General features: G+C 70.7%; 101 protein-coding genes and 4 tRNA genes (1 of these 105 cut by a window edge). 77 read left to right on the top strand and 28 right to left on the bottom strand.

Going from position 1 to position 115,343, the window contains the following annotated elements; translation table 11 throughout:
• Both ACF059_RS28315 and ACF059_RS28310 read left to right on the top strand, forming a co-directional pair.
• Positions 1 to 1,486, top strand: partial view of a PKD domain-containing protein gene (locus tag ACF059_RS28315; RefSeq protein ID WP_392062349.1) — the 3' portion only. 1,265 nt of this gene lie to the left of the window's left edge; only the last 1,486 of its 2,751 coding nucleotides appear in the window; its start codon lies beyond the left edge, outside the window; its stop codon occupies positions 1,484 to 1,486.
• Positions 1,487 to 1,773: 287 nt separating this feature from the next.
• Positions 1,774 to 3,417, top strand: a complete 1,644-nt coding sequence (locus ACF059_RS28310) for a lytic transglycosylase domain-containing protein (RefSeq protein WP_392062346.1) — start codon at positions 1,774 to 1,776, stop codon at positions 3,415 to 3,417.
• Between the two features lie 194 nt (positions 3,418 to 3,611).
• Here the strand turns inward: ACF059_RS28310 and ACF059_RS28305 are convergent, their stop codons facing one another.
• Positions 3,612 to 3,815, bottom strand: a complete 204-nt coding sequence (locus ACF059_RS28305; RefSeq protein WP_030012116.1) for a cold-shock protein — start codon at positions 3,813 to 3,815, stop codon at positions 3,612 to 3,614.
• Positions 3,816 to 4,052: 237 nt separating this feature from the next.
• Here ACF059_RS28305 and ACF059_RS28300 point away from each other — a divergent pair, with 237 nt between their 5' ends.
• The 4 genes from ACF059_RS28300 (at position 4,053) to ACF059_RS28285 (ending at position 8,854) form a co-directional block, all read left to right on the top strand.
• The gene (locus ACF059_RS28300) at positions 4,053 to 4,916 is read left to right on the top strand and encodes a menaquinone biosynthetic enzyme MqnA/MqnD family protein (RefSeq protein WP_392062343.1); all 864 of its coding nucleotides are present in this window, start codon (positions 4,053 to 4,055) and stop codon (positions 4,914 to 4,916) included.
• 201 nt (positions 4,917 to 5,117) lie between these two features.
• Positions 5,118 to 6,890, top strand: a complete 1,773-nt coding sequence (locus tag ACF059_RS28295) for a serine/threonine-protein kinase (protein ID WP_392062340.1) — start codon at positions 5,118 to 5,120, stop codon at positions 6,888 to 6,890.
• A gap of 78 nt (positions 6,891 to 6,968) precedes the next feature.
• Positions 6,969 to 8,168 carry a cyclic dehypoxanthinyl futalosine synthase gene (gene mqnC, locus ACF059_RS28290; RefSeq protein ID WP_392062337.1) on the top strand — a complete coding sequence of 400 codons (1,200 nt, stop codon included), beginning with the start codon at positions 6,969 to 6,971 and terminating at the stop codon, positions 8,166 to 8,168.
• 41 nt (positions 8,169 to 8,209) lie between these two features.
• A complete protein-coding gene (locus ACF059_RS28285; RefSeq protein ID WP_361953849.1) occupies positions 8,210 to 8,854 on the top strand; it encodes a hypothetical protein in 645 nt (214 codons plus the stop codon).
• Here ACF059_RS28285 and ACF059_RS28280 read toward each other — a convergent pair.
• Both ACF059_RS28280 and ACF059_RS28275 read right to left on the bottom strand, forming a co-directional pair.
• Complete coding sequence (locus ACF059_RS28280; RefSeq protein WP_392062334.1) at positions 8,820 to 9,149, bottom strand: response regulator transcription factor; 330 nt, start codon at positions 9,147 to 9,149, stop codon at positions 8,820 to 8,822. The genes ACF059_RS28285 and ACF059_RS28280 overlap by 35 nt on opposite strands.
• A gap of 48 nt (positions 9,150 to 9,197) precedes the next feature.
• Complete coding sequence (locus ACF059_RS28275; RefSeq protein WP_392062332.1) at positions 9,198 to 10,109, bottom strand: DUF3152 domain-containing protein; 912 nt, start codon at positions 10,107 to 10,109, stop codon at positions 9,198 to 9,200.
• A gap of 243 nt (positions 10,110 to 10,352) precedes the next feature.
• Here ACF059_RS28275 and ACF059_RS28270 point away from each other — a divergent pair, with 243 nt between their 5' ends.
• Genes ACF059_RS28270 through ACF059_RS28260 form a run of 3 tightly spaced genes read left to right on the top strand, consistent with a single transcriptional unit; the run spans position 10,353 to position 12,403 of the window.
• Positions 10,353 to 11,045 carry a demethylmenaquinone methyltransferase gene (locus tag ACF059_RS28270; RefSeq protein ID WP_360890741.1) on the top strand — a complete coding sequence of 231 codons (693 nt, stop codon included), beginning with the start codon at positions 10,353 to 10,355 and terminating at the stop codon, positions 11,043 to 11,045.
• A gap of 23 nt (positions 11,046 to 11,068) precedes the next feature.
• Complete coding sequence (locus tag ACF059_RS28265; RefSeq protein ID WP_392062556.1) at positions 11,069 to 11,980, top strand: glutaminase; 912 nt, start codon at positions 11,069 to 11,071, stop codon at positions 11,978 to 11,980.
• A 36-nt stretch (positions 11,981 to 12,016) separates the two neighbouring features.
• Positions 12,017 to 12,403: a VOC family protein gene (locus ACF059_RS28260; protein ID WP_392062329.1), complete on the top strand. Its 387-nt coding sequence runs from the start codon at positions 12,017 to 12,019 to the stop codon at positions 12,401 to 12,403.
• A 1,209-nt stretch (positions 12,404 to 13,612) separates the two neighbouring features.
• Here the strand turns inward: ACF059_RS28260 and ACF059_RS28255 are convergent.
• Positions 13,613 to 14,143, bottom strand: a complete 531-nt coding sequence (locus ACF059_RS28255; protein ID WP_392062327.1) for a GNAT family N-acetyltransferase — start codon at positions 14,141 to 14,143, stop codon at positions 13,613 to 13,615.
• Between the two features lie 97 nt (positions 14,144 to 14,240).
• On the opposite strand from ACF059_RS28255, the gene ACF059_RS28250 reads away from it, so the two are divergent.
• Complete coding sequence (locus ACF059_RS28250) at positions 14,241 to 15,524, top strand: geranylgeranyl reductase family protein (RefSeq protein WP_360890759.1); 1,284 nt, start codon at positions 14,241 to 14,243, stop codon at positions 15,522 to 15,524.
• 89 nt (positions 15,525 to 15,613) lie between these two features.
• On the opposite strand, the gene ACF059_RS28245 is transcribed toward ACF059_RS28250, so the two are convergent.
• A complete protein-coding gene (locus ACF059_RS28245; protein WP_392062324.1) occupies positions 15,614 to 15,889 on the bottom strand; it encodes a hypothetical protein in 276 nt (91 codons plus the stop codon).
• 206 nt (positions 15,890 to 16,095) lie between these two features.
• Entirely contained in the window at positions 16,096 to 16,938 is an 843-nt protein-coding gene (locus tag ACF059_RS28240; protein ID WP_392062320.1) for a C40 family peptidase, read from the bottom strand.
• 886 nt (positions 16,939 to 17,824) lie between these two features.
• On the opposite strand from ACF059_RS28240, the gene ACF059_RS28235 reads away from it, so the two are divergent.
• From ACF059_RS28235 to nuoN, 14 genes are read left to right on the top strand one after another with little or no spacing between them, the layout of a single operon-like run.
• Positions 17,825 to 18,184 carry an NADH-quinone oxidoreductase subunit A gene (locus ACF059_RS28235; RefSeq protein ID WP_030028256.1) on the top strand — a complete coding sequence of 120 codons (360 nt, stop codon included), beginning with the start codon at positions 17,825 to 17,827 and terminating at the stop codon, positions 18,182 to 18,184.
• A gap of 15 nt (positions 18,185 to 18,199) precedes the next feature.
• Positions 18,200 to 18,754, top strand: a complete 555-nt coding sequence (locus ACF059_RS28230) for an NADH-quinone oxidoreductase subunit B family protein (protein ID WP_030010012.1) — start codon at positions 18,200 to 18,202, stop codon at positions 18,752 to 18,754.
• Positions 18,751 to 19,485 carry an NADH-quinone oxidoreductase subunit C gene (locus tag ACF059_RS28225; protein WP_366865925.1) on the top strand — a complete coding sequence of 245 codons (735 nt, stop codon included), beginning with the start codon at positions 18,751 to 18,753 and terminating at the stop codon, positions 19,483 to 19,485. Before ACF059_RS28230 ends, ACF059_RS28225 begins: the two co-directional genes overlap by 4 nt.
• Positions 19,485 to 20,828 carry an NADH-quinone oxidoreductase subunit D gene (locus ACF059_RS28220; RefSeq protein WP_360890770.1) on the top strand — a complete coding sequence of 448 codons (1,344 nt, stop codon included), beginning with the start codon at positions 19,485 to 19,487 and terminating at the stop codon, positions 20,826 to 20,828. Before ACF059_RS28225 ends, ACF059_RS28220 begins: the two co-directional genes overlap by 1 nt.
• Positions 20,825 to 21,562 carry an NADH-quinone oxidoreductase subunit NuoE gene (nuoE, locus tag ACF059_RS28215; RefSeq protein ID WP_366865924.1) on the top strand — a complete coding sequence of 246 codons (738 nt, stop codon included), beginning with the start codon at positions 20,825 to 20,827 and terminating at the stop codon, positions 21,560 to 21,562. Before ACF059_RS28220 ends, nuoE begins: the two co-directional genes overlap by 4 nt.
• Positions 21,562 to 22,938, top strand: coding sequence for an NADH-quinone oxidoreductase subunit NuoF (gene nuoF / locus ACF059_RS28210; RefSeq protein ID WP_361941323.1), 1,377 nt, complete (start codon positions 21,562 to 21,564; stop codon positions 22,936 to 22,938). Before nuoE ends, nuoF begins: the two co-directional genes overlap by 1 nt.
• Entirely contained in the window at positions 22,935 to 25,442 is a 2,508-nt protein-coding gene (locus ACF059_RS28205; RefSeq protein WP_392062315.1) for an NADH-quinone oxidoreductase subunit G, read from the top strand. The genes nuoF and ACF059_RS28205 overlap by 4 nt, the downstream gene beginning before the upstream one ends.
• A complete protein-coding gene (nuoH, locus tag ACF059_RS28200) occupies positions 25,439 to 26,803 on the top strand; it encodes an NADH-quinone oxidoreductase subunit NuoH (RefSeq protein WP_392062312.1) in 1,365 nt (454 codons plus the stop codon). Before ACF059_RS28205 ends, nuoH begins: the two co-directional genes overlap by 4 nt.
• Positions 26,796 to 27,428, top strand: coding sequence for an NADH-quinone oxidoreductase subunit NuoI (nuoI, locus tag ACF059_RS28195; RefSeq protein WP_392062309.1), 633 nt, complete (start codon positions 26,796 to 26,798; stop codon positions 27,426 to 27,428). The genes nuoH and nuoI overlap by 8 nt, the downstream gene beginning before the upstream one ends.
• Positions 27,425 to 28,252, top strand: a complete 828-nt coding sequence (locus ACF059_RS28190; protein WP_392062306.1) for an NADH-quinone oxidoreductase subunit J — start codon at positions 27,425 to 27,427, stop codon at positions 28,250 to 28,252. The genes nuoI and ACF059_RS28190 overlap by 4 nt, the downstream gene beginning before the upstream one ends.
• A complete protein-coding gene (gene nuoK / locus ACF059_RS28185; RefSeq protein ID WP_045946785.1) occupies positions 28,249 to 28,548 on the top strand; it encodes an NADH-quinone oxidoreductase subunit NuoK in 300 nt (99 codons plus the stop codon). Before ACF059_RS28190 ends, nuoK (ACF059_RS28185) begins: the two co-directional genes overlap by 4 nt.
• A 12-nt stretch (positions 28,549 to 28,560) precedes the next feature.
• Complete coding sequence (gene nuoL / locus ACF059_RS28180) at positions 28,561 to 30,501, top strand: NADH-quinone oxidoreductase subunit L (protein ID WP_392062298.1); 1,941 nt, start codon at positions 28,561 to 28,563, stop codon at positions 30,499 to 30,501.
• Position 30,502: 1 nt separating this feature from the next.
• Positions 30,503 to 32,095 carry an NADH-quinone oxidoreductase subunit M gene (locus ACF059_RS28175; protein WP_392062295.1) on the top strand — a complete coding sequence of 531 codons (1,593 nt, stop codon included), beginning with the start codon at positions 30,503 to 30,505 and terminating at the stop codon, positions 32,093 to 32,095.
• The gene (gene nuoN / locus ACF059_RS28170) at positions 32,092 to 33,747 is read left to right on the top strand and encodes an NADH-quinone oxidoreductase subunit NuoN (RefSeq protein ID WP_392062292.1); all 1,656 of its coding nucleotides are present in this window, start codon (positions 32,092 to 32,094) and stop codon (positions 33,745 to 33,747) included. The genes ACF059_RS28175 and nuoN overlap by 4 nt, the downstream gene beginning before the upstream one ends.
• Positions 33,748 to 33,891: 144 nt before the next feature.
• On the opposite strand, the gene ACF059_RS28165 is transcribed toward nuoN, so the two are convergent.
• Positions 33,892 to 34,470 (bottom strand): hypothetical protein, encoded by a 579-nt coding sequence (locus ACF059_RS28165; RefSeq protein ID WP_392062290.1) that lies wholly within the window; start codon positions 34,468 to 34,470, stop codon positions 33,892 to 33,894.
• Positions 34,471 to 34,621: 151 nt separating this feature from the next.
• Complete coding sequence (fahA, locus tag ACF059_RS28160; RefSeq protein ID WP_360890808.1) at positions 34,622 to 35,845, bottom strand: fumarylacetoacetase; 1,224 nt, start codon at positions 35,843 to 35,845, stop codon at positions 34,622 to 34,624.
• A gap of 141 nt (positions 35,846 to 35,986) precedes the next feature.
• On the opposite strand from fahA, the gene ACF059_RS28155 reads away from it, so the two are divergent.
• Positions 35,987 to 36,805 carry an HAD family hydrolase gene (locus ACF059_RS28155; RefSeq protein WP_392062287.1) on the top strand — a complete coding sequence of 273 codons (819 nt, stop codon included), beginning with the start codon at positions 35,987 to 35,989 and terminating at the stop codon, positions 36,803 to 36,805.
• Between the two features lie 70 nt (positions 36,806 to 36,875).
• Here ACF059_RS28155 and ACF059_RS28150 read toward each other — a convergent pair whose 3' ends face one another.
• Positions 36,876 to 38,942, bottom strand: a complete 2,067-nt coding sequence (locus ACF059_RS28150) for a CocE/NonD family hydrolase (protein WP_392062285.1) — start codon at positions 38,940 to 38,942, stop codon at positions 36,876 to 36,878.
• 218 nt (positions 38,943 to 39,160) lie between these two features.
• Here ACF059_RS28150 and ACF059_RS28145 point away from each other — a divergent pair, with 218 nt between their 5' ends.
• The 4 genes from ACF059_RS28145 to ACF059_RS28130 all read left to right on the top strand — a co-directional run bounded on the left by ACF059_RS28145 (position 39,161) and on the right by ACF059_RS28130 (position 42,316).
• Positions 39,161 to 40,171 carry a polyprenyl synthetase family protein gene (locus ACF059_RS28145; RefSeq protein WP_392062282.1) on the top strand — a complete coding sequence of 337 codons (1,011 nt, stop codon included), beginning with the start codon at positions 39,161 to 39,163 and terminating at the stop codon, positions 40,169 to 40,171.
• Between the two features lie 221 nt (positions 40,172 to 40,392).
• Positions 40,393 to 41,595 (top strand): outer membrane lipoprotein carrier protein LolA, encoded by a 1,203-nt coding sequence (locus tag ACF059_RS28140; RefSeq protein ID WP_392062279.1) that lies wholly within the window; start codon positions 40,393 to 40,395, stop codon positions 41,593 to 41,595.
• A 104-nt stretch (positions 41,596 to 41,699) separates the two neighbouring features.
• Entirely contained in the window at positions 41,700 to 41,903 is a 204-nt protein-coding gene (locus tag ACF059_RS28135; RefSeq protein ID WP_326588561.1) for a hypothetical protein, read from the top strand.
• Positions 41,900 to 42,316 carry a hypothetical protein gene (locus ACF059_RS28130; protein WP_360890824.1) on the top strand — a complete coding sequence of 139 codons (417 nt, stop codon included), beginning with the start codon at positions 41,900 to 41,902 and terminating at the stop codon, positions 42,314 to 42,316. The genes ACF059_RS28135 and ACF059_RS28130 overlap by 4 nt, the downstream gene beginning before the upstream one ends.
• 41 nt (positions 42,317 to 42,357) lie before the next feature.
• Here ACF059_RS28130 and ACF059_RS28125 read toward each other — a convergent pair whose 3' ends face one another.
• From ACF059_RS28125 to ACF059_RS28090, 8 genes are all read right to left on the bottom strand, one after another.
• Entirely contained in the window at positions 42,358 to 43,674 is a 1,317-nt protein-coding gene (locus tag ACF059_RS28125; RefSeq protein WP_392062276.1) for a M28 family metallopeptidase, read from the bottom strand.
• A 239-nt stretch (positions 43,675 to 43,913) separates the two neighbouring features.
• A complete protein-coding gene (rarD, locus tag ACF059_RS28120; RefSeq protein WP_392062273.1) occupies positions 43,914 to 44,852 on the bottom strand; it encodes an EamA family transporter RarD in 939 nt (312 codons plus the stop codon).
• 151 nt (positions 44,853 to 45,003) lie between these two features.
• A complete protein-coding gene (locus tag ACF059_RS28115; RefSeq protein ID WP_392062270.1) occupies positions 45,004 to 45,858 on the bottom strand; it encodes an SDR family oxidoreductase in 855 nt (284 codons plus the stop codon).
• A 176-nt stretch (positions 45,859 to 46,034) separates the two neighbouring features.
• Positions 46,035 to 47,108 carry a 2-oxoacid:ferredoxin oxidoreductase subunit beta gene (locus ACF059_RS28110; RefSeq protein WP_392062553.1) on the bottom strand — a complete coding sequence of 358 codons (1,074 nt, stop codon included), beginning with the start codon at positions 47,106 to 47,108 and terminating at the stop codon, positions 46,035 to 46,037.
• Positions 47,109 to 47,121: 13 nt separating this feature from the next.
• The gene (locus tag ACF059_RS28105; protein WP_392062267.1) at positions 47,122 to 49,065 is read right to left on the bottom strand and encodes a 2-oxoacid:acceptor oxidoreductase subunit alpha; all 1,944 of its coding nucleotides are present in this window, start codon (positions 49,063 to 49,065) and stop codon (positions 47,122 to 47,124) included.
• Positions 49,066 to 49,224: 159 nt separating this feature from the next.
• Positions 49,225 to 49,884, bottom strand: coding sequence for a response regulator transcription factor (locus tag ACF059_RS28100; RefSeq protein WP_360890839.1), 660 nt, complete (start codon positions 49,882 to 49,884; stop codon positions 49,225 to 49,227).
• A 352-nt stretch (positions 49,885 to 50,236) separates the two neighbouring features.
• Positions 50,237 to 51,574, bottom strand: a complete 1,338-nt coding sequence (locus ACF059_RS28095) for a sensor histidine kinase (RefSeq protein WP_392062264.1) — start codon at positions 51,572 to 51,574, stop codon at positions 50,237 to 50,239.
• A 327-nt stretch (positions 51,575 to 51,901) separates the two neighbouring features.
• On the bottom strand, positions 51,902 to 53,104 hold the full coding sequence (locus ACF059_RS28090; RefSeq protein WP_392062261.1) for a sensor histidine kinase: 1,203 nt from the start codon (positions 53,102 to 53,104) through the stop codon (positions 51,902 to 51,904).
• A 147-nt stretch (positions 53,105 to 53,251) separates the two neighbouring features.
• On the opposite strand from ACF059_RS28090, the gene ACF059_RS28085 reads away from it, so the two are divergent.
• From ACF059_RS28085 to ACF059_RS28025, 13 genes are all read left to right on the top strand, one after another.
• Complete coding sequence (locus ACF059_RS28085) at positions 53,252 to 53,659, top strand: NADH-quinone oxidoreductase subunit A (protein ID WP_360890844.1); 408 nt, start codon at positions 53,252 to 53,254, stop codon at positions 53,657 to 53,659.
• Entirely contained in the window at positions 53,650 to 54,252 is a 603-nt protein-coding gene (locus ACF059_RS28080; protein WP_360890847.1) for an NADH-quinone oxidoreductase subunit B family protein, read from the top strand. Before ACF059_RS28085 ends, ACF059_RS28080 begins: the two co-directional genes overlap by 10 nt.
• Positions 54,249 to 55,646 (top strand): NADH-quinone oxidoreductase subunit C, encoded by a 1,398-nt coding sequence (locus ACF059_RS28075; protein ID WP_392062257.1) that lies wholly within the window; start codon positions 54,249 to 54,251, stop codon positions 55,644 to 55,646. Before ACF059_RS28080 ends, ACF059_RS28075 begins: the two co-directional genes overlap by 4 nt.
• A complete protein-coding gene (locus ACF059_RS28070; protein ID WP_366865907.1) occupies positions 55,643 to 56,611 on the top strand; it encodes a complex I subunit 1 family protein in 969 nt (322 codons plus the stop codon). The genes ACF059_RS28075 and ACF059_RS28070 overlap by 4 nt, the downstream gene beginning before the upstream one ends.
• Positions 56,608 to 57,213, top strand: coding sequence for a NuoI/complex I 23 kDa subunit family protein (locus ACF059_RS28065; protein ID WP_392062550.1), 606 nt, complete (start codon positions 56,608 to 56,610; stop codon positions 57,211 to 57,213). Before ACF059_RS28070 ends, ACF059_RS28065 begins: the two co-directional genes overlap by 4 nt.
• Positions 57,210 to 57,812: an NADH-quinone oxidoreductase subunit J gene (locus ACF059_RS28060; RefSeq protein WP_392062253.1), complete on the top strand. Its 603-nt coding sequence runs from the start codon at positions 57,210 to 57,212 to the stop codon at positions 57,810 to 57,812. The genes ACF059_RS28065 and ACF059_RS28060 overlap by 4 nt, the downstream gene beginning before the upstream one ends.
• Positions 57,812 to 58,159, top strand: a complete 348-nt coding sequence (nuoK, locus tag ACF059_RS28055) for an NADH-quinone oxidoreductase subunit NuoK (protein ID WP_392062250.1) — start codon at positions 57,812 to 57,814, stop codon at positions 58,157 to 58,159. The genes ACF059_RS28060 and nuoK (ACF059_RS28055) overlap by 1 nt, the downstream gene beginning before the upstream one ends.
• Positions 58,156 to 60,153 (top strand): NADH-quinone oxidoreductase subunit L, encoded by a 1,998-nt coding sequence (locus tag ACF059_RS28050; protein ID WP_392062247.1) that lies wholly within the window; start codon positions 58,156 to 58,158, stop codon positions 60,151 to 60,153. Before nuoK (ACF059_RS28055) ends, ACF059_RS28050 begins: the two co-directional genes overlap by 4 nt.
• 38 nt (positions 60,154 to 60,191) lie before the next feature.
• Positions 60,192 to 61,751: a NuoM family protein gene (locus tag ACF059_RS28045; RefSeq protein WP_392062244.1), complete on the top strand. Its 1,560-nt coding sequence runs from the start codon at positions 60,192 to 60,194 to the stop codon at positions 61,749 to 61,751.
• Positions 61,748 to 63,325, top strand: coding sequence for an NADH-quinone oxidoreductase subunit N (locus tag ACF059_RS28040; RefSeq protein ID WP_392062241.1), 1,578 nt, complete (start codon positions 61,748 to 61,750; stop codon positions 63,323 to 63,325). The genes ACF059_RS28045 and ACF059_RS28040 overlap by 4 nt, the downstream gene beginning before the upstream one ends.
• A 264-nt stretch (positions 63,326 to 63,589) precedes the next feature.
• Positions 63,590 to 64,453 (top strand): zinc metalloprotease HtpX, encoded by an 864-nt coding sequence (htpX, locus tag ACF059_RS28035; protein ID WP_360890870.1) that lies wholly within the window; start codon positions 63,590 to 63,592, stop codon positions 64,451 to 64,453.
• The gene (locus ACF059_RS28030) at positions 64,450 to 64,842 is read left to right on the top strand and encodes a YccF domain-containing protein (RefSeq protein ID WP_366865902.1); all 393 of its coding nucleotides are present in this window, start codon (positions 64,450 to 64,452) and stop codon (positions 64,840 to 64,842) included. Before htpX ends, ACF059_RS28030 begins: the two co-directional genes overlap by 4 nt.
• 54 nt (positions 64,843 to 64,896) lie before the next feature.
• Positions 64,897 to 65,421 (top strand): SMI1/KNR4 family protein, encoded by a 525-nt coding sequence (locus ACF059_RS28025; RefSeq protein ID WP_392062238.1) that lies wholly within the window; start codon positions 64,897 to 64,899, stop codon positions 65,419 to 65,421.
• On the opposite strand, the gene ACF059_RS28020 is transcribed toward ACF059_RS28025, so the two are convergent.
• The 3 genes from ACF059_RS28020 to ACF059_RS28010 all read right to left on the bottom strand — a co-directional run bounded on the left by ACF059_RS28020 (position 65,405) and on the right by ACF059_RS28010 (position 68,775).
• Entirely contained in the window at positions 65,405 to 66,640 is a 1,236-nt protein-coding gene (locus tag ACF059_RS28020) for an APC family permease (protein WP_392062235.1), read from the bottom strand. The genes ACF059_RS28025 and ACF059_RS28020 overlap by 17 nt on opposite strands.
• Before the next feature lie 18 nt (positions 66,641 to 66,658).
• Complete coding sequence (locus tag ACF059_RS28015) at positions 66,659 to 68,086, bottom strand: SulP family inorganic anion transporter (protein ID WP_392062232.1); 1,428 nt, start codon at positions 68,084 to 68,086, stop codon at positions 66,659 to 66,661.
• Between the two features lie 200 nt (positions 68,087 to 68,286).
• A complete protein-coding gene (locus tag ACF059_RS28010; protein WP_392062229.1) occupies positions 68,287 to 68,775 on the bottom strand; it encodes a YajQ family cyclic di-GMP-binding protein in 489 nt (162 codons plus the stop codon).
• A 198-nt stretch (positions 68,776 to 68,973) separates the two neighbouring features.
• Between ACF059_RS28010 and ACF059_RS28005 the strand changes: the two genes are divergently transcribed.
• Both ACF059_RS28005 and ACF059_RS28000 read left to right on the top strand, forming a co-directional pair.
• Positions 68,974 to 69,055, top strand: a tRNA-Tyr gene (locus ACF059_RS28005).
• A 229-nt stretch (positions 69,056 to 69,284) separates the two neighbouring features.
• Positions 69,285 to 69,644: a DUF3574 domain-containing protein gene (locus ACF059_RS28000; RefSeq protein ID WP_392062226.1), complete on the top strand. Its 360-nt coding sequence runs from the start codon at positions 69,285 to 69,287 to the stop codon at positions 69,642 to 69,644.
• A 28-nt stretch (positions 69,645 to 69,672) separates the two neighbouring features.
• Here ACF059_RS28000 and ACF059_RS27995 read toward each other — a convergent pair whose 3' ends face one another.
• Positions 69,673 to 70,329, bottom strand: coding sequence for an SDR family oxidoreductase (locus tag ACF059_RS27995; protein ID WP_392062223.1), 657 nt, complete (start codon positions 70,327 to 70,329; stop codon positions 69,673 to 69,675).
• Between the two features lie 54 nt (positions 70,330 to 70,383).
• Entirely contained in the window at positions 70,384 to 71,652 is a 1,269-nt protein-coding gene (locus tag ACF059_RS27990; protein WP_392062220.1) for an amidohydrolase family protein, read from the bottom strand.
• Positions 71,653 to 72,023: 371 nt separating this feature from the next.
• Between ACF059_RS27990 and ACF059_RS27985 the strand changes: the two genes are divergently transcribed.
• The 10 genes from ACF059_RS27985 to ACF059_RS27940 all read left to right on the top strand — a co-directional run bounded on the left by ACF059_RS27985 (position 72,024) and on the right by ACF059_RS27940 (position 78,247).
• Positions 72,024 to 72,096, top strand: a tRNA-Thr gene (locus ACF059_RS27985).
• A 48-nt stretch (positions 72,097 to 72,144) separates the two neighbouring features.
• A tRNA-Met gene (locus tag ACF059_RS27980) sits at positions 72,145 to 72,217 on the top strand.
• An 88-nt stretch (positions 72,218 to 72,305) separates the two neighbouring features.
• Positions 72,306 to 72,470, top strand: a complete 165-nt coding sequence (rpmG, locus tag ACF059_RS27975) for a 50S ribosomal protein L33 (RefSeq protein ID WP_003956487.1) — start codon at positions 72,306 to 72,308, stop codon at positions 72,468 to 72,470.
• 141 nt (positions 72,471 to 72,611) lie between these two features.
• Positions 72,612 to 73,064 carry a MaoC family dehydratase N-terminal domain-containing protein gene (locus ACF059_RS27970; protein WP_360890890.1) on the top strand — a complete coding sequence of 151 codons (453 nt, stop codon included), beginning with the start codon at positions 72,612 to 72,614 and terminating at the stop codon, positions 73,062 to 73,064.
• Position 73,065: 1 nt separating this feature from the next.
• Positions 73,066 to 73,494 (top strand): MaoC family dehydratase, encoded by a 429-nt coding sequence (locus ACF059_RS27965; RefSeq protein ID WP_361941216.1) that lies wholly within the window; start codon positions 73,066 to 73,068, stop codon positions 73,492 to 73,494.
• A gap of 633 nt (positions 73,495 to 74,127) precedes the next feature.
• On the top strand, positions 74,128 to 74,697 hold the full coding sequence (locus ACF059_RS27960) for a TetR/AcrR family transcriptional regulator (RefSeq protein ID WP_392062216.1): 570 nt from the start codon (positions 74,128 to 74,130) through the stop codon (positions 74,695 to 74,697).
• Between the two features lie 104 nt (positions 74,698 to 74,801).
• Positions 74,802 to 76,259, top strand: coding sequence for a DHA2 family efflux MFS transporter permease subunit (locus tag ACF059_RS27955; protein ID WP_392062213.1), 1,458 nt, complete (start codon positions 74,802 to 74,804; stop codon positions 76,257 to 76,259).
• 44 nt (positions 76,260 to 76,303) lie between these two features.
• On the top strand, positions 76,304 to 76,702 hold the full coding sequence (locus ACF059_RS27950) for a DUF3291 domain-containing protein (RefSeq protein WP_392062210.1): 399 nt from the start codon (positions 76,304 to 76,306) through the stop codon (positions 76,700 to 76,702).
• The gene (locus tag ACF059_RS27945; protein ID WP_392062207.1) at positions 76,699 to 77,814 is read left to right on the top strand and encodes a UDP-N-acetylmuramate dehydrogenase; all 1,116 of its coding nucleotides are present in this window, start codon (positions 76,699 to 76,701) and stop codon (positions 77,812 to 77,814) included. Before ACF059_RS27950 ends, ACF059_RS27945 begins: the two co-directional genes overlap by 4 nt.
• Positions 77,815 to 77,830: 16 nt before the next feature.
• Positions 77,831 to 78,247 carry a hypothetical protein gene (locus ACF059_RS27940; protein WP_392062204.1) on the top strand — a complete coding sequence of 139 codons (417 nt, stop codon included), beginning with the start codon at positions 77,831 to 77,833 and terminating at the stop codon, positions 78,245 to 78,247.
• Here ACF059_RS27940 and ACF059_RS27935 read toward each other — a convergent pair.
• Positions 78,237 to 79,256 (bottom strand): adenosine deaminase, encoded by a 1,020-nt coding sequence (locus ACF059_RS27935; protein WP_392062201.1) that lies wholly within the window; start codon positions 79,254 to 79,256, stop codon positions 78,237 to 78,239. The genes ACF059_RS27940 and ACF059_RS27935 overlap by 11 nt on opposite strands.
• 268 nt (positions 79,257 to 79,524) lie before the next feature.
• Entirely contained in the window at positions 79,525 to 80,751 is a 1,227-nt protein-coding gene (locus tag ACF059_RS27930) for a pyridoxal phosphate-dependent aminotransferase (protein ID WP_392062198.1), read from the bottom strand.
• Between the two features lie 226 nt (positions 80,752 to 80,977).
• Here ACF059_RS27930 and ACF059_RS27925 point away from each other — a divergent pair.
• From ACF059_RS27925 to ACF059_RS27875, 11 genes are all read left to right on the top strand, one after another.
• Positions 80,978 to 81,050 (top strand) — tRNA-Trp (locus tag ACF059_RS27925).
• Positions 81,051 to 81,156: 106 nt separating this feature from the next.
• Positions 81,157 to 81,438 carry a preprotein translocase subunit SecE gene (gene secE, locus ACF059_RS27920; RefSeq protein ID WP_030825982.1) on the top strand — a complete coding sequence of 94 codons (282 nt, stop codon included), beginning with the start codon at positions 81,157 to 81,159 and terminating at the stop codon, positions 81,436 to 81,438.
• Positions 81,439 to 81,523: 85 nt separating this feature from the next.
• Complete coding sequence (nusG, locus tag ACF059_RS27915) at positions 81,524 to 82,453, top strand: transcription termination/antitermination protein NusG (protein ID WP_392062195.1); 930 nt, start codon at positions 81,524 to 81,526, stop codon at positions 82,451 to 82,453.
• A 164-nt stretch (positions 82,454 to 82,617) separates the two neighbouring features.
• Positions 82,618 to 83,052, top strand: a complete 435-nt coding sequence (gene rplK, locus ACF059_RS27910) for a 50S ribosomal protein L11 (protein ID WP_030710298.1) — start codon at positions 82,618 to 82,620, stop codon at positions 83,050 to 83,052.
• 89 nt (positions 83,053 to 83,141) lie between these two features.
• Positions 83,142 to 83,870, top strand: a complete 729-nt coding sequence (gene rplA / locus ACF059_RS27905) for a 50S ribosomal protein L1 (protein ID WP_361941189.1) — start codon at positions 83,142 to 83,144, stop codon at positions 83,868 to 83,870.
• 179 nt (positions 83,871 to 84,049) lie between these two features.
• Entirely contained in the window at positions 84,050 to 84,997 is a 948-nt protein-coding gene (locus ACF059_RS27900; protein ID WP_392062192.1) for a hypothetical protein, read from the top strand.
• Positions 84,998 to 85,064: 67 nt separating this feature from the next.
• A complete protein-coding gene (locus ACF059_RS27895; RefSeq protein WP_392062189.1) occupies positions 85,065 to 85,973 on the top strand; it encodes a hypothetical protein in 909 nt (302 codons plus the stop codon).
• A gap of 251 nt (positions 85,974 to 86,224) precedes the next feature.
• The gene (gene rplJ, locus ACF059_RS27890; protein WP_215144029.1) at positions 86,225 to 86,755 is read left to right on the top strand and encodes a 50S ribosomal protein L10; all 531 of its coding nucleotides are present in this window, start codon (positions 86,225 to 86,227) and stop codon (positions 86,753 to 86,755) included.
• 110 nt (positions 86,756 to 86,865) lie between these two features.
• Positions 86,866 to 87,249 carry a 50S ribosomal protein L7/L12 gene (gene rplL, locus ACF059_RS27885; RefSeq protein WP_360890930.1) on the top strand — a complete coding sequence of 128 codons (384 nt, stop codon included), beginning with the start codon at positions 86,866 to 86,868 and terminating at the stop codon, positions 87,247 to 87,249.
• A 585-nt stretch (positions 87,250 to 87,834) separates the two neighbouring features.
• Complete coding sequence (gene rpoB / locus ACF059_RS27880) at positions 87,835 to 91,317, top strand: DNA-directed RNA polymerase subunit beta (protein ID WP_361941177.1); 3,483 nt, start codon at positions 87,835 to 87,837, stop codon at positions 91,315 to 91,317.
• Positions 91,318 to 91,414: 97 nt separating this feature from the next.
• Positions 91,415 to 95,314 (top strand): DNA-directed RNA polymerase subunit beta', encoded by a 3,900-nt coding sequence (locus ACF059_RS27875; protein WP_366865882.1) that lies wholly within the window; start codon positions 91,415 to 91,417, stop codon positions 95,312 to 95,314.
• Between the two features lie 111 nt (positions 95,315 to 95,425).
• Here ACF059_RS27875 and ACF059_RS27870 read toward each other — a convergent pair whose 3' ends face one another.
• Positions 95,426 to 97,906: a YfhO family protein gene (locus tag ACF059_RS27870; protein WP_392062186.1), complete on the bottom strand. Its 2,481-nt coding sequence runs from the start codon at positions 97,904 to 97,906 to the stop codon at positions 95,426 to 95,428.
• Positions 97,907 to 98,276: 370 nt separating this feature from the next.
• Between ACF059_RS27870 and rpsL the strand changes: the two genes are divergently transcribed.
• The 4 genes from rpsL to tuf all read left to right on the top strand — a co-directional run bounded on the left by rpsL (position 98,277) and on the right by tuf (position 102,635).
• Positions 98,277 to 98,648, top strand: a complete 372-nt coding sequence (gene rpsL, locus ACF059_RS27865; protein WP_007265893.1) for a 30S ribosomal protein S12 — start codon at positions 98,277 to 98,279, stop codon at positions 98,646 to 98,648.
• 2 nt (positions 98,649 to 98,650) lie between these two features.
• Positions 98,651 to 99,121, top strand: coding sequence for a 30S ribosomal protein S7 (gene rpsG / locus ACF059_RS27860; protein WP_007265894.1), 471 nt, complete (start codon positions 98,651 to 98,653; stop codon positions 99,119 to 99,121).
• 39 nt (positions 99,122 to 99,160) lie between these two features.
• On the top strand, positions 99,161 to 101,293 hold the full coding sequence (fusA, locus tag ACF059_RS27855) for an elongation factor G (protein WP_366865880.1): 2,133 nt from the start codon (positions 99,161 to 99,163) through the stop codon (positions 101,291 to 101,293).
• Positions 101,294 to 101,441: 148 nt separating this feature from the next.
• Entirely contained in the window at positions 101,442 to 102,635 is a 1,194-nt protein-coding gene (gene tuf / locus ACF059_RS27850; RefSeq protein WP_030653602.1) for an elongation factor Tu, read from the top strand.
• A gap of 210 nt (positions 102,636 to 102,845) precedes the next feature.
• On the opposite strand, the gene rfbC is transcribed toward tuf, so the two are convergent.
• Both rfbC and rfbA read right to left on the bottom strand, forming a co-directional pair.
• Positions 102,846 to 103,445, bottom strand: a complete 600-nt coding sequence (rfbC, locus tag ACF059_RS27845; protein WP_392062181.1) for a dTDP-4-dehydrorhamnose 3,5-epimerase — start codon at positions 103,443 to 103,445, stop codon at positions 102,846 to 102,848.
• Positions 103,442 to 104,320 carry a glucose-1-phosphate thymidylyltransferase RfbA gene (gene rfbA, locus ACF059_RS27840; protein ID WP_392062178.1) on the bottom strand — a complete coding sequence of 293 codons (879 nt, stop codon included), beginning with the start codon at positions 104,318 to 104,320 and terminating at the stop codon, positions 103,442 to 103,444. Before rfbA ends, rfbC begins: the two co-directional genes overlap by 4 nt.
• 83 nt (positions 104,321 to 104,403) lie before the next feature.
• Here rfbA and rfbB point away from each other — a divergent pair, with 83 nt between their 5' ends.
• From rfbB to ACF059_RS27810, 6 genes are all read left to right on the top strand, one after another.
• Positions 104,404 to 105,381, top strand: a complete 978-nt coding sequence (gene rfbB, locus ACF059_RS27835) for a dTDP-glucose 4,6-dehydratase (protein WP_360890951.1) — start codon at positions 104,404 to 104,406, stop codon at positions 105,379 to 105,381.
• Positions 105,378 to 106,298, top strand: coding sequence for a dTDP-4-dehydrorhamnose reductase (gene rfbD, locus ACF059_RS27830; RefSeq protein WP_392062175.1), 921 nt, complete (start codon positions 105,378 to 105,380; stop codon positions 106,296 to 106,298). Before rfbB ends, rfbD begins: the two co-directional genes overlap by 4 nt.
• Positions 106,295 to 107,629: a lipopolysaccharide biosynthesis protein gene (locus tag ACF059_RS27825; RefSeq protein WP_392062172.1), complete on the top strand. Its 1,335-nt coding sequence runs from the start codon at positions 106,295 to 106,297 to the stop codon at positions 107,627 to 107,629. The genes rfbD and ACF059_RS27825 overlap by 4 nt, the downstream gene beginning before the upstream one ends.
• Before the next feature lie 68 nt (positions 107,630 to 107,697).
• Positions 107,698 to 108,387 (top strand): glycosyltransferase family 2 protein, encoded by a 690-nt coding sequence (locus tag ACF059_RS27820; protein ID WP_360890960.1) that lies wholly within the window; start codon positions 107,698 to 107,700, stop codon positions 108,385 to 108,387.
• Positions 108,384 to 108,818 carry a DUF2304 domain-containing protein gene (locus ACF059_RS27815; RefSeq protein ID WP_392062169.1) on the top strand — a complete coding sequence of 145 codons (435 nt, stop codon included), beginning with the start codon at positions 108,384 to 108,386 and terminating at the stop codon, positions 108,816 to 108,818. Before ACF059_RS27820 ends, ACF059_RS27815 begins: the two co-directional genes overlap by 4 nt.
• Before the next feature lie 6 nt (positions 108,819 to 108,824).
• Positions 108,825 to 109,724 carry a glycosyltransferase family 2 protein gene (locus ACF059_RS27810; RefSeq protein ID WP_392062166.1) on the top strand — a complete coding sequence of 300 codons (900 nt, stop codon included), beginning with the start codon at positions 108,825 to 108,827 and terminating at the stop codon, positions 109,722 to 109,724.
• Positions 109,725 to 109,804: 80 nt separating this feature from the next.
• Here the strand turns inward: ACF059_RS27810 and ACF059_RS27805 are convergent, their stop codons facing one another.
• On the bottom strand, positions 109,805 to 111,508 hold the full coding sequence (locus ACF059_RS27805) for a hypothetical protein (RefSeq protein WP_392062163.1): 1,704 nt from the start codon (positions 111,506 to 111,508) through the stop codon (positions 109,805 to 109,807).
• A gap of 157 nt (positions 111,509 to 111,665) precedes the next feature.
• Here ACF059_RS27805 and ACF059_RS27800 point away from each other — a divergent pair, with 157 nt between their 5' ends.
• Entirely contained in the window at positions 111,666 to 113,471 is a 1,806-nt protein-coding gene (locus tag ACF059_RS27800; RefSeq protein ID WP_392062160.1) for a hypothetical protein, read from the top strand.
• 162 nt (positions 113,472 to 113,633) lie between these two features.
• The coding region (locus tag ACF059_RS27795; protein WP_392062157.1) for an N-acetylmuramoyl-L-alanine amidase at positions 113,634 to 115,343 on the top strand (1,710 nt) is incomplete at its 3' end.

Raw genomic sequence — 115,343 nt, 5'->3', positions numbered from 1 at the left:
GACCGCCGACCACGTCTACGGCTCGCCGTGCTCCTGCGTGGTCAAGGTGACCGCGGTCAACGGCGTCGGCCAGAAGGTCTCCGCGGAGACCACGGCCAAGGCGACCGCCGCCGGTCCGCTGACGGCGGGCTTCACGGCCACGCCGCTCCTGCCGACCACGGACAACCCGATGGAGTTCATCGCCCCGCTGACCGTCGCCGTCGACCCCCGGCCCGCCACCGCGGCGCCGTGGCCGGTGCAGCGCGTGGCCGTCGACTTCGGTGACGGCACCTACGACCACAGCGACCACATGGACCGCGCCTACTCCCACACCTACAGCCAGCCCGGCGACTACAAGGTGACGGTGTCCCTCCAGGACTCCAAGGGTGCGCAGTCGACGGTCAGCAAGACCGTACGGGTCGACTACGCCGCCTCCGGCTACGTGGCCACCGAGCCGTTCCGCGTACTGGACACCCGTACGAGCGGCACGCCCCTCCAGGGCGGCAGCGCGACCCCCGTCAACCTGCCCGCCGGCGTCAACGCGCAGGGGCACGTTCTGTCGGGCAGCATGGCCGCGGCCGTCCTGAACGTGACGGTCACCGAGGCCACCCAGGAGACCCACCTGAACGTCTGGCCCGCGGGCCAGACGCGTCCGGCCACCTCGAACGTCAACGTCAAGGCGGGCGGCACCGCCTCCAACACGGTCACCGTGCCCGTCGCCGCCTACGGCAAGCTGCTGGCCCAGCTGAACGCCGGACGCGCCCACCTCGTCGTCGACTTCGTCGGCTACTACCAGCCCAACATCGGGCAGCGGTTCAGCCCGATCACCCCGACCCGCGTCACCGACACCCGTACCGCGGGCGGCGCGCTGGGCGGCGGGCAGACCCGCACCGTCAAGGTCGCCGGTGTCAACGGCGTCCCCGCCGACGCCGCCGCCGTCGCACTGAACCTGACGAGCACCGGCACCACGGCCAACACGCACGTGATCGCCTACCCGGACCCGGCGAAGCGTCCCACCACCTCGAACCTGAACCCGGAGCCGGGCAAGGACAAGTCCAACCAGGCCATCGTCCCGGTCGGCCCGGACGGCACCATTACCCTGTACAACAACTCCGGGTCGACGCACCTGATCCTGGACGCGGTCGGCTACTACGGCAAGGACGGCAAGGCCCTCTTCACCCCGGTCGTCCCCACCCGGCTCGCCGACACCCGCACCACCGGCAAGCTCGCGCCCGGCGCCACCACGACCGTCGCCGGCCTGCCGGCGAACGCCGTCGGCGCGGCCCTGAACGTCACCGCGACCGAGACCACCGGCGCCGGCTTCCTCACCGTCCACGGGTACGGGACCGCCCGCACCGACGCGAGCAGCCTCAACACCCTGCCCGGGGCCACCATCCCCAACCACGTCACCACCCCCGTCGGTGACGGCAAGGTCAGCATCTTCAACAGCTGGGGCGGCAGCAACCACGTGATCACCGACCTGCTCGGCTACTTCACCCAGAGCTAGCCGCACGGGCCGTACGGAACCACCCCGGAGCCCCGGTCACCGCGAAGAGCGGCGGCCGGGGCTCCTTGGTGCCGAGGGCCTTCCAAACCGGTGGCCATCGGGGTAATCCGGGCGGGGAGTTGGGCGCGCTGTTCGTTCTGTCACCAGATGCGGGTGAAGCTGAGACGAATGGTGCGTCACATCTGCCGGGTGGACGGCGAGTCCCCTGCGAAGACCTGATAGACAGTGGATATTCACGGTCAGTCCGGCCGTACGCCTTTGACGGCTCCTGGGGGGATCGCCGCACTGTGAAGCCGCTTCACCGTCACCTCGTCAACACCTCGCGCAAGGTCCTGTGCACGGCCGCACTCGCGGCCAGCCTGACCACCGCCGCGGTCGTGACCAGCCCGTCGACCGCCGACGCGGGAGAGTCCGAGCCCACCCCGGACAGTCCGCAGGCCGCCGACCGCGGTGACGCCCGGCTGGACCTGCCCGACATCGTCGCCGACCCGCCCCCGGCGGGGACGGGCGCGCCGGAGGGCGCGAGCGGGATACCCGCGACCGCCCTCGACGCCTACCACCGCGCCGAGGTGGCCGTGGCGGCCGCGCTGCCCGGCTGCAAGCTGCCCTGGCAGCTGCTCGCGGGCATCGGCCGCGTCGAGTCCGTCCACGCCTCCGGCTACGGGCTCAAGGCCGACGGCTACACCGAGAAGCCGATCCGCGGCCCCCGCCTCGACGGCAACGGCTTCGCCGAGATCCGCGACACCGACAAGGGCGAGTGGGACGCGGACGCGGTGTACGACCGGGCCGTCGGCCCGATGCAGTTCATCCCCTCCACGTGGGCGACGTGGGGCGCCGACGGCAACGGCGACGCCAAGCGCGACCCGAACAACATCTACGACGCGGCGCTGGGTGCGGGCCTCTACCTGTGCGCGGGGGACCGGGACCTGTCGAACCAGGGCAAGCTGGACGCGGCGATCCTGAGCTACAACAACTCGCGCGAGTACGTGAACACCGTGCTCGGCTTCATGCGCCAGTACCAGAACGGCGGCGCGGCCGAGGTCCCGAACCCGCCCGCCGGCAACTACCCGCCGGCGCAGCCGGGCACCCGGCCCACCCCGCCGCAGACGTCGTACACGCCGAGCCCGGCTCCCAAGCCGAAGCCGACCCCGACGCCGACCCCCACGCCCACCCCGACCCCCACCCCGACGCCGACCCCGGAGAAGCCCGCTCCGCACCTCCAGGACCTGACGGTGCTCGACGGGCCCGGCCTCACGGCCGAGGCCGGAACGGCCTTCACCGTGGTCCCGCGGGTCAAGCTGGTCCTCAGCGACGGCAAGCCCGCCGCCGGCCGGGACGTGATCTTCACGGTGGAGGAGGACGCCACGGGCACCCTCTTCGGCTCGGAGAAGTCCGTGTCGGTCAAGGCGGACGCCGACGGTATCGCGGCCGCGCCCGGCCTGAAGGCGGGCGCCACCCCGGGCACCTTCACGCTGCGCGCCTCGGCCTACGACACCACGAGCAGGCTCACGGTGAACTTCGAGGGCCGCGTCACCGCTCCGGTCGCCGACCTGCTGTCCCGGCCGGACGGCTCGAAGCCGCTGGAGGCGGTCGCCGGTACGAGCATCAAGGGCGTCGAGGTCTTCGCCACGGCCAAGGGCAAGGCGACCGCGGTCGCGGGCGTCGTGGCCGGGCTGGGCGAGGAGAAGGACGGCACGTGGGTGCCGGCCGACCCGGCGACCGCGAAGGGCCCGTACTTCAAGGACGAGACCGGCAAGAAGGTCTACACCGTCCCGCTGGCCAAGACCGGCGCCGACGGCCGGATCGTCCTGCCGGAGCTCTTCACGGACCCAGGCCTCGCCCCGGGCACCTACCAGCTCCGCCTGGCCACCCCGCAGAACGTGACCCTGATCCTGTCGATCACGATCACCGCACCGGCGGCCGCGAACTAGCCGAAGCCGAGTCCCCCGCCCCGGCACCGTCGCAACGGTGCCGGGGCGGCCTGCGTACACGGCCGCCCGCGTAGACCCCGCCACCCCTCCCGGAAGGGAAAAGGCAGGAGCCCTGCTCCTCGCTGCTCGCGCAGAGAGGAGCAGGGCTCCTTGGGTACTGCTTTCCAACCCGCGATGAGAGTTGGCCCAGGCGACTAGGCCGGGGTGACGTTCTCCGCCTGCGGGCCCTTCGGACCCTGCGTGACGTCGAAGTTCACCGTCTGGTTCTCCTCCAGGGAGCGGAAGCCAGAGGCGTTGATCGCGGAGTAGTGGACGAAGACATCCGGGCCGCCGCCGTCCTGGGCGATGAAGCCGAAGCCCTTTTCAGCGTTGAACCACTTCACGGTTCCGGTAGCCATGAGCCCTCCTATGGGCCAAAGGGTCGCCCTGCTCCAGAACCTGCTAAGAAGTCTGAAAACTACAAAAGCCTGCGGGTCACATTCTCCGCAGGCCTCGTACTGCAAGGGAAACCAAACTGCAACTTGCGACGAGCCTAGCACGCACCCTGCGGCCGAGACCAGAGGGAAAGATCACGTCACTCGGACGTTTGAGACCCGCCCGAAGGCTGACGGACACACGGGGACTAGTCTCGCGATGTGGACGTCTACCGCAGCCGGCCCCGCGTCGGCCACATCCAGTTCCTGAACTGCCTGCCCCTCTACTGGGGGCTCGCCCGAACCGGCACGCTGCTGGACCTGGAGCTGACCAAGGACACCCCGGAGAAGCTGAGCCAGCGCCTCGTCGACGGGGAGCTGGACATCGCCCCCATCACCCTCGTGGAGTTCCTCAGGAACTCCGACCAGCTCGTGGCCTTCCCCGATCTCGCGGTCGGCTGCGACGGCCCCGTGATGTCCTGCGTGATCGTCTCGCAGGTGCCGCTGGACCAGCTCGACGGAGCCCGCGTCGCCCTCGGCTCGACCTCCCGCACGTCCGTACGCCTCGCTCAGCTGCTGCTTTCCGAGCAGTACGGGGTCCGGCCCGACTACTACACCTGCCCGCCCGACCTCGGGGTGATGATGCAGGAGGCGGACGCGGCCGTACTGATCGGCGACGCCGCGCTGCGCGCCTCGCTCCACGACGCACCCCGGCTCGGCCTGACCGTGCACGACCTGGGACACATGTGGAAGGAGTGGACCGGACTGCCGTTCGTCTTCGCCGTCTGGGCCGCCCGCAAGGACTACCTCGCCCGCGAGCCCGTCGTCGTGCGGAAGGTCCACGAGGCCTTCCTCGCCTCCCGGGACGTCTCCCTGGAGGAGGTCACCAAGGTGGCCGAGCAGGCGGCCCGCTGGGAGGCGTTCGACGCGGAGCTGCTGGAGCGGTACTTCACCACGCTCGACTTCCGCTTCGGACCCGAGCAACTGGCCGGCGTACGGGAATTCGCCCGCCGTACCGGCCCGACGACCGGCTATCCCGCCGATGTCGCCGTGGAGCTCCTGAGCACGGTGGTTCAGGAGCGCTGACCGGGATTACCCGGCGGCAGGCCAAAGGGCCGGGCCGGGCGGTGCGCGGTTTCCCGTGAATTCACGCCCCTTTCGCATTCCGGGCGGCGGCCGGGAAATGCAAAAGGGCGACAGCGCCTTCCCCCGGGCCGGGCACCCCCTAGGGTGCTGCATGGCCGGGCGGCACAAGGCGCCCGCGATCACGGGGAATTGGGGGACGCGATGCAGCCGCTCGAAGCCGGCGAGCCGCGGACCATCGGCGCGTACCGGCTGCTCGGCCGGCTCGGCGCGGGTGGCATGGGCCGGGTCTACCTGGGGCGCAGTGCGGGCGGCCGGACCGTCGCCGTCAAGATCGTGCACCCGCACTTCGCCACCGACGAGGAGTTCCGCGCCCGGTTCCGCCGCGAGGTCGAGGCGGCCCGGCGGGTGGGCGGCGAGTGGACCGCGCCCGTCCTGGACGCGGACCCCGAGGCCCCCGTGCCCTGGGTGGCCACCGGATACGTGGCGGGCCCCTCCCTGGACCGGGCGCTGGCCGCGCACGGGCCGCTCCCCGAGACCTCCGTACGGGCCGTCGGCGCGGGGCTGGCCCGCGCCCTGGTGGCCGTGCACGGGCTGGGACTCGTCCACCGGGACGTGAAGCCGTCGAACGTCATGCTCACCCTCGACGGGCCGCGGCTGATCGACTTCGGGATCGCCCGGGCCACGGACGGCACCGCCTCCCTGACGTCCACGGGCGTCTCGGTCGGCTCGCCCGGCTACATGTCGCCCGAGCACATCCTCGGCAAGGGGGTCACCGGGGCCGCCGACGTGTTCTCGCTCGGCGCCGTCCTGGCCTTCGCGGCGACCGGACGGCCGCCGTTCACCGGGGACAACTCGGCCACCCTCCTCTACAAGGTGGTCCACGAGCCGCCCGAGCTCGGCGCGCTCCCGGCCGGTGAGCTGCGCGAGCTGATCGCGGCCTGCCTGGCCAAGGCGCCCGCCGACCGGCCGGCCCCGCAGGCGGTCGCGGCGGCCCTCGGCGCGGCCCTGGGCGCCCCGGGCTGGCTGCCGGCCCCGCTGGTCGAGGAGGCCAGCCGCGCCGCGGTCGCCCTGCTGGACCTGGACGCCGACGCCTCCGGTGTCCCGGAGGCGGCCGCCCGGTTCGGCGCGGCCGTCCCCGACGCCCCCTCGGGCCCGGTGCCCTTCACGACCCCGTCCCACGGAGGCCAGGCGGTGGCCGGCTTCGGTGCACCGGACCCCTCGTACGGGGGCGGCCCGTACGCCCCCTCGGGCCCGCCGGCCGGCCCGTACGGCAGCCCCACCGAGACCGCCGGGGGCGGCGGCCAGGGCGGCGGCGCGGGCGCGGGCGTGGGCGCGGGCGGGGTACCGCAGCCGCGGACCGCGCCCGACGGGCGGCAGGTGAGCCTGCGCGCGGCGGGCCGCCGCTTCAGCTGCACCCTCGTGCTCGCCGCGGCCGCCGTCGTGGCGGCGCTGTCCGGCGGGCTGTACGGGTTCGGCCTGCTGCCCGGCCAGGGCGACAAGGGCCGGGACCTGGCCGACTCCGGCCCCGGGCCCGCCGCCTCCAGCCCCGCCTCCCAGGCGCCGGGTGCGACCCCGTCCGGGCAGGGCGACGGCCAGCCGCCCCGGGGGACCCGTACGGACGTCCCCAAGGAGCTCATCGGCACCTGGAAGGGCACGGTCACCACCGCCCGCCTCGGCCTCGCCAGCGAGTTCGAGATCACCATCAAGGGCGGCAAGGTCGGCGAGGTCGTCGCCCGGGACAAGTCGGTCCTGGCCGTACTGGGCACCGACTGCAGCGGCGACTGGAAGCTCGCCTCCGCCACCGACCGCTCGCTCGTCCTGGACACCGCCGGCGGCCCCAACCCGGCCCCGGGGGTCTGCTCCAACGGCTCCGCCGACGAGCGCTTCACCCTCAACGCCAACGGGACCCTCCACTACAAGTCGGGCGACGGCCCGGCCGGGAACCCCGAGGGCGATCTCACCCGTAGCCCCTGAAAGCGCGCCGGACCCCCTGGCGTAGGCTGGATCGGTCCGGACCTTGACACAGACACACCGCCGAAAGGTGACTCACCGGTGACCGACCAGGCCGTTCTCCAGTCTGTCCTCGACCGCGCCGCCGCGGGGGGCCGGATCACCAAGGAAGAGGCGCTCGACCTCTACCGCCACGCGCCGCTGCACGCGCTCGGCCAGGCGGCCGACGCCGTGCGCCGCCGCCGCTACGCCGGTACCGAGCACATCGCGACGTACATCATCGAGCGCAACATCAACTACACCAACGTGTGCGTCACGGCGTGCAAGTTCTGCGCCTTCTACGCGGCCCCCAAGGACACGAAGAAGGGCTGGTCCCGCGACCTCGACGACATCCTGCGCCGCTGCGCGGAGACCGTCGAGCTCGGCGGCACGCAGATCATGTTCCAGGGCGGGCACCACCCGGACTACGGCGTCGAGTACTACGAGCACCACTTCTCCGCCATCAAGAAGGCCTTCCCGCAGCTGGTCATCCACTCCCTCGGCGCGTCCGAGGTCGACCACATGGCCCGCATCTCGGGCGTCTCGGCGAGCGAGGCCATCCAGCGCATCCACGCCGCCGGCCTCGACTCCTTCGCGGGCGCCGGCGCCGAACTGCTGCCGGAGCGGCCGCGCAAGGCGATCGCCCCGCTCAAGGAGTCCGGCGAGCGCTGGCTGGAGATCATGGAGATCGCCCACGAGCTGGGCGTGGAGTCCACCTCCACCATGCTGATGGGCACCGGCGAGACCAACGCCGAGCGCATCGAGCACATCGCGATGATCCGCGACACCCAGGACCGTACGGGCGGCTTCCGCGCCTTCATCCCGTACACCTACCAGCCCGAGAACAACCACCTCAAGGGCCGCACCCAGGCGACGATCTTCGAGTACCTGCGCATGATCGCGATCGCGCGCCTGTTCCTCGACAACATCGCCCACATCCAGGGCTCCTGGCTGACGGTCGGCAAGGAGGCGGGCCAGCTCTCGCTGCACTACGGCGCGGACGACCTCGGCTCGATCATGCTGGAGGAGAACGTCGTCTCCTCGGCCGGTGCCAAGCACCGCTCCAACCGCCAGGAGATCATCGACCTGATCCGCAAGGCGGGCCGTACGCCCGCGCAGCGCGCGACGACGTACGAGCACCTGCTCGTCCACGACGACCCGGCGAACGACCCGGTCGACGACCGCGTCGTCTCGCACATCTCCTCCACCGCCATCGAGGGCGGCACGGCGCACCCCGAGCTGAAGCTCATCTCCTCGAACTGACGCGTCCGAGCCGATGCCGATGAACCGATGCCGATGAACCGATGCTGACGCTCCACACCGCCGAACTCCTCGTCGCCGGGCCCGGATCCGCGCCGCTCCCCGGCGGCGCGGTCCTCGTCGAGGGCGACCGGATCACCCGCGTGGGGCCGTACGCCGACCTGTGCGCGGCCCATCCGCACGCCCGCGTCCGGCGCTGGCCCGGCTTGCTCACCCCCGGCCTGCTGGTGCGCGGGGCGGACGAGCTGCTGGAGCGCACGTACTACCCGGACGACCCGTACGAGGTCACCGAGCTCGGCGCCGACCCGATCCGCGGCGCGGACGCGCTGGAGGCGCTGAAGCTGACCGAGCCGCGGCGGGGCAACAGCGCCCGGCGCGGTACCCAGCGCCTCCTCGCCCGCGGCGTGGTGGCGGTGTGCGGCCGCTTCACGAGCCCGGCGGTGCGCACGGCGGTGGTCCGCTCGGGGCTGACGGTCCTGCCCCCGGCGCCGTACGAGGGGTTGCCCGCGCTGGATCCGTTCGCCGGGCGCGACGCGGCCCGGGAGGCCTTCCACGGGATCCTGGAGCCGGGCGCGGCGGCCCGCTTCGCGGTGTTCGCGGTGGCGGACGAGGCGCAGCTGCTGGAGCGGGGCGCGACCACGTGCGTGGCCACGGTCATCGGGGGCAGGCTGCTCCACCGCCGCCGCTGAGGCGCGCGTCCTCCTCGCGGGCGAGCGCGGCGAGCAGGCAGGCCTGCAGGCGGCTGATCCCGCCGAGCTTGGCCCGTATGTTCACGACGTGGAACTTGACCGTGCTGACCGACAGCTGGAGCTCGTCGGCGAGCTCCTTGTTGGAGGCGCCGGTGGCCAGGCACAGGAACACGGCCGACTCCTGCTCGGTCAACTGCACCCCGGTCGTGATCAGCTGCTGCGCTGCGGCCGGCTCCCGGGCGGGCTCCCCGTACGACGGGAACCACGCGGGAACGCTGAAGCTGACGACGCGCACGGTTTCCACTCCCCCCGGCCGGCGACACTCCGCGGCCGGCTCTCCCACCTAAGGGACGCGCGGACCGGACAGATAAGTTCCGCTCTCGTCGTACGGCCAGGCGTTGGACTTGCAGCCGAGCAGGCCCTTGATCTGCTGCATCATCGCGGGCGCGGGCTGGCCGGGTCCCGGGCAGGTCTCGTGCTCGCGGCCGATCTCGTGCCCGACCTCATGGTTGACGATCAGCGCCCGGTACTCCTCCACCGAGCCGCTGAACTGCGGCGAACCCTCCTGCCAGCGCTTGAGGTTCACGACGACGGTGTGCCCGGCGCGGCAGTTCGTCTCGCCGATGAGCTCGGGCGTGACCACCTCGCACAGGCGGTCCGTGGTCGACGGCGTCGCGATCTTGACGGTGAAGTCCACCGGCTGGCCGGCCCCGACCAGCTGGAACCCGTACGCCGGATCCCTGGTCCAGCCGCGCGGATCGCCCAGGATCGCCTCCACCGAGCGGGCGGCGGCCTCCGGGTCGACGCCGCTGCCCTCCTCGACCTCGATCCGCCAGCGCAGCGCGGTCCCCTTGCCCTGAGCCGGGCCGGCGGCGGTGGACGCCGTGAAGGCGCCCGGCCGGGCGGGGGCCGCGGGTGCGCCGGTGGTCGGCGCGGGCGAGCCCGGGGAGGGCTTGCCGGGCGCGGCGGAGGACTTCACCGGGGCGGGAGCCTTCGCGCCGCCCTGCGCCGCCGGCTTCCCGGCGCCGTCCGCCCCCTGCGCCTCCTCCTGCTGCTCGGTCCGGACCGCCGGCCGGCTGCCGGCGCGCGGGTCGCCGCCGTCCTCGGGCAGCAGCGCGTACGCGGTCCCCGAGAGCGCGACCAGCGCCGCCGAACCGATCAGGACGGTGCGCCGCAGCCGCCTGCGCCGCTGCGCCCGACGTCTGGCGCGCGGTCCGCTACGGCTGGAGCGACCGGTGGATTGGCCTGCCGGCATCGTGAAGCCCTTTGTTCGCGGCGGCCACTGCCGGACCTGCCACGCTTCGGGCCCCGATCCGGCGGGTGACCCTCACCGGGCCGCACGCTGCCAGTCAACGCGGCCGCGGGGCGGCGGCGTAACTGTCCTTCGGACCAGTTCTGCCGCAGCGGTGGAGCCCCCGCCGCCGGGGGCGGCGCAGCCTGAGAGGATGGGACCGTACCCACCCGCCGATCCGCATCGCACACCGAGGGGCGAACGCCAGTGACAAGGGCATCCCTGGACAAGCAGCCGCACGAAGTCGCCTCCATGTTCGACCGGGTCGCGGCGAACTACGACCTCACCAACGACGTCCTGTCCCTCGGCCAGGCCCGGCTGTGGCGCAAGGAGGTCGCCAAGGCGGTCGGCGCGCGCCCCGGACAGCACGTCCTCGACCTGGCCGCCGGCACCGCGACGTCCTCGCTGCCCTTCGCCGCCACGGGCGCGTACGTCGTCCCCTGCGACTTCTCCCTCGGCATGCTCCGCGAGGGCAAGAAGCGCAACCCCTGGCTGCCGCTGACGGCGGGCGACGCGACCCGGCTGCCCTTCAAGGACGACGCCTTCGACACCGTCACCATCAGCTTCGGGCTGCGCAACGTCCAGGACACCGACGCCGCCCTGCGCGAGCTGTACCGGGTGACCAAGCCCGGTGGGCAGGTCGTCATCTGCGAGTTCTCGCAGCCCACCTGGGCGCCGTTCCGCACGGTGTACACGGAGTACCTGATGCGCGCCCTGCCGCCGGTGGCCCGCGCCGTCTCCTCCAACCCCGAGGCGTACGTGTACCTGGCCGAGTCCATCCGCGCCTGGCCCGACCAGCCCGAGCTCGCCGGCCTGCTGCGGAAGGCCGGCTGGTCCAAGGTCGCCTGGCGCAACCTCAGCGGCGGCATCGTCGCGCTGCACCGGGGCACCAAGGTCTGACACCCGTGCCCGACGCTGCACCCGTGGACTACGGGCCCCTGCTGAAGCAGATCGCGGCCGACCTCGCCCCGCTGGTGGGCAGCGGCACCCCCGCCGAGTACATCCCGGCGCTGGCCTGCGTGGACCCGCGGCGGTTCGGCATGGCCATCGCCGACCTCGACGGCAACGTCTGGGGGGTGGGGGACTGGCAGGTGCCCTTCTCCACCCAGTCCATCACCAAGGTCTTCGCGCTCGCCCTGGCGCTGGCCGAGGGCGGCGACAGCCTGTGGGAGCGGGTCGGCCGCGAGCCGTCCGGCAACCCCTTCAACTCGCTCGTCCAGCTGGAGTACGAGAACGGCATTCCGCGCAATCCGTTCATCAACGCGGGCGCCCTCGTCGTCACGGACCGGCTCCAGACCCTGACGGGCGACGCGAGCAGCGAACTGCTGGAGTTCCTGCGGGCCGAGAGCCAAAACCCGGACATCGGCTTCGACGCCGAGGTCGCCGCCTCCGAGCAGGAGCATGGCGACCGCAACGCGGCCGTCGCCCACTTCATGGCCTCGTACGGCAACATCGACAACCCGGTGCCCACCCTCCTCGACCACTACTTCTGGCAGTGCTCGATCGAGATGAGCTGCGCCGACCTGGCCCGCGCCGGCCTCTTCCTGGCCCGCCACGGCCTGCGCGCGGACGGCTCCCGGCTCCTGACCCGCAGCGAGGCCAAGCAGATCAACGCGGTGATGCTGACGTGCGGGACGTACGACGCGGCGGGCGAGTTCGCCTACCGCGTCGGCCTGCCCGGCAAGAGCGGAGTCGGCGGCGGCATCATCGCGGTCGTCCCGGGCCAGTGCGTCCTGGCGGTGTGGAGCCCGGGCCTGGACACCCAGGGCAACTCGGTGGCGGGCGTGGCGGCCCTGGATCGCTTCACGACCCTGACGGGCCTGTCGGTGTTCTAGCACCGCACCCGGAAGCGAGGACGGAGACGGACACGCATGACCTCAGTACTGCAGAACGTGGCGATCGACTGCACGGACGCCTACGAGCTGGCCCGATTCTGGAGCCGAGTGACCGACCGCCCCCTGCACCCCGAGGACAAACCGGGCGACCGGGAGACACAGGTCCTCCTGACGGACGGCCCGGTGCTCTACTTCAACCAGGTGCCCGAGCCCAAGAAGACCAAGAACCGGATCCACCTCTGCCTGCGCCCCGAGACCTCGCGCGACCAGGAGGTGGAACGGCTGCTCGCCCTGGGCGCCACCCTCGTCGCCGACCACCGCAACCCCGACGGCTCCGGCTGGGCGGTCCTCGCCGACCCCGAAGGCAACGAATTCTGCGTCCTGCGCAGCGACTCCGACCGGGCGGCCGCGCCCCGTCGCTGACGCCATCGAACGATCACGCCTCGGCTTCGGGGGGGCGGGAGCCCCTTGGGCGGGATCAGAGTGGCGTATGGGGGTTTCCCGTCAGTCTCATCGTCTCTCCGTGTCGGGCCGGTCCCTCAAGGGCGCTCCCTACGGTCGCGTCGCTACGCGATGGCCTTCGGCCACCCTTGACCGACCGTCCCGCCCCGGACATACGAAGACTGCCGGGAAACCCCCAAAGGAACGGGCCGGGCATCCATTACAGGGACGGGCAGCGTCGCGATGCACGGCCTGGGCCCCGGCCGGCCAGTCCGCGAGGCGGGCCGATCGTCATCGGATCGCCGGGGCGGGGGGTGACGCGTCAGATCGCTACGCGCTTCTCGCATCTCAGCGTCCGACGGCCGTCTGGGGCTGGGAATAGGCCGCCACGGATCGCTACACGGTCCCCGTCGACGGCGACTGAGGGTCGTTTCTGGCGGAGAGGGCCCGCCGGGGGCTGGTGGAGGGTCGTGGGCGTCGATTCCTCGCCTCAGCCGAGCTGTACTCCGATCAGAGCGACCCCACTCCCAACAACCGGCGGACATACATCCCCAATTGGGACAAAAGAACGGCCGTTCCGACCGCCCACCCACGCTGACCCGGATACAGCTCGGAATAGCCACGCTCTGGTGCCTGGACTTCCCCAGACAGCCGTCAGGCGCCGTCTTCGCAGACATCGAAGACTCGTGGGCGGCCTATGTCCAGCCCAGGACGGGCGTCGGACGCTGAGAGATGAGAAGCGCGTAGCGATCTGACGCGTCCGCCCCGACCCCGGGTGCCGGGAAGGTGGGGCCGCTCCTGGAGATCCGGCCGCCGGGGCCCAACCCGTGCATCGCGACGCTGCTAGCCCCTGTATGTGGATGGCCGGCCCGTTCCTTTGGGGGTTTCCCGGCAGTCTTCGTATGTCCGGGGCGGGACGGTCGGTCAAGGGTGGCCGAAGGCCATCGCGCAGCGACGCGACGAAGGAGCGCCCTTGAGGGACCGGCCCGACACGGAGAGACGATGAGACTGACGGGAAACCCCCATACGCCACTCTGATGCCGCCCCGGGGGCTCCCGCCCCCCGAAGCCGCCCCGCACCGCTCGGTGCGCCCGCGGGAATCCGAGCCGGGGGCGGGTGGGCAACCGCCGGGTGGGGGTGGGGGGTCAAGGGGGCGGATACCCCGCACGCGTGACCCCGTACCCCCCCCGCTCACCCCTCCCCGAGCGTCAGTTCGTACCGCCTGCCGTACGCGGCGCCGCCCGGCAGGAGGAAGCGGTCGGTCAAGGTCATGCCCAGGCGCTCCGCCACCGCGATCGAGCGGGCGTTGGCGTCGTTGATCATCGCCACCACGTGCGGGACGCCGGCCTCCCGCACGCGGTCCAGGGTGGCGAGCGCGGCGGCGTACGCGTAGCCCTGGCCCCACGCGGAGCGCCCCAGTCGCCAGCCGATCTCGATCTCGCCGACCGGCCCCCACTCCTTCTCCCGCGGCCACGGCTGTGCGCCGGTGAATCCGATGACCGCGCCGTCGGCGTCCAGCAGGGTCCACAGGCAGTAGCCGAGTTGGGCGTCGTGCATGCGCTGGCGCGCGGTGATCTCCTCGTACGCGGACAGCTCGGCGGGACCGCCGAGGAACTCCATCACGTCGGGGTCGGCGAAGAGGTGGTGCCAGGCGTGCGCGTCCTCGTCAGTGAGCACGCGGAGCTGTACGGCGGGGAGCGGCCGGGTCGGCGAGGTGGTCACAGGGGCAGCCCTTCGGTTCGCGATCTCTCTCGCTGCATAGACTGCACATGTCCGGTGCCGTTGGGCACCCTTTATCGAGCCTTCGGGAGACCCCGCAGTGACCGAGCTCCTCTCCGAACACACCGCGGACGTGATCGTCGTCGGGGCCGGGCCCGCCGGCTCGACCACCGCCTACTACCTCGCCAAGGCCGGATTGGACGTCCTGCTGCTGGAGAAGACGGCGTTCCCGCGCGAGAAGGTGTGCGGCGACGGCCTGACCCCGCGCGCCACCAAGCAGCTGGTCGCGATGGGCATCGACATCTCCGAAGAGGCCGGCTGGCTGCGGAACAAGGGCCTGCGCATCATCGGCGGCGGGCAGCGGCTCCAGCTGGACTGGCCGGAACTCGCCTCCTTCCCGGACTACGGACTGGTCCGCAAGCGCGACGACTTCGACGAGACCCTGGCCCGCCAGGCGCAGAAGGCCGGCGCCCGCCTCTACGAGCGCTGCAACGTCGGCGAGCCCGTACGCGACCCGCGCACCGGCCACATCACGGGCGTGCAGGCGAAGCTGGGCGAGGAGAAGACCCCGGTCACCTTCCACGCCCCCCTCGTCGTGGCCGCCGACGGCAACTCCTCGCGCCTCTCCCTGGCGATGGGCCTGCACCGCCGCGAGGACCGCCCGATGGGCGTGGCCGTGCGCACGTACTTCACCTCGCCCCGCCACGACGACGACTACCTGGAGTCCTGGCTGGAGCTGTGGGACCGGCGCGGCGCGCAGGACCGGCTGCTGCCCGGCTACGGCTGGATCTTCGGCATGGGCGACGGCACGTCCAACGTCGGCCTCGGCATCCTCAATTCCTCCTCCGCCTTCAAGGAGCTGGACTGGCGCGAGGTCCTCAAGGCCTGGTGCGCGTCCATGCCGGAGGACTGGGGCTACACCCCTGAGAACATGACCCAGCCGATCCGTGGCGCGGCCCTGCCGATGGCCTTCAACCGGCAGCCGCACTACACCAAGGGCCTGCTGCTGGTCGGTGACGCGGGCGGCCTCGTCAACCCGTTCAACGGCGAGGGCATCGCGTACGCCATGGAGTCGGGCCAGATCGCGGCCGACGTCATCGTGCAGGCGCACGCCCGGGCCACCCCGGCGCAGCGCGAGCTGGCCCTGCACAACTACCCGAAGGTCCTCAAGGAGACCTACGGCGGCTACTACACGCTGGGCCGCGCCTTCGTGAAGCTGATCGGCAACCCGAAGGTCATGAAGGTCGCCACGCAGCGCGGCCTGACGCACCCGGTGCTGATGCGGTTCACGCTGAAGATGCTGGCCAACCTGACCGACCCGACGGGCGGCGACGCGATGGACCGCATCATCAACGGCCTGTCGAAGGTGGCCCCCCGGGCCTGACGATCCCACCCCGGGCCGCTCCTCGGACCGTCGAGCGGCCCGGCTCGTGGCGCTCGGCCAGTTTCGGCCCCGGCCGGGCGGCGTGTGTTTCAGCCGTCGGTGTGGGTGGCGGTGTCCGTGTCCGGGGCGGTGTCGCCGTGTACGGCGCGCACGCAGTGGGCCAGCAGGACCAGGCCGCAGAGGAGCAGTGCGCCCGAGGCGGTCCAGCCGAGGCCCAGGGTGAGGGGGTGCCCCGGTTTCTGCCAGGGGCGGGCGGTGGTCAGCAGCCAGCCGCCGACGGCGAGCAGGGTGAGCCCGAGCGCGGCCGGGGCCGCGGTGGGGTCGTCGGCGCCGTGGTCCTCGTACGACTTGGGCATCGGCGTCACGGAACCACCACCTCCAGGGTCGAACGATCACATCGAGCCACGGCCCCCATCTTCGCAGGGTGGCGCCCGGTCCGGTACGGGCCGCCCACTAGGCGGTCAGGCGGACGGTCAGGCGCGCGGGCACGCCGAAGGGCCGGTACTCCACCCCCGAGCGGGGGAGTACCGGCCCTTCGGCACGTGCGGACGACCCAGAGGTCTCAGACGACTCAGAGGACGCGGACGGCGCCCGTCGGCTTGTCGTAGCTGAGGCTGCGCTCGACGATGCCGGTGCTGGAGTTCTGCGCGCCGACGAACTTGCCGCCGCCGACGTAGATGGCGACGTGGTACGCGCTGCCGCGGGCACCCCAGTACAGGATGTCGCCGGGCTGCAGCGCGCTGAGCGAGACCGCGGTGCCGGACGAGGACTGCGCCTGGGACATGCGCGGCAGGGAGATGCCGGCCTGACGGTAGGCGGCCTGGACGAGACCGGAGCAGTCGAAGGAGTTCGGACCGGTTCCGCCCGAAACGTACGCCTTACCGACCTGCGCGCGGGCGAAGTTGACGATGGCGGCGGCGGAGCCGGTGGCCGGGGCGGTGACGGTTCCGGAGCCCTGGGCGGTGGAGCCGGAGTCCGAACCGGAGGCGCTCTGGAGCTTGGTGCGCTCGGCACTGCGGGTGGCGCGCTCGGCCTCGGCCTTGCGGTCCGCCTCGTCCTTGGCCGTCTTCTCCTCGTCGGCCTTCTTCTGGGCCTCTTCCTTGGCCTGCTTCGCCTCGGCGGCGGCGCCGGTACGGGCGCTCTCCTCCTGGGCGTTCAGTTCGCCCTCGACGGCCGCGAGGCGGGTGTTCTCGGCGGCCTGCGTGACGGCGGAGGAGACCTCGGCGCCCAGGTCCAGGTTCAGGACCGGCATTTCGAGCGTCGTCTCGGCCACGGGCTCGGCGGGGGACGCGCTCGCGGTGCCGGCCATGGCCAGGGTGCTGAGGACGCCACCGGCAACTCCGGCGCGGACCGCGAGCTTCGAGGCGCTGCGGCGGGGCTTCCGGTGGCTGGGTATGTGAGCGGTGTGGGACATGAGGACAACCGCTATCAGGGCGCCAGGGTTCCCTTCAAGAAACGTGGCTTGCGCCACAGTTGCGCGCGAAGGCCGATAACCGGGTGCGTCTCAGCCTTTATTGACGCCGTAACGGGCGAAACGGACAGGGCCCTGCAGGGCTGTGATCATGGGGTTTCTCTAATAAGTCCGAATTGATCCTTGACCTACCATCCCGCCGCACAGATGGCCAAGCCCCCTTTCGGAAGCGGCCATTCAGAGTGGCGCAGGTCACAGGAGCGTCACATGATGCGGACGTTGTGGGCCGGCCGTGACCTTCCTGTGAACCGGCCGAGTGCCTGCCGTGAAGTTCTCGCTCGGATTCCTGCCGCCGCCCGCGGTCCCGCCACCCCGCCGCGGGCCGCCCCTCCACCCCGCCGCGATCTTGCCGCGCCCCTCGTGAACGGATGCACGCGCCCGGAGCCGCCGCCCCGCCCCGCGTACCCCGCGTCCACCTCCGTACGCGCGGGCCCCCCGACCGGGCGACGCCGATCCCTTTATCACCCCAGCGGCCCGTCTCGCCAATTTGCATGTAAAGGCCATCTTTGATAAAGCACTCCCGCCTTCTACCTGCGGTAACGGGGCCGGATGTCACCTTTGGTGATCATGTGGATGCTTCGCGTATGAAGATCACCACTCATCGGAGTTCATGATCGTTCGTCAGGTGGTGGAGATCACAAACTCTGTGTTGTAACCCGTGTCGCAGATCACAGACGCGCGGGCATAAGATGCGCAGCAGTCCGGCTTGTGAACTGCCTCACATGCAAGCGCTCGATCGCAGCGCGATCGCGGCGCGATCTTGGCGAGGCGGGGCACTCGGCGCCGGCAGCGGTCCAACGGTCAAGGACGACTGGAAGGAGCGAGGAGCGTGAATGCGTACGCGCCCATCCTCGTGCTCGGCGCCCTCGGCGCAGGGTTTGCGATCTTCTCCGTGGTCATGGCCACGCTGATCGGCCCAAAACGGTACAACCGGGCGAAGCTTGAGGCGTACGAGTGCGGCATCGAGCCGACTCCCACGCCGGCCGGCGGCGGCCGCTTCCCCATCAAGTACTACCTGACGGCGATGCTCTTCATCGTCTTCGACATCGAGGTTGTCTTCCTCTACCCCTGGGCCGTCACCTTCGACTCCCTGGGGATCTTCGGGCTCGTCGAGATGCTGCTCTTCGTGCTCACCGTCTTCGTCGCCTACGCCTACGTGTGGCGCCGCGGCGGCCTGGAATGGGACTGAGGGGCTGAATTTTCCATGGGACTGGAAGAGAAGCTGCCGAGCGGCTTTCTGCTGACCACCGTCGAACAGGCCGCGGGCTGGGTGCGCAAGTCATCCGTCTTCCCGGCGACCTTCGGCCTCGCCTGCTGCGCCATCGAGATGATGACCACCGGAGCGGGCCGGTACGACCTGGCCCGCTTCGGCATGGAGGTCTTCCGCGGCTCCCCGCGCCAGGCCGACCTGATGATCGTGGCCGGCCGGGTCAGCCAGAAGATGGCGCCCGTACTGCGGCAGGTGTACGACCAGATGCCCGCTCCCAAGTGGGTGATCTCCATGGGGGTTTGTGCATCTTCGGGCGGAATGTTCAACAACTACGCGATCGTCCAGGGCGTGGACCACATCGTCCCCGTGGACATCTACCTGCCCGGCTGCCCGCCGCGCCCCGAGATGCTGATGGACGCGATCCTCAAGCTCCACCAGAAGATCCAGGGCTCCAAGCTCGGCGTGAACCGGGAAGAAGCGGCCCGTGAGGCGGAGGAGGCGGCCCTCAAGGCCCTCCCCATCATCGAGATGAAGGGGCTGCTCCGGTGAGTGAGACCCGCGAACCCAACCCCGACAAGGAACTCAGCCGCGAGAACCTCCCCGGCCAGCGCGGGGACCACGGCGAGGAGATCCGCGTCCAGCGCGGCATGTTCGGCGCCCGCAACGGCGGCGACACCTCCGGCTACGGCGGCCTCGTGCGCTCCGTACGCCTGCCCGGCCCGGCCGTCCGCCCGTACGGCTCCTATTTCGACGAGGTGGCCGACGAACTCGAAGGCGCCCTGGAGGAGCAGGACCTGCTGCCCGAGAACGCCATCGAGAAGACGGTCGTCGACCGCGGCGAGCTCACCTTCCACATCGCCCGCGAGCACCTCGTCCGCGTGGCCGCCACCCTGCGCGACGACCCGGCCCTGCGCTTCGAGCTGTGCACCGGCGTCTCGGGGGTGCACTACCCCGGGGACAAGGGCCGCGAGCTGCACGCCGTCTACCACCTGCGCTCGCTCACCCACGGCCGGATCCTGCGGCTGGAGGTGTCCGTCCCGGACAGCGACCCGCACGTCCCCTCGCTCGTCTCCGTCTACCCGACCAACGACTGGCACGAGCGCGAGACGTACGACTTCTTCGGCCTGATCTTCGACGGGCACCCGGCCCTCACCCGGATCATGATGCCGGACGACTGGCAGGGCTTCCCGCAGCGCAAGGACTACCCGCTCGGCGGCATCGCCGTCGAGTACAAGGGCGCCCAGATCCCGGCTCCCGACCAGCGGAGGTCGTACAGCTGATGTCCACGTCAAACCACGCCTCCCCGGCCTCCCCCGCCTCCTCGCGCGAGACGACCGAAGGCCTCGTCTACACCGTCACCGGCGGCGACTGGGACGAGGTCGTCCAGTCCGCGGCCAAGGCCGACGACGAGCGGATCGTCGTCAACATGGGCCCGCAGCACCCCTCCACCCACGGAGTGCTGCGCCTGATCCTGGAGATCGACGGCGAGACGGTCACCGAAGCCCGCTGCGGCATCGGCTACCTGCACACCGGCATCGAGAAGAACCTCGAATTCCGGAACTGGACGCAGGGCACCACCTTCGTGACGCGCATGGATTACCTGACGCCGTTCTTCAACGAGACGGCGTACTGCCTCGGCGTCGAGAAGCTGCTCGGCATCACCGACCAGATCCCGGACCGCGCCACCGTCATCCGCGTCCTGCTGATGGAGCTCAACCGGCTCTCCTCCCACCTGGTGTGCATCGCCACCGGCGGCATGGAGCTGGGCGCGACCACGATCATGATCTACGGCTTCCGCGACCGCGAGCTGATCCTCGACATCTTCGAGCTGATCACCGGGCTTCGCATGAACCATGCGTTCGTCCGCCCCGGCGGCCTCGCGCAGGACCTGCCCCCGGGCGCCGTCGACCAGCTGCGCGACTTCGTCAAGACCATGAAGAAGAACCTGCCGGAGTACGACAAGCTCGCCACCGGCAACCCCATCTTCAAGGCCCGCATGCAGGACGTCGGCTACCTCGACCTGACCGGTGCCATGGCGCTCGGCGCCACCGGCCCGATCCTGCGCTCCGCCGGCCTGCCGCACGACCTGCGCAAGTCGGACCCGTACTGCGGCTACGAGACCTACGAGTTCGACGTGCCGACCACCGAGACCTGCGACTCCTACGGGCGGTTCCTGATCCGCCTGGAGGAGATGCGCCAGTCGCTGCGGATCGTCGAGCAGTGCCTGGAGCGGCTGGAGCCGGGCCCGGTGATGGTCGCCGACAAGAAGATCGCCTGGCCCGCGCAGCTGGCGATGGGCCCGGACGGCCTCGGCAACTCGCTCGACCACATCAGGAACATCATGGGCACCTCGATGGAGGCCCTCATCCACCACTTCAAGCTGGTGACCGAGGGTTTCCGGGTCCCGGCCGGACAGGCGTACGCGGCCGTGGAGTCGCCCAAGGGCGAGCTGGGCGTCCACGTGGTCTCCGACGGCGGGACCCGCCCCTACCGGGTCCACTTCCGCGACCCGTCCTTCACCAACCTGCAGGCCATGGCGGCGATGTGCGAGGGCGGCCAGGTCGCCGACGTCATCGTCGCCGTCGCCTCCATCGACCCCGTGATGGGAGGCGTCGACCGATGACAGAGATCTCGCTGGGTATGCCCCAGCTGCCCGCCCCGGACTTCCCGGCGGAGGTACGCGAGCGCCTCGAAGCGGACGCCAAGGACGTCATCGCCCGCTACCCCGACAGCCGCTCCGCACTGCTGCCGCTGCTGCACCTGTGCCAGTCCGAGGAGGGCTACGTCTCGCGCACCGGCGTCCGCTTCTGCGCCGAGGTGCTGGGCCTGACCACCGCCGAGGTGACGGCGGTGGCGACCTTCTACACGATGTACCGGCGCAAGCCCTCGGGCGAGTACCAGGTCGGCGTCTGCACGAACACGCTGTGCGCGGTCATGGGCGGCGACGCCATCTTCGAGGAGCTCAAGGAGCACCTCGGGGTCGGCAACAACGAGACCACGCCCGACGGCAAGGTCACCCTCGAACACATCGAGTGCAACGCGGCCTGCGACTACGCCCCCGTGGTGATGGTCAACTGGGAGTTCTTCGACAACCAGACCCCCGAGTCCGCCAAGGCCATGGTGGACGACCTGCTCGCCGGCCGCGAGGTCACGCCGAGCCGGGGCGCGCCGCTGTGCACCTACAAGGAGACCGCCAGGATCCTGGCCGGTTTCCCGGACGAGCGCGAGGGCGCGGTCGCGGCGAGCGGCGGCGCCGGCGCCGCCTCCCTGATCGGGCTGCGCATCGCCCGCGGCGAATCGCCGCACACCCCGATCGTCCACCCGCGTGGCGAGGCCACCACCGAGGGAGGGGAGTGATGACCGTGTCATCCAAGGAAAGCCATGAGGGCACCTCCCGGCCGGAGGCAGGGGGAGGCGCGAGCCCGGAGAAGCTCCTGGCACCCGTCCTGTCGGCCTTCTGGGACGAGCCGCAGTCGTGGACGCTGGAGACCTACCGGCGCCACGAGGGCTACGAGGGCCTGCGCAAGGCCCTCGCGATGACCCCGGACGACCTCATCGCCTACGTGAAGGACTCGGGCCTGCGCGGACGCGGCGGCGCGGGCTTCCCCACCGGCATGAAGTGGCAGTTCATCCCGCAGGGCGACGGCAAGCCGCACTACCTCGTCGTGAACGCGGACGAGTCGGAGCCGGGAACCTGCAAGGACATCCCCCTCCTCTTCGCCAACCCGCACTCCCTCATCGAGGGAATGATCATCGCCTGCTACGCGATCCGCTCGCAGCACGCCTTCATCTACCTGCGCGGCGAGGTCGTGCCGGTCCTGCGGCGCCTGCACGAGGCGGTGCGCGAGGCGTACGAGGCCGGTTACCTCGGCAAGGACATCCTCGGGAGCGGGCTCGACCTCGACATCACGGTGCACGCGGGGGCGGGCGCGTACATCTGCGGCGAGGAGACGGCGCTGCTCGACTCCCTCGAAGGCCGGCGCGGTCAGCCCCGGCTGCGTCCTCCCTTCCCTGCCGTCGAGGGGCTCTACGCGTGCCCCACTGTCGTGAACAACGTGGAGTCCATCGCCTCGGTTCCCGCGATCCTGAACAAGGGCAAGGACTGGTTCAAGGCGATGGGGACCGAGAAGTCCCCCGGCTTCACGCTGTACTCGCTCTCCGGACACGTCGCCGGCCCCGGCCAGTACGAGGCCCCGCTCGGCATCACCCTGCGCCAGCTCCTCGACATGAGCGGCGGGATGCGGCCCGGGCACCGGCTCAAGTTCTGGACCCCGGGCGGCTCCTCCACCCCGATGTTCACCGACGAGCACCTCGACGTCCCGCTCGACTACGAGGGCGTGGGCGCGGCCGGCTCGATGCTCGGCACCAAGGCGCTCCAGTGCTTCGACGAGACGACCTGCGTGGTGCGGGCCGTCACCCGGTGGACCGAGTTCTACGCCCACGAGTCCTGCGGCAAGTGCACCCCCTGCCGCGAAGGCACGTACTGGCTGGTCCAGTTGCTCCGCGACATCGAGGCCGGCAAGGGCGTCATGTCCGACCTCGACAAGCTGAACGACATCGCCGACAACATCAACGGCAAGTCCTTCTGCGCGCTCGGCGACGGCGCGGCCAGCCCGATCTTCTCCTCGCTCAAGTACTTCCGCGAGGAGTACGAGCAGCACATCACGGGCAGGGGCTGCCCCTTCGACCCCAGGAAGTCGACCCTCTGGGCTGACACGGAGGTGAACGCATGACCGTCACCAGTAACGCTCCCGCCGGTGGCGGAGGGCCCGCCGTACCGCCCGCCGATCTGGTCACGCTGACCATCGACGGGGCCGAGCTCTCGGTGCCCAAGGGCACGCTCGTCATCCGGGCCGCCGAACAGCTCGGCATCGAGATCCCCCGGTTCTGCGACCACCCCCTCCTCTCCCCGGCCGGCGCCTGCCGCCAGTGCATCGTCGAGGTCGAGGGCCAGCGCAAGCCGATGGCCTCCTGCACCATCACCTGCACCGACGGCATGGTCGTCAAGACCCAGCTGACGTCGGCGGTCGCCGACAAGGCCCAGCGCGGGGTGATGGAGCTGCTGCTCATCAACCACCCGCTGGACTGCCCGGTCTGCGACAAGGGCGGCGAGTGCCCGCTGCAGAACCAGGCGATGTCGCACGGCAACGCCGAATCGCGTTTCGAAGGCATGAAGCGCACCTACGAGAAGCCCGTCCCGATCTCCACCCAGGTGCTCCTGGACCGCGAGCGGTGCGTGCTCTGCGCCCGCTGCACCCGCTTCTCCAACGAGATCGCCGGCGACCCGATGATCGAGCTGCTGGAACGCGGAGCGCTCCAGCAGGTCGGCACCGGCGAGGGCGACCCCTTCGAGTCGTACTTCTCCGGCAACACCATCCAGATCTGCCCCGTCGGCGCGCTGACCTCGGCCGCCTACCGGTTCCGCTCCCGCCCCTTCGACCTCGTCTCCTCCCCGAGCGTGTGCGAGCACTGCGCGGGCGGCTGCGCGACCCGGACCGACCACCGCCGCGGCAAGGTGCTGCGACGCCTCGCCGCGGAGGACCCCGAGGTCAACGAGGAGTGGCTCTGCGACAAGGGCCGGTTCGCGTTCCGCTACGCGCAGCGCCCCGACCGGCTCACCACCCCGCTGGTGCGCGGCGCCGACGGGGTCCTCGCCCCCGCCAGCTGGCCGGAGGCGCTGGAGGCCGCGGCCCGCGGGCTCGCCACGGCGCGCGGCCGGGCCGGGGTGCTCACCGGCGGCCGGCTCACCGTCGAGGACGCCTACGCGTACGCCAAGTTCGCGCGGGTGGTGCTGGACACCAACGACATCGACTTCCGGGCCCGCGTGCACAGCGCGGAGGAGGCCGAGTTCCTGGCCGCCACCGTGGCCGGCACCGGCAAGGACCTCGACGGCGCGGGGGTCACGTACACCTCGCTGGAGGCGGCGCCGGCCGTCCTGCTGGCCGGCATCGAGGCGGAGGAGGAGGCCCCCGGCGTCTTCCTGCGCCTGCGCAAGGCCCACCGCAAGCACAAGCAGCGGACCTTCGCCCTCGCCCCCTTCGCGACGCGCGGCCTGGAGAAGGCGGGCGGCACGCTGCTGGCCGCCGCCCCCGGCACCGAACCGGAGTGGCTGGACGCCCTGGCCACCCGGATCGGCCTGGAGGCCGGAGGCGAACAGGCCGCCGAGGCGCTGCGCCTGCCCGGCGCCGTCATCGTCGTAGGCGAACGGCTCGCCGGGGTGCCCGGCGCGCTGACCGCCGCCGTACGGGCCGCCGCCGCGACCGGGGCCGCGCTCGTATGGATCCCGCGCCGGGCCGGGGAGCGGGCCGCCGTCGAGGCGGGCGCGCTGCCGTCCCTGCTGCCCGGCGGCCGCCCGGCCACCGACCCGCGGGCGCGCGACGAGGTCGCCGCCGCCTGGGGCCTGGACGAACTGCCGCACCGCTACGGCCGGGACACCGGCCAGATCGTCGAAGCGGCCGCCACCCGGGAGCTGTCCGCCCTGCTGGTCGCCGGCGTGGAGGTCGCGGACCTGCCGGATCCGGCCCGTGCGCGGGTCGCCCTCCAGGAGGCCTTCGTGGTGTCGCTGGAACTGCGGCCGAGCGAGGTCACCGACCACGCGGACGTGGTCCTGCCGGTCGCCGCGGTCGCGGAGAAGGCGGGCGCGTTCATCAACTGGGAGGGCAGGGTCCGGCCGTTCGAGGCCGCGCTCAAGCCCGACCAGATGACCCGCCGGCTCGCCCCGGCCGACGCCCGCGTGCTGCACATGCTGGCCGACACCGCCGACCGGCCGATTGCGCTGCCCGACGTACACGCCGTACGCCGGGAGCTCGACGGGCTCGGCACGTGGGCCGGGGAGCGGGCCGCCGAACAGTCCGCGGACACCGCGCCGCTGCCCCGCCCGGGTCTGGGCGAGGCGGTCCTCGCCGGCCACCGGCTCCTGCTCGACCAGGGCAGGCTCCAGGACGGCGACGACGCCCTGGCCGGGACCCGGCACGAGGCGAGCGCCCGACTGTCGGCCGCGACGGCCGCCGAGACGGGCGTCAAGGACGGCGACGTCCTCGCGGTCACCGGACCGGCCGGCTCGGTGGAACTGCCGCTGCGGATCACGCAGATGCCCGACCGGGTGGTCTGGCTCCCCCTGAACTCGGTGGGCGGCGGAGTGCTCGCCGACACGGGCGCCCGCCCGGGCACCCTCGTACGCATCGGCCCGGCGACCCCGGCCGGCGCCGACGGCACCACTGCGGAGGTGGGCGCGTGAACGCGGTACAGCTGGCCGCCGAGGACCTGTCCCTGTTCGGGCGGGACGTCTGGTGGCTCGTCGTCGTCAAGGCGGTGTTCTGCTTCGCCTTCCTGATGGTGACGGTGCTCTTCTCCATCGTCTGGGAGCGCAAGGTCGTCGCCTGGATGCAGTTGCGCATCGGCCCGAACCGGCACGGCCCCTGGGGCATGCTCCAGTCGCTCGCCGACGGCGTGAAGCTGATGCTCAAGGAAGACGTCATCGTCAAGCGGGCCGACAAGGTCGTCTACGTCCTGGCCCCGATCATCGCGGCGATCCCGGCCTTCATGGCCATCGCGGTGATCCCCTTCGGCCCCTCGGGCAACGAGGTCTCCATCTTCGGCCAGCGCACCACGATGCAGCTGACCGACCTGCCCATCGCGATGCTCTACGTCCTCGCGGTGGCCTCGGTCGGCATCTACGGCATCGTCCTGGCGGGCTGGTCCTCCGGCTCCACCTACCCGCTCCTGGGCGGACTGCGCTCCTGCGCGCAGATGATCTCCTACGAGATCGCGATGGGCGCGGCCTTCGCCTCGGTCTTCCTCTACTCCGGGTCGATGTCGACCTCGGCGATCGTGGAGGCCCAGGCCGACCGCTGGTACATCATCCTGCTGCCGGTCTCCTTCATCATCTACGTCGTCACGATGGTCGGCGAGACGAACCGCGCCCCCTTCGACATGCCGGAGTCCGAGGGCGACCTGGTCGGCGGCTTCAACACCGAGTACTCGTCCATCAAGTTCGCGCTGTTCATGCTCGCCGAGTACGTCAACATGGTCACCGTCTCGGCGGTCTCCGTCACCCTCTTCCTGGGCGGCTGGCGGGCCCCGGCGCCGATCTCCACCTACTGGGAGGGCGCGAACCACGGCTGGTGGCCGATGCTCTGGTTCGTCCTCAAGGTGCAGCTGCTCCTGTTCTTCTTCATCTGGCTGCGCGGCACGCTCCCGCGCGTGCGCTACGACCAGCTGATGAAGCTCGGCTGGAAGGTCCTGATCCCGGTCTCCGTGGTCTGGCTGATGCTGGTGGCCACCGTGCGGGCGCTGCGCAACGAGCGGTACGACTTCAGCGAGATCGTCCTCTACGTCGGCGGCGCCGTCGTGGCGATCCTGCTGCTGTCCTTCGTCGCGGACCTCTTCCGCGACAAGCGGGAGAAGGCGGCGGCCGCGGAGGCCGTGCGGGACACCGAGCCCTTCGACCCGCTGGCGGGCGGATTCCCCGTACCGCCCAAGCCCGGCCAGCACCTGGCACCCGTACCGCGCAGGCGGCCTCGCAGTGAGCGGGAGCTGATTGTCAGTGGCGGGACGAATACTGACAGTGACCGAGAGGAGGGTGCTGAGAATGTCTGACGCTGACCAGAGCGACACGTGGCAGAACCCGGTGGCGGGCTTCGGCGTGACCTTCAAGGCCATGTTCAAGAAGCGCCTCACCGAGCAGTACCCGGAGCAGCACAAGACGACCGCTCCGCGCTTCCACGGACGCCACCAGCTCAACCGGCACCCGGACGGTCTGGAGAAGTGCATCGGGTGCGAACTGTGCGCCTGGGCCTGTCCCGCCGACGCCATCTACGTGGAGGGCGCGGACAACACGGAGGAGGAGCGCTACTCCCCGGGCGAGCGGTACGGCCGGGTCTACCAGATCAACTACGCCCGCTGCATCCTGTGCGGGCTGTGCGTGGAGGCGTGCCCGACGCGGGCGCTGACCATGACGAACGAGTTCGAACTGGCCGACTCCAGCCGTGAATCGCTCATCTACACCAAGGAGCAGCTGCTCGCGGGTCTCACCGAGGGCATGGTCGAGGCACCGCACTCGATCTTCCCCGGCATGGACGACACGGACTACTACCGAGGTCTGGTGACCGCGGCCGCCCCCGGCACGGTCCGCCAGGTCCCCACCGACACGGCGGCCCCGCAGGAGGCGGCCTCGGACTCCGGGCCGGACGAGCCCGCCGCGCAGGAGGTGATCGGACGATGAGCGCTTCGCTCGCCGCGGCCTCCACCTCGCTCACCTCCACCGGCGAGGCCGTGCAGTTCTGGGTCCTCGGCACGGTCGCCGTCATCGGCGCCCTGTCCACGATCCTGATGAAGAAGGCCGTGCACAGCGCCCTCAGCCTGGCCGGGACGATGATCATCCTGGCGGTCTTCTACCTCGCGAACGGTGCCTACTTCCTGGGCGTCGTCCAGGTCATCGTCTATACCGGCGCGATCATGATGCTCTTCCTCTTCGTGGTCATGCTCGTCGGCGTCACCGCCGCCGACTCCCTGAAGGAGACCATCAAGGGGCAGCGCTGGCTCGCCGTCCTGTGCGGGCTCGGCTTCGGCATCCTGCTGATCGCCGGCATCGGCAACGCCAGGCTCGACCACTTCAACGGGCTCGGCCGGGTCAACTCCGCCGGACACGTGGAGGGTCTGGCCCAGCTGATCTTCACCAAGTACGTCTTCGCCTTCGAGATCACCGGCGCGCTGCTCATCACCGCGGCCGTCGGCGCGATGGTGCTCACGCACCGCGAGCGCACCGAACGGGCCGCCACCCAGCGCGAGCTGGCCGAGCGGCGCGTACGCGAGGGCGTGCAGCTCCCGCCGCTTCCGGCGCCCGGCGTCTACGCCCGGCACAACGCGGTGGACGTCCCCGGCCTGCTCCCGGACGGCACCCCGTCCGAGCTCACGGTCAGCCAGACGCTGCGCGCCCGCGGCCAGATCCGGGACGTCTCCGGCGAGGCGCTCTCCGACCTCAAGGCGCTGGAACAGCGCTCCTCGGAGCGCCTCGGCCGTGACGCGCATGAGGAGGCCACGAAGTGAACCCGGTCAACTACCTGTACCTGGCGGCCCTGCTGTTCACCATCGGCGCCGCCGGGGTGCTGATCCGCAGGAACGCGATCGTGCTGTTCATGTGCGTCGAGCTGATGCTCAACGCCTGCAACCTCGCCTTCGTCGCCTTCTCCCGGATGCACGGCAACCTCGACGGTCAGATCATCGCGTTCTTCACGATGGTCGTCGCCGCCGCGGAGGTCGTGGTCGGCCTGGCGATCATCGTGTCGCTGTTCCGTACCCGCCACTCGGCCTCGGTCGACGACGCCAGCCTGATGAAGCTGTAAGGGGCGCTCACAGTGGAAAATCTGATTGCGCTGCTGGTGGCAGCGCCCTTGCTCGGAGCGGCGGTGCTGCTGTGCGGCGGCCGGCGCCTCGACAAGTCCGGCCACTGGATCGGCACCCTGCTCGCGGCCGTCTCCTTCGGGATCGGCGCCGTGCTGTTCGCCGACATGCTCGGGCGCGGCGCCGAGGACCGGGCCCTGCACCAGCGGCTGTTCAGCTGGGTGCCCGTGGGGGGCTTCCAGGCGGACATCGCCTTCCAGCTCGACCAGCTGTCGATGACCTTCGTCCTGCTGATCTCCGGGGTGGGCACGCTCATCCACGTGTACTCGATCGGGTACATGGAGCACGACGAGCGCCGCCGCCGCTTCTTCGGCTACCTGAACCTGTTCGTCGCGGCCATGCTGCTGCTGGTCCTCGCCGACAACTACCTGCTGCTGTACTTCGGCTGGGAGGGCGTGGGCCTCGCCTCGTACCTCCTGATCGGCTTCTGGCAGCACAAGCCCAGCGCGGCCACCGCCGCGAAGAAGGCCTTCCTGGTCAACCGGGTCGGTGACATGGGCCTGTCGATCGCGATCATGCTGATGTTCACCACCTTCGGCACCTTCGCCTTCGGGCCGGTGCTCGGCGCCGCGGGCGAGACCTCCGAGGGCAAGCTGACGGCGATCGGCCTGATGCTGCTGCTGGCCGCGTGCGGCAAGTCCGCGCAGGTCCCGCTGCAGTCCTGGCTCGGTGACGCGATGGAGGGCCCGACTCCGGTCTCGGCCCTGATCCACGCGGCGACCATGGTGACGGCCGGTGTGTACCTGATCGTCCGCTCGGGCGCCCTCTTCAACGGGGCGCCGGACGCGCAGCTCGCGGTCACCGTCGTGGGCGCGGTCACGCTCCTCTTCGGTGCGATCGTCGGTTGCGCGAAGGACGACATCAAGAAGGCCCTGGCGGGCTCGACGATGTCGCAGATCGGCTACATGATCCTCGCCGCGGGCCTCGGTCCGATCGGCTACGTCTTCGCGATCATGCACCTGGTCACCCACGGCTTCTTCAAGGCCGGCCTCTTCCTCGGCGCGGGTTCCGTGATGCACGGGATGAACGACGAGGTCGACATGCGCAAGTACGGCGGCCTGCGCACGTACATGCCCGTCACCTTCGTGACCTTCGGCCTGGGATACCTGGCCATCATCGGCTTCCCGGGCCTGTCGGGCTTCTTCTCCAAGGACCGGATCATCGAGGCGGCCTTCGCGAAGGGCGGCACCGAGGGCTGGATCCTGGGATCGGTGGCCCTGCTGGGCGCGGCCATCACCGCCTTCTACATGACCCGCGTCATGCTCCTCACCTTCTTCGGCGAGAAGCGCTGGCAGCCCGCCCCCGACGCGGACGCGGTGCCCAGCGCCGAACCGGCCGCCGAGCACCGGGCCGGGGAGATGCCGCATCCGCACGAGTCCCCGAAGTCCATGACCGTCCCGATGATCGTGCTGGCTTTCGGATCGGTCTTCGCCGGCGGCCTGTTCGGGGTCGGCGACCGGTTCCTGAAGTGGCTGGAGCCCGTCACCGGGCACGCGCACGGCCACCCGCCGGTCAGCGCCATGACGGTCACGCTGGCCACGATGGTGGTCCTCGTGATCGGCGTCGCCGTCGCCTGGGCCATGTACGGCCGGCGTCCCGTCCCCGTCGTCGCCCCGCGCGGCAGCTGGATCACCCGGGCGGCCCGACGGGACCTGCTCCAGGACGACTTCAACCACGTCGTGCTGGTGCGCGGCGGCGAGCACCTGACCCGCTCGCTCGTGTACGTCGACCACAGCCTGGTCGACGGGGTGGTCAACGGGACGGCCGCCTCGGTCGGCGGGCTCTCGGGCCGGCTGCGCAAGCTGCAGAACGGCTACGCCCGCAGCTACGCGGTCTCGATGTTCGGGGGGACGGCGATCCTCATCGCCGCGACCCTGCTGATGAGGGCGGTGTGAAATGAGTTTCCCGCTTCTGACGGTGACGGCCGCGGTGCCCGCGGTCGGCGCGGTCCTGACGGCGGCCGTCCCGGCCGCCCGCAGGACCGCCGCCAAGTGGCTCGCGCTGCTCTTCTCGCTGGCGACACTGGCCCTGGCCGTGCTCGTCGCGGTCCGGTTCGAGCCCGGCGGCGACCGCTACCAGCTCACCGAATCCCGCCCCTGGATCGCCGACTTCGGCGTCCGCTACGAACTGGGCGTGGACGGCATCGGGGTGGCGCTGATCGCGCTCACCGCGCTGCTGATCCCCTTCGTGATCGCGGCCGGCTGGCACGACGCGGACCCGCTGGAGACTTCTTCGTCCCGGTGGCGGCCGACGCAGGGCTTCTTCGCCCTGATCCTGCTGGTCGAGGCGATGGTGATCATCTCCTTCGAGGCCACCGACGTCTTCGTCTTCTACATCTTCTTCGAAGCCATGCTCATCCCGATGTACTTCCTCATCGGCGGCTTCGGGGACCGGGCCCACTCCGGCTCCGACGAGAACGCGGCCGCGCAGCGCTCGTACGCGGCGGTCAAGTTCCTCCTCTACAACCTGGCCGGCGGCCTGATCATGCTGGCCGCGGTCATCGGGCTGTATGTGGTCGCCGGGAACTTCTCGCTCCAGGAGATCACCGCCGCCCGCGCCGCGGGCACGCTCGACATGGCGACCAACACGGAGCGGCTGCTGTTCCTCGGGTTCTTCTTCGCCTTCGCGGTGAAGGCCCCGCTGTGGCCGCTGCACACCTGGCTGCCGAACGCGATGGGCGAGGCGACCGCACCGGTCGCCGTGCTGATCACCGCGGTCGTCGACAAGGTCGGCACCTTCGCGATGCTCCGCTTCTGCCTCGGGCTCTTCCCGGAGGCCAGCAAATGGGCCACGCCGGTGATCCTCGTCCTGGCCCTGATCAGCATCGTCTACGGCGCACTGGTCGCGGTCGGGCAGCGCGACATCAAGCGGCTGGTGGCGTACGCCTCCATCTCGCACTTCGGCTTCATCATCCTGGGCATCTTCGCGATGACCTCCCAGGGCCAGTCGGGCGCGACGCTCTACATGGTCAACCACGGGATCTCGACGGCGGCGCTGATGCTGGTCGCCGGCTTCCTGATCTCGCGGCGCGGCTCGCGGCTCATCGCCGACTACGGCGGCGTCCAGAAGGTCGCCCCCGTCCTCGCCGGCACCTTCCTGATCGGCGGCCTCGCCACCCTCTCGCTGCCGGGCCTCGCGCCCTTCGTCAGTGAGTTCCTGGTCCTGGTCGGCACCTTCGCCCGGTACCCGGTCGCCGGCGTCATCGCCACCATCGGCATCGTGCTCGCCGCGCTCTACACGCTGGTGCTCTACCAGCGCACGATGACCGGCCCCGTCAAGGAGGAGGTCCGCACCATGCCGGACCTGCGCCTGCGGGAGCTGCTGGTGGTCGCCCCGCTGATCGCGCTTCTGATCGGGCTGGGCGTCTACCCGAAGGTGCTCACCGACGTCGTCAACCCGGCGGTGGAGCACACCATGTCGGACGTGAAGCAGACGGACCCCAAGCCCGAGGTCGCCGTCGAAGCCAAGAACGGGGAGGCGGCGAAGTGAGCGCATCGACTTCCGCCCACAGCCTGTGGACGCTGGCGGCCGACGGACCGGTCGACCGGATCCCGGCACCGACCATCGAGTACGCGCAGCTCGCACCCACGCTGATCGTGGTGGGCGCGGCGGTCATCGGGATCCTCGTCGAGGCCTTCGTGCCCCGCAAGTCCCGTTACTACGTACAGGTGTTCCTCGCCGTAGCCGCGCTGGCCTCGGCCTTCGCGGCGGTCGTCGGCCTCGCCGCCGGCGGATACGCGAGCACCAAGGCGCACATCGCGGCGATGGGCGCCATCGCCGTGGACGGCCCGGCGCTGTTCCTGCAGGGCACCATCCTGCTGGCCTCCGTCGTCGCGGTCTTCACCTTCGCCGAGCGGCGGCTCGACCCGGCCGCCCACGGCAACCGGGTGGACTCCTTCGCCGCGCAGGCGGCGTCGGTACCGGGCAGCGACAGCGAGAAGGCGGCCGTCAAGGCGGGCTTCGCCACCACCGAGGTCTTCCCGCTGGCCCTGTTCGCGGTCGCCGGCATGCTGATCTTCCCGGCGGCCAACGACCTGCTGACGCTGTTCATCGCGCTGGAGGTCTTCTCCCTCCCGCTCTACCTGCTCTGCGCCGTCGCCCGCCGCCAGCGGCTGATGTCGCAGGAGGCCGCGGTGAAGTACTTCCTGCTGGGCGCCTTCTCCTCCGCCTTCCTCCTCTTCGGCATCGCGCTGCTCTACGGGTACGCGGGCTCGGTCTCGTACGCGGCGATCGCCGACGTGGTCGACGGCACGGTCACCAAGATCGACCCGGCGCTCGCCTCCACCATGGGCAATGACGCGCTGCTGCTGATCGGCGGCGCGCTGATCCTGATGGGCCTGCTCTTCAAGGTCGGCGCGGTCCCCTTCCACATGTGGACCCCGGACGTCTACCAGGGCGCCCCGACCCCGGTGACGGGCTTCATGGCGGCCGCGACGAAGGTGGCCGCCTTCGGCGCCCTCCTGCGGCTGCTGTACGTGGTCCTGCCGGGCCTGCGCTGGGACTGGCGGCCGGTGATGTGGGGCGTGGCCATCGTCACCATGCTGGCCGGTGCGGTGATCGCCGTGACCCAGACCGACGTCAAGCGGCTGCTGGCCTACTCCTCGATCGCGCACGCGGGCTTCATCCTGGCCGGTGTGATCGCGACCTCGGAGGAGGGCGTCAAGTCCGTCCTCTTCTACCTGGGTGCGTACTCCTTCGTGACGATCGGCGCCTTCGCGGTGGTCACGCTGGTGCGCGACGCGGGCGGCGAGGCCACGCACCTGTCGAAGTGGGCCGGTCTGGGGCGCCGTTCGCCGCTGACGGCGGCCGTCTTCGCGGTGTTCCTGCTGGCCTTCGCCGGCATCCCGCTGACGTCCGGGTTCGCCGGAAAGTTCGCCGTGTTCAAGGCGGCGGCGGAGGGCGGCGCAGGGGCGCTGGTCGTGGTCGGTGTCCTCTCGTCTGCGATCGCCGCGTTCTTCTACATCCGGGTGATCGTCCTCATGTTCTTCAGCGAGCCGAAGGCCGACGGCCCGACGGTGGCCGTCCCCTCGCCGCTGACGATGACGACCATCGCGGTCGGCGTCGCGGTCACCCTGGTCCTGGGCGTGGCCCCGCAGTACTTCCTGGACCTGGCGGGCCAGGCGAGCACCTTCGTCCGCTGACCGTCCCTGCACAGGGCAGAGGGCCCGGCTCCCCTTGGGGGGCCGGGCCCTCAGCCATGCTTGACGGGCTACTCGGGCCGCTGTCGTCTTTGAGTCTCGCGAGTGCGTTCAGCGTATCGCCGGAGTTCTCGCGGAAAGCCGCCCTTACGGGTGAGTCATATGCCCGGCGCACTTGAGGGACGGGTTCCAGTTGTGGAAGCGGCCGGCCGGGTTCTTCTCGTACGCCCACAGGTGGAGGTCGTAGTGCTTGGGCATGCCCGCCCAGTGGCCGGGCATGGGGCCGTCGAAGGGCAGGCCGAACATGCTCGGCCGGTCGTCGGTGGTCTTCAGGTCCTGGTCGCGGTCGGTGGACATCCACTCCACGGTCTGCAGCTTGCGACGGCCGTTGCGGTCCTTCTCGCTGCTGTAGAGGAGCGCGGTCGGCCTGCTCGGGTCCATCGAGCCCCAGTTGGACTGCTTGACGTAGTGGTAGCCCATGGAACCCACCCCGAACGGGTTGGTCATGCACTCCTTGCCGTGCGGGACGTACCCGTCCTTGAGCGCCTGCCGCTCGTCCACGTACTTGGCCGTCACCCGGATCGCCGTCGCCATGTCCGCCATGGCCCGGGGGTCGCGCGGGTCGGGCGCGGGGCCGTCGACGCCGTGCGCGGGGGCGATGGCGGCCAGGCCGATCGACGCGGCGACCGCGCAGGTCAGGGAAGCCTTGCGAATACGGGCGGGCATCGGGACTCCTGCGGTTCGGGGGCTTTCGTCCACCTTCCCGGCGCCCGGCGGCCGGTGCACGCGGCGCGCCCCCAAACGGGGGTTCACCCCTCGGACCGCCCGGGCGGCGGCGTACGCGGGAGGTCCGCGCCGCCGCCGCCAGACGAAACCCCTAGCGCGAGCCCGCGATGCGGCCGGTGACCTCGCCGAGGCCGACGCGCGTGCCGTCCGGGCCGGGGGCCCAGGCGGTGAGGGTGACGGTGTCCCCGTCCTCCAGGAAGGTGCGCTTGCCGTCGGCGAGCTCGATGGCGTCGCGGCCGTTCCAGGTCAGCTCCAGCAGCGAGCCGCGCTGGCCGGCCTCGGGGCCGCTGACGGTGCCCGACCCGTAGACGTCGCCCGTGCGCAGGGAGGCGCCGTTGACGGTCATGTGCGCGAGCTGCTGGGCGGCGGTCCAGTACATCGTCGCGAACGGCGGCTGCGCCACCTCCTGCCCGTTGATGGCGACGCTGATGTGCAGGTCGAAGCCGCCGGGGCGGTCGAGGGCGGCGTCGTCGAGGTAGGGCAGGAGCGGGAAGTCCCGGGCCGGCGGGGCGACGCGGGCGGCGTCCAGGGCCTCCAGCGGGGTCACCCAGGCCGAGACGGAGGTCGCGAAGGACTTGCCGAGGAAGGGGCCGAGCGGCACGTACTCCCAGGCCTGGATGTCCCGGGCCGACCAGTCGTTGAGCAGGAACAGCCCGAAGACGTGGTCCTCGAAGGCGCCCAGCGGCACCGGGGTGCCCAGCTCGGACGGGACGCCGACGACGAAGCCGACCTCGGCCTCGATGTCGAGCTTGACGGACGGGCCGAAGACGGGCGCCGGGTCGGTGGGGGCCTTGCGCTGACCGCAGGGACGCACGACGTCGGTCCCGGACACCACGATGGTGCCGGAGCGGCCGTGGTAACCGATGGGTAGGTGCTTCCAGTTCGGGGTCAGCGCGTCGCCGTCCGGGCGGAACATCCGCCCGACGTTGGTGGCGTGGTGCTCGCTCGCGTAGAAGTCGACGTAGTCCGCGACCTCGTAGGGCAGGTGCAGCGTGACCTCGTCCAGCGCCAGCAGGTGCGGCTCCACGGCGGGGCGGTGGCCGGGGTCGGTCACCCAGGCCGTCAGCGCGCGGCGTACGTCGCGCCAGGCGGTGCGCCCGGCGGCCAGGAGCGGGTTGAGGGAGGACTGCCCGAGCAGCCCGGCGTACGGGGACCCGAGCGCGGCCGCGGCCGCGCCCGCGTCGAGGACGTACCCGCCGATGCGCACACCGATCCGGCGGCGGTCCTCCGCGGCGGTCGAGAAGACGCCGTAGGGGAGGTTGTGCGGCCCGAACGGGTCGCCCTCGGGAACATCGAGGGGGCTCTGCTGGGGCATGGGGTGCTGCCTCGCTTTCGACGCGGTCCGGGGGTGTCCCGGGGGGCTGTTGACACGTTACGTGGCTGGTGGTGTCGGCGGGAGGCCGGATTCGGGCGCTATTTGTAGGACTTGTCCAACGGGGTCCGTATCCTTGGCGCCGTGACTTCCGCCCCGCTTCCGGCCCTTCCCTATGCCTTGATCGCCACTGACCTGGACGGGACTCTGCTGCGTGCCGGAGACACCGTCTCGGCCCGTTCCTACGCGGCGCTCGCGCAAGCCCGGGCGGCCGGCGCCCGGCACATCATCGTCACCGGCCGCCCCGTCCCCCAGGTCCGACACGTCCTGGACGGGCTCGGCTACACGGGGCTCGCGGTGTGCGCGCAGGGCGCCCAGGTGTACGACGCGGCGCGCGGACACCTGCTGCACTCCGTCTCCATGGACCGGGAGCTGGCCGAGGTGGCCCTCGGCAAGATCGAGGCGGAGATCGGCGAGGTCTACGCGGCGGTCAATCAGGAGGGCGTGGACGCCGAGATGCTGATAGCCCCCGGCTACCGGATGTGGCACCCGCACCTGCCGACGGTGTCGGTGCCCCGGCGCTGCGACCTGTGGGTCTCGCCGATCAACAAGGTGCTGCTCCAGCATCCGGAGCTGGACGACGACGAGCTGACGCGCGTCGCGCGGGCCGTGGTGGGCGACCTGGTCAACGTCACGATGGCGGGGGAGCACACCGTGGAGCTCCAGCCGCCGGGGATCGACAAGGCCAGCGGGCTGGCGCTGGCGGCGCGGTTCCTGGGGGCGTCCGCCGAGGGGACGATCGCGTTCGGGGACATGCCCAACGACATTCCGATGTTCGCCTGGGCCGCGCACGGGGTGGCCATGGCCAACGCCCACCGCGAGCTGGTCGCCGTGGCCGACGAGGTGACGCTGTCCAACGAGGCGGACGGCATCGCGGTGGTCCTGGAGCGGCTCTACGGCTGAGAGCCGGCTACGGGGGGCTCCGCGGACTTCCGAGGGGGCGCGGGCGCGCCGGGGCGCGCGCCCCGGCGGCTCAGACCGCCGCGCGGGGCAGGCGGCGTTCCCACGTGCGGTGGAAGAGGACCTCGTCGCCCTCCCGGCACACCACCTCGTTCGAGGTGACGAAGCCGCCCTCGTCGCACGAGATCTCCGACCGGGTCTCCACCCGCGCGTCCCAGCCCAGGTCGGGCCGGTGGAGCCGGATCCGCCAGTGCGAGCGCGTGCGCGCCGACAGCGCGTCGGCCTCCTGGATCTCGTACACCTCCTCGGCGTCCTCGCTGACCTCCAGGCCGTCCGGGTACACCCGGGTGCCCCCGTGCCGGGGGTCCACCTCCAGCCGCCAGGTCCCGCGCGCGACGTCCCGTACGACCAGCCGTTCCGGGCGCGGCTCGTCCAGCGTGGCCGGGAGGGCGACGCCCAGCGGCGCCGACTGCTCCGGGGCCTCGAAGACGATGCCCTCGTCGGCGGAGGCGGGCGCGGCGGAGTCGGAGGCGGACGGGGGCGCGGCGGGCGCGGCCCGCACCGGGAGCGTCAGCGAGCTGCCCGCCGGGTCCAGGGCCCAGCCGGCCTCCGACCCGGCCCGCGGCCAGATCCACGGCCAGTACGCCGAGGACACGGCGAGCCGGATCCGGTGGCCGGGCCGGAAGGCGTGCCCGATGCCGTTCAGCTCGAAGGTGACGTCCTCGTACGATCCCGCCGGCCAGGGCAGCGCCCGGTCCCGGCCCCGGCGGGCGGAGAGGTTCAGCGCGCCGCGCGTGACCAGGGTCGAGGAGCCGTCGGGGGCGATGTCGCAGAGCCGGGCCACGACCTGCCCGTACGGCACGTCCAGGCGCAGCCGCAGGGTCACCGACGGCCGGCCCAGGATCTCCACCGGCTCCCCGCCCGCCACGGGGAACTCGAAGCAGGCCGACTTGGCGTCCTCCTCCCGCTGGTCCGGCGGCAGGTCGCCGTCGTTGCCGCAGGGGCGGAACCGGCCCGCGTCCATTCCGGTGTGCTGGGGCGAGACGACGGGCACCACCTGACCGGAGAAGAGGTAGGCGACGGGGATCACCGACGGCGAGGGCCAGGCCTTCTCCGCGACCCAGCGGCCGGGGAGCTCCTCGTACACCGTCGCCGGCGGGTGCGAGTCGCCGATCCAGGCGCGCAGCAGCGGCTCGTCCATCACCCCGGGGCCGCCCGCGCCCCGGGCGCCGTCGGACTCGGGCCTGAGCCAGTGGTCCCACCAGCGCAGGGTCTCCTGGAGGAAGCCGATCGCCGGGCCGGGCGGGAGCCCGCGGTCCGGGTACTGGTGGCACCAGGGCCCGATCAGGCCCCGTACGCGCGTCGGCGGCAGGTGCTCGACCAGCCGCAGCACCGTGTCCCGGTAGGGGTCGTGCCAGCCGCCGACGGCGAGCACGGCCGCGCCGATCGCCGCGTAGTCCTCCCGGACGCCGCCGTGGCGCCAGTAGGCGTCGCGGGTCTGGTGCGACAGCCAGGTGTGGATCAGTGGTTCGACCGATTCCAGCCGGTCCAGCCACTGCCCGCGCCAGTCGTCGCCGACGTACTTCGGGTCCGGCGGCCGGGAGGCGAAGGCCAGCATGGTCGCCGCCCGGGCGTGCATGTCCACGGCCAGCAGCGAGCCGCCCATGTAGTGGACGTCGTTGTCGTACCGGTCGTCGGTCGAGCAGACCGTGACGACCGCCTTGAGGGGCTCGGGGGCCAGGGCGGCGATCTTGAGGGAGTCGAACCCGCCCCACGAGATCCCGAACATCCCCACCGACCCCGTGCACCAGGGCTGCGCCGCCAGCCACTCCACCACCGCCACCCCGTCGGCCAGCTCGCGCGCGTCGTGCGCGTCGCCGGGACGGCCGCCGCTGCACCCGTGGCCGCGCACGTCCACCCGTACCGAGGCGTAGCCGTGGCCCGCGTACCAGGGGTGGCGCTGCCAGTCGCGCGGCGCGGTCCAGTCGGTGAGCCGGTACGGGAGGTACTCCAGCAGCGCCGGAACCGGCTCGTCCGTCACCGGGCGCCAGATGCGTGCGTACAGCTCCACCCCGTCGGGGAGCGGGATCCGGACATCCTCGCGGCTGGTCTCATACGGGAACTCGGTGCGGATGATCATGCGGTGGCCACCTCGTCGAACCTCACAGGGCGTAGGCTCCGGTCGTTTCGGCTCCTCACGAACATACCGGTGCATATCGGACCCCGCGCGAGTGGTGGCCGGGAAGGCGCTCTCGGTGATCGAAAACAGACCCGATACGCTGGCTTGAGTGATGGCAGCGACACATCGACAATCCATGTGATCGTCAGCGTGATCGTCAGCAGACAGGAGTACCCCTCGTGACCGTCGTCGGGCCGTTCGGACTGAGCGTGCGGGACCAGGCTCTTGAAACCGATGTCCAGGCCGGACTGGCCGCCGTCGAGGCGGGTCTGCTGGAAGCCACCAAGAGCGAAGTCCCCTTCATCACCGAGGCAGCGCAGCACCTGGTCCGGGCCGGAGGCAAGCGCTTCCGGCCCCTGCTGGTGATGCTCGCGTCCCGGTTCGGGGACCCGTACGCGCCCGGCATCGTGCCGTCCGCCGTGGTGGTCGAGCTCACGCACCTGGCGACGCTCTACCACGACGACGTCATGGACGAGGCAGACGTCCGCCGCGGGGTGGAGAGCGCGAACGCCCGCTGGGGCAACTCGGTGGCCGTCCTCACGGGTGACTTCCTGTTCGCCCGCGCCTCGCACATCCTGGCCGACCTCGGACCCGAGGCCGTACGCATCCAGGCCGAGGCCTTCGAGCGGCTGGTGACGGGCCAGATCCTGGAGACGGCCGGTCCGCGCGACGGCCGCGACCCGGTCGCCCACTACCTCGACGTCATCGCCGGCAAGACCGGCTCGCTGATCGCCGTCTCCGGCCGCTTCGGCGCGCTGATGTCCGGCGCCGACGAGACGGTCGTCGACATCCTGACCCAGTACGGCGAGCGGCTCGGCACCGCCTTCCAGCTCGCCGACGACGTCCTGGACATCGCCTCCGACGCCCACGAGTCCGGCAAGACCCCGGGCACCGACCTGCGCGAGGGCATCCCGACGCTGCCGGTACTGCGGCTGCGCGAGATCGCGGACCGCGACGGCGACCCGGACGACCTGGAGCTCGTACGCCTCCTGGACGGCGACCTCACGGACGACGCCCGGCACGCCGAGGTGCTGACCCGGCTGCGGGTGCACCCGGCGCTGGAGCAGGCCCGCCGCGACACCATCCGGTACGCGCAGGAGGCGCGGGCCGTGCTGGCACCGCTGCCCGAGTGCTTCGCGAAGTCGGCGCTGGAGGAGCTCTGCGACGCGGTGGTGCACCGGGCCGGCTAGCCCCGGACCTCGGAACGGGCCCTTCCGCCTCGTCGACCCCTACGGGTCGGGGGAGAAGGGCCCTTTCCATGTCATCCCACGGTCGTACGCGCAGTTGCGTCCGGGGACTGACGCCCCGGCGCCGCCGATTTGGTCAGATGGAGTCATCAAAACCCCACCAGATCGGGTGAGCGCGGCGACACGGGGCTCGCCGCCGTCGACACAGAGGGCAGGGCACTGAGATGGCAGCCAACACGAAGACTTCACGCAAGGTCGCCCGGTACGCCGTACCGGTGGCGGTGGCGGGCGTGGCCGCGGCGACCGTGGCGATGGTCCCGGCCTTCGCCAACGCCGGCGGCCCCGACCTGCCGAAGCTGACGGCGCAGCAGCTCATCGAGAAGGTCGCCGCCTCGGACGTGGAGCAGCTGTCGGGCACCGCCAAGATCAGCACCGACCTGGGCCTGCCGAAGATCGCGAGCGGGCTGCTCGGCGGCGGCGGCATCGCGGGCGGCTCGGCCAACCCCGAGGACAAGATCGCGCAGCTGGCGAACGGCACGCACACCTTCCGCGTCGCGGCCGACGGCCCGGACCGCCAGAAGCTCACGTTCCTGGACGGCAAGGACGAGTACAGCCTCATCCACAACGGCGCCGACGTCTGGGGCTACGACTCCAAGTCGAACGAGGTCTTCCACGAGAAGGACCCCCAGTCCGGCAAGGGCGCCGGCAAGGACCACAAGACGGCCGACCGGCTCGCCGCCTCGCCCCAGCAGATGGCCGAGGAGATCCTCAAGGCCGCCGGCCCGACCACGGACGTCAGCGTGGGCGACACCGCGCAGGTGGCCGGGCGCGACGCCTACCAGCTCGTGCTCAAGCCCAAGCAGAGCGGCTCCACGGTCGGCTCCGTCCAGATCGCGGTCGACGCGAAGAACGGCGTGCCGCTGCGCGTGCAGCTGCTCTCCGCCCAGGGCGGCAAGCCGATCGTGGACGCGGGCTTCACGAAGGTGGACTTCGCCAAGCCGTCCGCCGACACCTTCGCCTTCACCCCGCCCAAGGGCGCCAAGGTGACCGAGGGCGCGGACGGGGCCGGCAAGGACGGCAAGGACCACGGCTTGAAGGCGCTGGAGTCCTTCCCCGGCCTGGACGGCCTGATGGGCGGGGCGAACGGCAAGGGCGACGCGAAGGTGCTCGGCGAGGGCTGGTCCACCATCGCGCGGATCGACTCGGGCTCGGGCAAGGGCCTGAAGGACATCGAGAACGACAAGAACGCCCCGAAGGAGGCCAAGCAGTTCCTCGACTCCCTCGGGGGCAAGGTCTCCGGGAAGTTCGGTGAGGGCCGTGTCCTGTCGACCCGCCTGATCAACGTGCTCGTCACGGACGACGGCAAGGCCTACGTCGGCGCGGTCACCAAGGACGAGCTGGTGAAGGCGGCCGACGCCAACAAGTAGGCACCCGCACGGGAACGGCGCGAGGGTGGGCGGGGACTGTGTCCCTGCCCACCCTTGTCGCGTTCCTGCTGCCCGTACAGCACGCCCGCTGTACGGTGTGGGACATGTCGAGACACGTCACCATCCGCCTGGACGAGGACTTCCACGAGCGCCTGAAGGCGCGGGCGGCGGCGCTGGGCACGACGGTCACCGCGCTGATCACCGAGGTCACGGAACGCGAACTCGACGAGGACCGCAAGAACTTCCTGTCGGGCATAGAGGAGTTCGCCGACCACTGGGGCTACTTCCAGGAGCGGTTCGGGAATTGAAGATCACCATGGAGTGGGCCTGGACCGCTCTGGCCCACCATCTCCCGTCCGACCCCGCCGTGTGGGACCCCTCCGGGGTGGCCGCCGCGGTCGCCCGGCACCAGAACGACCTCGTCCTGGTGCCCGAACAGCCCGCCCCGGACACCGCGTGGCGGGCCGCTGCGTTTCTGCACACCCTCGCGGTGTGCCCGGCGCTGGAATCCCCGATGAACGAGTTCTACGCGGCCGCGGCCACCCGCTCGTACCTGCGGGTGGCCGGGGCCAGTCAACTGCCTTCGCCCGAGGAGCTCGGCGATCTGGTCGAGGCGGCGAAGCTGGGCCGTGCCGACATCGCGGCGGTGGCCGAGGAACTGCGGGCCCGCATCCAGGAACCGCAGTCGGCTTCGCTACGGGGCCGCACCGGGGACGCGTAGGACCTTCGGCCCCCTGCCTCCCCGGTGTGTGACGCCCCGGCTCAGAAGGTGATCTTCCAGCTGTTGATGTAGCCGACGTCCTGGGCGGCCACGTCCTTGACCTGGAGCTTCCAGGTGCCGTTGGCCACCTCGCTCGACGCGTTCACCGTGTACGAGGTGACGAGGTTGTCGGCGGAGTCCGAGCTGGAGTTCTTCAGCCGGTACGCCGTGCCGTCGGGCGCCAGGAGGTCGATGACCAGGTCACCGCGGTAGGTGTGGACGATGTTCACGTCGACCTTGGTGGTGGCGGGCGCGTTGCCCGTCACGCCCGACACGGTGATCGGCGAGGTCACCGCGGCCGCGGGGGAGTCCGGGATGCTCACGTCCGTCGTGTTCTCGAAGGACGGGCCGGGCGGGACCACCACGCCCGCACCCAGGGTCCAGATCGCATAGGCGACGGCGTCCGAGTTGCGGTCCAGCGCGGTGTCGTTGATGTTCGTCAGGCTGTCGCAGGAGGAGTGGTAGCAGCGGTCGAAGGCCTGACCGGAGGTGCCGCCCCACTTCTGCGCCTGAGCCGCCGTCTTGATGTAGTCGGCGCCGGAGAACAGGCCGCCGACCGGGATGCCCGCGTTCTTGAAGGGGGCGTGGTCGGAGCGGCCGTCGCCCTCGGTCTCGATCTCGGTGGGGATGCCGAGGCCCGCGTAGTAGTTCTTGAAGGTCTGCTCGATCGTCGGGTCGTCGTCGTAGACGAAGTAGCCCGGGTTCGGCGAGCCGATCATGTCGAAGTTCAGGTAGCCGGCGAACTTCGCCTTCTCGGTGGCCGGCAGGCTGTTCACGTAGTACTTCGAGCCGATCAGGCCCAGCTCCTCCGCGCCCCACCAGCCGAAGCGCAGGTGCTTGGTGGGCTGGAGGCCGGCGCGGGAGACGGCGAGGGCCGTTTCGAGGACGGCCGCGCTGCCGGATCCGTTGTCGTTGATGCCCGCGCCCGAGGTCACCGAGTCCAGGTGCGAGCCGGCCATGAGGACCGAGTTCGGGTCGCCGCCCGGCCAGTCGGCGATCAGGTTGTAGCCGGTGGCGCCGCTGGTGGTGAAGGTCTGCAGGGTGGTGGTGAAGCCTGCGGCGTCGAGCTTGGCCTTCACGTAGTCGATCGAGGCCTTGTAGCCGGTCCTGCCGTGGGCGCGGTTGCCGCCGTTGTTGGCGGCGATGGTGGAGAGCTGCGACAGGTGGGCCTTGACGTTGGCCAGCGGTATGTCGGGCGGGGTCGGCGCCGCGGTGGCCGCTGTGGGAGCGGCGAGGGCGGCGGGGGCGGTGGAGGCGAACAGGCCGGCGACCGCGAAGGCGGTCACGGCAGCAAGGCGCCGTGAGACGGACAGGCTCATGTGGGGGCTCCGGGATTCCGCGGGGATGAGACGGAACGAGTGGGGATAGAGCAGGTGAGCGTTCGTGCGTCAGTGCGAGCCTGATGTTGAGCGAGAGCGTGACTGTCCGTCAAGACCACAATTCGGTCAGGGTAGTTCGGAAAACGGACGATCCCCGGTACGGGGTGTCCGTACCGGGGATCGTGGGGGTGCAGTGTTTGCTGGTGTACCGACTGCCGGGCGGGCTGCCGGTCGGGCGGTTACGCGGGCTCGGGCGTCGGCACCTCGGCCCGCGCCACCTCCAGTCGGGCCCGGGAGCGCCGCGCCGTCCGCAGGGCGTCCCAGGTCAGGAGGGCGAGCGCGGCCCACACCAGGGAGAAGCCGACCCACCGCTCGGGCGGCATGGCCTCGTGGAAGTACAGGACGCCGAGCCCGAACTGGAAGACCGGAGCCAGGTACTGGAGCAGGCCGAGCGTGGACAGCGGGACCCGGATCGCGGCCGCCCCGAAGAACACCAGCGGGATGGCGGTGACCAGGCCGGTGGAGGCCAGCAGCAGCGAGTGGCCGACGCCCTGCGAGGCGAAGGTGGACTGGCCCGTCGCGCCCAGCCACAGCACGTAGGCGAGGGCGGGCGGGAACAGCACGGCCGTCTCGGCGGTCAGCGACTCCAGCCCGCCCATGTTGAGCTTCTTCTTGATCAGCCCGTACGTCGCGAAGGAGGAGGCCAGGATCAGCGAGATCCACGGCGGCCGCCCGTAGCCGATGGCGAGCACCAGCACGGCGGCGAAGCTGAGGCCGACCGCGGTCCACTGCACCCGGCGCAGCCGCTCGCCGAGCACCAGCACGCCGAGGGCGATGCTGACCAGCGGATTGATGAAGTAGCCGAGGCTCGCCTCGACGACCTGACCGTTGTTGACCGACCAGATGTAGACACCCCAGTTGACGGTGATCAGCAGGGCGGCGAGGGCGGTCAGGCCGAGCTTGCGGGGCCGGCGCACCAGCTCCCGTATCCAGCCCCAGCGGCGCAGGGCCAGGAGCGCCAGCCCGACCACGGCCAGGGACCACACCATGCGGTGGGCGAGGATCTCGATGGCCCCGGAGGGCTTGAGGAGCGGCCAGAAGAGCGGGACCAGGCCCCACATCCCGTAGGCGCCGAATCCGTAGAGCAAACCCGTGCGCTGCTCGTTGTCTGCCTTCACGGGGCCTCCTGTGCGACTTCCGGCCAACTTCACGACGGTATCGCCGTACGGGCCGGATGTCATGTGTGTCAGCGCGAGATACTCATGACACCGTCAGGGTCTTGCGGCGGCTGGCGGCTGGCGGCTCGCGGCTGGGTGCCGGCGGCCGGCCTCAGGCGAGGGCGGCGGTGATCGCCTCGGCCACCGGGGTCGTCGGACGCCCGATCAGCCGGGCCAGGTCCCCGCTGGTGCCCGCCAGCCGGCCGCGCGCGATGGCCGCGTCCACGTCGACGAGGATGGCCGCGAACTCCTCGGGGACCCCGGCGCCGGTCAGGATCGAGAGGTGCTCGTCGGCCGGGACCTCGGTGTACACGACCTCCTTGCCGCTCTGCGCCGACACCTCGGCCGTGTACTCCGTGAGGCTCCAGGCGGTGTCGCCGGAGAGCTCGTAGACCTGGTTCAGGTGCCCCTCGCCGGTCAGTACCTCGGCCGCGGCGGCCGCGTAGTCGGCGCGCGCCGCCGAGGCGACCCGGCCCTGGCCCGAGCTGGCGACGACCGCGCCGTGCCCCAGGACGGTGGGCAGGTCGCGGGTGTAGTTCTCGTGGTACCAGCCGTTGCGCAGGAAGGTGTACGGGATCCCGGAGTCGAGGATGGCCTGCTCGGTGGCGGTGTGCTCGGCGGCCAGGTCGAAGTCCGCCTCGGGGCCGCCGAGGATGCCGGTGTAGGCGAGCTGCGCCACGCCCGCCGCCCGCGCGGCCTCCAGTACGGCGGTGTGCTGGGCGACGCGCCGGCCGATCTCGTTGCCGGAGATCAGCAGGACCCGGTCGCCGGCCCGGAAGGCGGAGGCCAGGGCCGAGGGGTCGTCGTAGTCGGCGACGCGGACCTCGACGCCGCGCCCGGCCAGGTCGGAGGCCTTCTGTGCGTCGCGGACGACGACGGCGACGCGGTCGGCGGGGACCCTCTCCAGCAGTTCCTCGACGACGAGACGGCCGAGGGCTCCGGTGGCTGCGGTGACGACGATGCTCATGATTGCTCTCCTCGTTCGGGGCGGTGACACCACCCTACGGGAAGCGCTAACTTTTAGAAAGTGCTAGCGGGGAGTGAGCGGGAGAGCCGCGGAGCCCCGGTGACACGCCGAAGCCCGGATCCCCGTCCTGCGGGATCCGGGCTTCGGGACGGCCACCTCGACTCGGCGAGGCACGGTCAGCCGACGACCGTCCAGGTGTCGTTGCCGTGCAGCAGGGCGCCCAGGTCGCCCTTGCCCTTCAGGTCGATGGCCGCGTCGAGCTGATCGGCCATGAGGGTGTCGTAGACGGGCCGCTCGACACTGCGGAACACCCCGATGGGGGTGCGGTGCAGCGTGTCGGGGTCGGCCAGACGGGAGAGCGCGAACGCGGTGGTGGGGCTCACCGCCTTCGCGTCGTGGACCAGGATCCGCGCCTCGTTCTCCGGGGTGACCGCGACGACCTCCAGCTCACCGGTGACCGGATCGCGCACGACGCCCTTGGCGTTGTCCGCGCCGAAGCGGATCGGCTGCCCGTCCTCCAGCCTGATCACGGCCTCCAGCGCCTGGTCCTTGTCCTTGAGGACCTCGAAGGCGCCGTCGTTGAAGATGTTGCAGTTCTGGTAGATCTCCACGAGCGCCGTGCCCTGGTGGTCGGCCGCCTGGCGCAGCACTTCGGTGAGGTGCTTGCGGTCGGAGTCGACGGTGCGGGCGACGAAGGAGGCCTCGGCGCCGATCGCCAGCGACACCGGGTTGAAGGGCGCGTCCAGCGAGCCCATCGGCGTCGACTTGGTGATCTTGCCGACCTCGGAGGTGGGCGAGTACTGCCCCTTGGTCAGCCCGTAGATCCGGTTGTTGAACAGCAGGATCTTGAGGTTGACGTTGCGGCGCAGGGCGTGGATCAGGTGGTTGCCGCCGATGGAGAGGGCGTCGCCGTCGCCGGTGACGACCCAGACCGACAGGTCGCGGCGGGAGGTGGCCAGGCCCGTGGCGATGGCGGGCGCACGGCCGTGGATCGAGTGCATCCCGTAGGTGTTCATGTAGTACGGGAAGCGGGAGGAGCAGCCGATGCCGGAGACGAAGACGATGTTCTCCTTCGCCAGCCCCAGCTCGGGCATGAAGCCCTGCACGGCGGCGAGCACGGCGTAGTCACCGCAGCCCGGGCACCAGCGGACCTCCTGGTCCGACTTGAAGTCCTTCATCGACTGCTTGGCCTCGGCCTTGGGCACGAGCGAGAGCAGTGTGCGCGCCGCCTCGGTCGCCCCGTCGGCCACCGCTTCGGTCATCTCAGTCATCGATGGCCTCCTTGAGGACCGTGGCGAGCTGCTCCGCCTTGAACGGCATTCCGTTGACCTGGTTGTACGACTGGGCGTCGACCAGGTATTTCGCCCGGATCAGGGTGGCGAGCTGCCCGAGGTTCATCTCCGGCACCACTACCTTCTCGAAACGCTTCAGGACCTCGCCGAGATTCCTGGGGAAGGGGTTGAGGTGGCGCAGGTGCGCCTGCGCGATGGGGGTTCCGGCGGCCCGCAGCCGGCGCACGGCGGCGGTGATGGGGCCGTAGGTGGAGCCCCACCCGATGACCAGGGTCGTGGCGCCGTCCGGGTCGTCGACCTCCAGGTCCGGCACCTCGATGCCGTCGACCTTGGCCTGGCGGGTGCGGACCATCAGCTCGTGGTTGGCCGGGTCGTAGGAGATGTTCCCGGTGCCGTCCTGCTTCTCGATGCCGCCGATGCGGTGTTCGAGACCGGGGGTGCCGGGGACGGCCCACGGGCGGGCGAGGGTCTCCGGGTCGCGCTTGTAGGGCCAGAACACCTCGGTGCCGTCGGCGAGGGTCTGGTTCGCGCCCGTGGCGAACTGGACCTTCAGGTCGGGCAGGTCCGCGACCTCGGGGATCCGCCAGGGCTCCGAGCCGTTGGCGAGGTAGCCGTCGGACAGCAGGAACACCGGGGTCCGGTAGGTGAGCGCGATCCGGGCCGCGTCCAGGGCGGCGTCGAAGCAGTCCGCGGGCGTCCGCGGGGCCACGATCGGGACGGGGGCCTCGCCGTTGCGGCCGTACATGGCCTGGAGGAGGTCCGCCTGCTCCGTCTTCGTCGGCAGGCCGGTGGAGGGGCCGCCGCGCTGGATGTCCACGATGAGCAGCGGCAGCTCCAGCGACACCGCGAGACCGATCGTCTCCGACTTCAGCGCCACACCGGGCCCGGAGGTGGTGGTCACGCCGAGCGCCCCGCCGAAGGCCGCGCCGAGCGCCGCCCCGATGCCGGCGATCTCGTCCTCGGCCTGGAAGGTCCGCACGCCGAAGTTCTTGTGCTTCGACAACTCGTGCAGGATGTCCGAGGCCGGGGTGATCGGGTAGGAGCCCAGGTAGACGGGCAGCTCCGCCCGCTGGCCCGCGGCGATGAGGCCGTAGGAGAGGGCGAGGTTGCCGGAGATGTTGCGGTAGGTGCCCGTGGGGAAGGCCCGGGTGGCCGGGGCGACCTCGTAGGAGACCGCGAAGTCCTCGGTGGTCTCACCGAAGTTCCAGCCGGCCCGGAAGGCGACGATGTTCGCCTCGGCGATGTCCGGCTTCTTCGCGAACTTCTGGCGCAGGAAGGCCTCGGTGCCCTCGGTGGGCCGGTGGTACATCCACGACAGCAGGCCCAGCGCGAACATGTTCTTGCTGCGCTCGGCCTCCTTGCGGGTGAGGCCGAAGTCCTTCAGCGCCTCGACCGTGAGCGTCGTCAGGGGCACCGGGTGGAGGTTGTACGCCGCCAGGGAGCCGTCCTCCAGCGGCGAGGTCTCGTAGCCGACCTTGGCCATGGGGCGCTTGGTGAACTCATCGGTGTTGACGATGATCTCCGCGCCGCGCGGCACGTCCGCGATGTTGGCCTTCAGCGCCGCCGGGTTCATCGCCACCAGCACGTTCGGGGCGTCGCCCGGCGTGAGGATGTCGTGGTCCGCGAAGTGGAGCTGGAAGGAAGAAACGCCCGGGAGGGTTCCGGCAGGGGCGCGGATCTCGGCGGGGAAGTTCGGCAGCGTCGACAGGTCGTTACCGAACGACGCCGTCTCCGATGTGAAGCGGTCACCGGTGAGCTGCATGCCGTCACCGGAGTCACCCGCGAATCGGATGATCACACGATCGAGACGGCGTACTTCCTTGCCGCCCGGGCTCGCCGGGATGCGCTGTCCACCGACAACCGCACCCCCAGCCCCGTCGGCCTGCTCGGCTGGGCTGCTGACCTGGCTGGTCACTGAACTGGACCTCCTTCGAGGCGTGAGCACCCCTTAAACCAACCCTACGTCGGTAGGAATCAGGTCCCCAGGGGCGATCACATTCTGGACCGACTGACCGCACGTTGAGACGGCCTACCGGTTTGCCATGTATGCCATAGCTGACAGAGTGTCAGTCGATCAAGATTTGAGATAGGTGAGCACGGCCAGTACACGCCGGTGATCCCCGTCGCTGGGGGAGAGGCCAAGTTTCATGAAAATATTGCTGACGTGCTTCTCCACGGCTCCGTCGCTCACGACGAGCTGTTTCGCGACGGCGGAATTGGTCCGTCCCTCCGCCATCAGCCCCAGGACCTCGCGCTCGCGCGGCGTCAGACCGGCCAGAACGTCCTGCTTGCGGCTGCGGCCGAGCAGCTGCTGCACGACCTCGGGGTCCAGGGCGGTACCACCCCGGGCCACCCGCACCACCGCGTCCAGGAACTCGCGGACCTCGGCCACCCGGTCCTTGAGCAGATACCCCACGCCGGTACTGGAACCGGCCAGGAGCTCCGTGGCGTACTGCTCCTCCACGTACTGCGACAGCACGAGCACCCCTATCCCGGGGTGATCGCGCCGCAGCCGTACGGCGGCCCGTACGCCCTCGTCGGTGTGGGTCGGCGGCATCCGCACATCGGCCACCACCACGTCCGGCAGCGCATCCTCGGCGGCGAGCTCCGCCACCGTCTTGAGCAGGGCTTCCGCGTCCCCCACGCCCGCCACGACGTCATGCCCCCGGTCGGTGAGCAGCCGGGTCAGCCCCTCACGGAGCAGCACTGAATCCTCGGCGATGACCACCCGCACCCTGTCTTCCACGACTTTGCAGCTCCCGCGTCCACTCGTTTTCCCCGTACCAACCGAACGGGCCAAGCATCCCAGCCTTGGGTGCGGGGGAGGGCAAAGCCAGCACAACACGTGGGCGTACGGGGGGAGTTTTCCCGGGCGGCGGCGCGGCGGTCCTACGGGCGGGGGGGGGGGGGGGGGGCGGGGCCGGCGGGCGGCGTTCCTACGGGCGCCCGGGCAGCGCGGCGGTGACCGTCGTGCCCCCCCCGGCGGGGGCGTCGACGCCCAGCACCCCGCCCCCCCCCCCCCCCCCCCCCCCCCCCCCCCCCCCCCCCCCCCCCCCCCCCCCCCCCCCCCCCGGCGGTCGGCGTTCCTACGGGCGCCAGGGCAGCTCGGCGGTGACCGTCGTGCCGCCACCGGCGGGGGAGTCGACGACCAGCACCCCGTCCACCGCGTCCAGCCGCTCGGTCAGCCCGGCCAGTCCCGTGCCCGTTCCGGCGGCGTCGCTGGCTCCGGCGCCGGGGGCGGCCCCGGTGGTCGCCCCGCCCCGGCCGTCGTCGGCGACCTGGATCAGCAGCCGGTCCCCGGACTTCCACACGTCCACCGAGGCCAGCCGGGCCCCGGCGTGCTTGCTGACGTTCTGGAGCAGCTCCGAGACCGTGAAGTACGCGATCCCCTCGATCGCCTGCGCCGGCCGGGCCGGAAGGTCCACCGTCACCCGCACCGGCACCGCGCACCGCGAGGCCACCGAGGACAGCGCCGCGTCCAGCCCGCGGTCGGTCAGTACGGCCGGATGGATGCCACGGGCCAGGTCGCGCAGCTCCTGAAGGGCGATCTTCACCTCGCCGTGCGCCTCGTCCACCATCCGCGCCGCGGCCCGAGGGTCCTGCGTCGCCTTCTCCTTCGCCAGCCCGAGGTCCATCGCGAGCGCCACCAGCCGGGCCTGGGCCCCGTCGTGCAGGTCCCGCTCGATGCGCCGCAGGTCCGCCGCCGCGGTGTCCACGACCACCCCGCGGTCGGACTCCAGCTCGCTCACGCGGCTGGCCAGCCGGGACGGCCCGAGCAGTCCGCCGACCATGACCCGGTCGACCGTGGCCAGGGCCCGGATCACCCACGGGGTGGTGAGGGTGAAGGCCAGCCCGACGAGGGAGGTCAGGGCGATCTCGGCGGGCGAGTCGAGGAAGAAGGAGTAGTCGCCGTTCTGGAAGAGCTGCAGGCCGGGCTCGTCGGTGTAGGCCGGGAAGACCCAGTACCAGAGCGGGTACAGGAGGTAGGACCACCCCGCCGCCCAGAACGTCAGCGCCAGACAGAAGCTGAACACCGCCCACGGGAAGTGGATCAGGGAGTACAGCACGTGCCGCCAGGCGCTCCCGCTCTTGAGCAGCGCCCCCATGGCGGCGAGCCCGCCGCTCTTCGCGGCCCGGATCGGCGCGGGGTCGGCGACGTCCGCCCCGAGCAGCACGCGCACCCGGGCCCGCTCCAGGTGCCCGAACCCGCGGCACATGGCGAGCACGCCCGCCAGGACCGGAACGCCGAGGAAGGTCACGAGCAGCCCGGCGCCGAGGCTCACGCCGGTGACGGTGAGCGAGAAGTACAGCGTGCTCAGCGGCATCCCGATCAGCAGGTGCGCGAACTCCCGCCAGGTCCGCCCCGCGACCGGCGCCCGCAACACCGCGCCCAGCCCCCCGCCCGTGCCCTGGCCGTTGCCCATGTCCCCGCCCCACCCTTCCCGTCGTCTCTCCACCCCTCCACCCTGCCGCCCACCCACCCCCCAAGCCATCCGGCGAGTAGGCCTCCCGGCAGGGGGGTTAACCCCACCCAGCCCCTCTCCCGGGCTTCCGCCCCGGGCGATCGCAGCCGGCCCGCGCTCAAATCCAGCCCCTCCGGCGTTTGAGGAGCGGGGTGCGGGGCGGAGCCCCGCTGTTTCGGCCGCGCCGGGCTTCGGGTGGCGGGGCCTCGGAGCCGGGCCGTGCCCGGACATGCGAGCGGGACCCCCGCCCACCCGGACGGGAGTCCCGCAAGAACAGGGGCCCGGGGGCTACCCCCGGTCCCGCCACGGCAGCTCCGCCGTGACCACCGTCCCCTCCCCCTCGGGGGAGTCGACCACCAGCACCCCGTCCACCGCGTCCAGCCGCTCCGCGAGCCCCGCCAACCCGCTCCCCCCGGAAGCCCTCGCTCCGCCCCGCCCGTCGTCCGACACCCGGATCATCAGCCGGGCCCCCGCCCGCCACACCTCCACGCTCGCGCCCCGCGCCCCCGGCCCCGCGTGCTTGCTGACGTTCTGCAGCAGCTCGGACACCACGAAGTACGCGATCCCCTCGATCGCCTCCGCCGGCCGCCCGGCCGCCACCCCGGCACCCCCAGGCCCCGCCAGGTCCACCGCCACCTTCACCGGCACGACACACCGCGCCGCCACCGACGACAGCGCCGCGTCCAGCCCCCGGTCCGTCAGGACCGCCGGATGGATCCCGCGCGCGAGGTCCCGTAGCTCCTGGAGCGCCAGCTTCACCTCCCCGTGGGCCTCGTCGACCATCGCCGCCGCGCCCTCCGGGTCCTCCAGCAGCTTCTCCTTCGCCAGGCCCAGCCCCATCGCCAGCGCAACCAGCCGCGCCTGCGCCCCGTCGTGCAGGTCCCGCTCGATGCGCCGCAGGTCCGCCGCCGCGGTGTCGACCACCACGCCCCGGTCGGATTCCAGCTCCGCGATCCGCCGCTCCAGGTCGTCGGAGGGCGACAGCAGGCCCCGTACCATCGCCCGGTCCGCGTTCGCCAGCAGCCGCACCACGTACGGCAGTACCGGCCACAGCACGAACAGCCCGGTCAGCGCTACCGTGAAGGTGAGCACCCCCCACGGCAGCCGGATCAGCTGGTACAGCACGGTCCGCCAGCCGACCGGGTCCTTGATGCTCGTCCACAACCAGGGGAAGAACCCCCCGGCCCGCCTCGGACCGGGGATCGGGGTCGGCTCCTCCACCCGTACGCCCAGCAGCAGCCGGGCGCGCGCCCGGTCCAGCCGCCCCCACTGCCGAGACAGAAACAGACCACAAGCGAGCAGCGGAAGTCCGATCGCGGTCACGGACAGACCGCCCGCAGTCGAAACCATGACAACCGCGTAAACAAAACCGACGATCGCCACCGGCAGGTTGGTGACCAGATGGGCGATCTCCTTCCACGTCACGGCGCTGAACACGGCGCGTACGGGAGGAGGCCGGTCGTTGTCGGGAAAGGCATGGCTCGTCGTCATGCGGCACAGCCTGTCAAGCACGCACGGCTGATGCCATGGGGTGGCCGGGGTGCTGTGAACGGGGGATAACCCCACCCCGTGTGAGGCAGGCCCTAGACTCCCGTCCGTACGAGATCGTCGACAGTGACCGAGGAGCGAGGAACGGACGTGCCCGAACCAACGGTATCGACCGTAACCGTGCTCGCTGCGGACTACTTCCGGAGCTATTCGGTCGTCGGTCTGCTGGCCGCCCTGGGCGTGCTCTTCGTGGCCGTGGCCTTCGGCGCCGGCCGCCTGCTGCGCCCCGAGGTCCCGACCCACGAGAAGCTGCTGACGTACGAATGCGGCGTGGACCCGGTCGGCGAGGGCTGGGCACACACCCAGGTCCGCTACTACGTCTACGCGTTCCTCTACGTCATCTTCGCCGTCGACTCGATCTTCCTGTTCCCGTGGGCGACGGTGTTCGCCGCCGCCGGTTACGGCGCCACGACGCTCGTGGAGATGTTCGTCTTCCTGGGCTTCCTGGCCGTCGGCCTGCTCTATGCGTACAAGAAGGGCGTCCTCGAATGGACGTGACACCGGCTGTGACGCCGACCGAGGGCGTACTGCTCCCCGAGCCCAAGCGCCTCGGGGTCCTCTCCCGCCTGGCCCCGGAACCGATGAAGGTGGTCCTGAACTGGGGCCGCCGCTACAGCCTGTGGGTCTTCAACTTCGGACTGGCCTGCTGCGCGATCGAGTTCATCGCGGCGTCCATGGCCCGGCACGACTTCATCCGGCTCGGCGTGATCCCGTTCGCGCCCGGGCCGCGCCAGGCCGACCTGATGATCGTCTCGGGCACCGTCACGGACAAGATGGCACCGGCCGTGAAGCGCCTCTACGAGCAGATGCCGGAGCCGAAGTACGTCATCTCCTTCGGCGCCTGCTCCAACTGCGGCGGCCCCTACTGGGACTCGTACTCGGTGACGAAGGGCGTCGACCAGATCATCCCCGTCGACGTCTACGTGCCCGGCTGCCCGCCGCGCCCCGAAGCGCTCCTCCAGGGCATCCTCAAGCTCCAGGAGAAGATCGCCCGCGAGTCGCTGGCCGAGCGGTACGCGCAGGGCCCGTCGGTCTCGCAGCTCACGAGCGGGCTGGTCACGCCCCCGCCGGCGCCGGGAGCCGGGGCATGAACCTCTACGACACCCTTCCCGACGCGGCGCCGACGATCTTCGGCGAGGAGGCCGTCGGCTCGTACGCGTACGAGGTCCTGACGGTCGACGTCCCGGTCGGCTCCTGGATCGCGGCGCTGGAGATCGCCCGCGACAAGCTGGGCTGCACGTACTTCGACTGGCTGAGCGCGGTGGACGAGCCGGGCACCGGCCTGCGGATCTGCGCGCACGTCGTCTCCCTGGAGAACCACCGCGTACGCCGCCTCCTGCTGCGCACGACGGTCCCGCACGCCGCGCCGTCCCTGCCGTCGGCGGTCGCCGTGTACGCGGGTGCGCAATGGCACGAGCGGGAGACCTTCGAGATGTTCGGGGTGACCTTCACGGACCACCCGAACCTGGTCCACCTCCTGCTCCCGGAGAACTTCGAGGGCCACCCGCTGCGCAAGGACTTCGTGCTGGCGGCGCGCGTCGCCAAGGCCTGGCCCGGTGCCAAGGAGCCGGGCGAGGCCCACGACCCGGATGCGCCCAAGCGCCGTCAGATGCTGCCGCCGGGCGTCCCGGACCCGAACGACTGGGGTCCGATGAAGGGCCAGCTCCCGCCGGCCCCCGCCCGCCCGGCCCGCACCCCGCGCGCCGCCGGCGCCGCCCGCGAGGGCGCCCCGACCCGCCGCCCCCGCCCGTCCACGCCGGACCCCACCGCCGCACCGGACACCGAGGCCCCAACCCGCCCACCCCGCCGCACCCGCTCGGTCACGGAAGGCTCAGCCAGCCAGGCCCCCGAGCCCGCGCCGAGCCCGGACGCCGTGAGCCCGGACACCCCGCGCCCGCCCCGCCGCACCCGCTCGGTGACCGAAGGCTCGGCCAGCCAGACCATCGAGCCCGAGACCCCCGCCACCCCGGCCGCCTCGGGCACGGACTCCCCGAGCCCGGAGGCCACCCCGGCGACCCCGTCCGGCCCGGCGGCCGACGCCACGCGCCCGCCCCGCCGCACCCGCTCCGCCAGCGAAGGCTCGGCAAGCCAGACCGCCGAGCCCGAGGCCACCGCCACCCCGGCCGCCTCGGGCACGGACTCCCCGAGCCCGGAGGCCACCCCGGCGACCCCGTCCGGCCCGGCGGCCGACGCCATGCGCCCGCCCCGCCGGACCCGCTCCGCGAGCGAAGGCTCGGCGAGCCAGGCCACCCCGCCGCCGGCAACGCGCCGCCCGGCCCCCCGCAGCGCCGACGCCCCCTGGCACAACCCGAAGCCTGCCTTCGAGGAGGCGGAGCCCCCGTCGCCCGCGCCGGAGGCGGCCCCGCCGAAGCCCGCCGGGGAGGCACAGGCCAAGACCCCGCCGACCGCGCCGGAGGCGCCCGGCACGGACTCCACCCACTCCACCCCCACCGACCCGAACCCCGACAACGGAGGCGACGCGTGAACGACGTCCTCGACGTCGCCCTGCGGCTGATCGTCGTCTTCGCCGTCTTCCTCGTGCTCCCGCTCGTCGTCGGGCAGACCGAGCACAAGGTGATGGCCCACATGCAGGGCCGCCTCGGCCCCATGTACGCCGGCGGGTTCCACGGCTGGGCCCAGCTCGTCGCCGACGGCGTGAAGTTCGCGCAGAAGGAAGACATCGTCCCGGCCAACGCCGACCGCCGGATCTTCCAGCTGGCCCCCGCCGTCGCCCTGCTCCCGTACCTCCTCGTCCTCCTCGCCATCCCGATCGGCCCCGGCGAGGGCGCCGTCGGCCAGGTCATCGACGCGGGCCTGTTCTTCGTGCTCGCCGTCATGGGCGTCGGAGTCCTCGGCGCCCTCATGGCCGGCTGGGCCTCCGCGAACAAGTTCTCCCTGCTCGGCGGCCTGCGCACCGCCGCCCAGCTGCTCGCCTACGAGCTCCCCATGCTGCTCGCCGCCGCCTCGGTGGCCATGGCGGCGGGGACGGTCTCCCTCCCCGGCATCGTCGAGGGCTTCCAGTGGTGGTGGCTGCCCTGGCAGATCGTCGGCGCGCTCGTCTTCTTCACCGCCGGCCTCGCCGAACTCCAGCGGCCCCCCTTCGACATGCCCGTCGCCGACTCCGAGATCATCTTCGGCGCGTACACCGAGTACACGGGCCTGCGCTTCGCGCTGTTCCTGCTCGCCGAGTACGCCGGCATCGTCGTCCTCTGCGCCCTCACCACCGTCCTCTTCCTCGGCGGCTGGCAGGGCCCCTTCGGGGGCGACGGCCTCGGCTGGGTCTGGACCCTGCTCAAGACCGCGATCCTCGCCTTCGTCGTGATCTGGCTCCGCGTGAGCTACCCGCGCCTGCGCGAGGACCAGCTTCAGAAGCTCGCCTGGACCACACTCATCCCGCTCGCGCTCGCCCAGATCGCGCTCACCGGCATCGTGAAGGTGGCGATCAACTGATGCCCATCCCCGGATCCGGCCTCGCCAAGGGCCTGGCGGTCACGCTGCGCACGATGACGAAGCGTTCGCACACGGCCCAGTACCCCGAGGTCCAGCCCGCACTCCCGCCCCGCTCCCGCGGGGTCATCGGCCTGTTCGAGGAGAACTGCACGGTCTGCATGCTCTGCGCCCGTGAGTGCCCCGACTGGTGCATCTACATCGACTCCCACAAGGAGACGGTGCCCGCGTCCACCCCCGGTGGCCGCGAGCGCAGCCGCAACGTCCTCGACCGTTTCGCCATCGACTTCTCCCTCTGCATGTACTGCGGTATCTGCATCGAGGTGTGCCCCTTCGACGCCCTGTTCTGGTCGCCGGAGTTCGAGTACGCGGAGACCGACATCCACGAGCTGACCCACGAGCGCGACAAGCTCCGCGAGTGGATGTGGACCGTCCCGGCCCCGCCCGCCCTGGACCCGGCCGCCGAGGAGCCCAAGGAGATCGCCGCCGCCCGCAAGGCCGTGGAGAAGGCCGAAGCCGCTGCGGCTGCCGCCGCCGCGGCGGCAGCCGAGGCCGCCGCCGAGACCGATCCGCCGACCACCGCGACCCCGGAGGGAGACGCGTGAGCACCGCCGCCACCCTCGCCGCAGCCGACGCCGCCGCCACCGGGCCCGGTTTCCTCTCCCCGGCCGGCGTCGAGATCGCCTTCGTCCTCGTCGGCCTCGCCACCCTGGGCGCGGCCCTCGTCACGGTCACCACCAGGCAGCTCGTGCACGCCGCCCTGTGGCTGGTCGTCGCGCTCGGCGGCATCGCCGTCGAGTACCTACTGCTGACCGCCGAGTTCATCGCCTGGGTCCAGGTCCTCATCTACCTCGGTTCCGTGGTCGTCCTCCTCCTCTTCGGGCTGATGCTCACCAAGGCGCCCATCGGCCGCTCCCCGGACGCCGACTCCGGCAACCGCTGGATCGCGCTCGCGGTCGCCGCCGTCGCCGCCGTGGCCCTGGTCTGGGTCGTGGTCGACGCCTTCCGTACGACGTGGATCGACCTCGACGGCCCCGTCCAGGGCTCGACGAAGGTCTCCGGCGAGATCCTCTTCCAGCACTGGGTGCTGCCCTTCGAGGCGCTCTCCGTCCTCCTGCTCGCGGCCCTGATCGGCGCCATCGTGCTGTCGCGCAGGAGCAGCCCCGCCGAAGACACCGACGCCAGTGACAAGGGGCAGCGCTGATGCACCTCGCCTACCCCGCCGTCCTCGCGGCGCTGCTCTTCTGCACGGGCCTGTACGGAGTACTGGCCCGCCGCAACGCCATCCTGGTCCTGATGTCCGTCGAGCTGATGCTCAACGCCGTCAACCTCAACCTGGTGGCCTTCGACGTCTGGCTGCGCGACACCCTGCACGCCGGCCAGGCCCTGACCCTCTTCACGATCGCCATCGCCGCGGCCGAGATCGGCATCGGCCTCGCGATCGTGCTCATGGTCTACCGCAACCGCGGCACCTCCGACGTCGACCGGCTGCGCGACACCGCCGAGGGCCACGAGCCCGCCCCGAACCCCCAGAGCGAGGTCACCGCGTGAGCACCACGACCCTCGCCGTCCTCGTCCCGCTGCTCCCCTTCCTGGGTGCGGTGGCGGGTCTGCTGTTCGGCCGCACCGCCCCCGGATTCGTCCGGCCGCTCGCGATCCTGCCGTCGCTCGCCGCCGCCGTACTGGCGGTGCTCGTCGCCGTCCGCCACGGCGGCGGCAAGGCGATCGACACCGCGACCGAGCTGACCCCGACCGGCTCGGTGCCGATCGAGCTCTCGCTCCACCTGGACGGCTTCGCCGTGCTGGTCGCCGTCCTGGTCGGGGTCGTCGCCACCTGCGTACAGCTGTACTCGACGGCGTACCTCCGTGAGGACCCGCGCTACCCGTCGTATGCCGCTCTCGTCTCACTGTTCACCTCCGCCATGCTGCTCGTCGTCTACTCCGGCGACCTGATGGTGCTGTTGGTCGGCTGGGAGATCATGGGCATCTGCTCGTACTTCCTGGTCGGCCACTACTGGGAGACCGAAGCCGCCCGCTCCGCCTCCCTGAAGGCCTTCCTCGTCACCAAGCTCGGTGACGTCCCCTTCCTGATCGGCCTGTTCGCGCTCGCCGCCGACGCCGGCTCCTTCCGGATCACCAAGATCCTCGGGACCGTCGCCGCGGGCGGACTCGACCACCCGACGCTGATCGCGCTGCTCCTGCTCGCCGGAGTCGCGGGCAAGTCCGCGCAGTTCCCGCTGCACACCTGGCTCCCGGACGCCATGGCGGGCCCCACCCCGGTCTCCGCGCTGATCCACGCCGCGACGATGGTCGCCGCCGGTGTCTACTTCATCGCGCGTCTCCTCCCCGTCTTCGCGGCCTCCCGCGCCGCGCTGGTGGTCATGGCCGTCATGGCGGCCGTCACGATGGTCGGCTCCGCCCTCGCCGCCCTCGCCCAGGACGACATCAAGCGGGTCCTCGCCTACTCCACGGTCGGCCAGCTCGGCTACATGACCGGCGCCCTGGCCGTCGGCGACCGCGGCGCCGCCGTCTTCCACCTCCTGTCCCACGGCGCCTTCAAGGCGCTCCTGTTCCTCGGCGCGGGCGTGATCATCCACGCCGCCGGCACGAACTCCCTGGCCGCCATGTCCCGTATGGACGGCCTGGCCAAGCGCATCCCCGACGCGTTCTGGACGATGTCGATCGCCCTGCTCGCCGTCGCCGCGATTCCGCCCTTCGCCGGCTTCTTCTCCAAGGAAGCCGTCCTCGTCGCCGCCGAGCACACCGCGACCGGCCACTCGGACCTCGCCCCCGGCGCCGCCGGCTGGGTGGTGCTGGTCGCCGGCGTGCTGACCGCCCTGCTCACCGCCGCCTACGCCACCCGCCTGTGGCTGATGGCCTTCCGCGGCCGGGGCGCCGCCGCCCCGGACCACGGCAAGGAACCCGTCGCCATGACCGGCGTGCTGTGGCTGCTGGCCATCCCCTCGATCGGCTTCGGCCTCGCGGCGGGCCCCCTCGCCGACTGGTTCGACGGCAAGGAGCTCACCCCGACGCTCACCACCTCGGTCCTCGGCACGGGCGCCGCCGCACTCGGCGGGATGCTCACCTACGCCCTGTGGCAGCGCGCCACGGCCAAGGCCGCCGCCGGTACCGGAGCCGGAGTACCCGCCTCCGTCGCCGCCGCCGTATCCGCCTCGGAAACCCCCGAGGTCTCCGAGGTGACCCACGACCACCCGGCCGTCCCGACCGCCCCCGCGGCCGACCCCGGCAAGGCGCTCCTCGGCCCGCTGCACCGTCACGCGGCCGACGGCTTCCACCTCGACGCCGTCTACGACCGGCTCTTCGTCCGCCCCGTCCGCGCGGCCGCGGGCCTGGTCCGCTTCCTCGACCGCGAGGTCGTGGACACGTACGTCCGCGGCGCGGGCACCGGCCCCCGGCTGCTCGGCAGCCTCGTCCGCCGTGCCCAGACCGGCAACGTGCAGAGCTACCTGAGCGCCCTGCTCGCCGGCGCCGTGGTCCTGGCGATCGCCACCGCCGTCCTCGCCAACGTCAACGCCGGATCGTGAGCCGTGAGTCAGCCGTGATTGATATCAGCCCGTCCGTGATGCAGTTCCTTCTGGCGTTCATCGTGGCCGCACCGCTCCTCGGCGCGGCCGCAGCCCTCCTGCCGGCCCCGCCCGGCCTCAAGGGCCGCAGCCCCGAACAGGCCGTGCTCCGCCACGGCGTGACCGTGACCGGCGTGATCCTCGCCGCGGCCGTCGCCCTCACCCTGGGCTTCGACCACGACGCCCCGTCCCGCTTCCAGGCGACGACGGACATCAGCTGGATCCAGGCGCTGAACGTCCGGATCCACCTCGGTGTCGACGGCATCTCGCTCCCCCTCCTCCTGATGACCGCGCTGCTGTTCTTCCTCTGCGCGCTCTACAGCTACTTCAAGCTCCCGGCGGGCCCCTCCCCGAAGGCCTTCGTCGCCCTGCTGCTCGTCCTCGAATCCGGCACGCTGGCGACCTTCGCCGTCCTCGACCTGCTGCTCTTCTTCCTCGCCTTCGAGATGGTCCTCATCCCGATGTACTTCCTCATCGCCCGCTGGGGCGGTGCTCAGCGGCAGGCCGCCGCCTGGAAGTTCATCCTCTACACCCTCCTCGGGTCCGTGGTCATGCTGCTCGGTCTGCTGCTGATCGGACTGAAAAGCGGCACTTTCGACATGGTGGCACTCGCCACTGACAACGGCCGCGGACTGAGCCGCACCACCCAGCTGCTGGCCGTTCTCGCCATCGGCATCGGCCTCGCCGTGAAGACCCCGATGTGGCCCCTGCACAGCTGGCTGCCCGACGCCCACACCGCCGCGCCCACCGTCGGCTCCGTCCTGCTGGCCGGCGTCCTGCTCAAGATGGGCACGTACGGGTTCGTCCGCATCCTGCTCCCCGTCACCCCCGACGGCATGCAGACCTTCGCCCCCTACCTGGGCGCCTTCGCGGCCGTCGGCATCGTGTACGGATCGCTCGCCTGCCTCGCGCTGGCCCGCAAGGGCAACAAGGGCGACCTCAAGCGCCTCATCGCGTACTCCTCCGTCGGCCACATGGGCTTCGTCCTCCTGGGCATCGCGAGCATGACCCCCACCGGCGTCAACGGGGCGCTCTTCGCCAACATCGCCCACGGTCTGATCACGGGCCTGCTCTTCTTCCTGGTCGGAGCCCTCAAGGACCGCTACGGCACCGCCGACCTCGACACCCTCGCCGGAGCCACCGGCGCCGCCCTCTACGGCCGCGCCCCCCGCCTCGGCGCGTACCTCGCCTTCGCCGCCGTCGCCTCGCTGGGCCTGCCCGGCCTGGCCGGCTTCTGGGGCGAGATGCTGGCCCTCTTCGGCGCCTTCGACCCGGCCGAGGGCCTGTCGCGCACCGCCTTCCTCACGTTCACGGCCGTCGGCGCGTTCGGCACCCTGCTCACCGCCGCCTACCTCCTGATCGTCGTACGGCGCGTCTGCATGGGGGACCCCACGGCCCAGAGCGCCGCCCCGGCCGCCCTCGCGGACGTCCAGCGCTACGAGTTCGCCGCCTGGACCCCGCTCGTCGCCCTCACCGTCCTCGCCGGCCTGTGGCCCGCGGTCCTCCTCGGCCTCACCGACCCGGCCGTCCAGAAGCTCCTCGCAGGAGGCAAGTCATGACGGCCCTGACGGTCCTCGCAGCCGGTCTCGCCACCGACCGGTCCGCCGGCCTCGCCGCCGAAGCCCCCAGCCTCGTCCAGAGCGTCGACTGGCTCGCCCTCGCGCCGGTCGTCATCACCGCGGCCGTCGCCCTGGCCGTGCTCGTCGCCGACCTCTTCGTGGCCGAGCGCCGCAAGCCGGTCCTCGGGTGGATCTCGGTGGCCGGCCTGGCCGCCGCGACCGCGAGCCTGCTGCCGCTGCGCGCCGGCGACCGCACCACCTTCTGCCTCACCGGCGACCCGGCCGCCTGCAGCTACGCCGCCGACCACTTCGCGCTCGTGATCCAGTTCCTGGTCCTGGGCGGCGCCCTGGTCACCGCCCTGCTGTCCGTCACCGCCGTCCGCGACACGCGCATGCCGGCCGGCGAGTACTGGTTCCTGCTGCTCTCCTCCGCCGCCGGCGCGGCCCTGCTGCCCGCCTCCCGCGACCTCGCCACCCTGATCGTCGCCCTCGAAGTGGCCTCGCTGCCCGCCTTCGCCCTGGTCGGCATGCGACGCGGCGACCGGCTCTCCTCCGAGGCCGCCCTGAAGTTCTTCCTCTCCTCCGTCACGGCCACCGCCGTATCGCTGATGGGCGTCAGCTTCGTCTACGCCGCGACCGGCTCCCTGCACCTGACCCAGGTCGCCGCCCGACTCGAAGACGTCCCCGGCCAGCTCGACACCGTCGCCATGGCCGGTGTCGCGCTCACCCTCGTCGGCTTCGCCTTCAAGACCGCGGCGGTCCCCTTCCACTTCTGGGTCCCCGACACCTACGTCGGCGCCCCCCTGCCCATCGCCGGCTACCTCTCGGTGATCGGCAAGGCCGTCGGCTTCACCGGCCTCATCCTCGTCACCGTCATCGCCTTCCCGGCGTACTCCGAGATCTGGGGCCCGGCCCTCGCCGTCCTCGCCGCGCTCACCATGACCCTGGGCAACGCCGCCGCGCTGCGCCAGTCCGCCGACCGCGCGAACAGCGCCGTACGGCTCCTGGCGTGGTCCTCGGTGGGCCAGGCCGGCTACCTGCTGGTCCCCATCGCCGCCGCCGCGTACTCCGAGCGCGACCAGATCGGTTCCACCGTCGCCTACGCCCTCATGTACGCCGCCGTGAACCTCGGCGCCTTCGCCGTGGCCGCGCTCGTGGCCCGTACGAAGCCGCTCCACCGGATCAGCGACTACCGCGGCCTGTACGCCGAGCGCCCCTTCGCCGCCCTGTCGCTGGCCTTCTTCCTGCTCTGCCTGGCCGGCCTGCCGCCGGGCATCATCGGCCTCTTCGCCAAGGTCACGGTCTTCCGGTCCGCGGTCGACGCGGGCCTGGGCTGGCTCGCCGTGGTCATGGCGGTCAACGTCGTCATCGCCCTCTACTACTACCTGCGCTGGACGGCGCTGCTGTTCCGCGTCCCGGAGGGCGCCGAGCGCCCCGAGGGCCCCGAAGCCCGTACGAGGGCCCCCTGGCCGGTGACGGCGGCCATCGTCGTCACCGCGATCACGGCGCTCGTCCTGTCGGGCGCCCCGCAGCTGGCCCTGCGCGTGGCCTCGGGCACCCTGTTCGCGCAATAGCGCGCACGCCGAGCCCTACGAGGCCGCTGCGGGCGGCCCCATGCGGCTTGCAGGGCCCGGCACCCTCACCCGTACGGAGCAACGCCCGTCGCGGCCCCGCCGCCCCTGACGCAGGGGCGGCGCCGGGCGGCCGCCCCGGCGCGCCCTGGGAACCAGACGCCGCCACCTCGCGTTGACCAGGAAGGAAGGGTCCACTGGACCGTAGACCCTCAGATCTTCAGATCCTGGACGGGTTCCCCTGCCGCACCACTAGGAGGGCGTACCGTGCACCGCCGGCACAACGGGCTGAAGACCGCCGTACTCCTCGGCGGGCTGTCCGCACTCATCATCGTCATCGGAAGCTTCTTCGGACGGGGCGGCCTGATCGTCGCCGTCCTCATCGCCCTGGGGACGAACGCCTACGCGTACTGGAACAGCGACAAGCTGGCTCTACGCGCGATGCGCGCCCGCCCCGTCAGCGAGTTCGAGGCCCCGCAGCTCTACCGCATGGTGCGCGAGCTCTCCACGTCCGCGCGCCAGCCCATGCCGCGCCTCTACATCTCACCGACCGAGGCGCCCAACGCCTTCGCCACCGGCCGCAATCCGCGCAACGCCGCGGTCTGCTGCACCGAGGGAATCCTCCGGATACTCGACGAACGCGAGCTGCGCGGGGTCATCGGTCACGAGCTCAGCCACGTCTACAACCGCGACATCCTGATCTCGTCGGTCGCCGGAGCCCTCGCCTCCGTGATCATGTTCCTGGTGAACTTCGCCTGGCTGATCCCGGTCGGCCGCTCGAACGACGACGAGGGACCGGGCCTCTTCGGCATGCTGCTGATCATGATCCTCGGCCCGCTGGCCGCCTCCGTGATCCAGCTGGCCATCAGCCGCTCGCGGGAGTACGAGGCCGACGCGTCCGGCGCGCAGCTCACCGGAGACCCACTCGCCCTGGCCAGCGCCCTGCGCAAGCTGGACGCGGGCACCAAGCAGCTTCCGCTGCCACCGGAGCCGAGGCTGGAGACGGCGAGCCACATGATGATCGCCAATCCCTTCCGCCCGGGCGAAGGATTGTCCAAGATGTTCTCGACACACCCCCCCATGGCCGAGCGCATCGCCCGGCTCGAACAGATGGCAGGCCGCCGGCAGTGAAGACAATCCTGAACGTCATTTGGCTCATCCTCAGCGGCATCTGGCTGTTCCTCGGCTACGTCCTCGCAGGCGTGCTGCTCTGCGTCACCATCATCGGAATCCCCTTCGGCGTCGCCGCCTTCCGCATCGCCGTCTACGCCCTGTGGCCCTTCGGCTACACCACGGTCGAGCGCCGCGACGCGGGCGCCGGATCCGCCATCGGCAACGTCCTGTGGCTGGTCCTCGCGGGCTGGTGGCTCGCCCTGGGCCACATCTTCACCGGCATCGCGCTGTGCGTCACGATCATCGGCATCCCGTTCGGCATCGCCAACTTCAAGATGGTCCCGCTCTCCCTGCTCCCGCTGGGCCGCGAAATCGTCCCGTCGGACGCCCCGTTCGCCTCTCGCTGACGGAGTTATCCACAGGCCCGGCGGGCTGTCAGTGGGTTGCGTCACCATGAAGGCATGAACGAGAACGAGCAGTTGCTGGAGCAAGTCGCCAACCACGTGCGCAACTCCGCGCGTGGGCAGGAGAACTCCTCGCCCGCGCCGCTGGGCGCCGGGGAGCTCGCCCGGGCCGAGGGCATACTCGGCTTCCGCCTGCCGCCGCTGCTCGCCGCCCTCTACACCCGGGTCGGCGACGGCGGATTCGGCCCGGAGTACGGGGTGCTGCCGCTGCGTCAGGCCGTGCGGACCTACGAGACGCAGCGGACCTCCGGCTGGCGCTGGCCCGAGGCCGTACTGCCGATAGCCGACCTCGGCTGCGCCATGTACGCCTGCGTCGACTGCCGTTCCGAGACGGCCCAGGTGCTGCTGTTCGACCCGAATCCCGGGGAGCCCGACCTCGCGTGGTCCATCGACAGCCCGAGCCTGGCGGGCTGGCTGCGCGGCTGGCTCGACGGCACCGCCTGGTTCTGCGAGGAGTCCGCCCTGGGGGAGGAGTGCGATCTGGAGCTGGCGCCCTGGTCCGACTTCAGATCCCGGACCTGACCCGGCCCCGCACCCCGTAGACCACCGCGCCCAAAGCCAGTACGGCCGCCCCCGCGACCGTCGAGGCGAGGGGCAGCGTGACGGCCAGGACCACACAGCCGGACAGTCCGACCACTGCCACGGCCCGACCCTTGACAGCTGAATCGAGAGTCCACGCGGAGGCGTTCGCGATCGCGTAGTAGACGAGCACCCCGAAGGAGGAGAAGCCGATCGCGCCCCGCAGATCGGCGGTCGCCGCGAGCACCGCCACGACCACGCCCACGGCCAGCTCCGCGTGATGCGGCACCCCATGCCGGGGGTGTACGGCGGCCAGCGCGCGCGGGAGATGACCGTCCCGGGCCATCGCCAGCGTGGTCCGCGACACCCCGAGTACGAGGGCCAGGAGCGAGCCCAGCGCCGCCAGCGCCGCGCCCACCCGCACGACCGGGGCCAGTTCGGGCCGGCCGGCCGCCCGGACCGCGTCGGCCAGCGGAGCCGACGACTGCGCCAGCCCGTCGGCGCCGAGCACCGAAAGCGCCGCCACCGCCACCGCGGCGTACACCAGCAGCGCGATCCCCAGCGCGAGCGGCACCGCCCGCGGGATCGTCCGCTCCGGGTCCCGCACCTCCTCGCCCAAGGTGGTGATCCGCGCGTAGCCCGCGAAAGCGAAGAACAGCAGACCCGCGCCCTGCAACAGACCGACGGCGTCCCCGTCGAAGCCGCCCAGCCGCCCCGCCTCGGCCTCGCCGGAGGACAGGCACACCACGATGACGCCGGCCAGCACCGCCAGTACCGCCGCCACGATCACCCGGCCGATCCGGGCGGACCTCTGCACCCCGCCGTAGCTCGCGGCGGTCAGCGCCACCACCGCTGCGACGGCCACGGCGTGCTGTTGGCCCGGCCAGACGTAGGCCCCCACGGTCAGGGCCATCGCCGCGCACGACGCGGTCTTGCCGATCACGAACCCCCAGCCGGCCAGATACCCCCAGAAGGGCCCGAGCCGTTCGCGCCCGTAGACGTAGGTGCCGCCGGAGGACGGGTACCGGGCGGCCAGCCGCGCCGAGGAGTGCGCGTTGCAGTAGGCCACGAGGGCCGCCAGGGCCAGGGCGGCGAGGAGCGCCCCGCCCGCCGCGCGCGCCGCCGGGGCGAGGGCCGCGAAGATACCGGCGCCCACCATCGCGCCGAGCCCGACGACGACGGCGTCGCGGACCCCCAGGGTGCGCTTCAACTGGTTCTCCACGGGCGGAGGATAGCCCGGCTAGATGACGCCTTCCCGGCCGGGAAGAGGCGTCCGCTTGCGCTCCCATCCCTCCAGGGCGGTGAGACAGGCGTGGTCGAGGTGGCGCAGCCCGCCCAGATCGAGCCGCACCGGATGCCCGTGCGGCAGCGCGTCCAGTGCGTCGAACAGCTTGGGCAGCCGCAGGAAGCTGGCGCTGCCCACGACCCGGACGCACAGCTCCTCGCCCTCCCACACCTGCTCGATGTGCACGTGGGAGGTCTCCCAGGCCGCCTTCGCGACGGCGAGCCCCAGCCCGACCAGCACCCCCTCGAAGAGGTTGGTGACCACGATCGCGGTGGCCGTGGCCAGCAGCACCACCGCCTCGCCCCGGTGCGTCCGCCACAGCGCCGCCACCGCCCTGGCCGGCAGCAGCTTCCAGCCCGCGTGCAGCAGCACCCCGGCCAGGGCTGCCAGCGGCACGCTCTCCAGCAGCTGGGGGAAGGCCACGGCGAAGAGCAGCAGCCAGGCCCCGTGCATCACCCTGGCCGCCCGGGTGCGGGCCCCGGCCTCCACATTGGCGGCGCTACGCACGATCACGGCGGTCATCGGCAGCGCCCCGAGCAGCCCGCACACGCTGTTGCCCACCCCCTGGGCGATCAGCTCCCGGTCGTACTCCGTCCGCGGCCCGTCGTGCATGCGGTCCACGGCGGCGGCGCTGAACAGCGTCTCGGCGGAAGCGATCAGCGCCAGCGCGACCACCGTCCCCAGCGCCCCGACGGAGGCCAGCACGGCGAAGCCGCCCCAGGCGGGCGGGGACACGGCCGCCAGGACCCCCGTCACCCGCACCTTCTCGACGGGCAGCCGCAGCAGGGCGGCGACGGCGGTGGCGCCGGCCACGCCGACCAGGGCCCCGGGCACCAGCCGCAGCCGGGCGGGCATCCGGCGCCAGGCCACCATGGCGATGATGGTCCCGGCCCCGAGCAGGACGGCGGCCCAGTCGGCCTGCGTCCCGAGCTCGTGCACCCCGCGCAGCTTCGCCAGGGTGTGCCCAGGAGCCTTGACACCGCCCAGGGCGTACAGCTGCCCGCAGATCAGCACCAGCCCGATCCCCGCCAGCATCCCCTGCACGACGGCGACGGAGATCGCCCGGAACCACCGCCCGAGCCGTAACACCCCCATGCCCAGCTGGGCCACGCCCGCGGAGACGACCAGCACCCCGAGCGCGGGCAGACCGTACGCCTGCACCGCCTCGTAGACGAGCACGGTGAGCCCGGCCGCGGGTCCGCTCACCTGGAGCGAGCTCCCGCGGAACCACCCGGTCACCAGCCCGCCCACCACCCCGGTGACGATCCCCAGCTCGGCCGGCACCCCGGAGGCGACCGCCACCCCCACGCACAGGGGCAACGCGACCAGTGCGACCACGACGGATGCCCCGAAGTCATCGCGGAACGTGCCGGCCCCAGGCATGCGAGAACCCCCTGCCACGCGGTGATGTGATGCCACCCAGCGTGGTGGGCGCAGTCATCGCGCCCCCAAGTGCTCACGGAAGCCCGCAGTGGCGCGTGCGCCGCACACGCCCCGCACACACTCCGCACCCCCGCAACCGCCGCGGCCCGGCGGTCGGTGAAGACCGCCGGGCCGGCGTGGTGGCAGGTCGGGGACCTGGGTCAGCGGTAGTTCACGAACTGGATCGCGAAGTCCAGCTCCTTGCCCTTGAGCAGCGCCTGGACCTCCTGGAGGTCGTCGCGGCTCTTGGAGCTGACGCGCAGCTCCTCGCCCTGGACCTGGGCCTTGACGCCCTTGGGGCCCTCGTCCCGGATGATCTTCGCGACCTTCTTGGCGTTCTCCTGGGAGATGCCTTCCTCGATCGTGGCGAAGATCTTGTACTCCTTGCCGGACAGCTGCGGCTCGCCGGCGTCCAGCGCCTTGAGCGAGATCCCGCGCTTGACCAGCTTGGTCTCGAACACGTCGAGGACGGCCTTGACGCGCTCCTCGGAGTTCGCCTCCATCAGGATCTTCTCGCCGGACCAGGCGATCGTGGCGCCGGTGCCCTTGAAGTCGTAGCGCTGCGAGAGCTCCTTGGCGGCCTGGTTGAGGGCGTTGTCGACCTCCTGCCGCTCGACCTTCGAGACGATGTCGAAACTGGAGTCGGCCATGTGCTGTGGCTCCTTGATGTCGGTTGTGATCGCCCCGGAGGGCGCGGCCGGACAACCCCGGCCCGCTCGGCAAAGCCTAGCCACCGCGCCCGCCCCCGGTGCTGATCAATCCGGTGGCGAACCACCCCCGGTCATCAGGTATCGTTTACGTCGTTGCCAGGGAGCGCCGCCGCAAGGCGGAAAAATGGCAGCGATCATGGCGGTGTGCCCGAGTGGCCAAAGGGAGCAGACTGTAAATCTGCCGGCTCAGCCTACCCAGGTTCGAACCCTGGCGCCGCCACGCGATGTGAGACCCCCGGACTGCGGAAACGCGGTGCGGGGGTCTTCTCGTATGCGTCAGCGCGCCAGCGCCCCGGCCGAACCGGGCCGGTGGGCCATCGGGCCGGTCACGGACCGCAACGTCGGCGGTCTCCGGTCGTTCACCTGGGGTGAAGTGGACATCTGACGCACGGGGGAAGATCGGCGGCGGGGTGCTCGTCGCCCTGCTCGGGGCAGGGATTCCGGCTCTGATGGGAGCGACGCTCCATACGGACGTGGGGAAGCCGTACCAGGAGACCCGGCTGTACTTCGGTACCGAACGCCCCGACGGGCGGGGCCCGATCACGAAGCCGGATTTCATGCGGTTCCTGGACCGGGAGATCACCTCGTCCTTCCCCGAGGGGCTGACCGTCCACGACGGCTACGGCCAGTGGCGCGGCAAGGACGGCAAGGTCATCCGCGAGACCTCGTACGAGGTGGTCCTGCTGTACCCGGAGAAGGAGGCCGGCGAGCGCAGTGGGCGCATCGAGCGGATCCGGCAGGCCTACGAGAACCAGTACCAGCAGGATTCGGTCGGACGCTCCGACGACAAGGTGAACGCCGAGTTCTGAACCGCGGGGCGTGGCGCGCGACGGTCCGTCAGTTGCCCGCCACGTCCTTGACGGCCACCTGCACCGGCGTCGAACCGGAGGTCAGCTCCAGCGTCAGGCCCGCCGTCGCCGGGGTCTCGACCAGCTCGGCCAGCACCGCCGCGACGTCGTCGCGCGGGACGACCCCGTGGCCCGTCCGCGCCTCCAGCCGGACCAGGCCCGTCCCGGCGTCGTCGATGAGGGAAGCCGGGCGCAGGATCGTCCACTCCAGGCCCAGCCGGGTGCGGAGGTGGTCGTCGGCCTCGCCCTTCGCCCGCAGGTAGGCGTCGAAGACCTCGTCGCCTTCGTGGTGCGCGTCCGCGCCCATCGAAGAGACCATCAGGAAGCGGCGCACGCGGGCGCGTTCGGCGGCGTCGGCGAAGAGCACCGCCGCGTCCCGGTCCACGGTCTCCTTGCGCTCGATGCCGCTGCCGGGACCGGCGCCGGCCGCGAACACCGCCACGTCCGCGCCCTGCAGGATCCCCGCCACGTGCTCCACCGAGGCCGACTCCAGGTCGCAGAGCACCGGCTCGGCGCCCGCCGCCCTGAGGTCGTTGCCCTGGGCCGGGTCGCGGATGACGCCCGCGACCTCGTACCCGCGCGCGGCGAGCAGGCGCTCCAGCCGCAGCGCGATCTGACCGTGTCCACCCGCGATGACGATGCGCATGATCCGACCGTACGACGAGCCGGGCGCCGCCGCCCGCGAACGTACGGCGAACGTTCAGGGGCCCGCCTCCGTACGGCCCTGCCGGGGCAGGTCCAGGGCCACCGCGACCGCGGAGTCGCAGTACTCCCGCACGGCACTCGTACGGGCTACCACCCGCCCGCGGTGGATCACGATCCGGCTGTACGCGAGCGACAGCACGCCCGCGATCCGGTCCCCGCGCACGGCGAGGAGCTCCGCCGGGAAACCGGCCTCCACGCGAACCTGCGGCAGGCCCATCACCTCGCGGGCGCAGGCGCTGACCGACTCGTAGGCCTCGCCGGGCCGCAGCCCGCCCTGGGAGGCCAGCAGGTACGCGGCCTCCAGCGGGTCGCCGCGGCCGACCGGGTTCCCGGCGTCCCTCAGCGCCCCGCTGCCGGCCGCGACCCGGACGCCGGCGGCCCGCAGCAGGCGCACGGGCGCGGTGCGCAGGCCGCGGCGCTCCAGGGCCGCGCAGTCGCCCTGGGGCAGGCAGGTCACCCGTACGCCGGCCGCGGCCAGCTGGTCGGCGGCGCGGGTCGCCACGTCGAGGGGGAGGCGGGACAGGCCGCCGCAGGGGCCGACGGTGACCCCCGGGCGCAGCCCGCCGGCCATCGCCGCGAGCCGGGAGAGCCGGCCGGGGTCGTCGCCGTCGGTGTGCAGGTCCACGGGGCAGCCGTGCTCGTCGGCCAGTTCCAGAACGGCTTCGAGGAAGCCCGTCGGGTCGGGGTCCAGGTCCGGGCAGCCGCCGATCACGGAGGCGCCCATCTTGACCGCGTCCCGCAGCATGGCGAGCCCGTCCGCGCCGGCCACCCCGGTCAGCAGCCGGGGCACGGCCACGGAGGTCAGGTCGGTCAGCCCGCGCAGGGAGCGGCGGGCCTGGAGCACGGCCTCCAGGGGGCCGAGGCCGTGCACGTCGCCGATCCGCACGTGCGAGCGCACGGCGGTGGCGCCGTGACCGAGCTGGAGGAGTGCGGCCTCGGTGGCCCGTCGCTGGACCTCGTCGGGGGTGTACGAGACGGGACCCTCGGCGTCCGCGGTCAGGGCGGTGTCCCCGTGGGCGTGCGGCTCGGCGGGGGCGGGCAGGAGCAGATAGCCGCTCAGGTCCACCCGGGACAAGGCGGGGGAGGGGAGGCTGCCCGTCGTGCCGACCGCCTGGATCCGCCCGCCGCCGAGTCGGACGTCGACGGTACGGCCGTCGGTGAGGCGGGCCCCGGTGAGCAGCAGGGTGGTGGCCTCGGCTGCGGCCGCGTTGCCGTTGACGCCATGGGGGGAGTGGAACGGCTGCTGCGGCTGGCTGTCGGACATCGCGCTCCTGCGGTGGCTCGGGCGGTTCCTGGGCCCGTGGCCGCGGCCCGCGGCCCAAGATCACGCAGCGTGCTCAGAGCCTAGGGCGCGGCGCACCCCGCTTCACGGAAGAGCGCAATAGTCGTACCGGTGTGGTGCGCACCCGGCGTGCGCCCGCGCACGCGCCCCACGGGCCTCACGAGGCACCGGGCGGCGCGCACGGGGGGCGTGTGGAGGGCAGGAAGCGTGTGAGCCCGCACACAATCCGGCCGAGAAGTGGGTCGGGAGGGGTGGGTGGGTTGATCGAGAAGAGCGCCCGAACCCCCTCGGAGCCCTGTCCTCCCAAAGGATTTGGGCGATCGGCGGGCAACCGTGTAATGTCTTCATCGCTCGCCCCAATAGCTCAGTCGGTAGAGCGTCTCCATGGTAAGGAGAAGGTCTGCGGTTCGATTCCGCATTGGGGCTCTGGTGAGAGAGGTTCCCCACCCTCGGGTGGGGAGTCGATCACATCAAAGCGGCGTAGCTCAGTCGGTAGAGCAAGCGGCTCATAATCGCTGTGTCACCGGTTCAAGTCCGGTCGCCGCTACACACAGTAGCCGATTGCGGGGTCGGTCTCCCGGTCGGCTACTCTTGTATGCGTTCATCCGTCCCAATTTCCGTCAAGGAGCACTCACGTGGCTGCCACCGACGTCCGCCCGAAGATCACGCTGGCCTGCGTGGAGTGCAAGGAGCGGAACTACATCACCAAGAAGAACCGGCGTAACAACCCGGACCGTCTTGAGATGAAGAAGCACTGCCCGCGCTGCAACTCGCACACCGCGCACCGCGAGACCCGCTGACCCCAGCGAAGTCTCGAATAACAGGCACCGTCATGAGGTCGTCCCCTTCATTGGGGGGCGGCCTTGTGTCGTTTCTGTCTCCGGGTCCGCCCGTCTTTGTTCTTGTGTCTTTCGTGTCCCTTCATCAGGAGGTAGTGAGTCATGGCTCTCGACCAGTCCTTCGTGGGGCGGAGCTACCCGCCCACCGAGCCGTACGAGGTCGGCCGCGAGAAGATCCGCGAATTCGCGGTTGCGGTGGGTGACGTCAATCCCGTCTACACCGACGCGGAAGCCGCCAAGTCGTACGGCTACTCCGACGTGATCGCTCCGCCGACTTTTGTGTTCGCCATCACTTTCAAGGCGGCCGGCCAGGTCATCGAGGACCCGCAGCTGGGGCTGGACTACAGCCGTGTCGTGCACGGGGACCAGAAGTTCGCGTACTCCCGGCCGGTGCGGGCCGGTGACCGTCTGTCAGTGACCTCCACCATCGAGGCCGTGAAGTCGCTCGCGGGCAACGACATCATCGACATCCGCGGCGAGGTCCACGACGAGACCGGCGAACACGTGGTGACGGCGTGGACGAAGCTCGTCTCCCGCGCCCCCGAGGAGGCCTGACATGGCAGCGAAGATCCAGTACGCCGACGTCGAGGTCGGCACCGAGCTGCCGGCGGGATCCTTCCCCGTGACGCGCGCCACGCTCGTCCAGTACGCGGGCGCCTCGGGCGACTTCAACCCGATCCACTGGAACGAGAAGTTCGCCAAGGAAGTCGGGCTGCCGGACGTCATCGCGCACGGCATGTTCACGATGGCCGAGGCGATCCGGGTGGTCACCGACTGGGTGGGCGACCCGGGCGCGGTGGTCGAGTACGGCGTGCGCTTCACCAAGCCCGTCGTGGTCCCGAACGACGACCAGGGCGGCCTGATCGAGGTCACCGCCAAGGTCGCGGCCAAGCTGGACGACAACCGCGTCCGCGTCGACCTGACGGCGATGAGCGCAGGCCAGAAGGTCCTGGGCATGTCCCGCGCGGTAGTCGCCCTCTCCTGAGGCCGAGCCGGGTAGTGAGCCGGGCCGGCTGGGCCGGGCCGGGCCGGCTGAGTAGGCCGGTCGGGCCGGGCAGGCTGGTAAGCCGCTCGGGCTGGGCAGGCTGGTAAGCCGGTCGAGGGCCAGGGCCAGGGCCAGGGCCAGGGCCAGGGTGCGGGATCGGCGGTGCGGGGGGCTGCGGGGGCGGGGCCGGTCGGGCGGGGTGATGCCGCACGACTGGCCGCGCGACCCGAAGCCACCCCGCACGGCCCGGCCCGCCCTACGGGCCGCGTCATGCGAAGCCACCTCCGAACGGTCCGTCCGCCCAACGGGCCCCGCGACTCGCAGCTCCCCGCGCGGCCCCGTCCGCCCTACGGGGCCTGGCGATGCGAAGCCACTGCGGACGGTCCCGGCCGGCCGAACGGGCCCCGGTGACTCACAGCCACCCCGTCACCGCATGAGTGGCCTCCCTACCGAAGACCTCTGTGCGGCTCGGTCCGCCAGGGGCCGTAGCCCGTATCCCCGTCCCCCGGCCGTCCCGCTCGCGGCCGCCTGTCCGCGCCCCACGTCCTCCGGCCGCGCCCGCCCGAGGCGGATCCTCGCCCGCGTCGCCTCCCCGCCCTTGCGTAGTTAGTGATTGCGTACTAACTTAGTCGCATGGCAAGGATGAGCGCAGATGAGCGGCGTGAGAGCGTCATTCGCGCGGCAGTGCACGAGTTCGCCCGGGGCGGGTACTACGGGACCTCCACCGAGGCGATCGCCAAGCGGGTGGGTGTCTCGCAGCCGTATCTCTTCCGGTTGTTCCCGAACAAGCTGGCCATCTTCCTCGCCGCCGCGGAGCGCTGTCTGCAGGAGACCCGCCAGGTCTTCGCCACCGCCTCCGAGGGGCTGTACGGCGAGGAGGCCACGCGGGCCATGGCGAACGCCTACACGCGGCTCATCGCCGAGGATCCCGACAAGCTCCAGATGCAGCTCCAGATGTACGTCACCGTGGCCGCCGCCGAGGCGGCCGGCGATCACGAGCTCGGGGAGCTCGTCCGCAAGGGGTGGCTGGAGCTGTGGGACACGGTGCACGTGCCGTTCGGGGACGACGTGAAGGAGACCACGACCTTCATGGCGTACGGGATGCTGATCAACACCCTCGCCGCCATGGGGTTCCCGCCCCAGCATCGGGTCTGGCAGGGGTTGTACCCCGAGGCCCACGTCAAGGGCCGCCTGGAGAAGTGACGGCGGCGCGCCGCCCGCCCCGTGTGCCCCATCGCGTTCGCGCATGGGCGCACCCATGAGCATCAAAGTTAGTCAGCAATAACTAACAAGTCGCAGGGGGAATCGTGAACACACAGCAAGGCACGGACACCAAGCTTCGGGGGCCCGCCGTCTGGGCCCTCGTCCTCACCGGCGCCGCCAGCTTCATGGCCGCCCTCGACAACCTCGTCGTCACCACCGCGCTGCCCGCCATCCGCTCGGACCTCGGCGGCAAGCTGGAGGACCTGGAGTGGACGGTGAACGCCTACACGCTCACCTTCGCCGTCCTCCTCATGTTCGGCGCCGCCCTCGGTGACCGGTTCGGGCGCCGCAAGCTCTTCATAGCCGGCCTCGCCGTGTTCACCGGCGCCTCCGCCGCGGCCGCCCTCTCGCCCGGCATCGACGCCCTCATCGCCGCCCGCGCCGTCCAGGGCGTCGGCGCCGCGATCATGATGCCGCTCACCCTCACCCTGCTCACCGCCGCCGTCCCCGCCGCCCGCCGCGGCATGGCCCTCGGCATCTACGGCGCCGTCACCGGCCTCGCCGTCGCCAGCGGCCCCCTCATCGGCGGCAGCCTCACCGAGCACATCTCCTGGCAGTGGATCTTCTGGCTGAACGTACCGATCGGTCTCGCCCTGATCCCGCTCGCCCGCCTGCGCCTCGCCGAGTCCACCGCCCCGGGCTCCCGCCTGGACCTGCCCGGCACCCTGCTCATCAGCGGCGGCCTGTTCGGCATCGTCTACGGCCTGGTGAACGCCAACGCCGAGGGCTGGACCAGCGCCCCCGTCCTGACCTCGCTGATCGCGGGCACCGCCCTCGTCGGCGGGTTCATCTACCACGGCTTCACCAGCGCCAACCCCATGCTCCCCATGCGGCTCTTCCGTAACCGCGGCTTCCTCGGGATCAACCTGGCCAGCCTGCTGATGTTCCTGGGGATGTTCGGCTCGATCTTCCTGCTCAGCCAGTTCCTCCAGGGCGTCTCGGGCTACTCGCCCACCGAGGCCGGACTGCGGATGCTCCCCTGGACCGGCATGCCGATGATCGTCGCGCCGATCTCGGGCATCCTCTCCGACCGGATCGGCGGCCGCCCCGTCGTCGCCACCGGGCTCGCCCTCCAGGCCGTCGGGCTCGGCTGGTTCGCGATGATCCTGAGCGCGGACCTCTCGTACGCCGCCCAGCTGCCGGCGCTGATCATCAGCGGCATCGGCATGGGCATGTACTTCGCCCCCGCCTCCAACGTCCTGATGTCCACCGTGGGCCCGGCCGACCAGGGCAAGGCCTCCGGCACCAACAACGCCCTGCGCGAGGTCGGCGGAGCCCTCGGTGTGGCCGTACTGGCCTCCGTCTTCTCCGCCCAGGGCGGCTACGAGACCCCGCAGGCCTTCACCGACGGCACGGTCCCGGCCCTGTGGATCGGCGCCGGTGCGGTCGCCGTGTCGGCCGCCCTGGCCCTGCTGCTGCCGCGCAAGACCCGGGCGTCCGGGAGCGCACCGGCCGTCGCCGCCGCCGAGGTCCCGGACCGCGTCCCCGCCGCCACGCGGTAACGCCGAAGCAGGTACCGACACCGACCAGCCAAGGAGTGCCCGCCATGCCCGACGTTCCCTGGTCCACCCCCACCCGCCCCGCCCCGGACGCCGAGGTCTACGTCATGGCGTCCCGGTTCGAAACCGCCACCCTCACCGGCGCCGTCAGGTTCTTCCTCAAGGCCCCCGGCATCATCCGCAAGATCCGCACGGCCCCCGGCGCCCACGGGGTCGCCCTGCGGGCGCGCGTCCCGCGCCGGACCTTCCTCACCCTCTCCGCGTGGGAGGACCGCGACGCGCTCTACCGCTTCGCCCGCAGCGAGCCCCACCGCTCCAGCTCCCGGGCGGCGGCCGGCTACATGAAGGAATCGGCCTTCACCTTCTGGACCGTACGGGCCCGTGACCTGCCCATCGGCTGGGAGGAGGCCGAGCGTCGCCTCGCCGAGCAGAGGCCGAACCAGTGAGCCGCGGTCCGTGGCCCCGCAGGGATGCGAGGGGTACGGACCGTACTCTTGTCCCCGTGCAGGAACTCCACGACGCCCCCCTCGCCCCGCTGACCACCTTCCGCCTCGGTGGCCCCGCAGCCCGCCTGGTCACCGCGACCACCGACGCCGAGGTGGTCGCCGCCGTCCGCGCCGCGGACGAGAGCGGCACCCCGCTCCTGGTCATCGGCGGCGGCAGCAACCTGGTCATCGGGGACCAGGGCTTCGACGGCACCGCCCTGCGCATCGCGACCACCGGCTTCGCCCTCGACGGCACCACCCTCGAGCTCGCGGCCGGCGAGAACTGGAGCGACGCCGTCGCCCGCACCGTCGAAGCCGGCCTCGCCGGCATCGAGTGCCTCGCCGGAATCCCCGGCTCCGCCGGTGCGACGCCCATCCAGAACGTGGGGGCGTACGGCCAGGAGGTCTGCGACACGATCACCGAGGTCGTCGCCTACGACCGCACCAGCGGCGAAACGGTCACTCTGAGCGCCGCCGAGTGCGCGTTCACGTACCGCAACAGCCTCTTCAAGCAGCAGCCCGAGCGGTACGTCGTCCTGCGCGTGCGCTTCGCCCTGGAGGACGCGGGCGGCCTGTCCGCCCCGATCAAGTACCCCGAGACCGCCCGCGCGCTCGGCGTCGAGGCCGGCGACCGCGTCCCGGCCGCCACCGCCCGCGAGACCGTGCTGCGCCTGCGCGCCGGCAAGGGCATGGTCCTCGACCCCGCCGACCACGACACCTGGTCGGCCGGCTCCTTCTTCCACAACCCGATCCTGACCGACGAGGCCTACGCCGCCTTCCTCACTCGCGTCCAGGACCGCCTCGGCCCCGACACCGCGCCGCCGGCGTACCCCGCCGGCGACGGCCGTACGAAGACCAGCGCGGCCTGGCTGATCGACAAGGCCGGTTTCACCAAGGGCTACGGCACCGGGCCCGCGCGCATCTCCACCAAGCACACCCTCGCCCTCACCAACCGCGGCGAGGCCACCACCGAGGACCTCCTCGCCCTGGCCCGCGAGGTCGTCGCGGGCGTCCACGCGGCCTTCGGCGTCACCCTGGTCAACGAACCGGTGACGGTCGGCGTCAGCCTCTGAGGAGCCCCGGCCGCCCATGCTCTGTCCCCTGCACGGGGCCGGTACGGACCCCACCCGGCTCGTGGGTCGCACGCTCAGCCGCGTCGTCGCGTCCTGGCACGTCAGCGACGGCGAACGCTCCGAGGCGCCCCTCGACGTCTGGCTGATCGACAGCGTCGGCGACTCCATCCGCATCACCACCGGGTCCGACCAGTGCCTCATCGTCGAGTCCGCCGCACCGCACGAGCCGTACGACGTGGGGGAGTGGGGCCGCATCGAGGTCGGCGAGGACCTCGGCGACCACCCCTTCCTGCGCCACCTCGGCGAGACCATCGCCTCGGTCGCCGAGTTCGCGCTGCCCGAGCAGGGCCGCACCCACCTGGAGATCGGCTTCCCGGACGGCGGCCGGGTGCGCGCCGACTGCTACGAGGGCGACCTGCGGCTCACCCGGTGAGCCAGTGGTCGATCCCCGCCAGCAGCTTGGCCTGCACCTCCTCGGGCGCGGCCGAACCGCGCACCGACTGACGGGCCAGCTCGGCGAGCTCCGCGTCCGTGAAGGCGTGGTGGCGGCGGGCGAGCTCGTACTGGGCCGCGAGCCGGGACCCGAAGAGCAAGGGATCGTCGGCGCCGAGCGCCATCGGGACGCCGGCCTCGAAGAGGGTGCGCAGCGGCACGTCCTCGGGCCGCTCGTAGACGCCGAGCGCCACGTTGGAGGCCGGGCAGACCTCGCAGGTGATCTGCCGGTCGGCCAGCCGCTTCAGCAGCCGGGGGTCCTCGGCGGCCCGTACGCCGTGCCCGATGCGGGAGGCGTGGAGATCGTCGAGGCAGTCGCGGACGGAGGCGGGGCCGGTGAGCTCGCCGCCGTGCGGGGCGGCGAGGAGGCCGCCCTCGCGGGCGATGGCGAAGGCCCGGTCGAAGTCGCGGGCCATGCCGCGGCGCTCGTCGTTGGACAGGCCGAAGCCGACGATGCCGCGGTCGGCGTAGCGGACGGCGAGGCGGGCGAGGGTACGGGCGTCGAGGGGGTGCTTCATGCGGTTGGCCGCGATGAGGACCCGCATCCCGAGGCCGGTCTCGCGGGACGCGCTGTCCACGGCGTCGAGGATGATCTCGACGGCGGGGATCATCCCGCCGAGCAGGGGCGCGTAGGAGGTGGGATCCACCTGGATCTCCAGCCAGCCACTGCCGTCCCGTACGTCCTCCTCCGCGGCCTCGCGGACCAGGCGGCGGATGTCATCCGGCTCGCGCAGGCAGGAGCGGGCGGCGTCGTAGAGCCGCTGGAAGCGGAACCAGCCGCGCTCGTCGGTGGCGCGGAGCTTGGGGGGCTCGCCGGCGGTGAGGGCGTCCGGGAGCCGTACGCCGTACTTGTCGGCGAGCTCCAGGAGGGTCGATGGTCGCATCGAGCCGGTGAAGTGCAGGTGGAGGTGGGCTTTCGGCAGAAGCGTGAGATCGCGTGCGTGCTCCATTCGCCGATCCTGCCGTACCGCTGCGCTGGGCGGGAGGGGGTTTTACCTTTTGGGGGCTTGCCCGGGCTGGTGTACGGGCCGGGGTGGCGGGGAGGGACCGCTGCGCGGGGCCTTCCCGGGCGCTGCCCGGACCCGCGCCTCAAACGCCGGCGGGGCTGGAAGATCGGGGCTCCGCCCCGGACCCCGCGCCTCAAACGCCGGCGGGGCTGCAAGGGGATACCGCTGAGCGGCGGTCCCCCAAGGGGGAGCCGCCGCTCAGGGGTGGGGATTAGGCCTTGGCTTCGGCCAGGAGCTTCTGGATGCGGGAGACGCCCTCCACCAGGTCCTCGTCGCCCAGGGCGTAGGACAGGCGCAGGTAGCCGGGGGTGCCGAAGGCCTCGCCCGGGACGACCGCGACCTCGACCTCGTCCAGGATCAGGGCGGCGAGCTCGACGGAGGTCTGGGGGCGCTTGCCGCGGATCTCCTTGCCGAGCAGGGCCTTGACCGAGGGGTACACGTAGAACGCGCCCTCGGGGGTCGGGCAGACGACGCCGTCGATCTCGTTCAGCATCCGCACGATCGTCTGGCGGCGGCGGTCGAAGGCGGTGCGCATCTCGTGGACGGCGTCCAGGTTGCCGGAGACGGCGGCCAGCGCCGCGACCTGGGCCACGTTGGAGACGTTGGAGGTGGCGTGCGACTGCAGGTTGGTCGCGGCCTTGACGACGTCACGGGGGCCGATGATCCAGCCCACGCGCCAGCCGGTCATCGCGTACGTCTTGGCGACGCCGTTGACGACGATGCACTTGTCGGCCAGCTCGGGGACGATCGCGGGGAGCGAGACGAACTTCGCGTCACCGTAGACCAGGTGCTCGTAGATCTCGTCCGTCAGGACCCACAGGCCCTTCTCGGCGGCCCAGCGGCCGATCGCCTCGGCGTCGGCCTCGCTGTAGACCGCGCCCGTGGGGTTGGACGGGGAGACGAAGAGGACGACCTTCGTGCGCGAGGTACGGGCCGCTTCGAGCTGCTCGACGGAGACGCGGTAACCCGTGGTCTCGTCGGCCACCACCTCGACGGGGACGCCGCCGGCGAGACGGATGGACTCGGGGTAGGTGGTCCAGTAGGGGGCCGGGACGATGACCTCGTCACCCGGGTCGAGGATGGCCGCGAAGGCCTCGTAGATCGCCTGCTTGCCACCGTTGGTGACGAGGACCTGCGAGGCGTCGACCTCGTAGCCGGAGTCGCGCAGCGTCTTGGCGGCGATCGCGGCCTTCAGCTCGGGCAGGCCGCCGGCCGGCGTGTAGCGGTGGTACTTGGGGTTGCGGCAGGCCTCGACCGCGGCCTCGACGATGTAGTCCGGGGTCGGGAAGTCGGGCTCGCCGGCGCCGAAGCCGATCACCGGGCGCCCGGCGGCCTTGAGGGCCTTGGCCTTGGCGTCGACGGCGAGGGTCGCGGACTCGGAAATGGCGCCGATACGGGCGGACACCCGGCGCTCGGAGGAAGGCGTTGCAGAGGTCATGCGGGCAATCGTCCCAGACGGCCGAGAAGCGCCGCACACCGTTTCAGTCAACGGACCGCAGCACGAGAGCAGCCCAGACAAAGCACGCCCGCAGCATGTCCGGACGGGTTCTGTTCGACGTCAGGGCCCGGTTCACGTACACTCACCTGTCGTTGGACCTCGCCAGCCGCTGCGAAGCGTGAGCACTCCGTGCACTCGCCCGGATGCGGTAGGTTGGGGGACGCAAAGGGTCGTAGCTCAATTGGTAGAGCACTGGTCTCCAAAACCAGCGGTTGGGGGTTCGAGTCCCTCCGGCCCTGCTCCACACTCCTTCTCGGATGTGTGTGCGCAGGTACGTACTTAGATGCAACGCCGTGCGGCGCAACCGGGCGCGGTACGGCCACGACCCGGATTCAGGTGAGAGACGTGACGGACGCCCTGGGCTCCATCGACATGCCTGACGCCGAGGACGAGACGCGCGAGAAGAAGGCCCGCAAGGGCGGCAAGCGCGGCAAGAAGGGCCCCCTGGGCCGTCTCGCGCTTTTCTACCGCCAGATCGTCGCGGAACTCCGCAAGGTTGTCTGGCCCACTCGCAACCAGCTCACGACGTACACCACCGTGGTGATTGTCTTCGTCGTCATCATGATCGGTCTGGTGACCGTGATTGACTATGGGTTCCAGGAAGCCATCAAGTTCGTCTTCGGCTGATCCCCGCGGAGGGCGGCGCCTTGATGGGTGCCGCCCGTTTTCGCATGTTCCACCACCTTTTGTATTCCAGGAAGAAGCAGCCACCGTGTCTGACCCGAACCTGAACGCGAGCCACGACTCCGTCGAGTCCGTCGAGGACGCGCTCGACATCGTCGAGGCGGCGGACGCTGTGGACCCTGACGAGGCCGAGCGCGCCGACGCCAAGGCGGGTGTCCCCGCCGAGGAGGCCGCGCTGCACGTCGAGTCCGCTCCGGGCGATGACGCGGACGAGGCCGACGCCGAGTTCGAGGACGACGCCGAGGTCGAAGAGGCTGCCGACGACGCCGACGCCGACATCGAAGCCGGTGTCGAGGCCGACGCCGACGCGGAGGCCGAAGAGGCCGCTCCCGCCGAGCCCGTCGACCCCATCCAGGCCCTGCGCGAGGAGCTGCGCCTCCTGCCCGGCGAGTGGTACGTGATCCACACCTACGCCGGTTACGAGAAGCGCGTGAAGGCCAACCTGGAGCAGCGCGCCGTCTCGCTGAACGTCGAGGAGTTCATCTACCAGGCCGAGGTGCCCGAGGAAGAGATCGTCCAGATCAAGAACGGCGAGCGCAAGAACGTCCGGCAGAACAAGCTGCCCGGCTACGTTCTCGTCCGCATGGATCTGACGAACGAGTCCTGGGGCGTCGTCCGCAACACGCCTGGTGTCACCGGCTTCGTCGGCAACGCGTACGACCCGTACCCGCTGACCCTGGACGAGATCGTCAAGATGCTCGCCCCGGAGGCGCAGGAGAAGGCCGCCAAGGCCGCCGCGGAAGAGGCCGGCCTGCCCGCGCCGTCCGTCAAGCGGACCATCGAGGTCCTGGACTTCGAGGTCGGCGACTCGGTCACCGTCACCGACGGCCCGTTCGCGACGCTGCAGGCGACGATCAACGAGATCAACCCGGACTCCAAGAAGGTCAAGGGCCTCGTCGAGATCTTCGGCCGCGAGACCCCGGTCGAGCTCAGCTTCGACCAGATCCAGAAGAACTGATCTTCTGGTCCCACGCTTCCGGACAGGTCAGATCGCCCCGTAAAGGGCGGTCTGACCTGCTCGGTTTTCAGCCCCGCACCGATACCCGTTATCGTGGTGCGGTATGCCTCCATCCGGATGACCGGTTGGCGGCGAAAAACTCTCACTAGGACCCGGAGAGAGCAATGCCTCCCAAGAAGAAGAAGATCACGGGGCTCATCAAGCTCCAGATCAAGGCCGGTGCGGCCAACCCGGCTCCGCCGGTCGGCCCCGCGCTCGGTCAGCACGGCGTCAACATCATGGAGTTCTGCAAGGCCTACAACGCCGCGACCGAGTCGCAGCGTGGCATGGTCGTGCCGGTGGAGATCACGGTCTACGACGACCGTTCCTTCACCTTCATCACCAAGACTCCGCCGGCCGCGCGCCTCATCCTGAAGCACGCGGGCGTGGAGAAGGGCTCCGGCGAGCCTCACAAGACCAAGGTCGCGAAGCTCACGGCCGCCCAGGTCAAGGAGATCGCCGAGCTGAAGATGCCCGACCTGAACGCCAACGACATCGACGCCGCCGTGAAGATCATCTCCGGCACCGCGCGCTCGATGGGCATCACCGTCGAAGGCTGATCCAGCCACCCTCCAGCACCACCAGTGGTAGGACCAAGCGCTGGTCCGCACCACGACTCCACGCCTGAAGAATCAACACAGGAGCAGAAGTGAAGCGCAGCAAGACTCTCCGCGCTGCGGACGCCAAGGTCGACCGGGAGAAGCTGTACGCCCCGCTCGAGGCCGTCCGTCTCGCCAAGGAGACCACCACGACCAAGTTCGACGCCACCGTCGAGGTCGCCTTCCGTCTGGGTGTCGACCCGCGCAAGGCCGACCAGATGGTCCGCGGCACCGTGAACCTCCCGCACGGCACCGGCAAGACCGCCCGGGTCCTGGTCTTCGCGACCGGTGACCGTGCTGCGGCCGCGGAAGCCGCCGGCGCCGACATCGTCGGCGACGACGAGCTCATCAACGAGATCGCCAAGGGCAACCGCCTCAACGAGTTCGACGCCGTTGTGGCCACCCCGGACCTCATGGGCAAGGTCGGCCGCCTCGGCCGCGTGCTCGGTCCCCGTGGCCTCATGCCGAACCCGAAGACCGGCACCGTCACCATGGACGTCGCGAAGGCTGTCACCGAGATCAAGGGTGGCAAGATCGAGTTCCGCGTCGACAAGCACTCGAACCTGCACTTCATCATCGGCAAGGTCTCCTTCTCCGATGAGCAGCTGGTCGAGAACTACGGCGCGGCCCTGGACGAGATCCTGCGTCTGAAGCCGTCCGCCGCGAAGGGCCGCTACATCAAGAAGGCCGCCCTGAGCACCACGATGGGCCCCGGCATCCAGCTGGACTCCAACCGCACCCGGAACCTCCTCGTCGAGGAAGACCCGGCTGCTGTCTGAGCCTGATGGCTCACTGAGTGGCTGAAACGGGCCTCTCGCCTCCCCTCACGGGGCGGCGGGGGGCCCGTTTTCCGTGTTTCGGGCCACATGTCGTCCGGTACGGGGCCCGGCGCCGGGGGTCCGCCGTCGGGGCGACGTAGGGTCCCCTTGACCGAAGTCATTCAAGGGGTGGGGACCTCATGTCCGTGTACCGGAAGAAGACCGCCGCCGCCGCACTGGCCGCCGTCCTGCTCATGGGCGGCGCCACGGCGTGCGACGACGACAAGAAGGACGCCTCCGGCAAGGCCGCGGCCGGTGCGTCCGCGCAGCCGGGCAAGCCGGTGGCCGACGGCCGAGCCACCGAGGCGCTCGCGGCGGCGTACAAGAAGACCTCGGCCGCCAAGTCGGCCAAGGTCCGCATGACGATGTCGATGCCCGCCTCCCTGGAGGGCGGCGGCACCGTGGAGATGACGGGCGTCCAGGGGTGGGACCCCACCGTCATGGACATCACCATGAAGGGCGGCCCCGGCGCCGCCCGCGGCGTCGACTCGATGCACGTGATCATGAAGAACGACGTGATGTTCATGGAGATGCCGGCCGACTCGCCGATGTCCGGGGGCATGGACGGCAAGCGCTGGATGAAGCTCGACATGAACGCCGCCGCCGCGGCCTCGCCGGACGCCGAGGCGCTGAAGAAGCTCGGCGGCCTGGGCGGCGTGGAACAGAGCCAGGACCCGGCCCAGCAGCTCGCCCTGCTCCTCACCTCGCCGAACGTGAAGCACGTCGGGGCCGAGAAGGTCGAGGGCGTGGACGCCGAGCACTACAAGGGCACCCTGAGCTTCGAGGAGATGCTCGCCGCCGACGCGTCATCCAAGGCGCTGACCGAGGACGACCGCAAGAAGCTGGTCGACGCCATGAAGACGGCCGGCATCAAGGGCTACGACATGGACGTCTGGGTCGACAAGGACGGCTACCCGGTCCACATGAAGGTCGGCATGAACATGCCCCAGGGGACGATGGACGTCGACGCCTTCTACTCGGACTACGGCTCCGCGGCCACCGTGCAGACCCCGCCGGAGAACGAGACGCTCGACCTCTTCGGCATGCTCAAGGAACTGGGCGCGGCCGGAGCCGGCGCCGGGGCCTGACCCGCCCGCGGCGCGCCGTAGCGCTCGCCGCAGCAGTGAAAAGATCCATTTCATGGGGGAGAACCAGATGAACAAGGCTGTCCGCAACCGGGCCGGCATCGCGATGGCGGGGGCCGCCCTGCTCGCCGCCGGCCTCACCGCCTGCGGCGACGGCAAGGCCGCCTCGGCGGATGCCAAGGGGGCCGGCAAGGCGCACTCGTCCGTCGAGGCGGTGAAGGCGTCCTACCTGAAGACGGTGGCGGCCAAGTTCGCCAAGGCGGAGCTGTCCACCGTCGGGAGCGACGGCAAGACGAGCGGCCAGGTCGGCACGAAGGGCTGGTACCCGTCCAGCCACGACGTGACGCTGAAGGGCGACAAGGACGACACCCGCTCGATCATGATCGGCGACACCATCTACACGCACCTGGACGCGCCCCTCGAAGGCAAGACCTGGATGCGGATGAACCTGGCGCGGGACGGCAAGCCGGGGGTCCGGCTGAACGAGGACCCGGCCGAGTACCTCGCGATGCTGCTGGGCCAGGCGAAGCTCACGCACGTCGGTGCCGAGAAGACCGACGGCGTCGACGCCCAGCACTACAAGGGCAGCCTCACCAACGAGGACCTGCTCCAGGCGGACGAGTCGACCAAGGTCATGGAGGAGAAGAACCGCCAGTACCTCCACGACTCCGTCAAGCACATCACGACCTTCGAGGTCGACCTGTGGATCGGCAAGGACGGCTACCCCGTCCGCGTCGACTCCGTCAGCACGGACGGGAAGGGCACGACGAAGACCACGGCGAAGTTCTCCGACTTCGGCGTGGCCGCCCCGGTCCAGGCCCCGCCGGCCGACCAGGTCGTCGACCTGAGTGCGAGCCTCGCGGAGACCGACCGCAAGCTGAAGGAGACCGACCAGAAGCTGGAGGAGGCCGGGGAAACGCTGAAGGAGGCCGACAAGACGCTGCGGGACGCCGGACTGGGGGGCCTCGACGGCTCCTGAGGGCGATTTGCCTCAGCTGGACCCCTTCACGTAGTCTTCCCCAGAAGCCAAAGACCGCTGGTCGTTGCCGTGCCTGCAAGGGTGCGGTGGCCGAAGGATCCGCTGAGCGCGGACGTCCTGCGCAGGTGTTCGTGGAAAAGCTCCCGGAGCAATTCGGTCGAGCTTACGCCCCGTGCGCATGCGCCGGGGCGTTTCGTATGTTCCAGCCCCTTCTGAGCGGTCCTCATCACCCGGAAGGAGGCCGACGCTCTATGGCAAGGCCCGACAAGGCTGCCGCGGTAGCCGAGCTCACGGACCAGTTCCAGAGCTCGAACGCCGCCGTGCTGACCGAGTACCGGGGTCTCACCGTCGCGCAGCTCAAGACGCTGCGTCGTTCGCTCGGTGAGAACGCCCAGTACGCCGTGGTGAAGAACACGCTGACCAAGATTGCGGCCAACCAGGCCGGGATCACCGCGCTGGACGAGCACTTCGCTGGTCCGACCGCGGTCGCCTTCATCACCGGTGACCCGGTGGAGTCGGCGAAGAGCCTGCGTGACTTCGCCAAGGAGAACCCGAACCTCATCATCAAGGCGGGTGTCCTTGATGGTAAGGCGCTCACCGCCGATGAGATCAAGAAGCTTGCGGACCTCGAGTCCCGCGAGGTTCTGCTCAGCAAGCTGGCCGGCGCGTTCAAGGGCAAGCAGTCTCAGGCTGCCTCGCTCTTCCAGGCGCTGCCGTCGAAGTTCGTCCGCACCGCGGAAGCGCTTCGCGTCAAGCTCGCCGAGCAGGGCGGTGCCGAGTAATTCGGCTCGCGCACTGATCCACGCCGCCTAGTGCGTGGGTCGTAGCGGGCCGTTACGCCCGCCTCTATATACATCCGGCACCTGCCGAATTAGTGGAAGGATCGCCCATCATGGCGAAGCTCTCTCAGGACGACCTCCTCGCCCAGTTCGAGGAGATGACCCTCATCGAGCTCTCTGAGTTCGTGAAGGCCTTCGAGGAGAAGTTCGACGTCACCGCCGCCGCGGCCGTCGCCGTTGCCGGCCCCGCCCAGGGTGGCGCCGCCCCCGAGGCCGTCGAGGAGCAGGACGAGTTCGACGTCGTCCTCACCGCCGCCGGTGACAAGAAGATCCAGGTCATCAAGGTCGTGCGTGAGCTGACCTCCCTCGGCCTGAAGGAGGCCAAGGACCTCGTCGACGGTGCGCCGAAGCCCGTCCTCGAGAAGGTCGCCAAGGAGGCCGCTGACAAGGCCGCCGAGGCCCTCAAGGGCGCCGGCGCCTCGGTCGAGGTCAAGTAACACCTCTGGGGCCTCTCTGGGGCTCCAACCAAGGGCGATCACCCGTAAGGGTGGTCGCCCTTTGGCGTACCCGCAGTGCCTGACTTGCCCTGGTCTCGTTGGGGAGTAGGGTGATCTTCGTCGTCCCGACGCAGGGTCCGAAGATGATCCGCTCGGAGCACGGGGCCTTGACGAACGGGACGCGGCGCGCAATTCTCAGTCCCGTCGACAGCTCGATCCACCTCGATCCGAGATCCGAGGCATGGAACGACTACGAAGAGGGCAGTACTGATACGCGCTCTGTGTGCGAGCGCCGCAGCGTTGGACGCAGTGTTGGTCGAACACCGTGTGGGTTGAACGAGTGGGGAAGGCCTGTTGCCGGTTTCCGGAAACCTGGTCTGGACATCAGTGAGCCGAGTGGCTACACTGACCCTTTGCGCTGCCTGTTAGCTGTCCCCTGCCCGTCGCCAGGGACATGCCCACGCTTGAGCACACTTGATTGAACCGCCCTGACCTGGCTTTTCACCAGATTTGGGGGGCCCGTCTTCTGTGTCTGCTGGGACCGGTACGCGCGTAGTGAGTCCGAGCCCTCGGAAGGACCCCCTCTTGGCCGCCTCGCGCAACGCCTCGACCAATACGAACAACGGTGCCAGCACCGCCCCGCTGCGCATCTCCTTTGCAAAGATCAAGGAGCCCCTCGAGGTTCCGAACCTCCTGGCGCTGCAGACCGAGAGCTTTGACTGGCTGCTCGGCAACGCAGCCTGGAAGGCTCGCGTCGAGTCGGCGCTTGAGAGTGGACAGGACGTCCCCACCAAGTCCGGTCTGGAAGAGATCTTCGAAGAGATCTCGCCGATCGAGGACTTCTCCGGGTCGATGTCGCTGACCTTCCGCGACCACCGTTTCGAGCCGGCGAAGAACTCCGTCGACGAGTGCAAGGAGCGCGACTTCACGTACGCGGCTCCGCTGTTCGTCACGGCCGAGTTCACGAACAACGAGACCGGAGAGATCAAGTCTCAGACGGTCTTCATGGGCGATTTCCCGCTCATGACCAACAAGGGCACCTTCGTCATCAACGGCACCGAGCGTGTCGTCGTGTCGCAGCTTGTCCGCTCCCCCGGTGTCTACTTCGACTCCTCCATCGACAAGACGTCCGACAAGGACATCTTCTCCGCCAAGATCATCCCGTCCCGGGGTGCCTGGCTGGAGATGGAGATCGACAAGCGCGACATGGTCGGTGTACGCATCGACCGCAAGCGCAAGCAGTCCGTCACCGTCCTCCTGAAGGCTCTCGGCTGGACCACCGAGCAGATCCTCGAGGAGTTCGGCGAGTACGAGTCCATGCGCGCCACCCTGGAGAAGGACCACACCCAGGGCCAGGACGACGCGCTGCTCGACATCTACCGCAAGCTGCGCCCGGGCGAGCCGCCGACCCGTGAGGCCGCTCAGACGCTGCTCGAGAACCTCTACTTCAACCCCAAGCGCTACGACCTCGCCAAGGTCGGCCGCTACAAGGTGAACAAGAAGCTCGGCGCCGACGAGCCGCTCGACGCCGGTGTGCTCACCACGGACGACGTCATCGCGACGATCAAGTACCTGGTCAAGCTGCACGCGGGCGAGACCGAGACGACCGGCGAGTCCGGCCGTTCGATCGTGGTCGAGACCGATGACATCGACCACTTCGGCAACCGTCGTCTGCGCAACGTCGGCGAGCTCATCCAGAACCAGGTCCGCACGGGTCTGGCTCGTATGGAGCGCGTCGTGCGTGAGCGCATGACCACGCAGGACGTCGAGGCGATCACGCCGCAGACCCTGATCAACATCCGGCCGGTCGTCGCCTCCATCAAGGAGTTCTTCGGCACCAGCCAGCTGTCGCAGTTCATGGACCAGAACAACCCGCTGTCGGGTCTGACGCACAAGCGTCGTCTCTCGGCGCTGGGTCCCGGTGGTCTGTCCCGTGAGCGGGCCGGCTTCGAGGTCCGTGACGTGCACCCGTCGCACTACGGCCGCATGTGCCCGATCGAGACCCCTGAAGGCCCGAACATCGGTCTGATCGGCTCGCTCGCCTCCTACGGCCGCGTCAACGCGTTCGGCTTCGTCGAGACCCCGTACCGCAAGGTCATCGACGGCGTCGTCACCGACGAGGTCGACTACCTGACGGCCGACGAGGAAGACCGCTTCGTCATCGCCCAGGCCAACGCCGGCCTGTCCGAGGACATGCGCTTCACCGAGAACCGCGTCCTGGTCCGCCGTCGTGGCGGCGAGATCGACTACATCGCCGGCGACGACGTCGACTACATGGACGTCTCCCCGCGCCAGATGGTGTCCGTCGCGACCGCGATGATCCCCTTCCTGGAGCACGACGACGCCAACCGTGCCCTCATGGGCGCGAACATGATGCGCCAGGCCGTTCCGCTCATCAAGGCGGAGGCGCCGCTCGTCGGCACCGGCATGGAGTACCGCTGTGCGGTCGACGCCGGTGACTCGATCCGCGCGGAGAAGGACGGTGTGGTCCAGGAGGTCTCGGCCGACTACATCACCGTCGCCAACGACGACGGCACGTACACCACGTACCGCGTCGCCAAGTTCTCCCGCTCGAACCAGGGCACCTCGGTCAACCAGAAGGTCATCGTCAACGAGGGCGACCGGATCATCGAGTCCCAGGTCCTCGCCGACGGTCCCGCGACCGAAGAGGGCGAAATGGCCCTCGGCAAGAACCTGCTCGTCGCATTCATGCCGTGGGAAGGTCACAACTACGAGGACGCGATCATCCTGTCGCAGCGCCTCGTGCAGGACGACGTCCTCTCCTCGATCCACATCGAGGAGCACGAGGTCGACGCCCGTGACACCAAGCTCGGCCCCGAGGAGATCACCCGGGACATCCCGAACGTCTCCGAGGAGGTCCTCGCGGACCTCGACGAGCGCGGCATCATCCGCATCGGTGCGGACGTCGTCGCCGGCGACATCCTGGTCGGCAAGGTCACGCCCAAGGGTGAGACCGAGCTGACCCCGGAGGAGCGCCTGCTCCGCGCGATCTTCGGTGAGAAGGCCCGCGAGGTGCGTGACACCTCGCTCAAGGTCCCTCACGGTGAGATCGGCAAGGTCATCGGTGTCCGCGTCTTCGACCGCGAGGAGGGCGACGAGCTTCCCCCGGGCGTGAACCAGCTGGTCCGCGTCTACGTCGCCCAGAAGCGCAAGATCACCGACGGTGACAAGCTCGCCGGCCGCCACGGCAACAAGGGTGTCATCTCCAAGATCCTTCCGATCGAGGACATGCCCTTCCTTGAGGACGGCACGCCGGTCGACATCATCCTGAACCCGCTGGGTGTCCCGTCCCGAATGAACCCGGGACAGGTCCTGGAGATCCACCTCGGCTGGCTCGCCAGCCGCGGCTGGGACGTCTCCGGCCTCGGCGAGGAATGGGCCGAGCGACTGAAGGCCATCGGCGCCGACCGCGTCGAGCCCGGCACCAACGTCGCCACCCCCGTGTTCGACGGTGCGCGCGAGGACGAGCTCGCGGGCCTCTTCGAGCACACCATCCCGAACCGCGACGGTGACCGGCTGGTCCTGCCGTCCGGCAAGGCGCGCCTGTTCGACGGCCGCTCCGGCGAGCCGTTCCCGGACCCGATCTCGATCGGGTACATGTACATCCTCAAGCTCCACCACCTGGTCGACGACAAGCTCCACGCCCGGTCGACCGGTCCGTACTCGATGATCACGCAGCAGCCGCTGGGTGGTAAGGCGCAGTTCGGTGGCCAGCGCTTCGGTGAGATGGAGGTGTGGGCGCTCGAGGCTTATGGCGCCGCTTACGCCCTCCAGGAGCTGCTGACCATCAAGTCCGACGACGTCACCGGCCGCGTGAAGGTCTACGAGGCCATCGTCAAGGGCGAGAACATCCCCGAGCCGGGCATTCCCGAGTCCTTCAAGGTGCTCATCAAGGAAATGCAGTCGCTCTGCCTCAACGTGGAGGTGCTGTCCTCGGACGGCATGTCCATCGAGATGCGCGACACCGACGAGGACGTCTTCCGCGCGGCGGAGGAGCTCGGTATCGACCTGTCCCGGCGTGAGCCGAGCAGCGTCGAAGAGGTCTGACGGGCCTGACGGGGGGCTCGCTCAAGAGCCCCCCGTCATCCCCGGGACCGTTCAGACCATGATTGAGACTCGACCCCGAAAGAGGGATTGACGCACAGTGCTCGACGTCAACTTCTTCGACGAGCTGCGGATCGGCCTTGCCACCGCGGACGACATCCGAACCTGGTCGCACGGCGAGGTCAAGAAGCCGGAGACCATCAACTACCGCACCCTCAAGCCCGAGAAGGACGGACTCTTCTGCGAGAAGATCTTCGGTCCTACCCGGGACTGGGAGTGCTACTGCGGCAAGTACAAGCGTGTCCGCTTCAAGGGCATCATCTGTGAGCGTTGTGGCGTCGAAGTCACGCGCGCCAAGGTGCGCCGTGAGCGGATGGGCCACATCGAGCTTGCCGCTCCCGTCACCCACATCTGGTACTTCAAGGGCGTCCCGTCGCGCCTGGGCTACCTGCTGGACCTCGCGCCGAAGGACCTCGAAAAGGTCATCTACTTCGCCGCGTACATGATCACGTTCGTGGACGACGAGCGCCGCACCCGCGACCTCCCGTCCCTGGAGGCGCACGTCTCCGTCGAGCGCCAGCAGATCGAGAACCGCCGCGACGCGGACCTCGAAGGCCGTGCCAAGAAGCTCGAGACCGACCTGGCCGAGCTCGAGGCCGAGGGCGCGAAGGCCGATGTGCGCCGCAAGGTGCGCGAAGGCGCCGAGCGCGAGATGAAGCAGCTGCGTGACCGCGCCCAGCGCGAGATCGACCGCCTCGACGAGGTGTGGGCCCGCTTCAAGAACCTCAAGGTCCAGGACCTGGAGGGCGACGAGCTCCTCTACCGCGAGCTGCGTGACCGCTTCGGCACGTACTTCGACGGCTGCATGGGCGCCGCCGCACTGCAGAAGCGCTTGGAGTCCTTCGACCTCGAAGAGGAGGCCGAGCGCCTCCGCGAGATCATCCGCACCGGCAAGGGCCAGAAGAAGACCCGTGCGCTCAAGCGCCTCAAGGTCGTCTCCGCGTTCCTGCAGACCAGCAACAAGCCCAAGGGCATGGTGCTCGACTGCGTGCCGGTCATCCCGCCGGACCTGCGTCCGATGGTGCAGCTGGACGGTGGCCGCTTCGCGACCTCCGACCTGAACGACCTGTACCGCCGCGTGATCAACCGCAACAACCGTCTGAAGCGGCTCCTGGACCTCGGTGCCCCCGAGATCATCGTGAACAACGAGAAGCGCATGCTTCAGGAGGCCGTGGACGCCCTCTTCGACAACGGTCGTCGTGGTCGTCCGGTGACCGGTCCCGGTAACCGTCCCCTGAAGTCCCTCAGCGACATGCTGAAGGGCAAGCAGGGTCGATTCCGTCAGAACCTCCTCGGCAAGCGCGTGGACTACTCCGCGCGTTCCGTGATCGTCGTCGGTCCGCAGCTGAAGCTGCACCAGTGCGGCCTGCCCAAGGCCATGGCGCTGGAGCTCTTCAAGCCGTTCGTGATGAAGCGCCTGGTCGACCTGAACCACGCGCAGAACATCAAGTCGGCCAAGCGCATGGTCGAGCGCGGCCGCACGGTCGTCTACGACGTGCTCGAAGAGGTCATCGCCGAGCACCCGGTTCTCCTGAACCGTGCGCCCACGCTGCACCGCCTCGGCATCCAGGCCTTCGAGCCCCAGCTGGTCGAAGGCAAGGCCATCCAGATCCACCCGCTCGTCTGCACCGCGTTCAACGCGGACTTCGACGGTGACCAGATGGCCGTGCACCTGCCGCTCTCCGCGGAGGCGCAGGCCGAGGCCCGCATCCTGATGCTGTCCTCGAACAACATCCTCAAGCCGGCCGACGGCCGTCCGGTCACGATGCCGACCCAGGACATGGTCCTCGGTCTGTTCTTCCTGACCACCGACGGTGAGCTCCGTGACACCAAGGGCGAGGGCCGCGCGTTCGGCTCCACGGCCGAGGCGACCATGGCGTTCGACAACGGCGAGCTCGCGCTCCAGTCGTCCGTCGACATCCGCTTCCCGGTGGGCACCATCCCGCCGCGTGGCTGGGTGCCGCCGGTCGCCGAGGAGGGCGAGCAGGAGTTCCAGCCGGGCGACAGCTTCCGTCTGCGCACCACCCTGGGCCGCGCGCTCTTCAACGAGCTGCTGCCCGAGGACTACCCGTTCGTCGACTACTCGGTGGGCAAGAAGCAGCTCTCCGAGATCGTCAACGACCTGGCGGAGCGCTACCCCAAGGTCATCGTGGCGGCGACGCTCGACAACCTGAAGGCGGCCGGCTTCCACTGGGCGACCCGTTCGGGCGTCACCGTGGCCATCTCCGATGTCGTCGTGCCCGAGGCCAAGAAGGCCATCGTCGCGGGCTACGAGGCGATGGACGAGAAGGTCCAGAAGCAGTACGAGCGTGGTCTGATCACCAAGGACGAGCGCACGCAGGAGCTCATCGCGATCTGGACCAAGGCGACCAACGAGGTTGCCGAGGCGATGAACGCGAACTTCCCCAAGACGAACCCCATCTTCATGATGGTTGACTCGGGTGCCCGAGGAAACATGATGCAGATGCGACAGATCGCCGGTATGCGTGGTCTGGTGTCGAACGCGAAGAACGAGACCATCCCGCGTCCGATCAAGGCGTCCTTCCGTGAGGGCCTCACCGTTCTGGAGTACTTCATCTCCACGCACGGTGCCCGTAAGGGTCTGGCGGACACCGCCCTGCGTACCGCCGACTCGGGTTACCTGACCCGTCGTCTGGTGGACGTCTCGCAGGACGTGATCATCCGCGAGGAGGACTGCGGCACCGAGCGCGGCCTGAAGCTGAAGATCGCCGTTCGCGGCGAGGACGGCGTGCTGCGCAAGGCCGACGACGTCGAGACCTCGATCTACGCCCGCATGCTGGCCGAGGACGTCGTCATCGACGGCAAGGTCATCGCGCCGGCCAACGTCGACCTCGGTGACGTGCTCATCGACGCCCTGGTCGCCAACGGCGTCGAGGAGGTCAAGACCCGCTCGGTCCTGACCTGTGAGTCCGCGGTCGGCACCTGTGCCTTCTGCTACGGACGCTCGCTCGCCACCGGCAAGCTGGTCGACATCGGTGAGGCGGTCGGCATCATCGCCGCCCAGTCCATCGGTGAGCCCGGTACCCAGCTGACGATGCGTACCTTCCACACCGGTGGTGTGGCCGGTGACGACATCACGCAGGGTCTGCCGCGTGTCGTCGAGCTCTTCGAGGCCCGTACCCCGAAGGGTGTCGCCCCGATCTCCGAGGCCGCCGGCCGCGTGCGGATCGAGGAGACCGAGAAGACGAAGAAGATCGTCATCACGCCCGACGACGGCAGCGACGAGACGGCGTTCCCGATCTCGAAGCGCGCCAAGGTCATCGTGCACGAGGGCGACCACGTCGAGGTGGGCCAGAAGCTCACCATGGGTGCCACCAACCCGCACGACGTGCTGCGCATCCTCGGTCAGCGTGCCGTCCAGGTCCACCTGGTCGGCGAAGTCCAGAAGGTCTACAACTCGCAGGGCGTGTCGATCCACGACAAGCACATCGAGATCATCATCCGGCAGATGCTGCGCCGCGTGACGATCATCGAGTCCGGCGACGCGGAGCTCCTGCCGGGCGAGCTGGTCGAGCGGTCGAAGTTCGAGACCGAGAACCGTCGTGTGGTTACCGAGGGCGGTCACCCCGCCTCCGGCCGTCCGCAGCTGATGGGTATCACCAAGGCCTCGCTCGCGACCGAGTCGTGGCTGTCGGCGGCGTCCTTCCAGGAGACGACCAGGGTTCTGACGGACGCGGCGATCAACGCCAAGTCCGACTCCCTGATCGGCCTCAAGGAGAACGTCATCATCGGTAAGCTCATCCCGGCCGGTACGGGCCTCGCCCGCTACCGCAACATCCGGGTGGAGCCCACCGAGGAAGCCAAGGCCGCGATGTACTCGGCCGTCGGTTACGACGACATCGACTACTCGCCCTTCGGCACCGGCTCCGGCCAGGCTGTCCCGCTGGAGGACTACGACTACGGCCCGTACAACGGCTAAGAGCTCGTAAGACGAAGCCCCCCGCTGCTCCGAGAGGAGCGGCGGGGGGCTTCTTCGTTCCCGGGGGAGGGGGAGAGGGAGGCGAGCGGAGGGGGAGCGGCAGGGGGACGGTCAGGCGCGGCGGCGGCGGGTGGCCGTCACCGTGGCGCCGATGAGGACCATCAGGGCGAGGGCGCCGCCTGCCAGGCCCGGGGTGAGGCCCCTGGGGGTGAAGGTGCAGGAGAGCGTGTCCGTGCCCGCGGGGAGGTGGACGGAGAGCAGGCCGTGGAAGCTCTTCGCCGGGGCGGAGCACTGCCAGCCGGGGGCGGCCGTCACGGCGAGGACGGCGGTGCGGTCCGCGCCGGGCGGCAAGGTCGCCTCGATCGAGTGGCCGCCGACGTCCACCCTGGTGGCCCCTGTGGCCGTCAGGCGCGACACGGCCGCGTCCAGCGCCGCGCGGTCCAGGCAGCCGAGCGGGTGCTGCCCGGCGTCGGCGCCCTGCGTACGGGTCCGCACGGTGACGTCGACCCTGCCCGAGGCGGGGACGGTCCCGAGCCGGGTCACGCCGGTCATCTGGTCCTCCAGCGGCTGCTCCGCGCCGCCGGCGCTCACGGTGCCGTACAGGGCGGGGGAGAACCAGTAGGCATCGGAGCCGGGGGCGCACGCGGCGGCGTAGGTCTGCTCGGAGGCGGTGCCCCCGCGGGTGACCTGCGGGACCTGGTAGACGCTTGCGCCCAGGACGTTCTCCTGGCGGGCGTAGACGCTGTCCGCCGGGTGGGGCGAGGTGAACGGGCCGGTGCGGACCGTCACCAGCGGCGGCGCCGGGAACTTCGAGGCCGTCCAGGTGCCCGGGGCGGCTCCCGGACGGACCCGCGCGCCGATCGAGAAGATCGCGTCGAGCACCGGGTTGTCGGCGCCGAAGAAGGTGCGGCCGTCGTTCTTGAAGCCGTAGCCGAGGGGCTCCAGCGCCTGGTAGGTGGCCTCGGGGAGGTAGCTGCTGTAGTACTGCGGGCCCTCCGCGCGCAGGGCCAAGGCGTCGTTGTACGAGGTCTCCGGCGCGCCCGAGTCCGTCCGGTAGGCGGGCCAGCCGTCCACTGCGCGGACGGCTGCGAAGTGCTCGCCGATCGACCGGTTCGAGGTGGCGATCGGTTTGGCCCAGCGTTCGCGGGCCCGGCGGGCGTCCGCGTTGGCCGCGGCGACGGCGGACTCGGCGAAGACGACGCCGATCATCAGGGCGGCCGCCACCGGGACGAGGCGGCGGTGCCTTTCGCCGAGGGAGAGCAGGACCAGCGCCAGCAGCGAGACCGCTCCGCCGCCGAGCACGGCGGGCCAGGTCCAGCCGCCGAAGTCGTCGGTGCGGCGCAGTACGAACGTGGCGGCGACCAGCAGCGCGGCGACCAGGGCCAGGTGCAGCGGGCGCGGCCGGTGGGCCAGGGACAGCCAGGCGACGACCACCACCATGCCGCTGAAGACGAAGGCCTCGCGGTACGGGTTGCCGTTCGGCACCGCCAGCCCGTGCCACACGTACTGCGTGGGCGGGAACTGGAAGGAGGCGACCACCAGCAGGGTCGCGGCGGCCCACACCAGCCGGGTCCGGCGCGCGACGGCGGTGTTGAGGACGAAGGCGCCGGCCAGGATCAGACCCAGCGAGGCGACGTAGAGGCGGGGCCGGCCGCCCCACAGGTGGGTGGCCGGGAGCATGCCCGAGAGGAAGATCTCGATGCGCACGGGGTCGAAGGCCGCCGCCTCGGTCGGCTGAGCGGAGCCGCTGGACAGGAACGACGGCAGGAGGAGGGGGAGCGTGAGGACGATGCCGGTGCCGGCGCCCGTCGCGGCCCGCCACAGGGCGCGCAGCCGCTGCCCGCCCGTCATCTCGCGGGTGAGCATGCGGACGGCCAGCAGGACGCAGGCGGCCATCGTGGCCATCATCGCGGTGTAGAAGTTCCCGAACCAGGCGAGCGCGACCAGCAGGGCCACGCCCGGCCAGCGGCGCTCCTCCAGGCACCACTCGACGGCGATGCCGAGCATCGGCAGGGCGACCAGGCCCCACAGCCACATCGGGATGTACGAGGCGTCGCTGAGCGCCCAGCCGCACAGGCCGTACGTGGCTCCGAGCACGCCGCGCTGCCACCACGGGCCGGGGTGCAGCTTGCCCAGGTAGAGCGTCATCAGGGCGGCCGCGGTGCCCATCGTGACCGGGGTGATCGCGAAGACGGCCAGGTCGACGTGGGCGCGCGGGACGAGGACGACCAGCCAGGAGAAGGGGTTGCCGAGGTAGGTGTGGTAGTCGGACAGGAACTGCTGGCCGAAGCCGCCGCGCCAGGTGAAGAGCAGGTCGCCGGCCGCCTGTCCGTGGACGAGGTCCCACAGCGCCCGGTGGAAGGGCACGTACTGGTTGGCCTGGTCGTTGAGGGCGCGGCCGGTGTCGCCGAAGGGGAAGGTGCCGCGGGCCGCCCAGGCCGAGCAGAAGGCGGCGGAGGTGACCAGGAAGGCCAGCAGGGGGCCGTAGAGCCGGCCGGCGGCCCGGACCGCGGTTCTGCGCGGGGTGGCGCGCGGGGCCGGGATGCGGGCGTCGACGTCGACGGTGGCCGGCTCGGGTGCCGCGGTCCCCAATGTCCTGCTCCCTGCTGATCGACTCGCGTGATCGACAGGCGCGTGTCCGCGCCCGGGCAAGCCGCCAGTTTAGGGCGCCGGAGGGGCAAACCCGGCACGCCGGGTACCTCCCGCTTGCGTCCGGCGTGTTTTCGTGCTGGGCATTTGTTTTGACCTACCTCTGTGAGGTAGGTACGCTCTGACCTTGTGCCTGGGGTGTGCCCTGGCTCCCGCGTGTGCGTAAGACCCCGCGGAGCCGAGAAGAACACACCGCGATCCGCGCCCTCCTTCACCTCGGTGGAGGCGTGCAGGATCCGACACACCCGACCGCGTGGGTCGGCAAATGTTCCAGGTTAGCTTCACTACACGGCACACAGAAACCGGAGAAGTAGTGCCTACGATCCAGCAGCTGGTCCGTAAGGGCCGGCAGGACAAGGTCGAGAAGACAAAGACCCCCGCGCTTGAGGCTTCGCCCCAGCGTCGCGGCGTCTGCACGCGTGTGTTCACGACCACCCCGAAGAAGCCGAACTCGGCGCTCCGTAAGGTCGCGCGTGTGCGTCTGACCTCCGGCATCGAGGTCACCGCTTACATTCCGGGTGAGGGACACAACCTGCAGGAGCACTCGATCGTGCTCGTGCGTGGTGGCCGTGTGAAGGACCTGCCGGGTGTTCGTTACAAGATCATCCGCGGTGCGCTTGACACCCAGGCTGTCAAGAACCGCAAGCAGGCCCGCAGCCGCTACGGCGCCAAGAAGGAGAAGTAAGAATGCCTCGTAAGGGCCCCGCCCCGAAGCGCCCGGTCATCATCGACCCGGTCTACGCATCTCCTCTGGTGACCTCGCTCATCAACAAGATCCTCCTGAACGGCAAGCGCTCCACCGCCGAGCGCATCGTCTACGGCGCCATGGAAGGCCTCCGCGAGAAGACCGGCAACGACCCGGTCATCACGCTGAAGCGCGCGCTGGAGAACGTCAAGCCGTCCCTCGAGGTCAAGTCCCGCCGTGTCGGTGGCGCGACCTACCAGGTTCCCGTCGAGGTCAAGCCGGGTCGCCAGTCGACCCTGGCCCTCCGCTGGCTCGTGGGTTACTCCCGCGCCCGTCGTGAGAAGACCATGACCGAGCGCCTGATGAACGAGCTGCTCGACGCCTCCAACGGTCTTGGCGCTGCCGTCAAGAAGCGCGAGGACACGCACAAGATGGCCGAGTCCAACAAGGCCTTCGCGCACTACCGCTGGTAGTCCCACCCCACATCGAGACCGAGAGAAGACCGAAGCCTTATGGCTACCACTTCGCTTGACCTGGCCAAGGTCCGCAACATCGGGATCATGGCCCACATCGACGCGGGCAAGACGACCACCACCGAGCGCATCCTGTTCTACACCGGTGTGTCGTACAAGATCGGTGAGGTCCACGACGGCGCCGCCACGATGGACTGGATGGAGCAGGAGCAGGAGCGTGGTATCACCATCACGTCTGCCGCTACGACCTGCCACTGGCCGCTCGACGACGTTGACCACACGATCAACATCATCGACACCCCCGGTCACGTCGACTTCACCGTCGAGGTGGAGCGTTCGCTCCGCGTCCTCGACGGCGCCGTCACCGTCTTCGACGGTGTCGCCGGTGTGGAGCCGCAGTCCGAGACGGTCTGGCGTCAGGCCGACCGTTACGGCGTGCCGCGCATCTGCTTCGTCAACAAGCTGGACCGCACCGGCGCCGAGTTCCACCGCTGCGTCGACATGATCAAGGACCGCCTCGGTGCGGTTCCGATCGTGATGCAGCTCCCCATCGGTGCCGAGGCCGACTTCACTGGTGTCGTCGACCTCGTCACGATGAAGGCGTTCGTCTGGTCCGCCGAGGCGACCAAGGGCGAGATGTACGACGTCGTCGACATCCCGGCCACGCACACCGAGGCTGCTGAAGAGTGGCGCGGCAAGCTGGTCGAGACCGTCGCCGAGAACGACGACGAGATCATGGAGCTCTTCCTGAACGGCGACGAGCCGTCCGCGGAGCAGCTGCACGCCGCCGTCCGTCGCATCATCCTCGGCTCCGGCAAGGGCAAGGGCGAGCCCACGATCACCGCGGTGTTCTGTGGCACGGCGTTCAAGAACAAGGGCGTTCAGCCCCTGCTCGACGCCGTCGTCCGCTACCTGCCGTCGCCGCTGGACATCGAGGCCATCGAGGGCCACGACGTCCGCGACGCCGAGGTCGTCGTGAAGCGCAAGCCTTCCGACGAGGAGCCGCTCGCGGCGCTGGCGTTCAAGATCATGAGCGACCCGCACCTCGGCAAGCTCACCTTCGTCCGGGTTTACTCGGGCCGCCTGGAGGCCGGCACTGCGGTGCTGAACTCCGTCAAGGGCAAGAAGGAGCGCATCGGCAAGATCTACCGCATGCACGCCAACAAGCGTGAAGAGATCGACGCGGTGGGCGCCGGTGACATCGTCGCCGTCATGGGCCTGAAGCAGACCACCACCGGTGAGACGCTGTGTGACGACAAGAACCCGGTCATCCTGGAGTCCATGGACTTCCCGGCCCCGGTCATTCAGGTCGCCATCGAGCCCAAGTCCAAGGGTGACCAGGAGAAGCTGGGTGTCGCCATCCAGCGTCTCGCGGAGGAGGACCCCTCCTTCCACGTTCACTCGGACGAGGAGACGGGCCAGACCATCCTCGGCGGTATGGGCGAGCTGCACCTCGAGGTGCTGGTCGACCGTATGAAGCGCGAGTTCAAGGTCGAGGCCAACGTCGGCAAGCCGCAGGTCGCGTACCGCGAGACGATCCGCAAGGCCGTCGAGCGTCACGACTACACCCACAAGAAGCAGACCGGTGGTACCGGTCAGTTCGCCAAGGTGCAGATCGCGATCGAGCCCATCACCGAGGCCGACGGCCCGGCGTACGAGTTCGTGAACAAGGTCACCGGTGGCCGCGTCCCGAAGGAGTACATCCCTTCGGTCGACGCCGGTGCGCAGGAGGCCATGCAGTTCGGCATCCTGGCGGGCTACGAGATGACGGGCGTCCGCGTCACGCTTCTCGACGGTGGCTACCACGAGGTCGACTCCTCCGAGCTCGCCTTCAAGATCGCCGGTTCGCAGGCCTTCAAGGAGGCCGCGCGCAAGGCTTCTCCCGTGCTCCTGGAGCCGATGATGGCCGTAGAGGTCACCACGCCCGAGGACTACATGGGTGACGTCATCGGCGACATCAACTCCCGCCGTGGCCAGATCCAGGCCATGGAGGAGCGTCACGGCGCTCGCGTCGTGAAGGGCCTCGTGCCCCTTTCGGAGATGTTCGGCTACGTCGGAGACCTCCGCAGCAAGACCTCGGGTCGCGCCAGCTACTCGATGCAGTTCGACTCCTACGCCGAAGTTCCCCGGAACGTCGCTGAGGAGATCATCGCGAAGGCCAAGGGCGAGTAACTCTTCGGAGTCCACGCTTTAGGCTTGTCACCGGAACCCCTGGGGCATCGGCAGCAACAGCTCCGTTGCCCCGGGGAACCGGATCCCAGCAAAGATCACCTGGCGCCGATCTGTAAGGCGTACAGAACCACTCTCCAGGAGGACCCCCGTGGCGAAGGCGAAGTTCGAGCGGACTAAGCCGCACGTCAACATCGGCACCATCGGTCACATTGACCACGGTAAGACGACCCTCACGGCCGCCATTACCAAGGTGCTGCACGACGCGTACCCGGACCTGAACGAGGCCTCGGCCTTCGACCAGATCGACAAGGCTCCTGAGGAGCGCCAGCGCGGTATCACCATCTCCATCGCGCACGTCGAGTACCAGACCGAGGCGCGTCACTACGCCCACGTCGACTGCCCCGGTCACGCGGACTACATCAAGAACATGATCACGGGTGCCGCGCAGATGGACGGCGCGATCCTCGTGGTCGCCGCCACCGACGGCCCGATGCCGCAGACCAAGGAGCACGTGCTCCTGGCCCGCCAGGTCGGCGTCCCCTACATCGTCGTCGCCCTGAACAAGGCCGACATGGTGGACGACGAGGAGATCCTGGAGCTCGTCGAGCTCGAGGTCCGTGAGCTGCTCTCCGAGTACGAGTTCCCGGGCGACGACCTGCCGGTCGTCCGCGTCTCCGCGCTGAAGGCCCTTGAGGGCGACAAGGAGTGGGGCGAGAAGCTTCTCGGCCTCATGTCCGCCGTCGACGAGGCCATCCCGACCCCGCCGCGTGACACCGAGAAGCCGTTCCTCATGCCCGTCGAGGACGTCTTCACGATCACCGGTCGCGGTACGGTCGTCACCGGCCGTATCGAGCGTGGTGTCCTGAAGGTCAACGAGACCGTCGACATCATCGGTATCAAGGAAGAGAAGACCACCACCACGGTCACCGGTATCGAGATGTTCCGCAAGCTGCTCGACGAGGGCCAGGCCGGCGAGAACGTCGGTCTGCTCCTCCGTGGCATCAAGCGCGAGGACGTCGAGCGCGGCCAGGTCATCATCAAGCCCGGTTCGGTCACGCCGCACACCGAGTTCGAGGCCCAGGCCTACATCCTGTCGAAGGACGAGGGTGGCCGTCACACCCCCTTCTTCAACAACTACCGTCCGCAGTTCTACTTCCGTACCACGGACGTCACGGGTGTCGTCACCCTGCCGGCCGGCACGGAGATGGTCATGCCGGGCGACAACACCGAGATGTCGGTCGCGCTGATCCAGCCGGTCGCCATGGAGGAGGGCCTGAAGTTCGCCATCCGTGAGGGTGGTCGTACCGTGGGCGCCGGCCAGGTCACCAAGATCACGAAGTAATTCGTGCTCTGACCTGGTAGCTCGCTGCAGCGGGCACCAGTTCCACAGAAGGGCCCCGGCCCACCGCTTCGGCGGTGGGGCGGGGCCCTTCGGCGTTACGGGGCCGCCCGCGCGGGAAGGGCCGGCGGCGCGCGAAGGGCCCGGTACGGAAAGAGGCCGCACCCCCCGGTCGGGGAGTGCGGCCTCTTCTCGTACGGCGGGGGAGCCGGGTCAGCTCACGCGGAGCGACTCGGTGAACTCCTTGCAGGCGGCGTAGTCGGGCAGCAGCCCGGTCGCGATCGCGTCGGCCAGCGTGGGGGCGGCCTCGTCGCGGGCCGAGAGCAGCGGGACGTCGGCCGGCCACTCGATGGCGAGGTCGGCGTCGAGCGGGTGGACCGAGTGCTCGCCGGTCGGGTTGTACGTCTCCGAGCACAGGTACGACAGCGTGGCGTCGTCGCTCAGCGCGCAGAAGCCGTGGCCGAGGCCCTCGGGGATGTACACCGCCCGACGGTCCACGTCGTCCAGGCGGACGCCCTCCCACTTGCCGAACGTGGGGGAGCCCACCCGCAGGTCCACGATGACGTCGAGCACGGCGCCCCGTACGCAGGTCACGTACTTGGCCTGGCCGCGGGGCACGTCGGCGAAGTGGATGCCGCGGACCACGCCCGCGGAGGAGACGGAGAGGTTCGCCTGCGCCAGGTTCAGCGGGTGGCCGACGACCTCGGCGAGCCGGTCGAAGCGGTACCACTCGGTGAACAGGCCGCGCGGGTCGCCGTGCAGCTGCGGGGTGACCTCGAAGGCCCCCTCGATGGAGAGTTCGCGGAACTTCACCGGGCCTCGTCCTCCTCGGCGAGCAGCGCGAGCAGGTAGTCGCCGTAGCCGCTCTTCGTCAGCGGCTGGGCCAGCTCGCGCAGCTGGGCGGAGTCGATCAGGCCGGCCCGCCAGGCCGCCTCCTCGATGCAGCCGATCTTGAAGCCCTGGCGCTCCTCTATCACGCGCACGAACTCGGAGGCCTGCACCATCGAGACGAAGGTGCCGGTGTCCAGCCACGCGGTGCCGCGGTCGAGGATGGTGACGTTGAGCTCGCCGGCCTGGAGGTAGGCGTCGTTGACGGCCGTGATCTCCAGCTCGCCGCGGGCGCTGGGCTTGAGGCCCTTGGCTATCTCGACGACGCGGTTGTCGTAGAAGTAGAGGCCCGGCACGGCGTAGCGGGACTTGGGCTTGACCGGCTTCTCCTCGATGGAGATGGCCTGGCCCGTCTCGTCGAACTCGACGACGCCGTACGCCGTCGGGTCCGCCACGGGGTACGCGAACACGCGGCCGCCCTTGGCGTCGGTGTGCTCGGCGAGGCGGGTGCCGAGGCCACTGCCGTGGAAGATGTTGTCGCCGAGGATCAGGGCGACGGACTCGTCACCGATGAAGTCGGCGCCGAGGACGAACGCCTGGGCGATGCCCTCGGGGCGCTCCTGGACGGCGTACTCCAGCCGCAGGCCGAACTGCGAGCCGTCGCCGAGCAGGCGCTCGAACTGGTCGCGGTCGTCCGGGGTGGTGATGATGAGGATCTCGCTGATCCCCGCCATGACCAGGGTGGACAGGGGGTAATAGATCATCGGCTTGTCGAAGACGGGCAGCAGCTGCTTCGAGACTGCCCGGGTCAGCGGCCAGAGTCGCGATCCGGTGCCACCGGCCAAGAGGATTCCACGCATGGGGAGAACCCTATGCGAGAGGGCATGGGGGAGCCGAGCTCGGGGCGTGTGACGTTCGGCGGGGCCGCTAGACTCTTCGTATTATGCGCATCCTCGTGACCGGCGGCGCCGGCTTCATCGGTTCAGAATTCGTCCGCCAGCAGCTCGGCGCAGATGCCACGGCCCGGATCACGGTCTTCGACAAGCTGACCTACTCCGGCGTCGAAGAGAATCTCGCGCCGGTCGCGGACCACCCCGGATACACCTTCGTCAAGGGCGACATCTGCGACGCGGAGGCCGTGGACCAGGTCATGCCCGGCCACGACGTCGTCGTGCACTTCGCCGCCGAGTCCCACGTGGACCGCTCGATCGCCGGTGCGGGTCCGTTCGTCATGACGAACGTCGTGGGCACCCAGGTCCTGCTGGACTCCGCCCGCAAGCACGGCGTCGGCCGCTTCGTCCACATCTCCACCGACGAGGTCTACGGCTCGATCAGCGAGGGCTCCTGGACGGAGGAGTGGCCGCTGGTGCCCAACTCCCCGTACTCCGCCTCGAAGGCGTCGTCCGACCTGCTGGCGCTGGCGTACCACCGCACCCACGGCATGGACGTGGTGGTCACCCGCTGCTCCAACAACTACGGGCACTACCAGTTCCCGGAGAAGGTCATCCCGCTGTTCGTCTCGAACCTGATGGACGGCAAGAAGGTCCCGCTGTACGGCAACGGCGGCAACGTCCGCGACTGGCTGCACGTCTCCGACCACTGCCGCGGCATCGACCTGGCCATGCGCAAGGGCCGCGCCGGCGAGGTCTACAACATCGGCGGCGGCACCGAGCTCACCAACAAGGAGCTGACCGGCGTCCTGCTGGAGGCCGCGGGCCTGGGCTGGGAGATGGTCGAGCAGGTCGAGGACCGCAAGGGCCACGACCTCCGCTACTCGATCGACATCAGCAAGATCGGCGCCGAGCTGGGCTACGCCCCGCAGGTCACCTTCGAGGACGGCATCAAGGCCACCATCGACTGGTACCGCGAGAACCGCGCCTGGTGGGAGCCGCTGAAGGCGAAGGCGGCCCTGCAGAAGTGAGCACCAACCCGCGCGAGGGGCGCTGGCTCGTCACCGGCGCCGCCGGGATGCTCGGCCAGGACGTCATGGCCGTGCTGAAGCGGGCCGGGATCGAGGCCGTGGGCCTGCGCCGGGCCGACCTCGACATCACCGACCCGGCCGCCGTCCGGGCCGCGGTCGAGGGCGTCGACGTGGTCGTCAACTGCGCCGCCTGGACCGATGTCGACGGCGCCGAGACCGCCGAGGACGCCGCCACCGCCGTCAACGGCACCGGCGTCCGCGTCCTCGCCGAGGCCTGCGCCGCCGCCCACGTGCGCCTGCTGCACGTCTCCACCGACTACGTGCTGCCGGGCGACGCCTCGCAGCCGTACGCGGAGGACGCCGAGACCGGCCCGGTCAACGCCTACGGGCGCAGCAAGCTGGTCGGCGAGCGGGCCGTGACCGAACTGCTGCCGCAGGACGGCTACGTGGTCCGCACCGCCTGGCTGTACGGCGAGCACGGGCCGAACTTCGTCGCCACCATGCTGAAGCTGGCCGCCCAGCGGGACACCCTGGACGTCGTCGACGACCAGCACGGCCAGCCCACCTGGTCCTACGCGCTGGCCCGTCAGCTGGTCGAGCTCGGCCGGGCCGCCCTGAAGGGCTGGGCCATGGGCGGGATCTACCACGGCACCGCGAGCGGCCGGACCACCTGGATGGGACTCGCCCGCGAGACCTACCGGCTGAGCGGGCTCGACCCCGAGCGGATCCGGCCCACCACCTCCGAGGCGTTCGTACGCCCCGCCGCCCGCCCGGCGTTCAGCGTCCTCGCGCACGACCGCTGGGACGAGGCGGGCGTGGCCCCGCTCGCCGACTGGCGCGAGCAGCTGGCCGAGGCGCTGGCCACCCCCGGTTACACGGCACTGGCCCGGCAGGCCCGGGACGGCCGAGCGGGATGAAAAGCCTGCTGAACAAGCTGAGCGCGGCGCTGCCGCCGGGCACCGTCGCGGTGGCCGGCGGCACCGTCGTGCTCGGCGCGGCCTCCTACGTCCACCTCGGCGTGGCCGGCCACAGCCTGTCCACCGAGGCCATGGCCAACGTGTCGGTGCTGTGGACGATCGTGATGTCCGTCGGCATCGGCGTCTTCTTCCCCATCGAGCAGGAACTCACCCGGATCGTCTCCGCCCGCGTGGTCCTGGGTCAGGGCAGCGCCCCGGTGCTGCGCCGCGCGACCCTGCTCACCGGGGGGATCCTCGCCGTCACCCTGCTGGTGCTCGGCCTGGGCGCGGGCCCCCTCGCGGACCTCCTCTTCCACGGCGACCGCGCCCTGGTGGCGGCGCTCGGCGGCGCCTTCGCCGGCATGGCCGCCTGCTACCTGACCCGCGGTCTGCTGGCCGGCCTCGGCCGGTTCGGCGCGTACGGCACCCAGCTCGCCGTCGACGGCGGCCTGCGCATCGTGCTCGCCTTCGCCTGCGCGGTCTTCGGGCTGCACTCGGCGCTGGCCTTCAGCCTGATCCTGGCCGTCGCGCCCGTCGTGGCGACCCTCGTCACCCTGCCCGCGCTGCTGCGCGCCGTCGGACCCGGCGAGCCGATCGCCTGGCGCGAGCTGTGGGGGGGCCTCGGGCTGCTGGTCTGCGCGACCCTGCTGTCCCAGCTGGTCGTCAACGCGGCCGTCATGAGCACCAAACTGCTGGCCCCCACCGACAGCGCGCTGATCGCCGCGCTGATGAGTGCGCTGGTCCTGGCGCGGGTGCCGCTCTTCGTCTTCGGCTCGCTCCAGGCCTCGCTGCTGAGCGGGCTCAGCGCCGCCTTCACGGCCGGCGACCGGGCGGCGTTCTGGGCGATGCTGCGCCGCATCGGCCTGGTCGTCGGAGCGCTCGGACTGCTGGGCGGGGTACCCGCCACGGTCCTGGGGCCCTGGCTCATCGAGGTGCTCTTCGGCGCCGAGGAGCCGGTGCTGGGCTGCCTCGACTTCTTCCTGCTGTCCGCCGGCACCGTGGCGTACATGTTCGCGATGGTGCTCGGACAGGCGCTCATGGTATTCAAGCGCCACAACCTGCAGCTGCTCTGCTGGGCCGTCGGTACCGCGGTCCTGGTGGGCATCACGCTGGCGCCGGGCGACGTGGCCCTGCGCGTGATCGTCGCCTACGCACTGGGGTCCACCGCCACCGTGCTCGCTATGCTGGCAGCCCTGAGGCTGAGCTTCCCCGGAGCCGCCGCGGCAGCCGGTGAAGGCCCGCGGCAGCTGGCCGACGCAAGCGGCCCGGGCGTGGGCGCGGTCGGGAGATGAGCATGCCGGCCCAAGACGTCACACCGATCACCGAGCACTCGCATGTGCCACATTCCGCTGGAGCTACCGTGTCCCAATACGACGATGTCTGGCTGGTCATACCGGCCTATAACGAGGGCCAGGTGATCGCCGACGTGGTGGAGGGGGCCCGCAAGACGTTCCCCAACATCGTCGTCGTCGACGACGGCAGCACCGACGACTCGGCCGAGCACATAGCGACCACCGGCGCCCACCTGGTCCGTCACCCCGTCAACCTCGGCCAGGGCGCGGCCCTGCAGACCGGCCTCACGTACGCGCTCGCCCAGCCCGGCGCCCAGTACTTCGCCACCTTCGACGCCGACGGCCAGCACCAGACCAAGGACGTCGAGAAGATGGTCGCGGTGCTGCGGCGCGGCGAGGCCGACGTGGTGCTCGGCTCCCGCTTCATCGAGCAGAACGGCCAGGTGCCGTGGATCAAGCAGGTCGTGCTGCGCACGGCCGCCGCCGTCAGCCCGACCGCGCGCAAGCTCAAGCTCACCGACGCGCACAACGGCCTGCGCGTGCTGGGCCGTGAGGCCGCCGAGCAGCTGAACATCACGATGAACGGCATGGCCCACGCGTCCGAGCTGGTCGGTTTCCTCGCCGGCTCCACGCTGCGCGTCACCGAGGTACCGGTGGACATCCTGTACACCGACTACTCACGCGCCAAGGGTCAGTCCCTGATCAACGGCGTCAACATCCTTTTTGACATTTCGCTGCGGGAGCGTGGGCGTCGATGAAGTACTTCTGGATTCAGCTGCTGCTGATCGTCGGCTCGGTGTCCATGGCACTGATGTTCATCCGGACCTGGAGCCAGGCGAAGAACCGGGCCTGGAAGCGCATAGCGTTCTCCGCGTTCGTCGTCGTCAACGTGTACGCGGTGCTCCGCCCGACCGACGTCACCTGGGTCGCCCAGCAGCTCGGCGTCGGCCGTGGCACCGACCTGGTGCTGTACGTGATGGTGCTCGCGATGGGCTTCCTCACGCTCAACACCTTCCTGCGCTTCCGCTCGCTGGAGAAGAAGATCACCGACCTCGCCCGGACGGTGGCCATCAACGAGGGCGTGCGCCACAACGACGCGCGCCTCGGGCAGGACGTCGCCGCTCCCGCGCAGGCCGGTGCGAAGGCCGACGCGGACGCCGATGCCGACGCCGACTCCGTGAAGGCCTGAAGCTCCATGGTGACCTTCGACTTCATGCTCCCCTACTACGGGGACGTGCAGCTGATGCAGGACGCCGTCCGCAGCGTCCTGGCGCAGACGGACCGGGACTTCCGCCTCGTCGTCATCGACGACGGCAAGGAGCCGGAGGTGCCCGGTTGGTTCGAGCAGCTCGGTGACGAGCGCGTCCACTACACGCGCAACGAGCAGAACCTCGGCATCACCAAGAACTTCCAGAAGTGCGTGCGGCTCTCCGAGGCCGACTACGTGGTCATCATGGGCTGCGACGACCTCCTGCATCCGCACTACCTGGAGACCGTCCGCGGGATCATCGGCGCCCACCCGGGCATCGGCATGGTCCAGCCCGGCGTCGAGGTGATCGACGGCGCGGGCCAGGTGACCCAGGGCCTCGCCGACAACACCAAGAAGCGGCTCTACGCACCGCAGGTCAAGGGCCGCCGGCTGATGGCCGGCGAGGAGCTGGCCGCCAGCGTGCTGCGCGGCAACTGGCTCTACTTCCCGTCGATCGCCTGGCGCGGCGAGGTGCTGCGCAAGGTGAACTTCCGCGACGACTACTCGGTGATCCAGGACCTCGCGCTCGTGGTCGACCTGCTCGAAGGCGGTGAGCAGATGGTCGTCGACAACTCCACGACCGTCTTCCAGTACCGCCGTCACGCCGTCAGCGAGTCCTCGGTCCAGGCCTTCTCCGGGACCCGCTTCGCCGAGGCCGAGCGGTACTTCGCCGCGGTGGCCGAGCGCATGGACGCCCGCGGCTGGCCGAAGGCGGCCCGCGCGGCGCGCTTCCACAGCGCCTCCCGCCTGCACGCGCTCACGATGCTCCCCGGTGCGCTGCGCCGCGGGCACCGCGAGGGCGCCCGTACGCTGGCGCGCCACGCGTTCACCTCCGGGCAGAGCTGAGCCACCGCCCCCCTCGCACGACGAACGGCCTGCCGCCGGTCCCAGGACCGGCGGCAGGCCGTTCTCGTCGTCTCCGCCCGTCAGTTCTCCGCGGGCTTGGGCTTCACGGGCCTCGTGGGGCCGCGGAACGGCGGGACGTACGGCTCGCACTTGCCCCACTGCGCGAACTTGGGGCACTTGCCGTTCGGCAGCCGGACGTTGTGCGCGTACCAGGCGAGCTGACCGGCCGAGTTCTCCTTGGGGTCGCGCGGCATGAAGGCGTCCGCCGTGGCCGAGCCGGCCAGCCCGAAGAGCAGACCCAGCGCGCACAGCGCACCCAGGACGACGGACCGCGGACGGTTCGCGGCGGACTGGCGGACGCGTCCGGCCAGCGGCACCTCGACGTCGTGCGCGCGGATCCAGGCCTGGATCCGCCCGACCGCGAGGTACACGGCGAGGCCGGTCAGCGCGATCAGGCAGTACAGGATCTGGTGGCTCGTGCGCGGGTAGAGCTGGACGACCTGGTCGCGCTCCATGTGCGAGGCGTACCAGTAGCGCAGCAGGAACGCGCTGCCCGTGCACGCCGCCAGGGTCAGCACCAGCGGCTGGCGCAGGCCGAGGCCCAGGGCCACGCCCAGCCCGCCCACCAGCACGATGGTGAAGAGGCCGACGCCGCCGAGCTCCCCGATCGGGGAGTAGGCGAGGGTGCGCAGCGGACCGGGCGTGGAGGCGGCCCAGGTGGCGAAGTAGCCCGGGTCGCTGGCGGTGTCGTAGTAGAAGTACGTGTCCTTGGTCGAGCCGCTCGCGCCGAGCAGGTCGACCAGATAGGCGCCGGCCAGTACGAGGAAGACCGCGAGGCCCGACACCAGGGGCACCAGGCCGTTCAGCAGCCCGCGCAGCCCGCCCGAGCGGGCCAGCCCGACGAGCAGCACCGAGAAGAGCACGACCACGCCGATCGAGGACCAGACGAACCAGCCCGCGTACAGCAGGAACAGCACGGCGAGCAGCAGCCCGAGGCCGGCCCCTATGGCGATCGTCCGCTTGCGGCCCAGGAGCGCGGACCGCTGCACCACCTGCACCAGCTTGGCGAAGACGGGGATCACGATCATCAGGACGAGGGGGGAGTAGGGCTTGTACGGGTCGACCAGCGGCAGCGTCGCCGTCACCCCGATGCCCAGTGCCCACAGCGGGGGCAGCAGCATCCGCCAGGCCAGGTAGGCGGCGGGGCCGGTGAGCGCGAGGAAGCCGATCATGACCCACTTCGAGGCCTTCGGCACGTCACCGTCGAAGAAGGTCTCCGCCGCCCAGGCCAGCAGGTGCGGGAAGCCGGGCGGGTACTCGGGCGGCAGGGGCACGCCGTCGATGACGTCGTACGCCCACTGCTGGAGGTTGCCGACGTCGCCCCAGTTCGCGTAGATCGGCCAGGGCGTGCCGCTGAGGCCGACGATGTTGCCGGACGCGGTCACGCCCGTGGCCAGGCCGGCCACGGCGGCCGCGCCGATGCGCGCCGCGGCCCCCGGCATCACCCGGGCGACGAGCCAGTACAGCAGGAGCGTCGCCGTGAGCAGGACCACCAGCCGCAGCTGGATCCCCGCGAGCCCGCTGACCTGCCCGATCCGGGTCATCGGGTTGATCCGGATGCGCATGCACAGGACGATGAGCAGCAGGGCGGCGCCGAGGGAGGCGACCACCTCCGCGCCTATGAGGGCGAAGGCGCGGGCCAGCCCGCCGCCGCGTCGGCGTGAGGCCCGGCGATCGCGTGCCGGGGCCGGTACCGATGCCGGCGCGGGAGCGGTGACAGTCATGGCCGCCAATTTACCTCCCGGCCCATACCCCGCGTGACTGCTCTGCGTCAACGGTGGGCCATGGCTTGGGTGCAGTTGGTACGGTTGCGGCGACGAAGGCCGTGCGCAGAACCGTGGGTGCGCCCTCGAAATCCGACCAGAACAGGAAGTGCCAGGGGTGCAGTCCGCAACCGAGACCAGGGACGCGGCTGCCGCGTCCGCCCCTGAACGGGCCGGGGAGTCGCCCAGGACACAGCAGCTGCTGGCGCGGGCGCAGTCCCTCGTCGGGCGCACGTGGTTCTGGCCGGTGACGCTCGTCACCGGATACCTGACGCAGGTGCTGTTCCGCCTCGTCCTGGTGTGGGGCAACAGCTACCCGTCGGTCCACGCGGACGAGGCCTCCTACCTCGTGCTGGCCCGGGTGCTCGCGGGCCGCTCGACGACGGAGATGCCGGTCGGATCGGTCATCCCCGGCGGCTACCCGCTGCTGATCTCCCCGTCCATGTGGTTCACGGACGACCCGGTCACCGCGTACCAGCTGGTCATGGGCATCAACACGCTGATCAACGCGCTGGTCTTCCCGCTGGTCTTCATCGCCCTGCGCAGGCTCGACCTGCCCAAGGGCCTCTCGGTCCTGATCGCCATGGCGGCCGCGCTGATGCCGCCGGTGGTCTTCTACTCCGAGTTCGTCATGTCCGACACCCTGCTCCCCGTGGTCCTGCTCGGGTGGCTGATCACCCTGCACGGCTGGCTGAGCGAGGGCGAGCCGCGCCGCCGCCTCCAGTACGGCCTCGGGGCGGGCCTGTTGGCCGGCTTCTCCATGGCGGTGCACGACCGCGGTGGCGTGGTCGTCGCCCTCACCGCGCTGGTGCTGGTGGGAGCGCTCGTCTTCAAGTGGGCGCCGCTGCGCACCACGCTCGCCGCGTGGGCAGGGCTCGCCGTCTCCGTGGCCGGCGCCAAACTGCTCGCCATGTGGCTGGAGGCGCAGTTCAAGGACACCCCGCCGAGCTCGGTGGGCACCCAGGTCCTGGACAACCTCGTCGACCCCGACCTGCTGCGCCGCACGATCACCCGCTCGATCGGCCAGCTCTGGTACTTCTCCGTCTCGTCCTGGGGCTTCGGCGCGCTCGCCATCGCGCTGATGGTGTTCGCGGTGTTCAGCCCGCGCTTCACCCGCGCCTCGCGGGTCGTCTCCTTCGTGATGGTCGCCCTGCTGTACGGCATCGCGCTCGCCGCGGCGGCCGGACTGCCGACGGACGCGCGGATCGACAACTGGGTCTACGCCCGCTACCTGGCCCCGCTCGTCCCGGCGTTCTTCCTGGTCGGCGTCGCCGCGCTCTACCGCGCACGGGCCGGGGCGCTGCTGCGCCTGGTGCTCGGCGCGGTGGTGTTCACCGTGCTGACCGCCGAGTTCGTGATCATCGTGGTCGGCAAGGGCCTCTACAAGCTGGCCATCATCCAGTGGGCCATGCCCGACGCCCTGTTCCTGGCCTCGGAGTGGTCGAAGCTGCACATGTGGCGGACGATGGCCGGCGCCCTGCTGGTGCTCGCCGCGTGCGTGCTCTTCAAGCTCGCCGGCGGCCGCCGCGTCATCTGGGCCGTGGCGGTGTCGCTGGCCCTGTTCGCGGCGTACGCGACCGCCACGGTCACCTCGAACGTCGCCGAGCCCTACGCGAAGCACCGCAAGCCGCAGGCCGTCGGCTTCACCAAGTCGGCCGGACTCAAGCCCGGCGAGAGCCTGGTGATGGACTGGGACGTCGACTGGGGCCTGCGGATGGGCCAGTCGTACCAGGTGTTCGAGGGACGGGTCTGGACGAAGGACCTGGAGAACGGCGACAAGCCCCCGGCCAAGGCGGACGCGGCCGTGCTCCAGTTGACCGCCGAGGACGCCAAGCCGGAGGCCACCTGGCCGCACGCCCCCGCGGGCTGGTACGTCGCCAAGGTGAACAAGGCGCAGGGCTGGGTGCTCTGGCGCCACCACTGACCTCGCCCCGGGGGACCCCCGGTGGGCCGGTCGCACACCCGTGCCAGTAACATCCGGCCGATCAGTGGTGTCACCCGGTGAGCTCGCGAAGCAGGGGTTGGGGAAACAAACTTGAGACTAGGTCGTGCGCGCGGTACGGCATTGGCCGCCGCGCTCGGAGTCGTGGCGGTACTGGGATTCCAGGGAGCCGCCAACGGCTTCGGCTCGGATTCCCTGGATGACAAGGGCCTGCGGCGCTACAGCGCTCCCGGCAAGGCGAGAGGGCCCGTCGAGGGCAAGGTCCACAAGCTCGCGCTGAAGCCGAAGGGGACCGGCAAGACCGTCCTGTCCCAGCAGGACACCAAGCCCTTCGGCCTGCTGGGCGTCTCCTGGACCGACCCGGCCGCCCAGGTGAAGGAAGGGGCCATCGAGGCCCGCACCCGCAACGCCAAGACCGGCAAGTGGTCCGCGTGGGTCACCCTGGAGCAGGCCAAGGCGACCCTCGACGGCAAGCGCCCCGGGCTGCGCGGCGCCACCGAGCCCGTCTGGGTCGGCCTGTCCGACGGGGCCGAGGTCCGGCTGGGCGGCGACACGGCCGCCACCGCGCTCCCCGCCGGCCTGGAGCTGAACCTGGTGGACCCGGGCTCGGCGAGCGCCGCCACCAAGAAGGGCGCCCTGAACGCCGAGCCGGCGGCCTTCGCCGCCCCGGCGGTCGACCCCGCTCCGACGCCCGAGCAGCCCCCGACGGTTCCCGGGCCGGCCTCGACGGCGCCGAAGCCCGCGATCGTCTCGCGCGTCGACTGGGGCGCGGACGAGACCCTGAACAACGAGGGCCCGATCTACCTCCCCGGAGCGAAGATCAAGGCGGCCTTCGTCCACCACACGGCGGCCTCCGCGCCGTACGAGTGCAGCGAGTCCGCCGCCATCGTCCGCGGCCTGCACGTCTACCACGTGCAGACCAACGGGTGGCGCGACCTCGGCTACAACTTCCTCGTCGACAAGTGCGGCACGGTCTTCGAGGGCCGTCAGGGCGGCGTCGACCAGCCCGTGATGGGCGCGCACGCCTTCGGCTGGAACTCCGAGTCGACGAGCGTCTCCGTCCTCGGTGACTACACGAGCGCGGGGGCCTCGGCCGCCGCCCTCGACGCCATCTCCCGGGTCGCCGCGTACAAGCTGGGCCAGTACGACGCCGACATGAGCGGCACGACGACGCTGCGCGCGGGCGCCTCGCAGAAGAACTACTTCGGCAAGGACTTCGTCGAGGGACAGTCGTACGAGTTCAAGACGCTCTCGGGCCACCGCGACGGCTTCAACACCCAGTGCCCGGGCAACTCGCTGTACCCGCAGCTGGAAGCCCTGCGCCAGTCGGGCCCCGCGGCCCGGCTGAAGGTCTCCTCGGTGAACGGCGCCCCGGCCCAGCCGGGCTCCTCCTTCCAGACCCCCGGCCCGGTCTCCCTCGGCTGGGAGACCAGCACGGCGAGCGCCCTGGTGAGCAAGTTCGAGCTGCTCGTGGACGACAAGGTGGTCGCCACCACCGCGGGCACCGCCCGTACGGCGTCGACGACGCTGGCCCTGGGCAGCCACCAGCTCCAGGTCCGGGCGACCACGACGAACGGCAAGGTGGCCACCAGCCTTCCGGTGACGGTCGTCGCGGAGGTCAAGGACGTCAAGTTCGTCCCGGTCACCCCGAAGCGCCTGATGGACACCCGTGAGGGCCTGGGCGTGCCGCAGGCCAAGGTCGGCGGCGGCAGCTCGGTGACCCTGCCCGTGGCGGGCGTCGGCGGCATCCCCGCCAGCGACGTCACCGCGGTCGTGCTGAACGTGACCGCGACCAACCCGACGGCGTCGAGCTACGTGTCGGTGTACCCGAGCGGGACCATCCGCTCCAGCGCG

It is taken from the genome of Streptomyces sp. NPDC016562 (genome assembly GCF_043076955.1).
In the GTDB taxonomy this organism is placed as follows: Bacteria; Actinomycetota; Actinomycetes; order Streptomycetales; family Streptomycetaceae; genus Streptomyces.
Note: the sequence above shows the minus strand (reverse complement) of the source record. Positions and strands in the feature narration are given on the sequence as shown.

Coding starts and splice junctions, on each gene's coding strand:
- ACF059_RS28175 (WP_392062295.1), top strand. CDS start 30,503: ATGAGTTTCCCGCTTCTGACGGTGACGGCCGCGGTGCCCGCGGTCGGC.
- ACF059_RS28015 (WP_392062232.1), bottom strand. CDS start 68,086: ATGCCTGGGGCCGGCACGTTCCGCGATGACTTCGGGGCATCCGTCGTG.
- rfbA (WP_392062178.1), bottom strand. CDS start 104,320: ATGCGTGGAATCCTCTTGGCCGGTGGCACCGGATCGCGACTCTGGCCG.
- nuoK (WP_392062250.1), top strand. CDS start 57,812: ATGCACCTCGCCTACCCCGCCGTCCTCGCGGCGCTGCTCTTCTGCACG.
- ACF059_RS28305 (WP_030012116.1), bottom strand. CDS start 3,815: ATGGCTACCGGAACCGTGAAGTGGTTCAACGCTGAAAAGGGCTTCGGC.
- nuoE (WP_366865924.1), top strand. CDS start 20,825: ATGACAGAGATCTCGCTGGGTATGCCCCAGCTGCCCGCCCCGGACTTC.
- nuoF (WP_361941323.1), top strand. CDS start 21,562: ATGACCGTGTCATCCAAGGAAAGCCATGAGGGCACCTCCCGGCCGGAG.
- ACF059_RS27960 (WP_392062216.1), top strand. CDS start 74,128: ATGGCAAGGATGAGCGCAGATGAGCGGCGTGAGAGCGTCATTCGCGCG.
- ACF059_RS28115 (WP_392062270.1), bottom strand. CDS start 45,858: ATGAGCATCGTCGTCACCGCAGCCACCGGAGCCCTCGGCCGTCTCGTC.
- ACF059_RS27940 (WP_392062204.1), top strand. CDS start 77,831: ATGCTCTGTCCCCTGCACGGGGCCGGTACGGACCCCACCCGGCTCGTG.
- ACF059_RS28135 (WP_326588561.1), top strand. CDS start 41,700: ATGTCGAGACACGTCACCATCCGCCTGGACGAGGACTTCCACGAGCGC.
- ACF059_RS28165 (WP_392062290.1), bottom strand. CDS start 34,470: ATGCCCGCCCGTATTCGCAAGGCTTCCCTGACCTGCGCGGTCGCCGCG.
- ACF059_RS28240 (WP_392062320.1), bottom strand. CDS start 16,938: ATGTCCCACACCGCTCACATACCCAGCCACCGGAAGCCCCGCCGCAGC.
- ACF059_RS28010 (WP_392062229.1), bottom strand. CDS start 68,775: ATGGCCGACTCCAGTTTCGACATCGTCTCGAAGGTCGAGCGGCAGGAG.
- ACF059_RS28045 (WP_392062244.1), top strand. CDS start 60,192: ATGCAGTTCCTTCTGGCGTTCATCGTGGCCGCACCGCTCCTCGGCGCG.
- ACF059_RS28150 (WP_392062285.1), bottom strand. CDS start 38,942: ATGATCATCCGCACCGAGTTCCCGTATGAGACCAGCCGCGAGGATGTC.
- ACF059_RS27935 (WP_392062201.1), bottom strand. CDS start 79,256: ATGGAGCACGCACGCGATCTCACGCTTCTGCCGAAAGCCCACCTCCAC.
- ACF059_RS27965 (WP_361941216.1), top strand. CDS start 73,066: ATGGCAGCGAAGATCCAGTACGCCGACGTCGAGGTCGGCACCGAGCTG.
- ACF059_RS28205 (WP_392062315.1), top strand. CDS start 22,935: ATGACCGTCACCAGTAACGCTCCCGCCGGTGGCGGAGGGCCCGCCGTA.
- ACF059_RS28125 (WP_392062276.1), bottom strand. CDS start 43,674: ATGAGCCTGTCCGTCTCACGGCGCCTTGCTGCCGTGACCGCCTTCGCG.
- ACF059_RS28025 (WP_392062238.1), top strand. CDS start 64,897: ATGAACGAGAACGAGCAGTTGCTGGAGCAAGTCGCCAACCACGTGCGC.
- ACF059_RS27805 (WP_392062163.1), bottom strand. CDS start 111,508: ATGACTGTCACCGCTCCCGCGCCGGCATCGGTACCGGCCCCGGCACGC.
- rfbB (WP_360890951.1), top strand. CDS start 104,404: ATGCGCATCCTCGTGACCGGCGGCGCCGGCTTCATCGGTTCAGAATTC.
- rplJ (WP_215144029.1), top strand. CDS start 86,225: ATGGCAAGGCCCGACAAGGCTGCCGCGGTAGCCGAGCTCACGGACCAG.
- rplL (WP_360890930.1), top strand. CDS start 86,866: ATGGCGAAGCTCTCTCAGGACGACCTCCTCGCCCAGTTCGAGGAGATG.
- ACF059_RS27825 (WP_392062172.1), top strand. CDS start 106,295: ATGAAAAGCCTGCTGAACAAGCTGAGCGCGGCGCTGCCGCCGGGCACC.
- ACF059_RS27990 (WP_392062220.1), bottom strand. CDS start 71,652: ATGTCCGACAGCCAGCCGCAGCAGCCGTTCCACTCCCCCCATGGCGTC.
- ACF059_RS28190 (WP_392062306.1), top strand. CDS start 27,425: ATGAGCGCTTCGCTCGCCGCGGCCTCCACCTCGCTCACCTCCACCGGC.
- ACF059_RS28000 (WP_392062226.1), top strand. CDS start 69,285: ATGGGAGCGACGCTCCATACGGACGTGGGGAAGCCGTACCAGGAGACC.
- ACF059_RS28140 (WP_392062279.1), top strand. CDS start 40,393: ATGGCAGCCAACACGAAGACTTCACGCAAGGTCGCCCGGTACGCCGTA.
- ACF059_RS27815 (WP_392062169.1), top strand. CDS start 108,384: ATGAAGTACTTCTGGATTCAGCTGCTGCTGATCGTCGGCTCGGTGTCC.
- ACF059_RS27810 (WP_392062166.1), top strand. CDS start 108,825: ATGGTGACCTTCGACTTCATGCTCCCCTACTACGGGGACGTGCAGCTG.
- fahA (WP_360890808.1), bottom strand. CDS start 35,845: ATGCCCCAGCAGAGCCCCCTCGATGTTCCCGAGGGCGACCCGTTCGGG.
- nuoI (WP_392062309.1), top strand. CDS start 26,796: ATGTCTGACGCTGACCAGAGCGACACGTGGCAGAACCCGGTGGCGGGC.
- ACF059_RS28230 (WP_030010012.1), top strand. CDS start 18,200: ATGGGACTGGAAGAGAAGCTGCCGAGCGGCTTTCTGCTGACCACCGTC.
- ACF059_RS27995 (WP_392062223.1), bottom strand. CDS start 70,329: ATGCGCATCGTCATCGCGGGTGGACACGGTCAGATCGCGCTGCGGCTG.
- ACF059_RS27970 (WP_360890890.1), top strand. CDS start 72,612: ATGGCTCTCGACCAGTCCTTCGTGGGGCGGAGCTACCCGCCCACCGAG.
- ACF059_RS28295 (WP_392062340.1), top strand. CDS start 5,118: ATGCAGCCGCTCGAAGCCGGCGAGCCGCGGACCATCGGCGCGTACCGG.
- ACF059_RS28040 (WP_392062241.1), top strand. CDS start 61,748: ATGACGGCCCTGACGGTCCTCGCAGCCGGTCTCGCCACCGACCGGTCC.
- ACF059_RS28080 (WP_360890847.1), top strand. CDS start 53,650: ATGGACGTGACACCGGCTGTGACGCCGACCGAGGGCGTACTGCTCCCC.
- ACF059_RS27950 (WP_392062210.1), top strand. CDS start 76,304: ATGCCCGACGTTCCCTGGTCCACCCCCACCCGCCCCGCCCCGGACGCC.
- ACF059_RS27900 (WP_392062192.1), top strand. CDS start 84,050: ATGTCCGTGTACCGGAAGAAGACCGCCGCCGCCGCACTGGCCGCCGTC.
- ACF059_RS28260 (WP_392062329.1), top strand. CDS start 12,017: ATGACCTCAGTACTGCAGAACGTGGCGATCGACTGCACGGACGCCTAC.
- ACF059_RS28285 (WP_361953849.1), top strand. CDS start 8,210: ATGCTGACGCTCCACACCGCCGAACTCCTCGTCGCCGGGCCCGGATCC.
- ACF059_RS28090 (WP_392062261.1), bottom strand. CDS start 53,104: ATGACGACGAGCCATGCCTTTCCCGACAACGACCGGCCTCCTCCCGTA.
- ACF059_RS28075 (WP_392062257.1), top strand. CDS start 54,249: ATGAACCTCTACGACACCCTTCCCGACGCGGCGCCGACGATCTTCGGC.
- ACF059_RS28220 (WP_360890770.1), top strand. CDS start 19,485: ATGTCCACGTCAAACCACGCCTCCCCGGCCTCCCCCGCCTCCTCGCGC.
- ACF059_RS28275 (WP_392062332.1), bottom strand. CDS start 10,109: ATGCCGGCAGGCCAATCCACCGGTCGCTCCAGCCGTAGCGGACCGCGC.
- ACF059_RS28095 (WP_392062264.1), bottom strand. CDS start 51,574: ATGGGCAACGGCCAGGGCACGGGCGGGGGGCTGGGCGCGGTGTTGCGG.
- ACF059_RS27930 (WP_392062198.1), bottom strand. CDS start 80,751: ATGACCTCTGCAACGCCTTCCTCCGAGCGCCGGGTGTCCGCCCGTATC.
- fusA (WP_366865880.1), top strand. CDS start 99,161: ATGGCTACCACTTCGCTTGACCTGGCCAAGGTCCGCAACATCGGGATC.
- rpsG (WP_007265894.1), top strand. CDS start 98,651: ATGCCTCGTAAGGGCCCCGCCCCGAAGCGCCCGGTCATCATCGACCCG.
- rplK (WP_030710298.1), top strand. CDS start 82,618: ATGCCTCCCAAGAAGAAGAAGATCACGGGGCTCATCAAGCTCCAGATC.
- ACF059_RS27895 (WP_392062189.1), top strand. CDS start 85,065: ATGAACAAGGCTGTCCGCAACCGGGCCGGCATCGCGATGGCGGGGGCC.